Origin of the sequence: Pseudomonas sp. B21-035, assembly GCF_024748945.1 — a bacterium.
In the GTDB taxonomy this organism is placed as follows: Bacteria; Pseudomonadota; Gammaproteobacteria; order Pseudomonadales; family Pseudomonadaceae; genus Aquipseudomonas.
Map to the genome: position 1 here is coordinate 3,402,529 of NZ_CP087179.1, position 112,653 is coordinate 3,515,181.

The window sequence follows — 112,653 nt, forward strand, 5'->3', positions numbered from 1 at the left end:
CCAGTGACGCCAAGCTGCAACTGTCACCGGCGCAGCAGGCCTGGTTCAACCAGTTGGGCGAGCGCATCATCGCCGAGTACCAGCCGCGCCGCACCCCGGGCTTTACCTGGTTCAACAACCACGACTACTGGGCGGCCTGGGCGGTGGCGGCGACCGGCATGCTGGTGCAGCGCGACGACTTCATCCAGTGGGCCGACGGCAACCTGCGCCGCGGCCTGCAGCAGGCGGTGAAGTCCGCTGACGGCAGCTACGCCTACCTGCCGCTGGAAGTGGCGCGCAGCAAACTGGCCGCCACCTACAGCCAGTACGCCCTGGTGCCGCTGGTGTTGCTGGCCGAGTCGGCGCGGGCCAACGACCTGCCGTGGAGCAGCGACGATCAGCAGACCCTGGAGCTGCTGGCCAACTTCGCCGCCCGCAGCATCCTCGACCCCGACGGCCTGCCCGAGCTCAAGGGCAAATCGCAGAGCGACGTCGCCCCGTACAAACTGGCCTGGCTGATCCCCTTCCTGCAGCGCGCCCCGGGTAACCGCCTGGCCCGCCAGCTGTATGACAGCGAGGATGGCGAGGTCGACAACTACAGCCAGATCGGCGGCCCGCTCAAGCCGTTCTATCCCACACTGCCGTAACCCAAGGACGAACCGTCATGGCCATGCTTGCCCGCCCGCTTACCCTTTCCTGCCTGGCGCTGCTGTTCAGCGCCCTGACCCAGGCTGCCAGCCAGAGCTTGCCGCTGCAGCAAACACTGAGCGCGGTAGACAGCGCCGAACACCAGCGCGACCTGCAGCAGTTGCAGCAACAGGTCAGCCAGGCCGTGCAACTGCAGGTCAGCGAACGCCCGCGCCCGGCCGGCCGCGCCAGTGTCAGCCTGCAACCGATGTTCTCGTCACAGGCCGGCAGCTGGCCGTTCGAGCCGTTCGTCAACAACGGCCTGTTCCGCGCCATCGCCGGCTACCAGGCGCATCACCCGCAAGCAGTGCTGGTGCGCGGCGGCAGCGTCAGCCTGGCGCAGTTGCACGAGGCCCTTAACGACCCGAAGATCATCAAGCGCTACAAGGACGGCTACCTGCTCAGCTACCCGCTGGTGATCGCCAGCGACGGCGGCCTGTTGCTCGAAGGCACCAGCCTGTACCTGTACAGCTACTCCGGCACGGCGCTGATCAACCAGGGCTGGCTGGGCCTGAACCAATCGCGCCTGGAGAGCGTCGCCGGCGACAAGCCCGGCAGCACCGAGCGCGCCTGGCGGCCGTTCGTGGTGGCCTGGGCCGGTAGCCACACCCAGGTGATCGGCTCGACCCTCAACCGCCTGGGCTACAACGCCAACCTCTCGCGCGGCCTGAGCACCGCCCTGAGCAGCCAGCAGGGAGCCTCTACCCGCCCGGCCACGCTGATCATCCGCGACAGCCAGTTCAATGAACTGTCCAGCGCGGTAGAGCTGCAACACAGCCAGGCGCAGATCGACAACAGCCAGTTCGGCCAGTCCCAGCAGTACGCCATTGACGTGCGCGACAGCCAGGTCGTGGTACGCAATAACCAGCTACGCGGCATCGACAACAACAGCGGCATCCGCCTGCGCGGCCAGACCCGCGCACGTATCGAGCACAACCTGATCCTTGGCGCGCACAAGGCGGCCATCGAAGTCAGCGAGCAACAGGGTGCCCTGCTACTGAGCGGCAACTTGATTGGCGATAGCCGGGGCAACGGCATCCAGCTGCGCAACCTGACGCCGAGCGCAGCCGCACCGTTGCTGATCAGCGACAACCTGATCGGCAACAGCCAGGGCAGCGCCGTGGATGCCAGCGAGGTCGGCGCCGTCAGCCTGATCGGCAACCGCATCGGCAACAGCCCGGAGTACGCCGTCAGCCTGCGCAATGCCACGCCGCTGGCCGGCCCCCTGACCTTGAGCGGCAACACCCTGGGCAAGGTCGGCAAGGCGGTGGTGCGGGTCGAGGGTGTGCAGCAGGTGGTGCTGGGGCCGAACACCTTCGAGGGCAAGCCGATTTTGCAGAACCTGCTGATTGGCGACCTGTTACCGGTGCAGAGCCTGCTGCTTGAGGCGACCCAACGCCAGGGCTGCGTAGTACGGGTCGAGCTAAGTGATCGCCCGCTGCATGCGCAAAAAGCACTCGTCTTCGCCGACGCAGACAAAGCCCTCGCGCAGGTACAGCAAGCGTGCCGGGTTGCTCCTGAACACCATCAGACGCAGCAGCGGCAAGTGCCGTTGGCCGGTCCAGACGGCCAGTTGCGTTAATACCCAGCTGCCGATGCCGCGGCCGCGAAAACCTTCGAGCAGGTGCAGTTCACGGATGAACAGGGCCTGGCGGTCCTGGCTGAGGCTGAAGTAACCCAGCGGCTGTTCGGCGTCGCTGATCAGCCATTGCTCGCGCCACCCCCAGGCCTGGTCGAAGGCTTCTTCCTGCCAGAGCAGGTCGAACTCGCAGTAATAGGGCAGCATGGCCCGCCGGGTGAGGTCGCGGGCGAAGGTGCGGTGCTGGTCGGTGGCGGGGGTCAGTTGCACAGTCATAGTGGTTCTCTTCGCGGGTCAAGCCCGCTCCCACAGGGATTGCATTGATCCTGGCCACTGTGGGAGCGGCGGTGCGACGACTCGACTTGACCCGCGATGCTTTTCAAGATTTGAACTCGTCGGCATAACACACCGGCGAACTCCCCGGCCCCTGGCGCTCCAGCTCATCCTCAAGCCATTGCGCCAGCACCGTGGCATTGTTGTGCCCGGTGTCCTTGCCGGCATACAGCAAGGTCAGATCGCCCTGCCCGGCCATGCCCAGCAGTTTCCACCAGTGTGCCGGCTGCGCCGCCAGCTCCTGGCGATAACGCTGGGCAAAGCCGGCAAAGTCCACTTCACCCTGATGAAACGCCTGGCGCAACGCCGTTGACGGCGCCACCTGCGGCAGCCACAGGGCCTGCAGCTGGTCCTTGCGCGTGTTGCGCGGCCACAGGCGGTCGACCAGCACCCGCTGGCCATCGGCAGCGTCCTGCGGGTCATAAACGCGTTTGCAACGGATCATCGTTACCCTCCATCGGCAGGTCCCTTGATCCTAGGACTTTCCTTGACCGAGGTCACGGTGCTGTCACCGATTGTTTTTATCATGGCCGGGCAAGGCTAGACCCTTTCTGGTAACCCGGACCCGTCATCATGACCACCCCGACCCTGGCTGGCAGCCCATCGCTGGCCAACCACGATCCACGCCCACGTCTGGATCACAAACCCGGCCGTACCACCCTGACCCTGTTTTTCGGCCTGCTGGTGGCCGGCCTTGTATATACCGCCTGGAGCGTGTTGCGCGACATCGACGCCACCGGCACCGTCGTCACCACCTGGACCCCCTTCCTGCTGCTCGGCCTGGCGTTGCTGATTGCCCTGGGCTTCGAGTTCGTCAACGGTTTTCACGACACCGCCAACGCCGTCGCCACGGTGATCTACACCCATTCGTTGCCGCCGTCGGTGGCCGTGGTGTGGTCTGGCTGTTTCAATTTTCTTGGCGTGCTGCTGTCCAGCGGCGCGGTGGCCTTCGGCATCATCGCCTTGCTGCCGGTGGAGCTGATTTTGCAGGTTGGCTCTTCGGCCGGCTTCTCGATGGTGTTCGCCCTGCTGCTGTCGGCGATCATCTGGAACCTGGGCACCTGGTGGCTGGGCCTGCCGGCTTCGTCCTCGCATACCTTGATCGGCTCGATCATCGGCGTTGGTATCGCCAACGCACTGATGCACGGGCGCGACGGCACCAGCGGCGTGGACTGGGCCCAGGCCAGCAAGGTCGGCTATTCGCTGCTGCTCTCGCCGCTGGTGGGCTTTACCTGCGCGGCGCTGTTGCTGCTGGCCCTGCGCATGCTGGTCAAGCGCCGCGAGCTGTACCAGGCGCCGGTCGGCAACACGCCGCCGCCCTGGTGGATTCGCGGGCTGTTGATCCTCACCTGCACCGGGGTGTCGTTCGCCCATGGCTCCAACGACGGGCAAAAAGGCATGGGCCTGATCATGCTGATCCTGGTCGGCACCCTGCCCATGGCCTATGCCCTGAACCGGACCATGCCGGCCGACCAGTCGCTGCAGTTCGCCGCCGTCGCCGAGGTCACCCAGCAGGCTTTGCAGCGCAGCGCCCCGCAAGCAGCGCCGGCGGACCCACGACAGACCCTCAGCGCCTTCATCCGCCAGCCACAGGCCAGCGACGAACTGCTGCCGGCCCTGGCGGCGCTGGCCGGGATGATCGGCAGCGAAGTCAAAGGCTACGGTTCGCTCAACCGGGTGCCCGCTGAGGCCATGGCCAACGTGCGCAACGACATGTACCTGACCTCCGAGGCCATCCGCCTGATCGACAAGCACCAGCTGGCGCGGTTCGATGCCGATACCCGGGCCAAGGTGCAGCTGTTCAAGCAACAGATCGACAGCGCCACCCGCTACATTCCGTTGTGGGTGAAGATCGCCGTGGCCATCGCCCTGGGGCTGGGGACCATGGTCGGCTGGCGGCGCATCGTGGTGACCGTCGGCGAGAAGATCGGCAAGACCCACCTGACCTACGCCCAGGGCGCCTCGGCGGAGCTGGTGGCGATGTGCACCATTGGCGCGGCGGACATGTACGGGCTGCCGGTGTCGACCACCCACGTGCTGTCGTCCGGGGTGGCCGGGAGCATGGTTGCCAATGGCTCGGGCTTGCAGATGCGCACCCTGTTCAACCTGCTGATGGCCTGGGTGCTGACCTTGCCGGCGGCGATTGTGCTGGCCGGGGGGTTGTACTGGGTGTTTCGGCAGGTGTTTTAGTCATCGCGGGGCAAGCCTGCTCCCACAGGTATGTGCGAGCGGGCTTGCCCCGCGATTGGGCGCTAAGCAGGGATCTTCAACCCCCGCTCCACCGCCGGCCGCGCGGCAAACGCCGCGAGCACGCGCTTGACGTTGGCAAAATCGTCAAAGCCCACCAGCTCGCCCGCCTCATAAAAACCGATCAGGTTGCGCACCCAGGGCACAACGGCGATGTCGGCAATACTGTACTCGTCCATCACCCAGTCGCGCCCTTCAAGACGCTTGTCGAGCACCCCGAGCAAACGCCGCGACTCGGCCACATAGCGGTCACGCGGGCGCTTGTCTTCATAGTCCTTGCCGGCGAACTTGTTGAAGAACCCTAGCTGGCCGAACATCGGCCCGATGCCGCCCATCTGGAACATCAGCCACTGCAGGGTCTGGTAGCGTTTGGCCGGGTCGGCCGGCAGCAGCTTGCCGGTTTTTTCCGCCAGGTAGATGAGGATCGCCCCGGACTCGAACAGCGGTAGCGGCTGGCCGCCTGGGCCGTTGGGGTCGAGGATCGCCGGGATCTTGTTGTTGGCGCTCAGGGAGATGAATTCGGGGGTGAGCTGGTCATTGCTCTCGAAGCTGACCTTGTGCACCTCGTAGGCCAGGCCGATCTCCTCGAGCATGATCGACACCTTGACGCCGTTGGGCGTGGGCAGCGAATACAGCTGCAGCAGCTCGGGCTGTTTGGCCGGCCATTTGCGGGTGATCGGGAATGCGCTGAGATCAGTCATGAACACAACCTTGAGCAATAAGAGGTGAACGACACTTTAACCAGTTTTATCCACGCCGCGCGACCATCACCCAGTCACGATGACGCTCCGGCCCGCATTCGAACACGGCCTCGCCGACCTTGTTAAAGCCATTGCGCTGGTAGAAGCGGATCGCCCGGGCGTTTTGTTCGTTGACGGTCAGGCGAATGGCGCCGCTCACCTGCGCCAGGGTGTCGTCGAGCAGCCGCTGGGCGCCGCCGTGGCCATGGTGCTCGGGTAGCACGTAGCAGCGGCTGAGCTCCGGCAAGCCGTCCGCTTCAGCAATTCCCAATACCTCGGGTGTGCTGTCGACCAGGCTGTAGCCCACCACCGCGCCCAAGTGCTCGAGCACGCGCAGGCGCTTGCGCCGATTGAGCAGGTGCAAGACAAAGTGCTCGGGCTGCAACTGCGTGTCGATGTACGCCTGCAATGCCGGGGCGGCAGCGTCTGGCGGGCTGGCCAGGGCAAAGGTCTGGCCAGCGATGATGCTCAGCGCCTCGGCATCACTGGGCCGGGCAACGCGGGTAGTGAATGGCATGCAGCAACATCCTGTCGAACGGGCGATCCGGCATGGTAGCCCGAACCCGGCGACGGCGTCAGCGTCGACGAAACAGCGGCCGTGGTTCGATCACCGAACGCCCGTACAGCACGCTCATGCCGGCCAGGCCCTTGAGGGCATCCTCGGCACACTTGTCTTGGCGCACGGCATAGCTGTCGAAACCGCACTGGCGCATATGGCTGAGCTGGTCACGCAGCACGTCGCCCACCGCGCGCAGCTCGCCATGCCAGCCCAGGCGGCTGCGCAGCAGGTAGGCCTGGCTGTAGCCACGACCGTCGCGAAAGCTCGGGAAATCCACGGCAATCAGTGGCACCTGGGGCAGCCACGGGCGCAGCGGCTCGAGCTCGTCGTCCGGGCCCAGCAACACGCCATCACGGCCGAAGGGCCGCTGGGTACGGCGGGCAATCCAGCTGGCCAGGGGCAAGATCACCAGGCCGTCAGGCAGCAGCTCGCCGGGTTCGCGCAACAGCTGCCAGGGATCGTCCTCGATCAACTGCGCTTCACCGTTGCGCAGGCCAATCACATTACGCATATCAGCTCCTCCGGGCGCTTGGCATAGACACGTTCCTTGAAAGGCTCCAGGCCGACCCGGCGCACGGTGTCGACAAAGGGTTCGTCCAGTTCGCGATAAGCGCAGTAGGTGGCGATGATCTGCTCGATCACCTGGGGGATCTCGGCGGCACTGAACGACGGGCCGATGACCTTGCCCAAGGTGCTGTGCTTGCCCTGGGCGCCACCGAGGGTCACCTGGTACCACTCGCTGCCGTTTTTATCGACGCCGAGGATGCCGATGTTGCCGATGTGGTGGTGGCCGCAGGCGTTGATGCAGCCGGAGATATTCAGGCTCAGCTCACCCAGGTCGTGCAGGTAGTCAAGATCATCGAAGCGGCGCTGGATCGACTGCGCAATCGGGATCGAGGTGGCGTTGGCCAGGGCGCAGAAGTCGCCGCCCGGGCAGGCGATGATGTCGGTCAGCAGGCCAATGTTGGCGGTGCCCAGGCCGCGCTCGCAGGCCAGGCGCCACAGCGCGTGCAGGTCGCGCTTGCGCACGTCGGGAAGGATCAGGTTCTGCTCGTGGGCAATACGGATCTCGCCGAAACCGAACTGCTCCGACCAGTCGGCCACCGCATCCATCTGCGCATCGGTCAGGTCGCCCGGTGGCGAGGCATCGCCCGGTTTGGTCGAGAGCACCACGCTGGCATAACCCGGGACCTTGTGCGCCTTGACGCAGCAGGCCACCCAGCGGGCGAAGGCGTGATCCTGGGCCAGGTGGGTGTCGTAGGCCAGCTCATCATCGATGACGCTGTCGTAGGCCGGTGGTTCGAAGGCGGCGGCGACACGCTGGAATTCGTCCTCGGTCAGTTGCGCCGGGCCGTCCTTGATGTGTTGCCACTCCTCCTCCACCTCGCGGGAGAACGCCTCGATGCCCAGCGCCTTGACCAGGATCTTGATCCGCGCCTTGTACTTGTTGTCGCGCCGGCCATGGCGGTTGTACACGCGCAAGATGGCTTCGACGTAGGACAACAGGTGTTGCCACGCCAGCCCTTCGCGAATCTGCAAACCGAGGATCGGCGTGCGCCCCAGGCCGCCGCCGACCATCACCCGCAGGCACATCTGGCCGCGGCCGTCGCGGTAAAGATAAAGGCCGATGTCATGCATCATGATTGCTGCGCGGTCTTCGATGGCCGAGCAGATGGCGATCTTGAACTTGCGCGGCAAGAACAGGAATTCGGGGTTGATGGTCGACCACTGGCGCAGGATCTCGGCCAGCGGCCGCGGGTCGAGCAACTCGTCGGCGGCCACCCCGGCGAAGGCCTCGGTGGTGATATTGCGCACGCAGTTGCCGGAGGTCTGGATCGCATGCATCTCGACCTCGGCCAGGCGCTGGAGGATGTCCGGCACCTGGGCCAGTTCGATCCAGTTGAACTGGATGTTCTGGCGCGTGGTGAAGTGGCCGTAGCCACGGTCGTACTCGCGCGCGATCTGCGCCAGGGTGCGCAGCTGCCGGGCACCCAAGGTGCCGTAGGGAATGGCCACGCGCAGCATGTAGGCATGCTTTTGCAGGTACAGGCCGTTTTGCAGGCGCAGGGGCAGGAACTCTTCTTCACTCAGTTCGCCAGCGATGAACCGGCGCACCTGATCGCGAAATTGCGCCACGCGCTCGAACACCAGCGCACGGTCATACTCGTCATACTGATACATGGTTCGGACCTCATCAGGGAGGCCGTTACTATGGCTTTTGGGTGTACTGAGTTACAGATTCAGGTTGGCGGTAATTATACGGATCAGATGGACTTTAAGCATCGCGGCGACCCGACTTGCCCCGCGATGAGGCCCTAAAGGGCGACACCGTCCGTGCGCTTCAACTCACCAATTTTCTCCAGCCGCGCGCGCACGATGTTGCGGCTGATATTCAGCAAGCGCCCGGTCTGCAACTGGTTGCCATGGCAGAAGCGGTACGCGCTGCGAAACACCGTCTGCTCGATATGCTCGTACAAGTCCGGGATGTTCTGCTCGAACAGCGCCGTCAGCGCCGCTTCAAGGCTTGGCGGCTCGCTGGCAATGCGCAGCGGCTGGCTGTGTTCTTCCTGGCGGATGCCCACCGAGCGCATGTCCACCAGGTGCAGGTCGGCCGGCTGCACCACTTGTTGCCGGCACACCAGCAGCGCATGGTGAATGGCGTTTTCCAGCTCGCGGATGTTGCCCGGCCAGCTGTGCGAGAGCAGCTTGCGTTCGCTTTCCAGGCTCAGGCTGGCGCGGCTGTAACCCAGGCGCTGGCAGTGCTCTTCAAGGAAAAACTCAGCCAGCGGCAGGATATCCCCAGGCCGTTCGCGCAGCGGCGGCAGGCGGATGGTTGCCACGTGCAGGCGGTAGAACAGGTCTTCACGGAAATGCCCGGCCACCACCGCATCGGCGAGGTTGACGTTGGTCGCCGCCACCAGGCGCACGTTGATCGGGATCGGTGTGCGCGAACCGAGGCGCACCACTTCGCGCTCCTGCAGCACGCGCAGTAATTTCACCTGCATGTTCAACGGCAGGTCGCCGATTTCATCGAGGAACAGCGTGCCGCCATTGGCCGCTTCGAACCAACCGGCCTTGCTGTTGGTGGCACCGGTAAAGGCGCCCTTCTCGTGGCCGAACAGTTCGCTCTCGACCAGGGTTTCGGCGAAGGCGCCGCAGTTGACCGCCACGAACGGCTCGCGCCCGCGGCGGCTGAGTTGATGGATATGGCGGGCGACCAGCTCCTTGCCGGTGCCGGTCTCGCCGATGATCAGGGTGTTGGCTTCACTCGGCGCCAGGCGTTCGATGCGGCTGAGCAGTTCCTGGGATCGCGGGTCCTTGAACACCAGAACGGTGGCGCGTACGGATTTGGTCAGTTCCCGGGCATGGGGATGGGTTATCAGCGACATGGTGCATTCCTGGCAGTGAAAGCGCAGGGCCATAGTGCCCGAAACAAATTAGAACAAATAATTATTAATTAGTATTTATATATTCCAATTAGAGATATGCACTTGACGCTGCTGCCACAGCAGCAGTCGCCCAGCAACCCGTGGCTGCCAGCCAGCATCGACGCGCCGCCAGGATTGCCCTTGAAGGCATTTCGGCCCCGCAAAACCGGGCCCTGCAGCGCCCTGGCACGCATTTCGCTCAAGCCTGGCAAACGCACCGTGCAAGGACCTCTCGATGAAACTGGAAAAAACTTTCGCCTTTGGCCTGAGCCTTTTGGCCCTGTCGCTCAGCGCCGTGGCCGCAGAAACCTTCGCGCCAAAGCCCGACGCGCTGCAAGGCGATGGCCGGGTCTCGGCGTTCTACAGCTGGAGCCAGGCGATCCCTGGCAAACCGGGCAAACTGCTGCGCAGCGAACCGCTGGAAAAGACCCTGAGCCTGCCTGGCACCGCCTCGCAACTGCGCATTCTCTACAGCTCTACCGACGGCATCGACGGCAAGACCCCGGTGGCGGTCTCCGGCGCGCTGTTCATCCCCAAAGGCCAGGCGCCGGCAGGCGGCTGGCCAGTAGTGACCTGGGGCCATGGCACGGTAGGCGTGGCGGATGTCTGCGCGCCGTCCTGGGCCGGGCGCTCGTACCGCGACGTGCAGTACCTGACGCGCTGGCTCAACGAGGGCTACGCCATCGTCGCCACCGACTACCAGGGCCTGGGCGTGCCCGGCGGCCATCCGCTGCTGAACAACCGCATGGCCGCCTACGGCATCCTCGATGCCGCCCGCGCGGTGATCGCCGGGGTGCCGGGGCTGGCCAACAAGGTGCTGGTGGTCGGCCAGTCCCAGGGCGGCGCCGGTGCCTTCGCCTCGGCCGCCTATGCGCCCACCTATGCCCCGGACCTGGGCCTGAAGGGCAGCGTCGGCACCGGGGTGATCTACACCGTCGGCGCCAAGAACGTCGGCGAACAGGACCAGGACAAGGTCGACGCCTCGCTGGCCTACGGTTTCTACACCCTGCTGGCGGCGCAGCAGTACGACCCGAGCATCGACCCACGCGACTTCTACACCGACAAGGCCCTGCCGCTGTTCGAACAAGCGCGCAGCACTTGCCTGTCGTCGCTGGTGGCCGATGTGCTCGGCACCGGCCTGACCCCGGCCAACACCCGCAAGGCCAACAACGGCGAGCAGCTCAAGCCGTGGCTGGCGCAAGTCTCCTACCCGACCCTGAAACTCGCCCAGCCGATCTTCATCGGCACCGGCGCCGAAGACAAGACCCCGGCGGCTGCCACCCAGGTGGCGCTGATGCAGGACGCCTGCAAGACCGGCTCGATCGTCGAAGGCCACCTGTACAAGGGTCTGGGCCACAGCGAGACGGTCAACGCCTCGCTCAAGGACTCGCTGCCGTTTGCCCGCAAGGTGTTCAACGACCAGCCCATCGCCCCCCTCTGCAACCCCACCGTGCAATAAGGACGCTGACCGTGAGCATTGAATTCTTCACCCGCCTGCCCTTGCACGGCGAAACCCAGTTCCTCCCCGGCGACCCGCGCAACCGCGGCGACTGGCATGCCGGCGGCGACAGCACCGGCGCCGTGTCGAACTTTGCCGTAGGTGATCACTTCACCTACATCGACTACCTCGGGCAGATCGCCCGCGCCGCCGAAATCAACGGCTTCGGTGGCGCGCTGATGGTCAACGCGCCGTCCGGCGAAGAGCCCTGGACAGTGTGCTCGCTGCTGGCCCGCGAAACCCGCACGTTGAGCTACGTCACCGCCTTCCAGCCCTACCACTACACGCCCTGGATCGCGGTGCAGCAAGCGGCGACCTACCAGCGCGCCAGCGGCAACCGCCTGGTGTGGAACATCATCAATGGCGGCTCGGATAGCGTGCAGCGCCAGGTTGGCGACTTCAGCGACCACGATGAACGTTACGAGCGCGCCACCGAGTTCATGGACGTGGTCAAGGGTTACTGGCACTCGGAGAACTTCCACTACCAGGGGCGCTTCTACAAGGCCGAAGGTGGCGGCCTGCGCGGCCCGCAGAAAAAGGCCGAGTTGCCGCTGATCTGCACCGCCGGCTCGTCGATCGCCGCGCGGGAATTCGCCGCCCGCCACGCCGACTTCTACCTGATGCGCGCCGAGCACCCGGACGAGATCCGCACGCTGATAGCCGACATTCGCGAGCGCGCGCTCAAGCATGGCCGCAGCAATATCCGCTTCGGCCTGTCGATCGATGTGATTACCCGCGAGACCGAAGCCCAGGCATTGGCCGAGGCCAGGCGCTTCTTCGACGAAGGCGTGGCCAAAGGTGCGGTCAAGGCTGTGGCCGCCCATGCCGGGCTGCGCACCGCGCGCAAGCTCAGCTACGAAAACGAGTACGCGGCCAAGGACGAAACCCGGCCGTTCGACGACTTTTTCATCTACCCCAACGTCTGGGCCGGTTTTGGTTACATCGGCATTCCGCCGGGCCTGGCGCTGGTCGGCAGCTACGCCAACGTGGTGGCGCGGATTCGCGAGTACAACGCGCTGGGCATCGACCTGTTCTTCCTCGCCGGCTACCCGCACCTGGAAGAAGCCTACCGCCTGGGCGAGCACATCCTCCCGCACTTTCGCGGCGAACGGGCGCCGCTCAAGCGCATCGACACCCAGGCGCCAGCCCTGCGTGCAGCAGGAGCCTGAGGCCATGGACCTTTTCGATCAGCAGCGCCGACGCTTTCTCGGCTACAGCCTGGCGCTGGGCGGCGGCCTGCTACTCAGCGGCTGCGGCCCTGACGCACCGGCCGCCAGCAGCCCGGCCAGCGACCAGCCGCGCCACGGCGGGAGCCTGCGCCTGGGCGTGCTGGCCGGCGGTCAGGTCGGCAACCTCGATGCCCACAAACCGATCGGCAGCGGCATCGTCCGCGGCTTTGCCCTGTACAGCAAGCTGTGGGAATGGGACGAGCAGATGCAGCCGCGCCTGGCCCTGGCTGAAGAAGCCGAAGCCAGCGCCGACGCCAGCAGCTGGACCGTGCGCCTGCGTCAGGGCCTTGAGTTTCACAACGGCAAGAGCATCGATGCCGACGACCTGATCTTTTCCATTCGCCGCCTGACCGACCCGCAACTGGCGTCGCCTTACGCCGCGCTGCTGCACTGGGTCGATCGCGACAACCTGGAGAAACTCGACGCACGCACCGTGCGCATCCGCTTCAAGGACGGGCGCAGCTACCTGCCGCTGGCCGAAACCTGGGTCAACTTCGGCGGCATCGTCCCGGTCGATTACCACCCGGTGACCAACCCGGTGGGTGCCGGGCCGTACAAGCTGAAAAGCTTTAGCCCCGGCCAGCGCTCGGTGTTCAGCCGCTTCGAGAACTACTACAAGGACGGCAAACCCTACGCCGACGAACTGGAGATCATCGACTTCAAAGACCAGGTCTCGCGCCTGGCGGCCTTGCGCGCCGGGCAGATCGACATGGCCAACGGCCTGCCCAGCGAGCAGCTGCAGATCATCGAACGCGACCCGCGCCTGCAACTGGTGACTTCGGTCAGCGGCAACTGGCTTTCGTTCGAAATGAACACCAGCAAACCGCCGTTCGACAACCCCAAGGTGCGCGAAGCCTTTCGCCTCCTCGCCGACCGCCCGGAGCTGGTGCGCCGTGCCTTGAACGGCCAGGGCCGGGTGGCCAACGACCTGTACGCACCTGATGACCCGACCTTCAACCACAGCCTCGGCCCGCGCCCCCATGACCCGCAACGGGCGGCGCAATTGCTGCGCGAAGCCGGCTACGAGCAGTTGCAAGTCGAGCTGGTGACCACCAGCGGCCCGGCCCTGGCCTCGGCGCTGGTGTTCGCCGAACAGGCCAAGGCCATCGGTGTGAACCTCAAGGTGCGCCAGGTCGACCAGGCCACCTTCGACGGCCCGCAGCACGACCAGTGGCAACTGAGCACTGGCGGCACCATCGGCGCACCGTTTCTGGCCAGCGCCATGCACATCGACGCGCCCTTCGCCGTGGCCAACAAGACCCACTTCAACGACCCGCAGTTCAGCGAACTGTTCCTCCAGGCCATGGCCCAGCCGGACCTGGCCAAGCGCAGCGCGCTGGTGCACCAGGCCCAGCAGATTCAGTATGAGCGCGGCGGCTTGCTGATCTGGGGCTATGTGAATCTGCTCGATGCGTTTTCGCGCCAGGTCGGCGGCGCCGCAGCCGAGCAGACACTGTTCAGCACCTGGCGTTTCGACAACCTCTGGCTGCGCGGCCAGGCCTAGCGCAATCCAGCCTGACGCTGACGGTACTCCCCCGGCGTCAGCTGCGCATAGCGCAAAAAGAACCGGCTGAAGTACGCCGGGTCTTTGAAGCCCAGGCGGTAGCAAATCTCGTTGGCCGAGCTGCCGGTGTACAGCAGCAGGCGCCGTGCTTCCTGCATCAGGCGTTCGAGAATCAGGCGCTTGGACGGCAGGTCGGCGATGCGCCGGCACACTTCGTTGAGCCGCGCTTCGGTGACGCCGATGCCCTGGGCATAGCGCGCCAGCGGCCAGTGCTCAAGGTAGTGGGCCTCGATCAGTTCATTGAAACGATGAAACACCTGCAAGTCTTCATGACGGGTTTGCCGCGCCGGCAGCGAGCGCGCGCACAGGCGCAGCAGGCTGGTCATGATCAGCCGCGTCAGGCTTTCCAGCGCCGCCCCGCGCCCGGCGGCGCTGGCGTTGATTTCACTGTGCAGCTCATCGAACAGCAGCGCCAGGCGCCGCGCCTCGGCGGCGTAGCTTGGTTCCAGGCCGCTCAAGGCCACGCAGGCCGGCGCCACTTGCGGCCCCGGCGCCAACCCGGGATCGGCTTCAAGTAGCTGCCAGACCAGTTGCTGGCGCACGGTCAGCACATGGCCGTCGGCATCGGGTTCGGTTACGAAGGAATGCGGGATGGTCGGTGGCGTAAGGAAAAACATCGGCCCCGATTCGACGTACTGCTGGTCGTCCAGGTACACCCGCACCGTGCCGCTTTTGACGTAATGCATCTGGAAAAACCGGTCATGGCGGTGCACCGGCATATTGCGGCCGAAAAACCCGGCGAGGTTGCCGAGCTTGTCGTAGTGCACCTCGGCATCGCTGTAGCGCTGATCGTAGACCTGGCCGATGTTGATGTTGGGGATTGGTTGTTGCTCGCGCATGGCCCTGCTCACGCTTGTTGTTATGCGGCCAGCTTACTCCTGCTGCAAGCCGCTTGCATTTCGTTAACATCTTAATTATAACGTTAACACATTAACAATTATTCGAGCAGGGACCCTGCCCCTGCCCCAGCCAGGAGAACTCCATGAGCCGTGCCTTGCACGATGCTGCCAGCGGTACCTTGTTCGGCGTTGCGCTGAACTACCAGGGCCTGCTTGACCAGCGTCTCGCCGAATTCGAACAGCCGCCCTATCAAAAGCCACCGGTCAAGCCGGTGCTGTTCATCAAGACCCCCAACACCCGCAATGGCCATGGCCAGCCGGTGGTCTACCCGCAAGGCATCGAGCACCTGCAACCGGGCCCGGCCCTGGGTGTGGTGATCGGCAAGCGTGCCACCCGGGTCAGCGTCGACGAGGCCCTCAGCCATGTCGCCGGCTACACCATCGTCAACGAATTCAGCCTGCCCGAAGACAGCTACTACCGCCCGGCGGTCAAGGCCAAGTGCCGCGACGGTTTCTGCGCCCTGGGCCCTGAACTGGTGCCGGCCGCGCAGGTCGCCGACCCGCAGCAACTGAGCATCAAGCTGTTCGTCAACGGCGCCCTGCGCCAGCACAACAGCACCGCCAACATGGTTCGCAGCGTCGCCCAGCTGATCGCCGAGATCAGCGAATTCATGACCCTGCACGAAGGCGATGTGCTGATTACCGGCACTCCCGAAGGCCGCGTCGATGTATTGCCCGGGGACCAGGTTGAAGTCGAGATCAGCGGCCTCGGGCGCCTGACCAACAGCATCGTTGCCGCGCAGGAGAAGCGCTGATGAAACACGCACGTATCCGTTACCAGGGCGAAGTCCACGCCGTCACCGTCGAGGCCGACAACGCCGTGCGCCTGGCCGATGGCCGCTTGCTCGCCGAGCAGCAGGTCGAGTGGCTGCCACCGGCCACCGGCAATATGTTCGCCCTGGGCCTGAACTACGCCGACCACGCCGCCGAGCTTGCCTTCACACCGCCCACCGAACCGCTGGCGTTCGTCAAGTCGGTGGGTACCTACACCGGCCACAACCAGGTCAGCTGGCGCCCGGACAACGTCGCCTACATGCACTATGAGTGCGAGCTGGTGGCAGTGATCGGCAAGCCTGCGCGCAACGTCAAGCGCGAGGATGCGCTGGAGTACCTGGCCGGCTACACGGTGTGCAACGACTACGCGATTCGCGATTACCTGGAGAACTACTACCGGCCCAACCTGCGGGTGAAGAACCGCGACGCCACCACCCCGGTCGGGCCGTGGATCGTCGATGTCGCCGATGTGCCGGATGCTTCCAACCTGACCTTGCGCACCTGGATCAACGGTGAGCTCAAGCAGCAAGGCAGCACCAAGGACATGATTTTCGACATCCCCTACCTGATCGAATACCTGTCCAGCTTCATGACCCTGCAGCCGGGCGACATGATCGCCACCGGCACCCCCGAAGGCCTGGCCGACGTGGTGCCGGGCGATGAAGTGGTGGTCGAAGTCGAAGGCGTCGGGCGCCTGGTCAACCGTATTGTCAGCGAAGCCGAGTTCTTCGCCCTCAACCGCCAAGAGGCATGAGCAGCATGATCAAACACTGGATCAACGGCCGTGAGGTCGAAAGCAAAGACGTGTTCGTCAACTACAACCCGGCCACCGGCGAGGCCATTGGCGAAGTCGCCAGCGGCGGCGCCGAAGAAGTGGCCCAGGCGGTAGCGGCAGCGAAAGAGGCGTTCCCGAAATGGGCCAACACCCCGGCCAAGGAGCGCGCGCGGCTGATGCGCAAGCTCGGCGAGCTGATCGAGCAGAACGTGCCGCACCTGGCTGAGCTTGAAACCCTCGACACCGGTTTGCCGATCCACCAGACCAAGAACGTGCTGATCCCGCGGGCCTCGCATAACTTCGACTTTTTCGCCGAAGTCTGCACACGCATGGACGGCCATACCTACCCGGTCGACGACCAGATGCTCAACTACACCCTGTACCAGCCGGTGGGCGTGTGCGGGCTGGTGTCGCCGTGGAACGTGCCATTCATGACCGCCACCTGGAAGACCGCGCCGTGCCTGGCCCTGGGCAACACCGCAGTGCTGAAGATGAGCGAACTGTCGCCGCTGACCGCCAACGAACTGGGGCGCCTGGTGGTGGAAGCCGGCATCCCCAACGGTGTGCTCAACGTCATCCAGGGCTACGGCGCCACCGCTGGCGACGCCCTGGTGCGCCACCCGGACGTGCGTGCCATCTCCTTCACCGGCGGCACCGCCACCGGCAAGAAGATCATGCAGACCGCGGGCCTGAAAAAGTACTCCATGGAGCTGGGCGGCAAGTCGCCGGTGCTGATTTTTGAAGACGCCGACCTTGAGCGCGCCCTGGATGCGGCGCTGTTCACCATCTTCTCGCTCAATGGCGAGCGCTGCACCGCCGGCAGCCGTATCTTCATCCAGCAGAGCGTCTACCCGCAGTTCGTCGCCGAGTTTGCCGCGCGGGCCAAGCGCCTGATCGTCGGCGACCCGCAAGACCCGCAAACCCAGGTAGGCTCGATGATCACTCAGGCCCACTATGACAAGGTCACCGGTTACATCAAGATCGGCATCGAAGAAGGCGCGACCCTGCTCGCTGGCGGCCTTGAGCGCCCGGCCAACCTGCCGGCGCACCTGGCCCGCGGGCAGTTCATTCAGCCGACGGTGTTTGCCGACGTGAACAACAACATGCGCATCGCCCAGGAAGAAATCTTCGGCCCGGTGGTGTGTTTGATCCCCTTCAAGGACGAAGCCGAGGCGCTGCGACTGGCCAACGACACCGAGTATGGCCTGGCCTCGTACATCTGGACGCAGGACATCGGCAAGGCGCATCGTCTGGCCCGCGGCATCGAGGCCGGCATGGTGTTCATCAACAGCCAGAACGTGCGCGACCTGCGCCAGCCGTTCGGCGGGGTCAAGGGTTCAGGCACCGGCCGTGAGGGCGGGCAGTACAGCTTCGAGGTGTTTGCCGAGATCAAGAACGTGTGTATCTCGATGGGCAGTCACCATATTCCGCGCTGGGGCGTCTGACAGCATCGCGGGGCAAGCCCGCTCCCACAGGTTTTGAGGCTGCCTTGTGGGAGCGGGCTTGACCCGCGATGGGGCGCAACCGATCGCACACAAGAACAACAATTTCCAGGAGTTCCATCATGGGCGAAGTCGTCCTGGCAGCCAAAGTCTGCCACGTACCCTCGATGTACCTGTCCGAACTGCCCGGCAAGCATCATGGCTGCCGCGAGGCGGCGATTGCCGGGCACAAGGAAATCGGCCGCCGCGCCCGCGAACTGGGCGCCGACACCGCCGTGGTGTTCGACGTCCACTGGCTGGTCAACAGCGGCTACCACATCAACTGTGGCGAACACTTCAAGGGCACCTACACCAGCAACGAGCTGCCGCACTTCATCAAGAACATGGACTTCGAGTACCCCGGCTGCCCGCAACTGGGCGAGCTGATCGGCCTTGAAGCCAACGCCGCCGACGTGCGCACCCTGGCCCACAACATCCCAAGCCTTGAGCTTGAATACGGCACCCTGGTGCCGATGCGCTACATGCACATGGACGTGCCCGACGCGCACAAGTTCAAGGTCGTGTCGATTGCCGCCTGGTGCGCCTGGCACCGCCTGGAAGACAGCTTCGCCTTCGGCGCCGCGGTGCGCCGGGCCATCGAAAAGAGCGACCGCAAAGTGCTGGTGCTGGCCTCCGGTTCGCTGTCGCACCGTTTTTCCGATGACCGCAACGCCGAAGCCAACATCCACAACTGGACCCGCGAATTCGACAAGCAGATGGACCTGCGCGTGGTCGAGCTGTGGAAGCAGGGCCGCTTCAAGGAGTTCTGCGCGATGCTCCCGGACTACGCCAACCACTGCTACGGCGAAGGCGGCATGCACGACACGGCGATGCTCCTGGGCCTGCTTGGCGGTGCCGGCTACAACAAGCCGGTCGAGGTCCTGACCGAGCCGTTCGGCAGCTCCGGCACCGGGCAAATCAACGCCATCTTCCCGCTGTAGCGCGAAGGCAGCAGCCACAAGCTTCAAGCCACAAGCTGCAAGCGAAGAGCACGCGTTCTTGCCGCTTGTAGCTTGCCGCTTGCCGCCGTTCAAACGGAGATCTTCATGCCGCATTTCATCATTGAGTACACCGACAACATCGAGCAACAGGCCGACCTGCCCGGCCTGTTCGCCAAGGTCCACGCCAGCCTGGGCGCCAGCGGCGTGTTCCCCCTGGGCGGCATCCGCAGCCGTGGCGTGCGCCTGGACAGCTGGCGCATGGCCGATGGCAAGCACGACTACGCCTTCGTCCACATGACCCTCAAGGTCGGCCACGGCCGCGATCTGCAAACCCGCACCGAGGTCGCCGAGGCGCTGTTCGCGGTGATCACCGCGCACTTTGCCGAGCTGCAAAGCCAACGCCTGCTGGCGCTGTCGTTCGAGATGATCGAGCTGCACCCGCAGCTGAACTTCAAACAGAACAACGTTCACGCCTTTTTGCAAAACCAGGCGGGCTGAACCACAGCCACCCGCCCTCCCCAACGGCCCTCTGACAAAAAGTACAAGATCATGAGCACAGCCAATACTGCCCAACACGCTGCCCTTGCCCAACATGACTCGACCCACAGCAAGATCACCTGGCGGCTGATGCCGCTGCTGCTGATTTGCTACCTGTTCGCTCACCTGGACCGCATCAACATTGGTTTTGCCAAGATGCAGATGAGCAGCGACCTGCACTTCAGCGACACGGTCTACGGCTTTGGTGCCGGGCTGTTCTTCATTGCCTACGCGCTGTTCGGCGTACCCAGCAACATGGCCCTGGACCGCGTCGGCCCACGGCGCTGGATCGCCACCCTGATGGTGGTCTGGGGCACGCTGTCGACCAGCATGCTCTGGGTTGAATCGGCCTCGGGCTTCTATGTCCTGCGCTTTTTGCTCGGCGTCGCTGAAGCCGGCTTCTTCCCCGGCATCCTGGTTTACCTCAACCGCTGGTACCCGGCCCGCCGTCGTGGGCAGATCACCGCGCTGTTCGCCATCGCCGTGCCCATGGCCGGGGTGGTCGGCGGGCCGCTGTCGGGCGGCATCCTCGAGCTGTTCCACGACGCCGCCGGCCTGCGTGGCTGGCAGTGGATGTTCCTGATCGAAGGCGCGCCGGTGGTGTTGCTCGGCCTGGTGGTGCTCAAGTGCCTGCCCGACAGCTTCGAGAGTGTCAGCTGGCTGAACGGCACTGAAAAGCAGCAACTGCGCGAAAAACTGAACCAGGAAGAGCAGCGCAAATCCATCACCTCGTTTGCCGGCATCCTGCGTGACAGCCAGGTCTGGCTGCTGGTGGCGGTGTACTTTGCGGTGATGCTGGCGGTCAACACCCTGGCATTCTGGATGCCGACCCTGATCCACGGCGCCGGCATCGGCAGCGATGGCCGCGTCGGGCTGTTGAGCGCCGTGCCGTACCTGGCCGGGTGCTTCTTCATGATCGCCTGTGGCCGTTCCTCCGACCGTCAGCGTGAACGCCGCTGGCACCTGTGCGTGCCGCTGCTGATGTCGGCCACCGGCATCGCCGTGGCCGGCCTGGCACCCGGCAACCCGGTGATGGTGCTGGGCGGCCTGATCATCGCCGGCATGGGCGCCAGCGCTGCCTTGCCGATGTTCTGGCAACTGCCGCCGGCATTCCTGTCGAACACCACCCAGGCCGCCGGTATCGCCCTGATCAGCTCGTTCGGCAGCATCGCCTCGTTCCTCGCCCCGTACCTGATCGGCTGGATGCGCGACACCACCCAGAGCGCCAGCCTGGCCCTGTACGTACTGGCGCTGTTCATCACCCTCGGCGGCTTGCTGGTGCTGCGCACCAAGGCTGCCATCGTCAACCCTCAGTAAGAGATTTCGCCATGCTTGACCACAGCCAGATCCTGCACGCCGCCGCCCAGCTCGAGCGCGCCGAACGCAGCCGCGAACAGGTGCGGCAGTTCTCCCTGGAGCACCCGGGCATCAGCATCGAAGACGCCTACGCCATCCAGCGCGCCTGGGTCGCACAAAAAATCGAGGGCGGGCGCAAGCTGGTCGGCCACAAGATCGGCCTGACCTCACGGGCCATGCAGGTGTCGTCGAACATCACCGAACCGGACTACGGCGCGCTGCTCGATGACATGTTCTTCGACGAAGGCAGCGACATCCCCTTCGAGCGCTTTATCGTGCCGCGGGTCGAGGTGGAGCTGGCGTTCGTCCTCGGCAAGCCGCTCAAGGGCCCGAACGTGACCCTGTTCGACGTACTCGACGCCACTGAATGGGTAATCCCGGCGCTGGAGATCATCGATGCGCGCATCCAGCAGATCGACCCGCAGACCCAGGCCACCCGCAAGGTCTTCGACACCATCTCCGACAACGCCGCCAACGCCGGCGTGGTCATGGGCGGGCGCGCGGTGCGTCCGGGCGATATCGACCTGCGCAAGGTGCCGGCGGTGCTCTACCGCAACGGCGTGATCGAAGAGTCCGGGGTTTCGGCGGCGGTGCTCAACCACCCGGCCAAGGGCGTCGCCTGGCTGGCCAACAAGCTGGCGCCGTACGACGTCACCCTTGAAGCCGGGCAGATCATTCTCGGTGGCTCCTTCACCCGCCCGGTGGCGGCCAACCCCGGCGATACCTTCCATGTCGACTACGACATGCTCGGTTCGATTGCCTGCCGTTTCGTTTGAGGAATTGCCCATGGACATGCCCGTCAACCGCTTCAAACAACGCCTGCAACGCGGCGAGGCGCAAATCGGCCTGTGGCTTGGCCTGGCCGAGCCGTACTGTGCCGAGCTTGCCGCCAACGCCGGTTTCGACTGGCTGCTGATCGACGGCGAACACGCGCCCAACGACCTGCGCGGCATGCTCGGCCAGTTGCAGGCCATCGCCCCCTACCCGGCCCAGGCGATCATCCGCCCGGTGATCGGCGACACCGCGCTGATCAAGCAGGTGCTGGATATCGGCGCACAAACCCTGCTGGTGCCGATGGTCGAAAGCGCCGGGCAGGCCGGCGAACTGGTGCGCGCCATGCACTACCCGCCCAAGGGCATGCGCGGTGTCGGCAGCGCCCTGGCGCGGGCCTCGCGCTGGAACAGCATCCCCGGCTACCTCGACCAGGCCGATGAGCAGATGTGCCTGCTGGTGCAGATCGAAAGCCTTGAAGGGCTGCGCAACCTTGAGGCGATTGCAGCGGTCGAGGGCGTTGACGGGGTGTTCATCGGCCCGGCGGACTTGAGTGCCTCCATGGGCTATCGCGGCAACCCCGGGCACCCCGAGGTGCAGGCGGCGATTGAACAGGCGATCGTGCAGATTCAGAAGGCCGGCAAGGCGGCGGGGATTCTCAGTGCCGATGAAGCCTTGGCACGGCGCTACCTGGAGCTGGGCGCAGGCTTCGTCGCGGTGGGGGTCGATACCACGGTGTTGATGAAGGGCTTGCAGGGGTTGGCGGGTAAGTTCAAGGGGGATGTGGTAGTGGGCTCGTCTGGGCCTTCTGTGTATTGACTGTACTGGCCTCATCGCGGGTCAAGCCCGCTCCTGCACATCCCGTAGGAGCGGGCTTGCCCCGCGATGCGGTCACCGCCCCACCTGCTTCAACTCCTCCAGCAAGCCCAGCAACGCCTGCAGCTTCTGCTCGCCGAACTGCTCCTGAATGCGCCGGTAATTGCTCTCCATGCATTGGCTCATCGAGGCAAAAATCTCCTCGCCCTTTTGCGCCAGGTTGACCAGCACCCGGCGCTGGTCCTGTTCGGCCTTGCGCCGGCTGACCAGGCCGGCCGCCTCCATGCGTACCAGCACCCCGGTCATGCTCGGCTTGAGGATGCAGGCCAGTTCCGCCAGGCGGTAGATCTCCATTTCGCCCTGTTGGCGCAGGATACGGATCACCCGCCACTGCTGCTCGGTGAGCCCGTGCTGGTTGAGCGAGGGGCGAAAAAAACGCATGGCCGCTTCGCGGGCTTGCAACAAGGTCAGGGTCAACGACGGGCGCGGCTGGGGCATGGGATGGCTAATCATCAGGCTATTTTGTTAACACTTTAACAAAATCAACGCCTTGCCACAGCCCTGGCACCGGCAGTCAAGCTCGGCGGCACGCAGGGTCAAGACGCAGGCGCCGGGCAAGGCCTTAATAGAGCCCATCAGTACTTCACTTTTCAGGCTGCGCCATGATCAACATCGAAACGCCGACCTACTACACCGCCACCAAAAAATACAACCTGAGCTTCCCGACCCTGGAACAGGACGTGGACGCCGACGTGGTCATCATCGGCGGCGGCTTTTCCGGGATCAACACGGCCCTGGAGCTGGCGGAAAAAGGCATCACCAACATCGTCGTGCTCGAAGCCCGCTACCTGGGCTTTGGTGGCACCGGGCGCAATGGCGGGCAGATCATGGCCGGCATCGGCCATGACCTGGAGAAGATCAAGCAGCACGTCGGCGACGATGGCCTGCGGCAGATCTTCGAGATCAGCGACTTGGGCGCCGACATCATCAAGAACCGCATCGCCAAGTACGCCATCGACGCCGACTTCTGTCACGGCTATGGCTACATGGGCTTCAACGCCCGCCAGGAAAAAACCCTGCGCGCCTGGGAAAAGGACTTCAAGTCGGTCAACTCCCAGCATGAGATCCGATTTCTCGGTGGCAGCGAGGTCAAGCAGATCATCGGCTCCGACGCCTACAGCAGCGCCTTGCTGCACATGGGCGGTGGCCATGTGCACTCGCTGAACCTGTTGCTCGGTGAAGCCAAGGCGCTCAGCGAACACGGCGTGCGCATCTTCGAGAACAGCCCGGCGCTGCAGGTGCAGTACGGCGAGCGCATCCGCGTGCGCACCGGGCGCGGTTCGGTGACCGCCAGCAAGCTGCTGTGGGCTTGCGACAGTTTCCTCAACAAGCTGGAGCCGGAGCTGCACCGCTCGACCATCAACACCTACGCCTTCCAGATGATGACCGAGCCATTGCCGGACGAGCTGATCCAGCGCATCAGCCCGATTCGCGGGGCCTACAGCGACATCCGCCCGGTGATCGATTACTACCGGGTGACCAACGAGAACCGCCTGCTGTTTGGTGCCGCCACGCCGCTGGTCGAACACATCCCGGGCGATCTCAAGGCCTGGAACCGCAACCTGATGCTGAAGATTTTCCCCTACCTCAAGGACGTGAAAATCGACCTGGCCTGGGGCGGGCCGATGGCCTGCAGCCCCAACCTGTTCCCGCAGATCGGCACCCTGCCCGGTCGGCGCAACGCTTTCTACGTGCAAGGTTATTCCGGTTTTGGCGTCACCCCCAGCCACATCATCTGCAAGGTCCTGGCCGAAGGCATGAGCGAAGGCTCGGCGCGCTATGACCTGATCAGCTCGGTGCCACGCCCGACCATTCCGGCCAAGGATCAACTGCGCTCGGTGCTGCTGACCGCCGGCAAATCCTGGCACCAGCTGTCCGGCTACTGGAATGGCCGGCGCTAAGCCCCAACTCTTTCAACCCTCAAGGAACACTGCCATGACCCTGACTGCCGTCACCCCGAACCTCCAGCTCAGCCAACTCGACGCCTGGGGCACCGTTGCCGACCTGGGCTCGGAGATACTCGAAGGCGAAGTACGCGCCTTCGGCAAAATGACCTTCGGTGCACCGACCGACCCGGTCAGCAGCGCCTACTTTGGCACCACCACCGGCAAGTTCCGCATGGTCTACCCGTTCAACGAACAAGCCGTGGTAGTCACCGGCCAGGTGCGCTTGACCGACGAAGCCACGGGTGTGAGCCGCACCTACAACGTGGGTGACAGCTGGTTCGTGACCAAGGGCACGCCGGTGCTCTGGGAGATTCTCAGCGAGAGCTTTGTGAAGCATTACTTTGCGGTGGTCTGACTAGACGCATCGCGGGTCAAGCCCGCTCCCACAGAGCCACTCTGTAGGAGCGGGCTTGACCCGCGATGAGGCCCTAGAGCCTGGCCAACGACATCCCGAACATCCACCAAAGCGCCGCCAACCGCCGCTCGAACGCCTCCGCCCCCGCATAGATCAACTCGACATTCAAACTGTCGACGATCCCCAGGTAGGCATCGCCATACAAGCGCTGCTGCCCCTCCTCCAGCCCCGGCGCGAACGTGCGCAACGCCTGGGCAAACAACTCGCCCAACCTCGCCAGGTAGGCCTCGAAGCCGGCACAGATCACCGGCCGCAGTTCACTGGGCGGGAAGAACGCCGTGCGCAGCATGAAGCGCAAATGCGCCGAGGCCTGGTAGCGCGCGTTCAAGCGCTCGGCAAAACGTTGCCCCGGCAGCTCGCCGGTCGGCACCTGCTCGGCAAAGCACGCCTCCAGGTACTCGTGCTCGGCGTGCAGGGCCCGGGCATAGACCACCTGGAACAGGTCGTCCTTGCCGGCAAAATGCGCATACAACGACGGCTTGCGCATGCCCGCCGCCGCGGCGATATCGTTGAGCGACGAGGCGTCATAACCCAGCTCGGCAAACTGCTCGACGGCAATCGCGCAGATCTTTTCCGCCGACGGCGTCAGGCTTCTCATAGCGGTGTCTCCCCCAACAAATACGGATCAATGCCCAGCCAGGCTGTGCACCTGCGGCTCGGCATGGCGGGTGCTGATGTGCACCAGCAGCGCCACGCACAGCGCCGAAAGGCCGAGCAACAACGCCCAGTGCGCCGCGCCCAAAGGCGCCATGATGCCCGACAATGGCGTGGCGAACGACGAAATGATCAACTGGAAGGCACCGAGCAACGCAGCAGTCGAGCCCAGCGCGGTGCTCTGCGAAGACATCACCAGCGACATCAGCGTGGCCTCGGCAATGCCCAGGCCGAACATGGCAACCGCCATGCCGGCAACGATACCCACCAGCCCCGCCGCACTCAGCGCACCGGCCAGCACCAGCACGGCGCCGACCAGCATGCACGCCGCGCCCCAGCGGGCCAGGCGCACCAAGCCCTTGCGCGCCACCAGGCGGCCCGCGGTGATGGCGCCGAGCAGAATGGCCACGCCGGTGGCGCCGAACAGGGTGCCGAACGCCTCGACCGACAGCCCGAAGTGATGCTGGTAAACGAAAGCGGCCCCGCCGATGTAGGCAAACAGAAAGAAGAACACCGCCGACAAGGCCAGGGCCGGGCGCAGGAACTGGCGGTCACGGGCGATCCGTACGTAAGTGCGCAAGAACTCCCGAGGCTGCCAGGCCATGCGCTTGTCCTCGGGCAAGGTTTCCTTGAGCATCAGCGCCGAGTTGATCAGCACCAGCACGCCCAATGCCGCCAGCACCAGCATGATCGCCCGCCAGCCAAAGTGCGCACCGACAAAGCCGCCCAATGCCGGGGCGATCACCGGCGCCAGGCCTTCGATGGTCATCAGCAAGGCGAAGATCTGCGCCGCCCGCGCGCCTTCGGCAACGTCGCGGACCATGCTCATGATCACCACCAGGGTCAGGGCGCTACCCAGGCCCTGGATGAAACGCGCCAGCAGCAGGCTGTTGAGGTCGGGCGCGGCAGCGGCGGCCAGCGAGCTCAAGACAAACACCAGCAAACCGGCAAGCAACGGCCGGCGCCGACCGAGGGTGTCGACCAACGGCCCGAACAACAACTGCCCGGCGCCCATGGCCAGGAGGAACACGGTCAGGGTCAGTTGCACCCCGGCATAGGAGGTGGCGAACTCGCTGGCGATGCTTGGCATGCTGGCCAGGTACATGTCGACCGCCGAGGGCCCGAGGGCGCCGATCAGGGCCAGGGAAATGGCGAAGCCGACCCGGGCGGTCGGCGTGGAGGCTGCACTGTGCATAGGCTTGATTCCAGATAAAAACGGGACCTGGCTGGCGCTTGGCGCTCAACCTACCTATCGGTAGGTAGCCAGGTCGGACGAGCCTATACAGACCGCATCCTGCGGTCAAGCCAGCAACGATCAAACGCTGATCAGGCCAGGCTGCTGGCGCGGTAGTCCTTGGGCGACTGCTCGAACTGCTTCTTGAACGAGCGGCTGAAGTGCGCCGAGTCGGTGAAGCCCCATTTGTAGGCAATGGTGGTAATCGACTCGCGCTTGAGCACCGGGTTGGCGAGGTCGGCGGCGCTGCGTTTGAGGCGCGCGCGCTGGATGTAGCGGCAGACGCTGTCGCCCTGCTCTTCGAACAGGCGGTAGAGGTGGCGCACGGAAATGTTCAGGCGGTTGGCGAGGTTGACCGGGGTCAGGTTGGCCTGGCCGAGGGAGTCATCGATGACTTTTTGCACATAACTGCGCAGGTTGGCGCCCTGTATTGAGGCCGGCAACGCGCAGAGGTCGTCGCTGCCTTCAAGGGCCGAACCGAGCAGCGACAGGAAGGCGCTGTGCAGCGCCTGACCTTCGCTCTGCTCGTCTTCGCCGGCGCTTTGCTCTTTGCACAGCTGGTCCATCAGCAGGTGCAGCATGCGCCCGCAGGCGCGGGTCTGGGAGATCTTGCCGAAGGTGCGGCTGTCGCTGCCCAACTGCTTGCACACCTCGGCCCGCGACAACGACAGCGAAGCGTGCTCGATCAGGCCGAAGGGCATGATTTCGCAGGCACCGGCTGCGTCCATCAGGAGCATTTCGCCGGGCGCCAGCTGGATGCTGACGCCGTTCTGGGTGATCTGCGAGAAGCCGGTGCGCTGGCTGACCAGAAAGCAATGCTGGTCGTTGTCGCGGTCGCTGTTCAGGCCCTTGCGGCGGATCAGCCCGGCGTTGGTACGCAGGTTGGCCAGGGCCAGGCCGCCGCGCGACCAGGTGGAAATCTCGCCGATGAACAGCGAGGGGTTGAACGCCAGTTCCGTCTCGTACACCCCGCAGATGTTCTGCATCGTTGCGTTCCAGCGTTCCAGCGCAGGGCTGCTGGCGTGATGGATACTCATGGGTACCTCCACAATGGCATCTTGTTTTTGTTGGGCAATAGTTAACATGTTATCTATGTGCGCGCAACTTGCGTGAAGCAGCCAGAGTGGAAGCAGGTTTGATGCCAGATGGCCGGCTCAGAGCCCGGCCAACAGCCCCGGCACGCCTTGCAGCGCGGCCAGCAGGTGCTGGCATTGTTCGGGGCTCAGGCGAATGTAGCGACGAAAGGCCGGCAGGCGGTTGACCACCTCGCTGGCGCCGATGTGCTCGAGGGTCAGGGTCCATTGGCCGTCGCTTCTGTGCAGGCGCAGGCGCTTGAAGTCCAGGGGCATCAGTGCCTGCAGCAACGCACTATCGGCCAGCAGGCGCCGTTGCAGTTCGGCCTGCAACGCCGGCTCGCCCTGACGCAGCTGAACCCGCAGGCCGCTGCGGCGCAATGACCCGCTGTGGTGCAGTTCAAGGTGGGCGCTGCCCTGCCCTGTGGCAGGCAGGCTCAGGCTGAATTCGCTCAGCACCAGGTGCATGAGCAACTGCGCTTCGCAGCGCTCGCGCACCTGCACCGCCTGCCCGGCCCAGTTGAAGCGACCAAGGCCCGGGCCGAGCACCTCGAAGCTGTCCAGGCCAAGGTTGCGTTGCAGCTTTTCAAGGGTCAGCCCCGGCCGATAGCCGGCCGGCGCCCGATCAGACAGCCTTTGCCACAGTTGGCGCAGGGCAATAGCCATGTGCAGTCCCCGGTTGATGAGCGAATTCGCGCGCCAGCACCTCTTCCACCGAAGCCGGCTTGAACGGGTTGACCTTCTGCACCAGTAGCGTCCAGAACAGCGCATACACCGCGGTGCCGGCCAGCATCAGGCCAAAGGGCACGTAGATGTCGGCCGGGTCCATGCCCGGCGGGGTGATGAACCACATGCCCAGGACAATACCGACGCTCGAGAGGATTTGCGGCAGCGGGAACCACGGCGAGCGATAGGCCCGTGGCAGGTCCGGGCGACGGATGCGCAGGATCACCACCGACAGCGTTACCAGCAGGTACGCGGTGCTCCAGGCGCACACCGCCGCCAGCACCAGGTGCATGATGCGGTCGGTGTTGCCGCCCAGCCACAGGGCATGCAGGCACGGAATCAGGGCGGCAACGAGGATGCACAGCAGCGGCGTTTTAAAGCGCGGGTGCAGGTAGGTGAAGACCTTGGGCAAGGCGCCGTCCACGGCCATGCCGTAGAGGATTCGCGGCACCCCGGCCATCAGCGTGTTGATGGTCGCCGCACCGGCGAACAGAAAGCCGATGCCCAGCCACAGCGGGCCGATATCGCCCATCACCTGTTCGGCAAAGCGCGGGATGGCCATGGGCGTGTCGAGCAAGTGCACGCCGCTGGCGGCATCGAGCAGCACGTTGTCGACCTGGCGCTTCATCGCCGCGCCATAGATGAACATGCACGTCGCCACCCCCAGCAGACCCAGGGCCATGGCCCGCGGCATGCTTTTCGCCGACTGGCGCAAATCCGGCGCCAGCGGCGTAACGAACTCGCAGCCGACGAACATGAACATGGCCATGCCCACCAGCGAGAGGATGGTCACCAGGTCCGTGCCGACCAGCGACACGCCGAACCAGCCCTCCAGCTCCACCGCCGGCGCGGCCATCAGGCCGAGCACGCCGAAGACCATCAGCGTGGTCCACATGCCGAAGGTAAGGATGATCTCGGCCTTGCCGAAGGCGCTGACGCCAAAGGCATTGAGGATGGCGAAGATGATCACGAAGCCGACACCCAGCAGCCACGAACCACCGGCCGATTCGGCCAGGGTGTTGAGGTGCTCGAAGTTCACCAGGGCCATGACCCCGGCCAGCATGGTCTCGGCGGTGCCGGCAAAGACGTGGACGATCAGGTAGGCCGAGAGCGTGCCGGTGATGGCGAAAAAGCGCCCCATGCCGCAGTTGATGTAGTCGTACACCGCGCCGGTGGTCGGCAGGATCGACGCCGCCTCGGCAAAGGTGGTCGCCTGCGCCAGCATCATCACCACCGCGATCAGCATGGCCACGGCGAAGGCACTGCCGCCGATACCGAAGCCCATGGTCGCGGTGAGGATCACCGGGCTTGCCATGATCAGGCCGATGGTACTGGCAAGGGCGGTGGGAAAGCCGACCGTGCCGCGATTCAGGTGCGCACTGAGCGTGTCGTTGAGCGACATGGCAAAAGACCTCGAGCAGAAGGATGACAGTGGTCCTACTCTGCGCGCGCTGGCAATGGCCGTCTTGCCCGTGGCTGCCGTGAAGGTTGTAGCTGGCTGCCAGGCTCAGCCCCGGGCCGGCAGGCGCACGCAGTCGTGCGGGCCGAGCAGGCGGCCGTCGGCGGCGCGCAACTGCAGGGCCTTGACCGGTTTGCCGTGCTCGCGGTCGACCAGTTGCGAATGGGCCTCGCCCTCAGCGAAGTAGAACGCCTCGCCCCACTGGCGCAAGCCGACGATCAACGGGAACAGGCCCAGGCCTTTCTCGGTGAGCACGTATTCCTGGTAGGCGCTGCCCTCGGACACCGGCACCAGCTCGAAGATCTGGTGCTCGACCAGTTGCCGCAGGCGGGTGCTGAGGATGTTCTTGGCCATGCCCAGGTTGCGCTGGAACTCACTGAAGCGCTTCAGGCCATCGAAGGCATCACGCACGATCAGCAGCGACCACCAGTCACCAATGGCATCGAGGGAACGCGCCACCGGGCATTCGGCGTCTTGCAGGCGGGTACGTTGGACCATGGGAAATCTCGCCAGTGAAAGTGGTTGCAATATAAAACCAGTTTCTCTAGCGTACAACTGGTTTCATTATGCAACCAGAAGGATCGAGCCCATGCAGCCCCAACACCGAATGTCATCCGCCGTCATCTTGCTGTTCTCCGTGGCCTGCGCCCTGGCGGTGGGCAATGTCTACTACGCGCAACCCTTGCTCGAAGCCATGGCCCGGGAATTTGCCATCGACCCCGGCCTGGTCGGCCTGGTGGTGACCCTGACCCAGGTCGGCTATGGCCTGGGCCTGTTGTTGCTGGTGCCGTTGGGCGATCGCCTCAACCGCCGGCGGCTGATCGTCGGCCAGTCGCTACTGTCGGCCCTGGCCCTGGTGCTGATTGCCTGGGCACCGAGCACGCCCTGGCTGCTGCTGGGCATGGGCCTGACCGGCTTGCTGGCGGTAGTCACCCAGGTGCTGGTGGCCTACGCCGCGACGCTGTCGGCGGCCAGCGAGCGCGGTCATGTCGTGGGGGTGATCACCAGCGGCATCGTCATCGGCATCCTGCTGGCGCGTACCTTGTCCGGGGCCATGGCTGACCTCGCCGGCTGGCGCTCGATCTACTGGCTGTCGGCGGACTTGACCCTGGTGATTGCCGCCCTGCTCTGGCGCGTGCTGCCTCGGCAACAACCGGTGCAGGCGGCGGGCAGTTACCGCGAGCTGCTGCATTCACTGGCGTTGCTGCTGCGCGATGAACCGCTGCTGCGCCGGCGCTCAGTGCTGGCCCTGCTCAGCTTCGCCTCGGCGATGGTGCTGTGGACGCCGCTGGTGTTGCCCCTGAGCGCCCCGCCGCTGTCGTTGTCGACCAGCGAAGTGGGCCTGTTCGGCCTGGCGGGCGCGGCGGGCGCACTGGCGGCGGCGCGGGCCGGGGCGCTGGTGGATCGCGGCCTGGGCCAGTGGGTCAGTGGCGGCTCGCTGTTATTGATGCTGGCGTCCTGGGCGGCCATCGCCCTGACTGAATATTCGCTGTGGGCGCTGCTGCTCGGCGTGGTGGTCTTCGACCTGGGCCTGCAGGCCGTGCACGTCGCCAGCCAGAGCCTGATCTACCGCCTGCCTGAAGCCACCCACAGCCGGCTGACCGCTGCCTACATGCTGTTCTACTCGGTGGGCAGTGCCTTCGGCGCGCTGACCTCGACCCTGGCCTATGCCTGGGGCGGCTGGCTGCTGGTGTGTGCCTATGGCGCGCTGCTCAATGCCGTGGCCCTGGGTTACTGGTGGCTGAGCGAAGGCGCACGGGCTCAGAACTGCACGTCGAGTATTACGTTGTCCAGGTAAGTGCCGGCGGGCGGTGTGGCCTGGTCGGTGTAGACCTTGGCGTTGTAGTTGAAGATCTGGCTGCCGGTGCCGGTGCCCACACCGGGGTTGATATCGGCGTCGCTGCTGGCCCGCCGGGCCGTGGTGACGCTGCCCCAACGCACGCTGCCAGCGCTCTTGAAGATGTCATAGGCCATATAGTTGTTGGCCGCCGACTTCATCCGCCGGCGCCCGGCGGAGACATTCTGGCCATCGTCCAGGCCCACGGTGTAGTTGCTGCCCTTGGTGCAGGAGACATTGACGTTGCTGTTGACCGTGCTGAAGCCGCCGACCACCGGCGCGCTACCGAAGCTGATGTTGGGGCTGGTGATCTGGCAGTCATTGGTCACTGTCAGGCTCACGGTCAGGCTGGTGGTGCCGGTGAGGTTCTGCCGGCCCAGGCAGATACTGCCGACGCCAATGCCCCAGCAGTAGCTGATGTTCCAGTACACCGTCAGGACTTCCTGATAAAGGCCGGCGGCGACGTTGCTGCCGCTCAGGCTCTTGAGGTAGAGCGGCACCGACTTGGGCGTGGTGCCGTTGAGCAGGCCCAAGGCATCGAGGATGCCGTTGCGGGCAAAGTCGTAAGGCAGGCTGCGGGCGATCGGGTAGTTGGTGGTGTTGTTGGCGTACAGGGTGTAGCCGATCACATCGCCCGTGGGGCCGAGCAGGCCGGTACTGCCGGCCGGTGGGGTGAAAGTGGCGTAGAAGTGATCGTCGCTGGCCAGCAGGCTGACCAGCGAGCCGGTGCATTGCAGCCCGCCATTGAGGGTCGAGGCCGACTGCACGGTGGTGCGCACCAGGGTCGAGCTGACACTGCCAAAGCTTGCCGGCGCGGTATCGATCACCGAGCACAACGCGTGCACCTGGGGGCTGGCGAGCAAGGCCAGGAGCATCAGCAGGCGCTTCATTGGCACACCAGCGGGCCGATCAGCGGCACCTGGTCCTGCTCGGGCGCCAGCTTGAACTGCACCCGGCAACTGCCGCCGTTGGCGATCTGCACCTGCAGGCTGTTGTCCGCGGCCAGCCCTTCCAGGTACACCAGCCCGTCCCAGCCGACCACCGCCAGCGCCCCGCTCTGCTCATGGCGCACCTGGCTGCCCAGCGGCAGTTCCTTATGGTTGCCATCGACCAGGACGATGCTCGCCGCCACCACCCGTTGCAGCGGGAATTCCAGCAGGTAGCCGCTGTCCCGGCGCACCGCCACCCGCTGCTCGACCTGCGGGCTCTGGACGTTGGCCGGCAGTTCCATGGGGTCGATCTCGTACTTGGCGCGGTAGTAGGCGCTACTCCAGGGCACCAGCAGGTGGCCGTTCTTGTCGGTGCGCCCGACCAGCTGGTTTTCGTAGCGTACCGGCACTTGGGCAAAACCCTCGGTGCTGACCACCACGAAGGCATCGTCGATACGGTTGGCGGCGAACAGCCCGGCGTCCATCCACACCAGCGAACCGCTGGCATCGGCCCAGCGGGTCATGCTGTCGCTGCTGCCATAGGCACCGGCCTGCAGTTGCACCGACTGCAGGCGCCAGGTGACGTCGGCCTGACGGTAAGCCTCACGGTCGCCGTCGGCGTAACCGAGGTTGAAGCCCAAGCCACCTTCGCTGGGCACCGCGCGGCTGTAGTTGACCCGTTGCTGGTTCTGGCCCTCCTTGTTGCGCTCAACGCTAAAGCTCAGGGTGCCGCGCAGGTCGAACGGAATCACCAGTTGCGCCTGCACCGCCCACTGGCTGTCGCCGATTTCGCGGTTGGCCGACAGGTACAGGCTGCTGTTGCGCCACAACGGCTTGCTCCAGCTGAGGTTGAGCAAACGGGTGCGCGAGTTGTCACCGGCGCGCACATCGAAGTAACCGGCGCCGAGGCTGCCGTAGCGTTCGAGGTTGACGCTTATGGTCACCTGTTCGCTGCGCTGGCTCAGGCGCGTGTAGGGGCTGTCGACCAGCGACAGGTCGGCATAGTCGCCGCGCCGTTGCAGGCGCTGGTAATTGAAGCCCAGGCGCTGGCTGTTGTACTGGTAGCCGACGCTCAGTTGCTGGCCGCTGCGGCTGTCGAAGCTGCTCTGGCTCAGCGCCGCATTGACCACGCCCCAGTTGCCCACCTGCCAGTTGCCGCCCAGCCCGCCAAGGGCCAGGGACTCGGCCGCCTCGGCGTGGCTTTCGAGGGTGAAGCTGTCGCTCAGGCCGTAGCGCAAACTGGCGGCGGCCCCCCCCGGGCCATAGGCAAAGTCGCGAAGCGCGTAGTCCCGGCGCAGGCTGCCGGCGGCCAGCGAGAAATCCGCCAGGCCTTTTTGCAACAAGCTGCTGGTGACATAGAACGGCAAGGTGGTCGACACCTGCCGGCCGAGGGCATCGGTGGTCACCACCACCGCCTCGCCGGCGCCGTTGATGAACGGCACGTTGGTCAGGGTGTAGGGGCCTGGCTGCAAATCGGCGCTGGAGCTTTTGTAGCCGTTGATGAACAGATCCACCGAGGACGGCACCGCCGCTTCCCCGGCAAAGGCCGGCAATGGGTAGGTGACCAGGTCCGGGCGCACGGCAAAGTCGCGCGACAGTTGCAGGCCGCCCAGGCGCACCGAACTGGTCCAGGGCAAGGCGCCGCTGAGCACGTCGCCGACTTCCAGGGTCAGCAGGCGCGCCTCGTCGGTGTAGCGCCAGGTGGTGTCGTAGCGGCGAAAGCCTTCCTGGCTGTCGGCGTAGTCGTTGCCGCCCAAGGACTGGCGCCACTGGCCGGTGGTCGACAGCGTGCCCCAGCTGTCGAACAGGCGCAGCTCGTTCCAGGCCGCCAGGTAGCGGCCACCGTCGTCGGTATCGTTGAAGTACAGGTCATAGTTGAGCAAGGCGCCAAAACTGCTGCGCGCTTCGCTGGCCGGGTACAACTGGCGGCTGCCGATGCGCTGGGTCGGCAACCAGGCCGGTGGCACCTGCAGCACCAGGCGCTGGCCCTGGCTGTCGTAGTCGGTGTGCAGGCCGGGGATGCTGTCCAGCGCCACTTCGTCACCGTATTCGCCGGGCAGCTCGATGCCAGCCGCCTGCAGGTCGGCGGTGGCCATGTACAGGCGCCCGGCGCGCTGCTGCACCGCCACCAGTTCAGGGCTGCTCATCTGGTTGACCAGCAGTTCCAGGAACAACGGCGCATCGGCGACCGCCTCGAGGCTGGCCGGGGGCGGCGGCAGTTCGCCAGCCAGCAGCGATCCACAGCCCAGCACGGTCAGGCCACAGGCCCGCAGCGCCGAAGAGATGCTCACACACAGTATCCGACCATTACCGGGTCCTCCCTGGCCCCTGTAGTGCTGCTAGCTGTTGTTCATTGCCCCTGGCTCAGGGTTTGCGCAGGCTCCTGGCCATTGACCCGGCCCTTGAGCACTGAAGCGGCGCCCAATGGCTGCGGCGCCGGCCAGCGCATGCTGGCGCCGGGTAGCACGTAGCCGAGCAGACCCTCCACCAGCGGCCGGCTCTGGCTGCCCTGCTGCAGCACCACGTCAGTCAGGCGCGCATGCACCGGGCCGCTGTTGCGGATTTCCACATAGGGCTTGCCTTGTACAGAGACCTGACGCCAGTTCAGCAACGGCTTGCCCACCGCACTGTCACCGCGCTGGCCACTGGGGTCAGGCTTGCCCCACAAACCTTCACCGTAGACGAACAGCGGCACCGAATAGCGCATCTGGAAGCGGATCGCCGCCTGGGCCTTGTCGGCGCTGGCCGCAGCCGGCAAGGCCGGGGGAATTTCATCGATGATGATCCGGTAGGCCTGCTCCTGGCCCACCGGCGAGCTGCCGGTGCGGGTCAGGCGAATCAGCTGCTTTTGCCCCGGGGCGATATTGGCCACTGGCGGGCTGCCGATAATCTCGCGCTGGGCCTGGTACTGGTCGTCGAACTCGCCCTGGCGCCAGGCGAACACCCGCACCTGCAGGTTGGCCGGCGCATCGCCACGGTTCTCCAGCCACAGCGCGCCGGCTTTCTGATTGGCCTCCAGCACCGGATCGATCGGCCAGATCAGTACCGAGGTGGCGGCCTGCAACGGCGCACTGCACAACAGCGCCAGGGCACAGCTCAACAGGGTGTAGCTCAAGCGCGAACTGCCGGCGCCTACTTCCATGCACACTCTCCTTATTGTCATATTCATCCGGCGGCGCCGTTCAAAAGGTCAGCACCACCTGCACCACATCGGTGTAACTGCCGGCCGGCAGGTTGCCGGTCAACTGGGCCCGGGCGTAAACCGGCAACTTGATCGTGCTCGGATCGCTGTAGCTCACCGCCACGCTCTGGTTGATGCCCAGGCTCTGGCTGAAGCCGGCGTCGCGAAACAATTGGTAGGCCACCAGCGAGGTGCCGCTGCTGCGCTTGAGGTTGCGCGTGCCGCTGGCGCTGTTCAGCCCGGCATCGACGCTCATGCTCAAGCTCACTCCTGGCGTGCATTGCAGGGTCACCGTGGTGCCGCCCAGGGCGGTGGTGACGCTGCTGGTCGACAGCGCCGAATAGCTGCCGAAATTGAGGTTGCCGTAGTTGCTCACGCCGCCCACCACCAGGCAGCCGGCCGCCACCGTGGCGCTGACCTGGAAAGTGCTGGTGGTGACCGCCGCCAACGGCAGCGGCAGGCTGCAGGCAACCATGGCCAGCAGCCCGGGCCAGGCGCGGTTCACGGTTCAGAAACTCAGCTCGACCGCCACTGTGTCGGTGTACACCCCGGCCGGCAGGCCGGCCTTACCCTTGGCCTGGCCATACAGGTTGACCGACTGGGCCACGCCGGTACTGGTCGGCAAGGTGATGGTGCCGTCGATGGCCAGCAGCTGGGTGTGCCCTGAATCGGTGTAGAAGTCATACGGCACGTAGTTGGCGACGCCATCGTAGAGCGCACGGCTGCCACCGGGCGACTGGCTGTCGTGGGCGCCGGCACGCACCTTGATCACCGGCACTGTGCCGCTGGAACAGAGGATGCTCATGGCGCCACCGCCGCCGCCCAGCACCTGCCCGCCGGCAGTGGTGAACAGCGCTTCCTGGGTACCGAAGTTCAGCGTACCGAAGTTCAGGCCGCTGGCACCGCCGCCCCCGTTGACCTGGCAACTGGCGATCAGCGTCAGGGTGGCGGTGATGTTGCCGGTTACCGTGGCCGCCTGGGCCTGGGTGGCGAGCGCCAGGCCTAGGCCTGCGAAAATCAAGCGTGAGAGGTTCGGGTGCATGAGTCACTCCTTGCGTATTACCAGTCCAGGGTCACCATCAGGGTGTCGCGGTAAATGCCGGCCGGTAGCGCCTTGGGATGGGCGACTACTGCACCGTAGATTGGAATCGGAATCTGCGCGGCGCTGCTGACCGAAAAATTGCGGGTCTGGCCGATGTTGTAACGGGCCCGGCCCGACGGGTCGGCGGACAGCTCATAGGGGATCAGCTCGCGGCCATTGCTCAGGCGCCGGGTGGCGCCATCACCGTTGGCACCGCCGTTGATGCTCACGGTAAAGGCGCGCACCGCCGGGTTGCAGCGCACCTGCAGGCTGCCGTCACCGGTGGCCTCTTCGATGCCGGAACGCAGCGGGTTGGTCCAACTCGGGCCCTGGCTGCCAAAATCCAGCACACCGCCGCCGGGGGTTTCCAGGGTGCCCGGCCCGCCGCTGATCTGGCAGGCGCTGCTGATCACCAGGCGCGCCTGGATATGCCCGCTCATGGCCGCGAAAGCATCGGGGCTGAGCAACAGCAGCGGGCCAAGCGTCAACAGCATTATCCCTTTCATACTGCCAGTTCCTTTAGCAGGCGCCGCCCCGGTTACCAGGTGACGGTGACTTTGAGCAGGTCCGAATAACGCCCCACCGCCGGCACTTCGGCCAGGCGCTCGATACGCGCATACAACGGCAGCGCCACCGAGCCCGAATCGGGCACCCGCGCATGCTGGGCAACATTGACCGGCAGCGGCAGGCGCCAGGCCGGGTCCTGGTACAAACGGTAGGGTATGGGTTTCGCCGCAGGCTGGTTGCTGGCCAGGTAACGCACCTCGCCGATACCGCCGTGCTGGCCGCCATCGACCTGCACCTGGTAAGCGGTGTCGGGGTTGCACTCCAGGCGTGGCGGGCGTAGCGCGAGCAACTGGCTGCTGAGCGGGCCGGCCGGGTCGTCCAGCCGCGCCGTGCGGCCGAAATCGAGCACACCCAAGGCCTGGGCGCCGGCATCGCGGGGCTGGTGGATGAGCAGGCAGCCGCGCTCCACTTGCACTTTGACTTCAACCATGAAATCGGCGGCGCCTGCCGTGCTGGCCATGCTCAGCCCGAGCAGCGTCGCCAAAGAGCGTCCCTTCACCTTGTCATCCTTCAACGCAGGAGTGATCTGACCTTGAGGGTAGCAGTGAAGGAAAAACCTGCCAGTTTGCAGGGAAATGTATAAGCCCCGTACAAGATCTATCTGTAGGATCGGGCTTGCCCCGCGATAGAAGCCATCACTTATCCCGCTCAGAGATCGCTGGCCGGCCTTATTCATATTGGTTAAATTAGCCGCCCTCGCTCAAGCTGGCCCTTGAGTGCCGTTGCCCCGAGGAGCCCGGTTTGCCTGCCCTGCCCCCTTCCTGGATACGTTCGCCGTTGCGCGCCTGGCGTCGCTTACGCACGCCGGTGGCCGAAGACAACAGCGTGGCGGCGACCGTTCGTCAGCATTTTGCCGCCAAGGCCCAAGCCCGCGGCTACACCCTGAGCGCCGGCCAGTTACACGTCATCGAACATATGGCGGCCCAGGCAGCGCAAATTGAGAGCGGCCAGGCGCGCAGCCTTTACCTGTACGGCGCGGTCGGGCGCGGCAAAAGCTGGCTGCTCGACGGTTTCTTCCAGGCCCTGCCCCAGGCGCGCAAGCGCCGCCTGCACTTTCATGACTTTTTCGCCCGCCTGCACCAGGGCATGTTTGATCATCGCCAGCAGGACGACGCCCTGGCCTGCACCCTGAATGAGTTGCTCGACGACTGCCAGGTGCTGTGTTTCGACGAGTTCCACGTGCATGACATCGGCGACGCCATGCTCATCACCCGGCTGTTCCAGGCCTTGTTCGAGCGGCGGATTTTTCTCCTGGTAACCTCCAACTACGCGCCGCAAGGCTTGCTGCCCAACCCGCTGTATCACCAGCGTTTCGAGCCGGTGATCCGCCTGATCAACAGCCGCATGCAGGTGCTGGAAGTCGGCGGTGAGCAAGACTTTCGCAGCCTGCCCGGCGCGGCTGGCCAGCAGCGCTTTACCCAGGGCCATTACCTGTGGCCGGGCAGCCGCGAACAGCGCCAGGCCCTGCAGTTGCCCGAGCCGGGTGACGCGCCGGTTTTACTGGAGGTAGGCAAGCGCACCCTGCGCGCCCGCCTGAGCGAGCAGCGCACCGTGGGGTTTGATTTTGTCGAGCTGTGCGAGCAACCCACCGCGGTGATCGACTACCTGGAGCTGGCGCGGCGTTTTGACCACTGGATCATCGACTGCCTGCCGAACCTTGAAGACTGCTCGATTGCCGCCCAGCAGCGCTTCGTCAACCTGGTGGACGTGCTCTACGACCAGGACAAGCACCTGGTGCTGATCGGCAGCCTGCCGCTGGCCGCAAGCCTGGGCGGCAGCGCCAGCGACCTGGCCCGCACCCGTAGTCGGTTGGGGCAGTTGCGCCAGGCTGCTGGTTAAAACTGCCCAGCTTTTGGGGGGCAGTCCAGGATTGGCAGTGATCTTGAGGTTGGTGCAGGTCCTGTGAAAGCGGCGGTGCGACGCCTCGACTTGACCCGCGATGAAAGCCCTACCCAACCCGCGCCAGGCTCGCCAACACCGCTTCAATCTCCACCAACACCGCCGGATCATCCAGGGTCGAAGGCGGTGTATACGGCTGCTGGTCGGCAATCTTGCGCAGCACTGCGCGCAGGATCTTGCCCGAGCGGGTCTTGGGCAGGCGCTTGACCACCCGCACCTGGTTGAAACAGGCCAGCGCACCAATCTGCTCGCGCACGCTGGCCACCAGCTCGCTCTGCAACTGCGCCTGGGCAATGTCCTGGCCGTCCTTGAGCACCACCAGCGCCAGCGGCACCTGGCCCTTGATCTCGTCGTGCACGCCGATCACCGCGCATTCGGCCACCGCCGGATGGCGGGCCACCAGGTCTTCCATCTCGCCGGTAGACAGGCGATGGCCGGAGACGTTGATGACGTCGTCGGTGCGGCCCATGATGTAGACGAAACCGTCTTCATCCAGATAGCCGCCGTCGCCGGTGTGGTAATAGCCGGGGTAGGTCTTCAGGTAGGCATCCAGGTAGCGCTGGTGGTCGCCCCACAAGGTCTGGCTGCAGCCAGGCGGCAGCGGCAAGGCAATGACGATCGAGCCTTGCTGGTTGGCGCCGAGCAGATGCCCGTCATCATCCAGCACCTGTACGTTGTAGCCCGGCACCGCCCGGTTGCTCGAGCCCGGCCGCGCTGCACTGCCCTCCATACCCACGCACGGTGCGGTCACCGGCCAGCCGGTTTCGGTCTGCCACCAGTGGTCGTGGACGGTCTTGCCGCTGGTCGCCTCCAGCCATTGATGGGTGCTGGAATCGAGTTTCTCGCCGGCCAGAAACAGCTGGCGCAGGGAGCTCAGGTCATAGCGGCGCAGCAGTTTGCCGTCGGGGTCTTCCTTGCGTATCGCGCGCATGGCGGTGGGCGCGCAGAACAGGCCGTTGACCCGGTACTGCTCGACCACCCGCCAGTAGGCGCCGGCATCCGGGGTGCGGATCGGCTTGCCTTCGTAGAACACCGTGGTGCAGCCATTCATCAGCGGCCCGTAGACGATCAGCGAATGGCCAACCACCCAGCCAACGTCGGAAATCCCCCACCACACGTCGCCCGCCTGCATGCCATAGATGTGGCGCATGGCAAAACTCAGGGCCACGGCGTTGCCGCCGTTTTCGCGCACGATCCCCTTGGGTTTGCCGGTGGTGCCCGAGGTATACATGATGTACAGCGGGTCGGCGGCGGCCAGTTCCACCGGCGCCACTGCTCTGGCCGTGGCCACCGCTTCGAGCCAGTCGAGGTCGCGGCCTTCGACCAGGGTTGCGGTGGCTTGCGGGCGTTGCAGCACCAGCACCTGGCGCGGCTGGTGCCTGGCCAGTTGCAAGGCGCGATCCACCAGCGGTTTGTAGTCGACGACCCGGTCGAATTCCAGCCCGCACGAAGCAGTCAGCAGCAGGGTGGGCCGGGCATCGTCGATGCGCAGCGCCAGCTCGTTGGCGGCAAAGCCGCCAAACACCACCGAATGCACCGCGCCGATACGCGCGCAGGCGAGCATGGCCATGGCCGCCTGGGGCACCATGGGCATGTAGATGATCACCCCGTCGCCCTTCTCGACCCCAAGCTCGCGCAGCAAGCCGGCCAGGCGCGCCACTTCATCGCGCAGCTGGTTGTAGCTGAACTGCTGCTGGCTGCCGGTTACCGGCGAGTCATAGATCAGCGCGGTCTGCTCGCCACGGCCCTGTTCGATCTGATGGTCGAGGGCCAGGTAGCAGCTGTTGAGACGGCCGTCGGCGAACCACTGGTGGCTGCCATCGGCATTTTCAACAAGGGTTTGCAGGGGCTTGCGGTACCAGGCCAGGTGATCGGCCTGTTCGGCCCAGAAGGCGGCAGGATCGGCGATGGAGCGGGTGTAGCTGTGCTGGTATGTCATCGAATGTAGAACCCTGAACTTGTTGTTATTAATAAAGGGCGAGCTTCGAGTATGGACCGCAATTGTCAGTCTGCCATGGGACTTAAGTCGCATCTTGCCGGTATGATGACCGGCGTTTATTTACGAGCCTGCCGCCAACCCCATGCATACCCTTGAAGACCTCAAAGCCGGCCGTCTGGCGGGCATTACCCGCCTCGACCTGGCCTGCGGGCTGGAACACTTCCCCCGGGAAATTTTCGACCTGGCCGACAGCCTGCAGGTACTCAACCTGACCGGTAACAACCTAAGCGACCTGCCTGGGGACCTGGGCCGGCTGCACCAGCTCAAGGTGCTGTTCTGCTCGCAAAACCGCTTTCGCCACCTGCCCGAAGGCATCGGCCAGTGCCCGATGCTGGAAATGGTCGGTTTCAAGAGCAACCAGATCGAGCAGGTCAGCGGCGCGGCGCTGCCACCACGGCTGCGGGCCCTGGTGCTGACCGACAACCGCATCGAAACCCTGCCCGAAGCCCTGGGCGATTGCCCGCACCTGCAAAAGCTGATGCTTGCCGGCAACCGCCTGCGCGAACTGCCGGCAAGCCTTGCGCGCTGCACCAGGCTTGAACTGCTGCGCCTGTCGGCCAACCGGCTGCCGGCCCTGCCCGACTGGTTGCTGCAGATGCCGCGCCTGGCCTGGCTGGCCTACGCCGGTAACCCCATGACGGCGGGCTACTGCACACCGCAAGATCCTGGCCATTGCCAGGTGATTGACTGGCAGCAGATCGACCTTGAACAGGTATTGGGCCAGGGCGCGTCCGGGGTCATTCACCAGGCCCGCTGGCAGCAGCAGAGCGCACCGGTAGCGGTCAAGCTGTACAAGGGCGAGATCACCAGCGACGGCTTGCCGCTCAACGAAATGAGTGCCTGCATTGCCGCCGGCGATCACCCGCAACTGGTGCGCCTGGCCGGGCGCATCGACAACCACCCGCAGCAACTGCCGGCGCTGGTGATGCAGTTGATCGAGCCGAGCTGGTTCAACCTGGCCGGGCCGCCGAGCCTGGATTCATGCACCCGCGACTGTTATCCGCGCGAGCGGCGTTTGCACCTGGCCAGCGTGCGGCGCCTGGCCGCTGCCATTGCAGCGGTAGGCGCGCATTTGCACGGGCACGGCATCACCCATGGCGACCTGTATGCGCACAACGTGCTGTGTGACGAGCATGGCGACTGCTTGCTGGGGGACTTTGGCGCGGCGTCGTTCCATCCGCTGGATGGCAGCGTGGCGACTGAAGCGCTGCAGCGGATCGAGGTGCTGGCGTTTGGGGTGTTGCTGGGGGAATTGCTGGCGTGTTGCGAGGGCGATTGCGAGGTGTTGCGGGGGGTGCAGCGCGAGTGTGTACGGGATGAGGTGATGCTGCGGCCGGGGTTTGCCGAGGTTTGTCAGCGGCTTCGCGGCGTCTGAATCGCGGGTCAAGTCGAGTCGTCGCACCGACTTGACCCGCGATGAGGCCCTTACGGTTTACATCAACCCGCCAGACCTACATAGACGTTCTGCACGTCATCGTTATCGTCGATGGCTTCCAGGAAGGCTTCAACCTCTGCCATCTGCTCATCGCTCAGGGTGCTGACCGGGTTTTTCGGGGTGTAGCCGATTTTTGCCGAGACCACGGTGAAGCCTTGACCCGGCAGGGCTTTCTGCACGGCGTCGAGGTCGGTGGTGTCGGTGATGAACAGGGTCGCGCCCTCTTCTTCGCCTTCGGCAAAATCCTGGGCGCCGGCTTCGATGGCGGCCATTTCCGGGTCAGCGTCAGGGCTGGCCGGCGTGGCTTCGATCAGGCCGACATGGTTGAAGTCCCAGGCCACCGAACCGGAAGCGCCCAGCTGGCCCTTGCGGAACAGTACGCGGATTTGCGCCACGGTGCGGTTGACGTTGTCGGTCAGGCACTCGACGATCAGCGGCACCTGGTGCGGGGCAAAGCCTTCGTAGGTGACGGCGGTGTACTGCACCGCGTCGCCGTCCAGGCCGGCACCCTTGCGAATGGCACGCTCAAGGGTCTCGCGGGTCATCGAAGCCTTTTTGGCTTGCTCGATGGCCAGGCGCAGGCGCGGGTTCATGTCCGGGTCGGCGCCGGACTTGGCCGCGATCTGGATCTCTTTGGACAGCTTGCCCATGATCTTGCCTTTGGCGTTGGCTGCGACTTCTCTATGCTTGGCTTTCCACTGTGCGCCCATCTCGACTCTCTTGTTTCAGGTGCCGGTTCAGGTAGCGACCGGCCAAAGTGGCAAGCAGTTTATACGCTCCGCAGGCCATCGACAAAAAAACCCTTCAGCCCTTGTCGGCCTTGCCCGCAGCAGCGGCAAAACGCGCCAGGCGCACGTCAAGGTGGCGCGGGCGGCGGCCGTTGTCTTCGGCCTGCTCCTTGCGACGGATGGCATTGCGCACCATCAGCGAGCCCAGGTAGCGGATCGGCTCCGGCGGGAAGTAGCCCAGCGGGCCGTTGACCAGCGGCGAGCGGGTCCATGGGTTGTCCAGGCCCAGGGCCAGCGACGAAAGGATCTGCCCGCCCATGTGGCAGGGGCCGACGCCGCTGCCCGAGTAGCCAAAGCCGTAAAACACGTTGCCCTGGCCATTGAGCCGGCCAAAAAACGGCAAGCCGGTCACCGAACGGTCCGACGGCCCGTTCCAGGTCGCGGCAATCGGCACCTGGGCCAGGGCCGGGAAGAACTCGCCAAGGCTGCGGCGCAGCAACGGCTCATAGGGCGAAGGCTGGTCGAACACCGGCAGCATCCGCCCGCCATAGGCGAAGGTATTGCCGCCCTTGCCGAGCATCAGCCGGCCATCGCTGGTGTTGTGGTAGTAATGCACGAAGATCCGCGAATCGAGCACGCTGATGCCGCTGGTCAGGCCGATCTGTTCGAGCAACTGCGGTTGCGGCTCGGTGATGATCATGTCGCTGGAGACGATCGCCACGCTGCGCTCGAACTGCGGGAAGGCCCGCGCCATCCAGGCGTTGAGGGCCAGCACCACGCGACCGGCGCGGATATTGCCACGGGCGGTTTCGACCAGCGCCTGCGGCCCTTGCTGCAAACCGCTCATGGCCGTGCCCTCATATATGCGCACGCCCTTTTGCAAAGCGATCCGGCGCAGGCCGCGCACCAGTTTGCCCGGCTGTACCGTGGCAGCGGCCGGCGAGAACCAGCCTTCCAGGTGCTTGGCCGAGCCTGCCAGACGCTGCACCTGCGCAACCGCCAGGCGCCGGAACGAGTTGATGCCCTGGCGCTCAAGCGCTGCAATCACGCCATCGGTGGCGCCGACCTGGGCGCGGTTGGTAGCCGTGTACAAGGTGCCGTCCAGGCGGTAGTCGGCGTTGATGCCATGGGCCTGGCAGAACTCGCCGATGGCGTAGATGCTCTGCTCCGAAGCCTTGACCAGGCGCACCGCCTCCTGCGCCCCGAACAGGCGTTCGAGGGTGAAGTACTTGGCCGACCACGACAGCGCGCAGCCGCCGTTGCGCCCACTGGCGCCGGCGCCGCAGATGTCGGCCTCGATCAGCACCACATCCAGCGCCGGGTTGTGCTCCTTGAGCATGAGCGCCGTCCACAGGCCGGTGTAGCCGCCCCCGACGATGCACACCTGGCAGTCGGTATCAGCCGCCAGCGGCGGGCACGCGGGTGCAACTTCCTGGTCCAGCGCCTGTTGCAGCCAGAACGGTCTCATGTCGGTTTCCTTATAGGTTCAAGTACGCAGCGGTTTGATCGCCATGGCCGTGTTGGGGGCAACGGCCGGGGTGTGCTCGGGGCTGGCCGGGCGGCTGTTCCAGTGCGGCAGCAGCACCAGGGCGGAAAACAGCGCGCAGCCGGCGAAGACAATGAACACCGTGACGCTGTCGAAGTAACCCGGCAGCAGGCCGCCGAGAATCGCCCCGACCGAACCGCAGCCGTTGACGAAGCCTGCGGCAGTGGCGCCGGCCTTGGCGGTGCCGAAGTCGATGGCGGCAGCGCCGCTGATCATCGAGTCTGGCCCGTACAGGGTCAGGCCCATGACAAACAGCAAAGCCACCACCAGCAACACGCTGCCAGTATGCAGGGCGGCCATGAACAGCCCGAGCACCACGGTCAGCACCACCAGGCTGATCACGCAGGCCGGCATGCGCCGGGCGCCGAAAAGTTTGTCCGAAGCCAGGCCAATCATGATCGGGCCGAGCAAGCCGGCCAGCTCGAAGGCGGTGGGGATGATTGCCGCACCAACCTTGCCCACCGACGGCATCTGTTCGAAGACGATCACCGGGCCCCAGAGCAGAATCGCGTAGCGCGCAGGTTTTAACAGAAAGTACGCCAGCCCCAGGGTCAGCACCGTGCGGTTGCGCAGGATCTCGCGCAACGGCGCCCAGATGCTGCAAATCGTCGAGCCCGGCACCATGCTTTCGGGCTCGGGCTCCACCGCCGGCAAACCGACGTCTTCAGGCTTGTTGCGCTGGAAGATGAAGAACAGCACCGCTACCAGCGCCACCACCGCCGCGCTGGAGATGAACGCCGCATGCCAGCTGCCGATCAGGGTGTAGGCCCACCAGCCAGCAAACGGCGAGGCCACCAGGCCGCCGAAGGCATAGCACGAGCTCCACAACCCCAGCACCCGCCCACGCTGGGACGAGGGAAAGAAGCTGCCGATGTTCTTGCACAGCCCGGCCCAGCCGGTAGATTGCGCCAGGCCCTGGACCAGCATGCAGGTAGCAAAGATCGGGAAGGTCGCGTAACTGCCCATCACCACGGCAGCGGCGGCAGAAATCACCAGGCCGCCGAGCACCACCACCCGCGGGCCGAAGCGGTCGGCGAGCATGCCCCAGGTAAATTGCCCGAATGCGTAGGCGGTCAGGTAGATGGCGTCGAGGTTGGCCATGGCCATTTTGTCGAGAGTAAAGCTTGGGTCTTCGGCGATGCCGAGCTTGGCCACCGAAAAGGCTTTGCGGGTGAAGTAGAACGCGGCGTAGGCCAGCCAGGTGATGGCAAAAATCTGCACGCGCCAACGTTTGATATCTGCAACGTGTTTGTTCATGGTGGGATCTGACCTCGAGAGCTGAGTGTGCCGGCAGAATTTGAAAAAAAACGCCTGTCTTGTTGTTGTGTTGCGCACTGCGTGACGGCCGGTCGAACCCGTCACCTGCTCAGATAGAAACAATTACTGACTGATAAATAAAATCGATTTATCGTATTTCACAAATAAGCTCAGCTTGTAACAGGTGCTGCGATGTCGGTGTCCCACGCTCAGTTAAAGGCTTTTCACGCAGTTGCCCTGCACGGCAGCTTCACCCGCGCCGCCGAACGGTTGTTCCTGACCCAGCCGGCGATCTCCGACCAGGTGCGTAAACTCGAAGAACGTTTCGGGGTTTTGCTGTTTCACCGCAACAAGCGTTCGGTGCAACTGACCGATCTGGGCGAGCGTTTACTGGCGATCACCCAGCGCTTGTTCGTCTGCGAGGCCGAAGCCCATGAGCTGCTGCAGGATTCGCGCGCCTTGCAGACCGGCACCCTGGTGCTGGCGGTGGATGCGCCGGTGCACGTGCTGCCGCAGATTGCGCGCTTCTGCCAGCAGTACCCGGGGATCAGCGTCAAGGTCGAGACCGGCAATACCGACGAGTCGCTGCTGCGGCTGTTCAACTACCAGGCCGACCTGGCCCTGCTCGGCCGCGACGTTGATGATGACCGGCTGCTGTGCGTGCCGCTGCGCAGCGACCCGATGGTGGCCTTCGTTTCGCACAACCACCCCTGGGCCAGCCGTGGTTCGATCAGCTTGGCCGACCTTGACGACACGCCAATCGTGCTGCGTGAACCGGGTTCGGTCACCCGCCAGACCCTGGAAGAAGAAATGGCCCGCGCCGGCCTGCGCATCCGCGCGGCGATCCAGGTCGAAGGCCGCGAAGCTGCGCGCGAGGCGGTGGTGGTGGGGATTGGTGTGGGCGTGGTGTCGGCCGCCGAGTTCGGCGCCGATGCGCGGGTGTGTGCCTTGCCGATTGTCGATTGCCAGCGGCGTTTGACCGAGACCCTGGTGTGCTTGCGCGAGCAGAGCTCACGGCGGCTGGTGGCGACGTTTTTGCAGATGGTGCAGGACAGCCTTTAGCCCCATCGCGGGTCAAGCCCGCTCCTACAGTAGGAGCGGGCTTGCCCCGCGATCAGGGCCTAAGCCGCCTCCCTGCCCCGCGCCAGCGCCTGGGCCGCGGCCAGCATCGAGCGCAACAGCACCGCGCAGCCATCGGCCAGGTCTTGCGGCGCGGCATTCTCGATTTCGTTGTGGCTGATGCCGCCCTCGCAGGGGACGAAGATCATCCCCGCCGGGCCCAGTTCGGCGACGAAGATCGCATCATGCCCGGCGCCACTGACGATATCCATGTGCGACAACCCCAGGCCCTGGGCTGCGCTGCGCACCGCCTGCACGCAACCCTCATCGAAGTACAGCGGTGGAAAGTCTGCGGTCGGCGTCAGGCTGTAGGTCAGCCCATGCTGCTGGCAGGTGCTGCTGATCACATCCTTGACCTGGGCGATCATCGAGTCGAGCCGCGCCGGCTCCAGATGCCGGAAATCCAGGGTCATGCGCACCTCGCCAGGAATGACGTTGCGCGAGCCGGGATAAGCCTGCAGGCAACCGACCGTGCCGCAGGCATGGGGCTGGTGCTCCAGGGCCACGCGGTTGACCGCCGCCACCACCGCGCTGGCGCCGACCAGGGCGTCCTTGCGCAGGTGCATCGGCGTTGGCCCGGCGTGGGCCTCGACGCCGCGCAGGGTCAGGTCGAACCACTTCTGCCCGAGCGCGCCAAGCACCACGCCGATGGTCTTGTGCTGGTCTTCAAGAATCGGCCCCTGCTCGATATGCGCTTCGAAATAGGCGCCCACCGGATGACCACTGACCGCCCGCGGCCCGGCATAACCAATGGCGTTAAGCGCCTCGCCGACGCTGATGCCTTCGGCGTCGGTCTTGGCCAGGGTCTGGGCCAGGGTGAATTTTTCGGCAAACACCCCCGAACCCATCATGCACGGAGCAAAGCGCGAGCCCTCTTCGTTGGTCCACACCACCACTTCCAGCGGCGCTTCGGTTTCGACCTTGAGGTCGTTGAGGGTGCGCAGCACTTCCAGCCCGGCCAGCACGCCAAAGCAGCCATCGAACTTGCCACCGGTGGGCTGGGTATCGATATGGCTGCCGGTCATCACCGGCGGCAATTGCGGGTTGCGCCCCGGGCGGCGGGCGAAGATGTTGCCGACGCCATCAATGCTGACGGTGCAGCCGGCCTCTTCGGTCCATTTGACGAACAGGTCGCGGGCCTGGCGATCGAGGTCGGTCAAAGCCAGCCGGCAAACGCCACCCTTGACCGTGGCGCCAAGCCGGGCCAGCTCCATCAGCGACTGCCACAGGCGTTCGCCGTTGATATGCCGTTGGGTCGATTGCAGAACATCCTGAGCGGTTTGCATGTGCGTCTCCTGCATCACGTGCCTGGCCTCTGCGGGCCATGGGCTTACACGGTGGGTTTGAGGTTGGCCGTGCGGGCGGCCCTGAAGCTGCCGAGGGCGTAGTAGATCAGCCCGCCCAGGGCAGAACCGGTGAACCAGCCAAAGTCGTAGAACCAGCTGAAGGCGCTGCTGTGCAGCGACAGCAGGGTCAGCGCCACCGGCACGCCGAAGGCAATGAAACCAGCGGCGTTCCAGGCCGGGTAGACGTCGTCGCGGTACAGGCCGGCGAGGTCCAGGGTCTGTTTGCGGGTGATGAAGTAGTCGACCACCATAATCCCGGCAATCGGCCCGAGCAGGCTCGAATAGCCCAGCAGCCAGTTGGAATAGACGCTCTCCAGGCTGACGTCGCTGACGATCCAGCCGAGCTTTTTCAGCAGCTCATGGCCCATCAGCAGCAAGCCCACCAGGCCGGTGAGCAGCACGGCGGTGGTGCGGCCGATCCATTTGGGCGCCAGGTTCTGGAAGTCATTGGTCGGCGAGACGATATTGGCTGCGGTGTTGGTCGACAGCGTGGCGATGATGATCAGGGCCATGGCCAGCGCCACCCACATCGGGCTCTGGATGTGGCCGATGAGGCTGACCGGGTCGGACACGGTTTCGCCCACCAGCGAGGCAGAGGCTGCGGTCAGCACCACGCCGAGGGCGGCGAAGAGGAACATGGTCAGTGGCAGGCCGAAGATCTGCCCGAGGATCTGGTCCTTCTGGCTTTTGGCGTAACGGCTGAAATCGGGGATGTTCAGCGACAGGGTGGCCCAGAAACCGACCATCGCAGTGAGCCCGGCAAAGAAGTAGCCGTAGACGCTGGCGCCCTCGGGGCGCTTGGGCGGCTGGGCCATCAACTCGCTGATCGAAACGTTGGGCAAGGCCCACACCAGCAGGCCCGCTCCCACCAGTACCAGCAGCGGCGCCGACAAGGTTTCCAGCCATTTGATCGACTCGGCGCCGCGCAGCACCACCCACAGGTTCAGGCACCAGAACAGCATGAAGCCGATCACCTCGCCGGTGCCGCCGAGGGCTTTCCAGTCCGCCGACAGCGAGCCGAGAAACAGGTGAATGGCCAGGCCGCCGAACATGGTCTGGATGCCGAACCAGCCGCAAGCCACCAGGGCGCGGATCAGGCACGGTACGTTGGAGCCGATGATGCCGAAGGACGAACGCAGCAGCACCGGAAAGGGAATGCCGTACTTGGTACCGGGAAAAGCGTTCAAGGTCAGCGGGATCAATACCACGGTGTTGGCCAGCAAAATCGCCAGCAGCGCCTCGCCCACGCTCAGGCCAAAATAGGCGGTGAGCACGCCGCCCAGGGTGTAGGTCGGCACGCAGATCGACATGCCGACCCACAGCGCGGTGATGTGCCATTTGTTCCAGGTGCGCTCGTGCACCTTGGTCGGGGCGATGTCGTGGTTGTACCTGGGGCTGTCGAGGACGTCGCTGCCGGCGTCGAGTTCGAACAAGCCGTCGCGTTCGCTCACCTGCGATCTGGTCTGCTGCATGGCCGCTCCACTGTTGTTGTGTTTTTGGGAGTTGGTTGCATTGCACGGGCATGTGGGCAATCACGGCTGCCCATGAGAAATCTTGACCATTTCTACAACCTGTCAAGAACGACAGGACCACTGGTCGTTTTCCCTCAGCACCGTTCAAATCATATAACTCTTATAAATCAGCAACTTAACATTGTTATATGCATATAAATTAAATATTTGCCCTATCTGAAATCGCCGACTAGATTCATTTCCTGACAGCGATGACAGGTTTTCGCCTACGCTGAAAAAAGTACAAAACCTAGAACCGGTAACAACCGGTCAAGCCTGCGAGGAGCATCTGATGACGCTTATGATTCGTGGCGCCACCCTTATTACCCATGAAGAAAGCTACCGCGCCGATGTCTTGTGTGCCGACGGCGTGATCAAGGCCATCGGCCCTGACCTTGAAGTGCCGGCCGGCTGTGAAGTGCTCGACGGCAGCGGCCAGTACCTGATGCCCGGCGGCATCGACCCGCACACCCACATGCAACTGCCCTTCATGGGCACCGTGGCCAGCGAGGACTTCTACAGCGGCACCGCCGCGGGCCTGGCCGGCGGCACCACCTCGATCATCGACTTCGTGATTCCCAACCCGCAGCAGTCCTTGCTCGAAGCCTTCCACCAGTGGCGCGGTTGGGCCGAGAAGTCGGCCAGCGACTACGGCTTTCACGTCGCCGTGACCTGGTGGAGCGAGCAGGTGCGCGAGGAGATGGGCGAGCTGGTGCGCCTGCACGGGGTCAACAGCTTCAAGCACTTCATGGCCTACAAGAACGCGATCATGGCCGCCGACGACACCCTGGTCGCCAGCTTCGAGCGCTGCCTGGAGCTCGGCGCGGTGCCCACTGTGCATGCCGAGAACGGCGAGCTGGTCTATCACCTGCAGCGCAAGCTGATGGCCCAGGGCATTACCGGGCCGGAAGCGCACCCGCTATCAAGGCCCTCGCAGGTCGAAGGCGAAGCCGCCAGCCGCGCCATTCGCATCGCCGAAACCCTCGGCACGCCGCTGTACCTGGTGCACGTCTCGACCCGCGAAGCCCTGGATGAAATTACCTACGCGCGCAACAAGGGCCTGCAGGTCTACGGCGAAGTGCTGGCCGGGCACCTGCTGCTGGACGACAGCGTCTACCGCCACCCCGACTGGCAAACCGCCGCCGGTTACGTCATGAGCCCGCCGTTTCGCCCGCGCCAGGACGGCCACCAGGAGGCGCTGTGGCACGGCCTGCAATCGGGCAACCTGCACACCACTGCCACCGACCATTGCTGCTTTTGCGCCGAACAGAAAGCCGCCGGGCGCGACGACTTCAGCCGCATCCCCAACGGTACTGCCGGCATCGAGGACCGCATGGCAGTGCTGTGGGACGAAGGGGTCAACAGCGGCAAGTTGTCGATGCAGGACTTCGTCGCCCTGACTTCGACCAACACCGCGAAGATCTTCAACCTGTTCCCGCGCAAGGGCGCCCTGCGCGTCGGTGCCGACGCCGACCTGGTGCTCTGGGACCCGCAAGGCACACGGACCATCTCGGCGGCCACGCACCATCAGCAGGTGGACTTCAACATCTTCGAAGGCAAGACCGTGCGCGGCATCCCCAGCCACACCATCAGCCAGGGCAAGCTGGTCTGGGCCAACGGCGACCTGCGCGCCGAGCGCGGCGCCGGGCGCTACATCGAACGGCCAGCGTACCCGGCGGTGTTCGACCTGCTCAGCAAGCGGGCCGAGCATTCCCGGCCGGTCGCCGTTAAGCGCTGAAGAGCATCGCGGGTCAAGCCCGCTCCCACATGTGGGAGCGGCGGTGCGGCGCCCCGACTTGACCCGCGATGGAAGGCAAAGCCTTCGCCAAAAAAATAAAAAAATGAGGAACCCACCGTGATCGATTCCCTCAACCACCTCCCCCGACCGTCCGAGAACAACGCCACCCTCGCCGAACACTTCAGCGACCTGGCGCCAGCGTTGAACGCCCGCCAGGCCGCGCTTGAAGCCTCACGCTGCCTGTATTGCTACGACGCGCCTTGCGTCAACGCCTGCCCCAGCGAGATCGACATCCCCTCGTTCATCCGCAACATCCACCAGGAGAACGTCCAGGGCGCGGCGCAGAAGATTCTCTCGGCCAACATCCTCGGCGGCAGTTGCGCGCGGGTGTGCCCCACCGAGATCCTCTGCCAGCAGGCCTGCGTGCGCAACAACCACCAGGAGTGCGCGCCGGTGCTGATCGGCCTGTTGCAGCGCTATGCGGTGGACCACGCCGAGTTTGCCCAGCACCCGTTCCAGCGCGCCGCCAGCACCGGCAAGCGCATTGCCGTGGTCGGCGCCGGCCCGGCGGGGCTGTCGTGCGCTCACCGCCTGGCCTGGCACGGCCATGACGTGGTGATCTTCGAAGCCCGGGACAAAGCCGGCGGCCTCAATGAATACGGGATCGCCAAGTACAAGCTGGTCGACGATTTCGCCCAGCGCGAGCTGGACTTTGTCCTGCAGATCGGCGGCATCGAGATTCGTCACGGCCAGGTGCTGGGCGACAATCTCAGCCTGGCCGAGTTGCAACAGCAGTTCGACGCGGTGTTCCTCGGCCTGGGCCTGAATGCCGTACGCCAGCTGGGCCTGGCCAACGAGGCAGCGCCGGGCATGCTCGCCGCCACCGAGTTCATCCGCGAACTGCGCCAGGCCGATGACCTAACCTCCCTGCCGGTGGCCGACCGCTGCATCGTCCTCGGCGCCGGCAATACCGCCATCGACATGGCCGTGCAAATGGCCCGCCTCGGTGCCCGCGACGTCAACCTGGTGTATCGCCGTGGCGTCGAGGACATGGGCGCCACCGCGCACGAGCAACACATCGCCAAGGACAACCAGGTACGCCTGCTGACCTGGGCCCAGCCCGAACAAGTGCTGCTCGACGATCAGGGCCGGGTGCGCGGCATGCGCTTTGCCCGCACGCAGTTAAGCGATGGCCGCCTGCAGCCAACCGGCGAGACCTTCGAACTGGCGGCCGACGCGATCTTCAAAGCCATCGGCCAGGCCTTCGATGCCAGCGCCTTGAGCGACAGCAGCGGCCAGCAGCTGGCCCGCGAGGGCGAGCGCATTCGCGTCGACGAGCAGCTGCGCACCAGCCTGCCCGGCGTCTATGCCGGCGGCGACTGCACCCAGCTCGGCCAGGACCTTACCGTCCAGGCCGTTCAGCACGGCAAGCTGGCCGCCGAGGCCATGCATGCGCACCTGATGCTCAATGTGGAGGCTGCATAATGGCTGACCTGTCGATCGAATTCGCTGGCATCAAGGCGCCCAACCCGTTCTGGCTGGCCTCCGCACCGCCCACCGACAAGGCTTACAACGTGGTCCGTGCCTACCAGGCCGGCTGGGGTGGCGTGGTCTGGAAAACCCTGGGCGAAGACCCCGCCGCAGTCAACGTCTCGTCGCGTTACTCGGCGCATTACGGGGCCAACCGCGAGGTCATGGGCATCAACAACATCGAGCTGATCACCGACCGTTCGCTGGAAATCAACCTGCGCGAAATCACCCAGGTGAAGAAGGACTGGCCAGACCGCGCACTGATCGTCTCGCTGATGGTGCCCTGCGTCGAAGAATCCTGGAAAGCCATTTTGCCGCTGGTCGAAGCCACTGGCGCCGACGGCATCGAGCTCAACTTCGGCTGCCCCCACGGCATGCCCGAACGCGGCATGGGCGCGGCGGTCGGCCAGGTGCCGGAGTACGTCGAACAGGTCACCCGCTGGTGCAAGACGTACTGCTCGCTGCCGGTGATCGTCAAGCTGACACCGAACATCACCGACATCCGCCAGTCGGCCCGCGCCGCCCATCGTGGTGGCGCCGACGCGGTGTCGCTGATCAACACCATCAACTCGATCACCAGCGTCGACCTCGAACGCATGGTTGCCCACCCCATTGTCGGCGACATGAGCACCCATGGCGGCTACTGCGGCTCGGCGGTCAAGCCGATCGCCTTGAACATGGTTGCCGAAATCGCCCGCGACCCGACCACCCACGGCCTGCCGATCTGCGGTATTGGCGGCATCGGCAGCTGGCGTGACGCCGCCGAGTTCGTCGCCCTCGGCTGCGGCGCGGTGCAGGTGTGCACGGCGGCGATGCTGCATGGCTTTCGCATCGTCGACGAGATGAAGGACGGCCTCTCGCGCTGGATGGACAGCCAGGGCTACCGCAGCCTCAAGGAGTTCCAGGGCCGCGCCGTGGGCCACACCACCGACTGGAAGTACCTGGACATCAACTACCAGGTGGTGGCCAGGATCGACCAGGCGGCATGCATCGGTTGCGGGCGCTGCCACATCGCCTGCGAAGACACCTCGCACCAGGCCATCGCCAACCTCAAGCAGACCGACGGCAGCCACCGCTACGAGGTGATCGACGCCGAATGCGTGGGCTGCAACCTGTGCCAGATCACCTGCCCGGTACAGGACTGCATCGAGATGGTCCCGCAGGACACTGGCAAGCCGTTCCTCGACTGGCTGCATGACCCGCGCAACCCCTATCGCGAAGCGTCCTGAGGCATAAGGTTACGACCTTGGCGCTGCAAAGCGCCAAGGTCGCCTTGCTCACAAGGCTACTCGGGCTCGAACTCAAACAACGTAGGCTTGCCGTTGATCAGCTCAATTCGGCCAACCTGCCACCGGTTGGCTTCGAGCTGAACAGGCTTGGGATAAAACGTGTGTACATTCGTGCCCAGTGTGACTGTGCAGCAGACATGTTCGGCGGTGAGCTCGCCAACCTTGGAATAGTTGGTTACCACGATATCGTAGCGCCTGTAGTACCAATAAGAGATATCGATGACCTCCATTCCCGGGCCCGTCATTACATCCTGGACAAGACGGGCGTAAGGCGACCTTTCCAGATCGCCCCTGTTTGCGTAACTCACGCTTGGCTGTTCATTGAGCGACGCCTGCGGCATGTTCAGGGCGACATCCAGATCTCCGAGTGCGGCGCTCCAGCTCAGGCATACTTTTCCTGCCCGGCCGCTTGTAAGTTGAGGGCCAGTGTCTTTTGTTAGTGTTTGTGCAGCAACGTCAAGCGTTTCAACGAATAGTGCGTTTTCGATCTGGGTGGCCAGCTTCGGCTGTAGACGCTCCATTTCTGCAGTCGCTTCGCCGATGTAACGAATGCGGCTGACTGCCAGGACTTCATTGGCCGCCACAAGAGCGGCGTGATCTGCCGGACCGTGATTGACCACGAACACATCCGCCTGCGGACAACTGCGCGCATAGTCATCGGCGGCAACGGTAAAGTTGCCGCGGCTGGCGTTCAGGTAATGTTTGCACTCAAGGACAAAACGGGTGTTGCTGTTACGGTCGCCGGCAGAATCGACGCGCAGGATGCGAAAGTCCGGTTGAATACCGACTTTGCGTTTTTTACTGGTCCCTATCAGGTCGGAGCGCAACTCTGCCCAGACATCATACTGCTCACCCTGCCACTGGTAAGACGCCAGCCGGCTACCCCCAAACGCGAAAGACAAGACCCCATTTGCATCGGGATGGAATTGCAGGCTTTCGGTACGCCGCGCTGCAGTTTGCAGCAGAACGCTGCCAACCCATACGGAATAGAGCTCGTGGCGCTTGCGCCATAACGGCAGGTTGAGCAGGTCAAGCAACTCCTTGCGGGTGCGATCGACCCATTGCTCGCGTGTTGTCAGTGCGTCGAGTGTTGGTGTGACGCTCGCCACAATATCCTGGGGGGCGAGCCTGCCCTGGCGGACTCCCTCGACAATCGACCTGAGGTAGAACTCGATTCCGGCATCTACCTGATCGTGGGTTGCCGAGATCCGTGCACGATCCACTTCTGACAAGCTGGGCAACCGAGAGGCCATTAGACCATCCCTGCTTGAAGCCATGCTCCCACACCAGCTTCTAAGATCATTCAGCAATTGCGCAAGACGCAGCACTACATGATCAAATTCAGCATGCTGAGTAGCCGGCATAGGCAGCACCTGGGGAAACCCCTCGCATTTCGTGCTGCCGACCCCCGGCACAAACGATTTCAAGCTATTCCTTAATTCCCAGAGCTGAACGGCCGAAGCTAACTCATACCGCGAAACCAATACCCTTTCCAGCCGCTCAACACTCTGACGAAATGCCTCCAGCGTCGACTTGATAGGATTGCTCACATTCTTGAAGCGAAAAGACACGCTCAGCGGCTGCTGCCCCTGCGCCTCAGCCAGGGCCAAGGTCTGCAGGATATCCTTCATCATCACACCGAAATCGCGCTGGGAGGTCAGTACGGCCACCAGCAAGGTCTCGACGCTGACCTGAGCCAAACCACTGCGCGCATCTGCCTTCAACAGGGCCTCCACCGATGGGTGAGCAACCAGTGAAGGTACCGACGCCAGCAGCGCCTGCTGTACCTGATGGTCAAACTGTACATCACGCCCCGGACGCCGCTTCAGCTTCAGTTCAATACCTGCGCCACTGAGCAGCTCGCGCCACAACGCCTGAGCGCTCACTACCGTGAGTCCATTCATGGTGGTTCCTGTAGATTCGGTTCAAGTGGGGTACCGCGGTTTCAGCGTAGATCACTGCGCCGGTACAGGCTCAAGCCCACTGCCAGCGCCGCCAGCATGCCGGCGCAACTGCGGTTGATCCACTGCATGGTGCGCGCCGAAAAGCGCCGCATGGCGTGCCGCCCGCCATAGGCGTAGACGGCCATCATCAGCCCGTCGATCGCCGCGCTGGTGATCGCCAGCACTAGGTACTGCTCGGCCACCGGTTGCTCGGGGCGAATGAACTGCGGCAGGAACGCCGAGAAGAACAGCAAGCCCTTGGGGTTGGACAAGCCGACGAACAAGGCCCGCAAGAAGGCCGAACGCCCCGTGGCGCCAGCGCTCACCGTACTACGTTGCAAGGCCCCGCTCGGCGCCCGCCAGAGCACCCAGGCCAGGTACAGCAGGTACACCGCGCCCACCCACTTGACCACGCTGAACAGCTGCTCCGAAGCCTGCAGCAACGCCCCCAGGCCACAGCCCACCGCCGCAATCAACACCAGGTCGGAGAGCATCGCCCCGGCCATGCCGAAACCGGCCACGCGCATGCCGTGGGAAGCGCCATTGTTAAGGGCCAGCAGCATCGCCGGGCCGGGGGTGATCATCACCGCGCTGGCGGCGATAACGTAGAGCAGCAGGGTCGAGGCTTCCATGGCGGGCTCCGCGGGCAGAAAGGCCCAAGCATGCCTCGGCCAGACTGATCATGGCAATCGTGCCATCCCGCGAATGCCTATATCATGACGGTTACAGGAATATCCCCGCGAGGAAGGAATCGTCATGCTTTACCGCCTGGGCGCCGATGGTCTGGTGCTGTTTCACTTGTTGTTCATTGTCTTCGTGCTGTTTGGCGGTTTGCTGGTGCTCAAATGGCGCGGTGCGATGTGGTGGCATCTGCCGGCGATGAGCTGGGGCATGGCCGTGGAGTTCTTGCACCTCACCTGCCCGCTCACCGAGTGGGAAAACCGCCTGCGCCAGGCCTCGGGCCTGGCCGGTTATGAAGGCGGTTTCATCGAGCACTACATTTGGCCGATCATCTACCCGGCGGGGCTGACGCCTGGCATCCAGCTGGTGCTCGGCTCGGTGGTGGTGCTGGTCAACGGCCTGGTCTACCTGCGCGTAATGCGCCAGTGGCAGGCGCGGCGTCAGCAGCGCATTGCCTAGCGTGTAGCAACGATAAACAGGCGCGGAAACGGCAACAGCACCGTGCCATCGGCGGCAGGCGGATACGCCTGCTCCATCGCCTGCAGGTAATACTGCAGAAAATCTGCCTGCTCCTGGGCATCCAGCGCCGCCAGATACGGCCGCAATGCCGAGCCCTTGAACCACTCCACTACCGCCGGCGCGCCGCCTGCCAGCGGGTGGTAATAAGTGGTGCGCCAGACGTCCACGCGCCGGCAATGGGGGCTGAGCACATCGTAGTAATAGGCCGCAGTGTGCCGTGGCGGCAGTTTCAGGTCACCGACCTTGCTGGCCCAGCTGCCCAGTTTGGCGATCTCGCGAAGCTGGCGGTGGGCCGGTTCGTCGAGGTTGTCCGGGGTCTGGATCGCCAGGCTGCCACCGGCCCTCAGTTGACGTACCAGCTGCGGGTACAGCAGCGCGTGGTCGGGCAGCCATTGCAGCGAGGCGTTGGCGAGGATCACATCGACACCCTCATCGACGCTCCAGCTAGCGATATCAGCCACTTCGAAGGCCAGCTGCGGCAAACGCTGGCGGGCGGCGGCGATCATGTCTTCGCTGCTGTCCAGGCCGGTCACCTGCGCCTCGGGATAGCGGCTGGCGAGCACTTGCGTGGAGTTGCCCGGGCCGCAGCCCAGGTCCACGGCGCTGGCGACTGTGTGGTTGGGCAGCGCCGCCACCAGGTCGCGCACCGGGCGCGTGCGTTCGTTCTCGAAGGTGCTGTATTGCGCAGCTGACCAGGTCATCGCAGGTTCCTTTAGTGGCCTTGGGAAATCGAGCGTGTCCTAGCATGCCGGTTACCCGCCGATTAAGAAACCTCGCGCAGCAATGCCGCCAGTTTGCGCCCGGCAAAACGCAGCTGCGCATCGCTCAGGGCGGTGAAGCCGATCATCACCGCAGGCCGCAGTTGCACCTGCTGGCAGAAGCTGCCGATCGGTTGCAGTTGCAGGCCCTGGTCGGCGGCGCGCTGGCAAAAATCCTGCTCATCCGCCCCTACCGGCAACCACAGGACAAAGTGCAAACCGGCTTGCTGGCCGCTGACCTCATAACAGCCCGGCGCATGCTCGGCCAGGCAGGCGAGCAGCAGGTCGCGGCGCTGCTGATAGGCCTGGCGCGCCTGCCTCAGGTAGCGTACGAAGCTGCCATTGGCCAGGTACTCGGCCAGGCCCAGTTGCTCGGTAACCCCGACCGCGCCGCCGGTGCCCTGCAGGGTCGAAAGCAACGGTGCGCGCAGGCTCGCCGGCACCAGCATGAAACCCACGCGCAGGCCGGCGAACAGGGTCTTGTTGAAACTGCCGCAGTAGATCACCCGGTCGCCGTGATCCAGGGCCTTGAGCGCCGGCAGCGGTGCGTTGTTGTAGTTGAATTCACTGTCGTAGTCGTCTTCGACGATCCACGCCTCGGCACGCTTGGCCCAGTCCAGCAGCATCAGCCGCCGCGACACCGACAGGGTCACGCCCAACGGCGACTGGTGCGCCGGGGTCACGCAGGCCAGGCGGGCATCCAGGTGACGCTCAAGCGCTTGCGCGTCGATGCCCTCGGCGGTTACCGGCACCGCCACCACCTGCGCCCCGGCCCGCGCAAACAGCGACCTGGCAGTGCGGTAGCCGGGGTCTTCGACGCAGGCCTTGTCGCCCGGGCGGATCACACTGCGCGCCAACAGGTCGATGCACTGGCGAATGCCGCTGGTGACGATCAAGTCCTGGGCAGTGCAGCGGATGCCGCGATAGCGGCGCAGGTAGTCGGCGATCTGCTCGCGCAGGGCCGGCAGCCCGGCCGCATCCGGCGAGCTGAGCAAGGCTGCCGGCGCTGTCGCCAGGGCCTTGGCCAGCGCCTGGGACCAGGCCTTGAGCGGGAACAGCGCCGGGTCGGCCAGGCGCGCGACAAACGGCACACCCACCTGCACACCGGCGCCGCTGGCCGTGCTCGGTGCGCTGAGCGGCTGGCACGCCGGCGCCGCTGCCGGCTCACTGCCAGCAGCGATAAAGGCGTCAGGCACCACTGCACACACCCGGGTACCGGAGCCGGCCACCCGGTTGACATAGCCCTCATCGCGCAGACGCTCGAACACCAGCTCCAGGGTGCCCCGCGACAGCTGCCAACGCTCGGCCAGGGTGCGCGTCGAGGGCAAGCGGCTGCCGGCCGCCAGGCGCTTGTCGAGGATCGCATCGCGCAGGGCGGCATAGGCGCCTTGCTGCTTGCCCTGGGCCAATGCCGTGGGCAGCGGGAGATCGAGGGCGATGGCGGCTTTGCCTGTGCGCATAGTGGTCCAATCAGGTTTGTTCTTAATGGCGCTGCCGATTAAACCACATTGGCCGCTAAGGTCTGCGCATCGATCACAAGGAACCGTTCAATGCCCACCCCCTCCTCGCCCGGCCCGCGAACCTGGCTTCTATTGCTGCTGATGATTGTCTGCCTGCCGCGGGTGGCCCTGGACATCTACCTGCCCGCCCTGCCCGACATCGCCATCGCCCTGCACGCCAGTGATGCCCAGTTGCACCTGACCCTGACCCTGTACATGCTCGGCTACGCCCTGAGCATGCTGATCAGCGGCCCGCTGTGCGACCGTTTTGGCCGCCGCCCGCTGTTGCTGCTCGGCGGCACGATCTACCTGCTGGCAAGCCTTGCCTGCAGCCTGGCCAACAGTGTCGAGGTGATGATTGCCGCGCGCCTGTTCCAGGCCCTGGGCGGTTGCTGCGGGGCGGTGATTGGCCGGGTGATGGTGCGTGATCACTTCGACCGCCAGCAGCAGGGCCAGTTGCTCGGCTACCTGTCGATGGGTATGGCGCTGTCGCCGATGATCGCGCCCGTGCTGGGCAGCCTGATCGAAACCGGCCTGGGCTGGCGCTGGATCTTCCTGCTGCTGACCTTGAGCGCTGCCCTGAGCCTGCTGCTGATCGCCCTGCGCCTGCCGGAAACCCGCCCGCCGCAAGTGGACGGGCAGCGTCAGCAACCGGTGCTGAAGGTCTACCTGCGCCTGCTCGGTGACGGCTACTTCATGCGCTATTCACTGGCGATTGCCTGCGTTTACTGCACCTACTTCCCGTTCATCGCCGAGTCCTCGACCCTGCTGCAACGCCGCCTGGGCCTGAGTTCGGCGCAGTACGCCGCGGTGTTCGCCGTCACCGTCGGTGGCTACCTGGTAGGCTCGCAGCTGTTTCGCCGGCGCAGTGGCCGCTACAGCGCCGATGCCTTGCTCGGCCAGGCCCTGGTGCTCAACCTGGCTGGCGCGCTGCTGCTGATGCTCGCCACCCGGCTGTGGCCCGACGCGCTGCTGGCGATCGTCCTGCCGATGCTGCTGATCATGCTCTCGGTGGGCCTGGCCATTCCGGCCTGCCAGTGGGCGGTGCTGCAGCCTTATGCGGCCATCGCCGGCAGCGCCTCGGGGTTGTTCTTTTTCATCCAGATGGCCTTCACTGCACTGTGCAGCCTGGTCATCGGCCAGCTCTCCGATGGCAGCGCCGGGCCCCTGGCCGGCATGACTGCGCTGGCCAGCCTGGCCTTTGCCCTGGTGCTCAAATGGCTGCGCAGCGAAGCGATGACGCTCAAGGCCGGTTCCGGCTAACATGGGCGATTACCTCACCCGCCGGAAGCCTGCCATGAGCCTGACCATCCGCCCCGCGCGGCGCGAAGACGCCGCCCAGATCCTCGCCTTCATCACCGAGCTTGCCGACTACGAGCGCGCCGTCCACGAAGTAATCGCCTCCCGGGCCGACATCGAACGCACCTTGTTCGACGACGGCGCCAAGGCCCTGAGCCTGATTTGCGAGCGCGACGGCCAGGCCATTGGATATGCGGTGTACTTCTACAGCTACTCGACCTGGCTGGGGCGCAACGGCATTTACCTCGAAGACCTGTACATCACCCCCGAGCAACGCGGTGGCGGTGCCGGCAAGCAGTTGCTGCGTCATATCGCCGTCGAAGCCCTGGCCAACGGCTGCGGGCGCCTGGAGTGGAGCGTGCTCGACTGGAACGAGCCGGCCATCCAGTTCTATAAATCCCTGGGCGCCCTGCCCCAGGATGAATGGGTGCGCTACCGCCTCGAAGGCGCCGGCCTTGAGGCTTTCGCCCGCGGTTGAATGGCTGGGCAAGTGCGGCGCGATCGGCTAAGGTGCGCGCCTTGCCCTTACCTCGCCTTGCCAAGGAATGCACTGAATTGAAGGCCCTCTTTCGCTCCCTCCCGTTACTGTGCCTGGGCGCTGCCCTGGCGGCCTGCAGCGCCACCCCCGCCGACCCGGTCAGTTTCAAGGAAAATGACCTGTATGGCCTTAAAGACCCCAGCGGCAAGGTCATCGTTGCGCCGTCCATCGAGCTGCAACCGGTTTACCACGAAGGCATGGCAGCCGTTCGCATCAACAACAAATGGGGCTACATGGACCGCAAGGGGCAGTTGCTCATCCCGACCCTCTACAAGCGCCCCGGGCCGTTCAGCGATGGCCTGGCAGGCGTCTGCCTGACGTATTCCGAGTGTGGCTACATCGATACCCGGGGCCGCACCGTGGTGCCGTTCGAGTATGACTGGGTAGAGGGTTTCGACGACGCCAAGGATGGCCTGGCGGTAGTCGCCAAAGGCAACCTGTTCGGCATGATCAACCGCAAGGGCGAGCAGGTGATCCCCCTGCGCTTCAGCTCGCGGCCCATTACCGAGAAGGGCTATGTGCTGCTGAACGACAGCGCCAGCAAAAAAAGCGGCCTGATGAACACATCCGGCAAAGTGGTGCTGCCTTTCGAATACGACGGCTTCGCCTACAATACCTGGGGCGGACGGCTGATCAACGACAATCTGCTGAGCGCGGCAAAAGAAGGCAAATGGGGCTTTATCGACCTTAAGGGCAAGGTGGTCCTGCCCTATATCTATGACAGACCCGGTTTTTTTCGCGACGGCCAGGCCATCGTACAACGCGATGGCAAGCACTACCGGATCGACCGCAAGGGCAACGAAACGCCCTTGGAATACGAGCCATTGAAGCTACCCTGAGAGTATTTCCAATGATGTAAGCCTGGTGCACAGGAGTGCTGCCCATGGTCGTCAAAGCCAATAGCCAGACCTTCACCATCCTCGCCCAGGACCCGGCGGTGCGTGATGCCCGCGGCCAGTTGCTGTTCGCCCGGGTCAGCGTGCCGCTGGAAACCCTCGGCCTGGGCCCCACCGGCTACCGCCTGAAGGTGGTCGACTTCGACGCCTCGCGCAACCAGCTGTACCACGCCCACTCCTACCAGCAGGACGCCACCAGCGGCGCGATGATCGACCCCTTCGATCAGCCCGGCGAGGCGCTGCTGGGCAATCCGGCGTTCCACTGCCAGCACGTCTACGCGGTGGTCATGCGCACCCTGGCGCGCTTCGAGATGGCCCTGGGGCGCCGGGTCGGCTGGGGCTTCGAGGGCCACCAGTTGCATGTGGTGCCGCATGCTTTCGTCGAGGCCAATGCCTTCTACTCGCGGGCCGACCGCGCCTTGATGTTCGGCTATTTCAAGGGCCTCGACGGCCAGCACGTGTTCACCTGCCTGTCCCACGACATCGTTGCCCACGAGGCCACCCACGCGATTCTCGACGGCCTGCGCGGCGGCTTCATGAATGCCTCGGGGCCCGATCAGGCAGCCTTCCACGAAGGCTTTGCCGACGTGGTGGCGCTGCTGTCGGTGTTTTCCCTGCGCGAAATCATCGAGTACGCCCTGACCAATGGCGGGCGTATCGAGCTCACCGTACAGGGCGATCGCCGGCTGCTCAACGGCGACCAGCTGAGCCCGCAGAACCTTGCCGAGTCGCTGCTGTTCGGTATCGGCGAAGAGTTCGGCCAGCAACTCGAAGGCCTGCGCGCCAATGCCCTGCGCCGCTCGGTGATGCTGCCGCCGTCGGCGGATTACCTGAGCGACGAGCAGTTCGCCGAAGCCCACAACCGTGGCGAAGTTTTCGCCGCCGCCATGCTTCGGAGCATGCTCGCCCTGTGGGTGGCGCGCCTGGGCGAGCTGGGCAATTTTGGCGACAACCTGTACAACCTGCGCGAAGTGGTTGAAGAAGGCGCCAAGGCCGCCGACCAGTTGCTGACCATCGCCATCCGCGCCCTGGACTACTGCCCGCCGCTGGACCTGGAGTTCGGCGACTACCTGGCCGCCCTGCTCACCGTCGATGCCCAGGTGGCCCCGGACGATTCGCGCTACGACTACCGGTTGATCATCCGCACCACCTTCGAAGCCTTCGGCATCAATCCGCCACCAGCGCGCACCGACAGCGACGGCTGCTGGCACGGCTTTGCCGACAACGGCCAGGTGCAATACCGCAACAGCCACTTCGACTCGATGCTGCGCGACGACGAAGAGGTGTTCCGTTTTCTCTGGGAGAACCGTGCGGTGCTGGGCATCGACGAGCGCGCCTACACCGAGGTGGTGTCGGTGCGCCCGAGCATCCGCCTGGGCACCGACGGCCTGCTGCTGCGCGAGAGCGTGTGCGAATACATCATGAAGGCCAACATCTTTGGCGCCGAGCTCAAGAGCGTGTGCAACATCAGCCCGCGCCCGGCCTGGATCAAGACCACCGACGCGCTCACCGTCTACGGCGCCGGCACGCTGATTTTCGACCAGTACGGGCGCATCAAGTATCACGTCCAGCGCCCGCTCAACGACGGCCAGTGGCAATTGCGGCGCTTGAGCTACCTGGCAGGTCTCGATACCAGCGAGCTGGACCTGCGCAACCCGTTGGCGCAACTGCACCGCCAGCGCGCCTGGCAGGTCGGCCCATTGCGCGAGGAGCAAGCATGAACCCGACCAGCCTGACCCTCTATGCCTACCAGGTCGGTTTTGGCGACTGCTTTTTGCTGCGTTTCAACTACCCCGGTGACGTACGCCGCCATGTGCTGATCGACTTCGGCTCCATGGGCATGCCCAAGGGCGTTGCACAGGGCCAGCGCCTGCTGGCAATCGCCGAAGACATCAAGGCCAAGTGCGCGGGCAAGCTCGATGCGGTGGTCGCCACCCACCGGCACGCCGACCATATCAGCGGCTTTGCCAGCAATCGCGCCGGCACGGCCAGTGGCGATGTTATTCGCAGCCTGGCGCCGGAGCTGGTGCTGCAACCCTGGACCGAACAGCTGGAGCTGGCCGAAGACGCCATTGCCCCCGAGCAACCGGGCCTGCGCGGCGCGCGCAGCATGGCCCAGACCCTCAAGAGCATGAATGCCCTGGCCAGCGCCGTGGTCAAGCTGCTCGACCAGGGCAAGCATGGGTTGTCCGCAGAGCTGGCCAGGCGCCTGGGGTTTATCGGCGAAGACAACATCTCCAACGCCAGCGCGGTGAACAACCTGGCGAGCATGGGCAAGCGCAACGCCTATGCCTTTTTTGGCAGCGAAGATGCCCTGGCCGAACTGTTGCCCGGTGTGCGTACCCATGTTCTCGGCCCGCCCACGGTCGAGCAGAGCGCCTCGATCCGCAAGCAGCGCAGCCGTGACCCGGCCGAGTTCTGGCACCTGCACCGGCAACTGGTCGATGCCCAGGTCACTGCGCCGGACGACGACCCCGGGCCCTTTGCCGACTACCCGGCGACCCGTGGCAGCAAGCTGCCGATGAGCACCCGCTGGATCGCCCGGCGGGTGCGCGAAGCCCGTGGCGAGCAGTTGCTGCAGATCGTCACTGCGCTGGACAAGCAAATGAACAACACCAGCCTGATCCTGCTGTTCGAGGTGGCGGGCAAGAAGCTGCTGTTCCCGGGCGATGCGCAGATCGAGAACTGGAGTTACGCACTGAGCCAGCCGGACATTCGCGCGTTGCTGGCAGACGTCGACCTGTACAAGGTCGGCCACCACGGCAGCCTCAATGCCACGCCAAAAAGCCTCTGGGGCGGCTTCAACAAACGCGGCAAGGCTGGCATGCCACAACGCTTGACCAGCGTACTGTCGACCATGCCCGGCAAGCACGGCAACCCCGAGGCCGGCACCGAAGTGCCAAGGCGGCCGTTGCTGGAGGCGCTGGGCAAGGAGAGCGAGTTGCACAGCACCGATGGCTTGGAGCCGGGAAGCTTGTACGAGGAGATCGAGTTCAGCTTTTGACGATCAGGGCCCTATCGCTAGCTTGCCAGCGATGCTTTTAATCAGGGCTCAAGCCCGATCCCCCTGAGGATCACACTGGTCACCGTCTGTACCGCCCGTTCGAACTGCAGCTCCGTCAGCGGTTGGTGATCGTTGAGCAGCCCGACCTGGTGGCTGAAGTCAGCGTAGTGCTGGGTCGAGGCCCAGATCATGTACAGCAGGCCCGAGGGCTCCACCGCCAGGATCCGCCCGTCTTCGATCCACTGGCGGATCTTCGCTTCTTTCATTTTCGCCCAGTCGTACAGTGGGTCGTCCAGCGCCGCGCCGAGGTTCGGCGCACCATGGATGATCTCGTTGGCCCAGACTTTGGAGCCATGGGGCCGGGTGCGCGAATGGTTCATCTTGGCGCGGATGTAGCTGCTCAGCACGATGCGCGGATCGTCATACAGTTCAAAACACAGGGCATCCTGCTTCCACACATCGAGCAGGCCGAACAGCACCGCCTGGTACAGCTCGGCCTTGGTGCTGAAGTAATAGTGCACGTTGCTGCGTGGAAGCTGCGCGGCCTCGGCGATGTCGGCCATGGCGGTGCCGGCGAAGCCTTTTTCGGCAAAGACCTTTTCCGCTGCCAGAAGGATGTTGTCAACGTTGCGTTGACGAATGCTGAGCTTGTGCTGGGCCATGGCCGAATCCGTTGCGACTGACCCTGCAAGGCTACCACTGCCGGAGCATTCGTGCGCTGCAAGCAAAAAGCTTGTGCGGCAACGGGCATTTTTCTGCGCGGGCACAGTCGCAATACTGCACGTCTTGTTTATCAACGCTCGCACCGGAGGAACCCGCTCATGACTATTCCCGCCCTTGGCCTTGGCACCTTCCGCCTCAAGGACCAGGTAGTGATCGATTCGCTGGCCACCGCCCTCGAACTCGGTTACCGCGCCATCGACACCGCGCAGATCTACGGCAACGAAGCCGAGGTCGGCCAGGCCGTGGCCGCCAGCGGCATCGACCGTGACGAGCTGTTCATCACCAGCAAGATCTGGACCGAGAACCTGGCCGCCGACAAGCTGATCCCCAGCCTCAAGGACAGCCTGCACAAGCTGCGCAGCGACTACCTCGACCTGACCCTGATCCACTGGCCATCGCCCCAGGGCGCAGTGCCGGTCAGCGAGTTCATGGGCGCCCTGGCCGAAGCGCAAAAGCAGGGCCTGACCCGGCAGATCGGCGTGTCCAACTTCACCATCGACCTGCTGCGCCAAGCCATCGAGGTGGTCGGAAAGGACGCCATCGCCACCAACCAGATCGAGCTGCACCCGTACCTGCAGAACCGCAGGCTGGTGGACTTCATGCACCGCCAGGGGATTGCCGTGACCTCGTACATGACCCTGGGCTACGGCAAGGTCCTGCACGACCCGGTGATCAAGCAGATCGCCGCGCAGCACGGCGCCACCCCGGCGCAGGTGACCCTGGCCTGGGCCCTGCAGCTGGGTTATGCGGTGATCCCGTCCTCGACCCGGCGCGAGAACCTGGCCGGCAACCTCAAGGCCCGCGAACTCAAGCTCAGCGCTGACGACATGGGCAGGATCGCCGCCCTCGACAGCGGCCTACGCCTGACCAGCCCCGAGAGCCTGGCGCCAGCCTGGGACTAACCGCGGTCGGTGCAGACCCGGGCCAGTTTCAGGTACTGCAGGCTGTGTTGCCGGCCCGCGGAGTCGACATAGACCATGCTGGCCAGCACCACCTCGCAGGTGTCGCTGGCCGGTTCGCTCAGCTGCAGCACCCGGGCGACATCCACGGGCATGCCATAGTGATAGACCGGCACCGGTGTGGCGGCCTGGGCCGTCGCCGCCAGCAACAGGCTCAAACCCGGCAGATAACGCAGGCTCATGGTGATTCTCCTGTGCACGCAAGCGGTTCGCCGCAGTGCCGGCGAACCTCGACCTGTTGAGTGTGGCGCGCTGCGGGCATAGGCGTTGCACCAGGGGATCAACGGCAGCGAATCAGGTAACCTGAACGCCAGACAAACGCCTGCGGATACGCCCCTCACCATGGAACTCCACATCAGCCTGCAAGGCCGCAAGGGCCTGGCCGAGCAGCTTTACCAGCAGTTGCGCGACGGCATTGACAGCGGCCGCCTGGCGGCCGGCACGCAACTGCCCCCCAGCCGCCTGCTGGCCGAGCAACTGGGGGTGTCGCGCAAGACCGTGGCCGAAGCCTATTCGCGCCTGACCTACGACAACCTGCTCAGCGGCCAGGTCGGCAAAGGCAGCTTTATCACCCCTGCCGCCACCCGCAACCCACCACCCAGTACCAGCATCCCCCTGGCCAGCGCCGCCACCCTGGCCAAATGGCAGGCCCGGGCCAACCCGCTGGCTGACCTCAAACTGCCGATGTTGCGCTACGACTTTATCGGCGGCGCCTCGAGCAAGGTGCAGTTCCCCTTCGATGACTGGCGCCGCTGCAGCCAATACGCCCTGCGCCAGATCCGCCACAGCAGCGCCCGCTACAGCGCCCACCAGGGCCTGCCGGAGTTGCGCGAGGCGATCGCCCGGCATATCGCCTTCGCCCGCGGCGTGCGTTGCAGCAGCCAGGACGTGGTGGTCTGCAACGGCGCCCAGCAAGCCCTGGACCTGATCACCCGGGTGCTGGTCGAACCCGGTTGCCAGGTGGCCATGGAAGACCCCGGCTACACCCCGGCGCGCCAGTTGTTCCTGGCCCAGGGCGCCGAGCTGCAATGCGTGCCGGTCGACGCCGAGGGCATGTGCGTCGAGCAGATCGCCGAGGGTACACGGCTGATCTACGTCACCCCGTCGCACCAGTTCCCGCTGGGCATGCCGATGAGCCCGGCGCGCCGCCAGGCCTTGCTCGAACGTGCCGCAGCGCTGGGCGCGATCATCATCGAGGACGACTACGACAGCGAGTTTCGCTATGAAGGGCGGCCCACCGACTCGTTGCAAAGCCTCGACCGCCACGGCCTGGTGGCCTATGTCGGGACCTTCTCCAAAACACTGTTGCCGGAGCTGCGCCTGGGTTACTGCATCGTCCCCGAAGCGCTGCGCGAGGCGATCTGCATCGCCAAGCAACTGACCGACTGGCACACCCCGACCCTCAACCAGTGGGCACTGGCGCAGTTCATCAGCGAAGGCTCGCTGCAAAAGCACATCCGCCGCGTGCATGAAGTCTATGCCGCGCGCCGCGAATGCATCCTGGCCCGCCTGCAGGGTGATCTTGCGCCCTGGTTCGAGGTAGTGCCGGCCACTGCCGGTTATCACCTGAGCGCCCTGGCCCGGGGCGAGCTGGATGTCGAGTTTCTGATCAGCATGGCGCGCAAGGTCGAGGTCGGCCTGTATTCACTGGCGCCCTTCCATGCCCGCGTGCCGGTGCGCCAGGGCCTGCTGCTGGGCTTTGGCGCCATCGAACGGCTGGACATCGACCCGGCCCTGGACCGCCTGCGCGACGTGCTCCAGGCCCTTGACTGATTGGCCTCCTGACAAAGGGCAAAATTGGCTATTCGAGTACGCCGTACCTGGCGCTAAGGTAGCGCCATCGCCGCCTGTGGCGGACCTTAGCGGAGAGCAGCAATGAGCAATCGTATCGAATGGGCCAAACACTCGCCTGAAGCCTACAAAGCCATGGTCGGCCTGGAAATGGCCCTGGGTAAATCGGGGCTTGAGAATTCGCTGCTGGAGCTGGTGCGCCTGCGTGCTTCGCAAATCAATGGCTGCGCCTACTGCGTCAACCTGCACGCCAACGATGCACGCAAAAGCGGCGAAAGCGAAGCGCGCCTGCAGACCCTGAGCGTCTGGGACGAAACCGAATTCTTCAGCCCGCGCGAGCGGGCGGCACTGGCCTGGGTCGAAAGCCTGACCCGCCTGCCCGACCAGCGCGCCCCGGAGCACCAGTACCGCGCGCTGCTCGAACACTTCAGCGAAGCCGAAGTGGTCAACCTGACCCTGGCCATTGCCACCATCAACGCCTGGAACCGCTTCGGTGTCGGCTTTGCGATGATTCCTGGCTGATCTGTGTTTGGACACAGACTGTGGGAGCGGGCCTTGCAGTGTTTCAATCAGCCCGCCGGGGTCGGCATCACCGGCGGCGTGTACTGCAAGGTGGTGCCGAGGATCCACAGCAGGAACAGCACCAGCGGCACGTGCACCAGCAACTGCACGAACGAGAAGCCGATCAGGTCGCGCGCCTTCAGGCCCAGCACGCCCAGCAGCGGCAGCATATAGAAAGGGTTGATCAGGTTCGGCAGCGCCTCAGCGGCGTTGTAGATCTGCACCGCCCAGCCCAGGTGGTACTGCAGGTCGTTGGCCACCAGCATCACGTACGGTGCTTCGATGATCCACTTGCCGCCGCCCGAGGGGATGAAGAAGCCCAGCACCGCCGAGTACACGCCCATCAGCAAGGCATAGGTGTCGTGGGTGGCGATCTGTACGAAGAAGGTCGAGATGTGGTGCGCCAGGCTCTGCGCATCGGCGCCCTGGACCTGGGTCAGGATCGCCGCGATCGAGCCGTACAGCGGGAACTGGATCAGCACCCCGGTGGTGGTCGGTACCGCACGGGCCACGGCATCGAGGAAGCTGCGCGGGCGCCAGTGCAGCAAGGCACCGGCCATGATGAACAGCAGGTTGTAGGTGTTCAGCCCGGAAATCGCGGTGATCGCAGGTTTGGTCGAAAACTCGTTGTACAGCCAGCCAGCGGCCAGGGCCACCAGCAGCAGGATCAGGATCGGGCTGTACTCCAGCCACTCGCCCGGGCGGGTGCGCTGCGGTGTTGGCGGTGCCGAGAAGCTTGGGTCGACGCCGCAGGCTTCGGCGCTGCGGGCGCTGTTGGGGCCCGGCGCAGTGGCATAGGCCACGACCAGCGAAACCACCACCAGCGCGGCGAGCATCACCCCCGACTGCCAGAGGAAGATGGTCTCGGTGAACGGGATCACCCCGGTGATCGCCAGGATCGACGGCGGCAGGCTGGCCGGGTTGGCCTGCAGTTGCGCGGCCGAAGACGACAGGCCCAGGGCCCACACCGCACCCAGGCCCAGGTAGGCGGCGGCACCGGCGGCGCGGTAGTCCATTTTAAGGTCGGTGCGCCGGGCCAGGGCGCGCACCAGCAAACCGCCGAACACCAGCGACAGGCCCCAGTTGAGCAACGAGGCGACCATCGAGATCAACGCCACCCAGCACACCGCCGAACGACCGTTGTTGGGGAGGCGCGCCAGGCGGTCGATCAACTTGACCGCAGGTGGCGAGCTGGCCACCACGTAACCGCCGATGACCACGAAAGCCATCTGCATGGTGAACGGGATCAGGCTCCAGAAACCGTCACCGAAGGCCTTGGCGGTATCGGTGGGTTTGCCGCCCATGGCGAGGGCAGCGACCGACACCAGCACCACCGCCAGGGCGGCGAACACCCAGGAGTCAGGGAACCAGCGTTCGGCCCAGTTCGAGCAACGCAGGGCAAAACGGGCGGAGCGGCTGTCTTGGATATCAGCGGCCACGGGATTTTCCTTTTATCGTTATTTTTCTGGAACAGCCAAAAGCCCCATCGCGGGGCAAGTCGGATCGCCGCACCGCCGCTCCCACAAATACCTGTAGGAGCGAGCTTGACCCGCGATGGGGCCCGAAAGCACGACTCAGAAGGTCATTTCTTTAACATCATCCGCCACAATCAGCTTGCCCGCGGTCTTTTCGATGATCTCTTCAACCGTCACCCCCGGCGCAGTCTCGCGCAGGATGAAGGCGCCGTTCTCGATCTCAAGGTATGCCAGGTCGGTGAGCACCTTGCGGATGCAGCCGGCGCCGGTCAGCGGCAGGCTGCAACGCGGCAGCAGCTTGGACTCGCCGTCCTTCGAGGCGTGGGTCATGGTGACGATGATGTTGTCGGCACCGGCCACCAGGTCCATCGCCCCGCCCATGCCCTTGACCAGCTTGCCGGGGATCATCCACGAGGCGATGTTGCCTTGCACGTCCACTTCAAAGGCGCCGAGCACGGTGAGGTCGACGTGACCGCCGCGGATCATGGCGAAGGATTCGGCCGAGTTGAAGATCGAGGCGCCGGTGCGGGCGGTGACGGTCTGCTTGCCGGCGTTGATCATGTCGGCGTCCAGCTGCGCTTCGGTGGGGAATTCCCCCATGCCCAGCAGGCCGTTTTCCGATTGCAGCATTACGTCCATATCGGCCGGGACGTAGTTGGCCACCAGGGTCGGGATGCCGATGCCGAGGTTGACGTAGTAGCCATCCTTGAGTTCACGGGCTACACGTTGGGCCATTTGTTCGCGGGTAAGTGCCATGGTCAGGATCTCTTTATTGTTCTGGGGTCGGGTCAGGCTTTGACGGTGCGTTTTTCGATACGCTTCTCGAAGGTGCCGACGATGACCCGGTCGACATAGATGCCCGGGGTATGGATTTCGCTCGGCAGCAGCACGCCCGGCTCGACGATCTCTTCGACCTCGACCACGGTGATCTTGCCGGCGGTGGCGGCCAGCGGGTTGAAGTTCTGCGCGGTGTTGCGGTACACAACGTTGCCGTAGTGGTCGGCCTTCCAGCCCTTGACGATGGCGAAGTCGCCGGTGATGGACTCTTCAAGGATGTACTTGCGGCCGTTGAATTCGCGCACCTCTTTGCCTTCGGCGACCGGGGTGCCGTAGCCGGTGGCGGTGAAGAAGGCCGGGATGCCGGCGCCGCCAGCGCGCATTTTCTCGGCCAGGGTGCCTTGCGGGGTGAGTTCCACTTCAAGTTCGCCGCTGAGCAGCTGGCGCTCGAACTCGGCGTTTTCGCCCACGTAGGAGGCAACCATCTTGCGGATCTGGTGCTCTTCAAGCAGCACGCCCAGGCCAAAGCCGTCGACGCCGCAGTTGTTGGAAACCACGGTCAGGCCCTTGACGCCACGGCGCTTGATTTCGGCAATGAGGTTTTCCGGGATGCCGCACAGGCCGAAACCACCGGCCAGTACCGTCATGTTGTCGGTCAGGCCTTCAAGGGCCTGTTCATAGGTTGCTACGCGCTTGTCCAGTCCGGCCATGCTGATCCGCCTTTTGTAGTTGTTGATCCGACAGGGGTGTCGGCGAGCGTTTGAACCATCTTCACCCCTGAGCACTTATTTGTTAATTTTGTTTTTATGATCGATTGATTAACTTTTCAAAAGAATAGCCTAGCCCGATGAACGTCAAACAGCTGCGCGCCTTCGTCACCGTCGCCAAATACCAGAGCTTTGCCCAGGCTGGCGAACACCTGCACCTGTCGCAGCCTGCCCTGAGCCTGACCATCAAGGCCCTGGAGGACAACCTCGGCGGCGCCCTGCTCAGCCGCACCACCCGCAGCGTCAGCCTGACGCCGGAGGGCGAAGTGCTGCTGCCGCTGGCCCGGCAACTGCTGGCCGACTGGGACAACACTGAAGAATTGCTGCGCCAGCGCTTTACCCTGCAGCTTGGGCGGGTGTCGATCGCCGCCATGCCGGCCTTTGCCGGCAACTTGCTGCCGGCGGCGCTGAAGGTGTTCCGCCAGCGCTACCCGCGGGTCAACGTCACGGTGCACGACGTCATCAACGAACAAGTGCTGGAACTGGTGCGCCACCGCCGCGTCGAACTGGGCATCGGCTTCGAACCCGAAGCCAGCGAGCCGCTGCGTTTCACGCCGCTGTACCTGGACCGCTTCGTCGCCGTGGTGCCGGCCGACTCGCCGCTGGCGCAACAGCCAAAGGTGAGCTGGCGTGAACTGCTGGGCGAAGACTTCATTGCCCTGCAACGCCCTTCGGCGGTGCGCCTGCTGCTGGAGCAGCACCTGGCCGCCGAACACGGCAAGCTGGCGGTAGCCTTTGAAAGCCATCAGCTGTCGACCATCGGCCGCATGGTTGCCAACGGCCTGGGCGTCAGTGCCGTGCCGGCGCTGTGCATCGGCCAGATGCAAGAGCTGGGTGCGCGTTGCGTGCCGCTGGTAGAACCGAGTATAGAACGGCGTATTGGCGTGACCCTGCTGGCCGACCACAAGCTTTCGGCAGCGGCGCAGGCGCTGCTGGAGGTGCTGCAGGAGTGCAACGCCGGTAATCTGCTATGAACTGCCGACTCACTCAAGGCAGATCGGCGACATAGGTCACTTGCGTCACACCATTGACGATGCTTGCCGACGCATAACCGCCTGCCTTGATTCGTGCATCAACCGATTCATGCACCAGCAATGCGTTGGGCAATACCCGCGGGTAAGGCTGGCGTAATGGCGGCATGGCGCCAATGACCAGTTTGCGCCTGCCCTTGCTCCATACCAGCCGCGGGACCCATTCGGCAATTCGCCAGGCACGGTTCATCGAGTCATGGGATTGCGCCAGAGGGTCCGGGGCTACGCCGGCCAACGGGTTCAATTGTGCCTGGCAGGCCTGGGCGTCCAGGGCCAAACCTGCGGCACCGGCCTGGGCGAACATCCAGCGCAGGGCCACCAGGGCCAACTGCGACTCGGCAACCGCATAACCGCCACCGACATCACAGTGCACGCCGCGAAAAAACACCTCTTTGACATCGGTCGGATCTGTCGGCTTGGCCCGCCACAAGTGCTGGCGAAAGAAGCAACGACGCTCATCAAGCGACACGGCATGACGCACCTTCGCCACACTTGGGTTGCTGGCGGTAAAGGGAATACTGACCGGGTCATAGATCCAGCCCAGGGATTTCACCGTGTCGAACAGGCCAAGAAAGCTGATCTCCAGGTCGCGGCCAAACGTCTCCTTGAACTGGCGCTGTAGAGCAAAATCAGGGGTCTTGTCCTGGTCTCGGGCCAGCAGCATGGACCAGGCATAATCGAAAAGATGAGTCTGATGGGCCGGCACCAACCCCAGCCCATGCACCAGGGCGGCGAGCACCCTGGCCGCGTAAGCGCCGCGCGAGAAGCCGAAAACAAACACCTGGTCGCCCGGCTGATACTGCTCGGCAAGAAAACGATACGCCCCTTCAACATTGCGCTTGAGCCCCCAGCCGAAGGCCAGGCCAAAGATCCGCGCCGGCAGTTTCTGCCATTCGAACAGGGTTTCCTTGAGGCCGAAGGTACCGACGCCCTGATCATAGTAAGACAGGACTTGCTGCGGGTCAGGATTGAGTGCCCGCACAAGGCGCAGTATATGCGTCGGTTGCTGACTGAAACGGTTGTTGGTGCCGTCCAGGCATATCACCAGTTGCCGCGCCATGTGCAGAGCCTCCTGTGCTGACGCTTTGACTATAGGTCAATGATGCTTTATCGCCATCAGCTGCGTTGCAACAGCTATAGTCAGCACATCACGCGCAGTCGCAACCCCCTCTTCACTGGAGTCTAACCCGATGATCAGGATCGAACGCGGGCCAATGCCAGAGGTGTTTTCCTCCGCGGCGTTTACCCGGCTACGCAGTGAAGCCGAGGCGTTCTATCGCCAGCCTGCGGCGAAACGTGCCCAGGCGCGTTTTGGCTTCCAACGCATCGCCGCACGCTTGCACCCGGATATTCGTCTGCTCTGGAGTGAACGCCAGGTCAATAAGTGTGCCTATTGCGAGCAGTTGGTCAGCCGCCCGGAAATCGAACTGTTCAGACCTCGCTACGGCAGCACCGACTTCAGCGGTGGCGTCTCCGATGACCACTATTGGTGGTTGACGTTCGAATGGAGCAACTACCTGCCCAGCTGCGCCGAATGCAATGCACTCAAGGGGCCGCGCTTTCCGGTGCAAGGGCCACGGGCCAAAATGGGGACCACCGGGGAAGCCCTGCGCCAGGAAAAAAACCTGCTGCTTGATCCCGCTGAAGATAATCTTGATGGGGTATTCCTGTTTCTCAGCGACGGCAAGATCACCAGCGCAACCGAACGCGGCCAGGCCACCATCGATGTGCTGGGCCTGAACCGCAGCAACCTGATCAAGGCCCGGTCGGATGACCTGCGCAATCTCGAACATCTGCAAGCGCTGATGAAAAACAAGCGTCCCGACACAAAGAGCCTGGAATACCTGGCGCAAATGGTCAGGCCGCAGAGCCCGTTCTGCGCCATGCGCCGCCAGTTTGTCCGGGCCTGGGCGGAACAAGTGGTCGCGCAGTTCCCCAGCAGCCACAAGCGCATGACGGATTTCCTCAATTTCAACACCGCGCTGGGTGCCTCGAGCAGCGCGAGTAACAGCAAGGCGCTGCGCGATGCGTCCAGAGACCTGACACAACGAACCAAGGCGCTTGAGTCATTCTCGATCGAGCAATCGCAGCCGCCCGAACAACTGTATCGGATGTCTCAGTACATTGAGCGCATGGAATTCAGGCATATCCGCGCGGTTGACCACCTTCAACTCGAACCCTCGTTCAGCGATGGCAAGATCGGCTCCTGGTACATGCTGCTCGGTGAGAACGGCACGGGCAAGAGCACCTTGCTCCAGGCACTGGCGTGCGCGCTGATTGGCCAGAGTGGCGTTGAACGGTTGGGCGTGCAGGCCACCGACCTGCTGCAAAAAGGCGCAGCCCGCGGCGAAGTCAGGGTCGAGCTGTCTGGCATGTCGGAACCTATCGTCATGACCCTGACCCGGCGCGGCAACAAAATCAGCATCAAGCCAGCGGAGCCGAAAGTCATGGTACTGGCTTATGGCGCGACTCGTTTAATGGGTAAACCGCAGCCAGCCGACCCGTCAGCTGCGGCCAGAAGCAAAGTGGAAAACCTGTTCGACCCGACACGCTTCCTCGACAACGGAGTCCCCTGGCTGAACACCGCAAGTTCGGCAGAATTCAATCGCTTCGCCCGCTCTCTGACCTCGTTGCTGCCCAGCGCCGACGGCGTCCAACTGGTTCGGCGCAATCATCAGATCATCGTCAAGAGCCCCTCCGGGCAAGATACCCTGACAGCCGTCAGCAGTGGCTACCAGGCCGTGCTGGCATTGGCCATGGATATCATGAGCATCATGCGCCTGGGCTGGCAGGATATGTCCTCGGCGGAAGGCATTGTGCTGATCGACGAAGTCGACGCCCATCTGCATCCGCGCTGGCGAATGCGTATCGTGCAGCGCCTGCGCGAAGTGTTTCCGCGAGTACAGTTCATTGCCACCAGCCATGAACCCCTCACCCTCAGGGGGCTGGACAGCAGTGAAATCGCCGTACTGACCCGCATTCTCGATGGCCCGGTCACGGCCATGACCACCAAGAACACTGAACTGCCCTCCCCACGCTTCATGCGCGTCGATCAACTGCTGGCGTCAGAATACTTCGGCTTGCATTCGACCGAGGACGTGGAGATCGATCGCCTGTTCGAGGAGTACTACCGCCTGCTGGCCATGGAGCAACGCAGCCCTGGCCAGCAGGATCGCCTGCAGACCATCAGCGAGCAGTTGCGGGGCAACAACAAGATGGGCCTGACGCCTCGGGAGCACATGGTTTTTGAAGCGGCCGACAAGTTCCTGGCCGAGCGCATGGCCAGTGCCCGCGAGCTGCCGGCGGAGGATGAGCATGATGCGCTCATCGAACTCAAGAGCCTGTGGGAGGAAATCCAGCTTGAACCGGCCCAGCCTGTGGCGCACGACGGGAAAGGGCCTGAATCATGATCAAGGTACAACGCAGCGCCGCTCCGGCCGTGCTCGATGGGGCGCAGTCTGCCGGCCAGGACGAGACCCGGCGCGCGATCGCGCATATCGTCAATGCCACGCCTGCCACCCCGCCTCCGCCCTTTGAGTTCAGCGTGTACAAAGACCCGGAAATCGTCGAGGCCCTGCGCGTGCTGTTCCACAAGAAATGTGCCTACTGCGAATTCAATTACGCCGCCGGTGGCCCGGAAGACATCGAGCACTTTCGCCCCAAAGGCGCTGTGGTGATCAATGGCAAAATGAGCAAACCCGGCTATTACTGGCTCGCTGCCGACTGGGACAACCTGCTACCGTCGTGTATCGATTGCAACCGCAAACGCGGCAAGACCTTTGCCGATGACAGCACCGGCATGTCCGGCAAAGCCAATCTGTTCCCTGTGGTCAATGAAACGCTGCGCTGGCGCGACCACGCCGCGCAAAAAAATGAAATTGAGTTGCTGCTCAATCCTTGCGTGGACGACCCCGAGCAGCACCTGGAGTTTCTTGCCAAGGGCCTGGTCCGCCCCAGGACAATCCAGATAGCTGCCAACCTGGTGCCCAGCCCGAAGGGGCAAGTCTCCATTGAAGTGTACGGTTTATTGCGTCGCGACCTCGTCGAACAGCGCCAGCTCAAGGAAAAGCGCGTCAAGGCGGCGCTGGAACGAGCGCTCAAAGCCATTGAAATGATGCGCCAGGCTACCCATCCGGCGCTCAAGCAAGATCTCAGGGATCACGCCCGGCAATTACTCGAAGATGCCAGAAGCCACCTGGCACCAAACGAGCCTTTTCTGGCCGTTGCCCGCACCATTTTCAAGAACTACGGACTCGATTGCTGATGACTGACACGAAGGCCCCCCTCACACGATTGCAAACAACCTCCCACAAGCTTTCCAGGATTGGCCAGGGCACCTGGTACATGGGCGAAGACCCGGCCCGCCAGCACGCCGAAGTCGCCGCCTTGCAGCACGGTATCGAGCTGGGCCTGAACCTCATCGATACGGCCGAAATGTACGCCGAAGGCGGCGCGGAAACCGTTGTAGGCAAGGCCATTGCCGGGCGTCGCGAGCAGGTGTTCCTGGTCAGCAAGGTGTACCCGCACAACGCCAGCCTCAAAGGTATTCCCGCGGCCTGCGAACGCAGCCTCAAGCGCCTGGGCACCGAACACATCGACCTGTACCTGCTGCACTGGCGCGGCCAGTACCCGCTGGCGGAAACCGTCGAAGCCTTCGAGCGCTTGCGCGTCGAGGGCAAGATCGGCCGTTGGGGCGTGTCCAACTTCGATGTCGACGACCTGCGCGAGCTGTATCAGCTGAGCGGTGATTGCGCGGTCAACCAGGTGCTCTACAACCCCTCCCAGCGCGGCATCGAATACGACCTGCTGCCCTGGAGCCACAAGCGTAACCTGCCGACCATGGCCTACTGCCCGCTGGCCCAGGCCGGGCGCTTGCTCAAGCACCCGACCCTGGCCGAGATTGCCGAGCGCCATGGTGCGACGCCGGCGCAGGTGAGCCTGGCCTGGGTGATTCGCCAGGACGGCGTGATTGCCATTCCCAAGGCGGCGGACCTTGAGCATGTGCGCCTGAACGCGGCGGCGGCCAACCTGGTGCTCAGCAGTGAAGATTTGCGCGCGATTGACCGGGCCTTTGCGCCGCCGACACGCAAGCAGCATCTGTCGATGGTATGAGGGCCGCGATGCTGTTCAGTGAAAATCCCGACTGCGCACATCCAGCCCCTGCAACAGCGGGCTCAGATCCTCCAGGCGCTGGGCAATCAGGTGACGCACCCCGCTCTCGCACTCCAGCTTTCCGCTCACCCGCAGCAGTTGCGCGCCCACCAGCACCCGCCGCTGGCGCTCGGCCAGGTCGCGCCAGACCACCACGTTGACGTTGCCGAACTCGTCTTCAAGGGTGACGAAGGTCACCCCGCTGGCGGTCCCCGGTCGTTGGCGCCCGGTCACCAGCCCCGCCACGCTGACCCGATCGTTGTGTTCGGCCTGCTCCAGCGCTTGCGAACTGCGGCACCCCAGGGCATTCAGGCGGCGGCGCAGCAAGGTCAGCGGGTGCGGGCCGAGGGTGGTGCCGACACTGGCGTAGTCGGCGAACATGTCCTCGCTCAGCGACGGTTGCGGTAAATCCACCGGTGCTTCCACTGGCGCCTCGATGCCAGCGAACAACGGCAGTTGCGCCTGCACCGCGGCCACGCTCCAGCGCGCCCGGTAACGGTCGCTGGCCAACCCGCGCAAGGCCCCGGCATCGGCCAGCAGCTCACGCGCACGGGCATCGAGCTGCGCCCGCAGGCACAGGTCACTGACATCGCGCCAGCCGCACTCGGCCCGCGCCTGTTCGATGCGCAAGGCGTCCTGCTGGCGAAAGCCGCGCACCTGGCGCAGGCCCAGGCGAATGGCCAGGGCGTCCCCTGCCCCCGGCTCCAGGCTGCAGTCCCAGTCGCTGTGGCAGACATCCACCGGGCGGATCTCGAGGTGATGACGGCGGGCGTCCTGCAGGATCTGGTCGGGGCTGTAGAAGCCCATGGGCCAGCTGTTGATCAGCGCACAGGCAAAGATTGCCGGCTCGTGGCACTTGAGCCAGCAACTGGCGTAGGTCAGCAAGGCGAAGCTGGCGGCGTGGGACTCGGGGAAGCCATAGCTGCCAAAGCCCTTGATCTGCTCGAAGATGCGCTCGGCAAATTCTGCGCTGTAGCCGTTGTCGAGCATGCCCTGGGTCAGCCGTTGGCGGTGCGGCTCCAGGCCGCCGTGGCGCTTCCAGGCGGCCATGGCCCGGCGCAGCTGGTCGGCCTCGCCGGCCGAATAACCGCCGGCGACCATCGCCAGTTCCATCACCTGCTCCTGGAACAACGGCACGCCGAGGGTGCGTTCGAACACCTGCTTCAGCGCATCCGACGGATAGCTCACCGGCTCAAGCCCCTGGCGCCGGCGCAGGAACGGGTGAACCATGTCGCCCTGGATCGGCCCGGGGCGAACGATAGCCACCTCGATCACCAGGTCGTAGAAGTTCTTCGGCTTGAGCCGCGGCAGCATGGCCATTTGTGCCCGCGACTCGATCTGGAACACACCGACGGTGTCGGCGCGGCCGATCATCGCGTAGGTCGCCGCGCAGTCGGCTGGCACGCTGGCCAGGGTCAACCGGCGGCCACGGTGGCGATACAGCAGGTCGAAACAGCGGCGCAAGGCGCTGAGCATGCCCAGGGCAAGAATATCGACCTTGAGCAGGCCGACCAGGTCGAGGTCGTCCTTGTCCCACTGGATCACCGTGCGCTCGTCCATGGCGGCGTTTTCCACCGGCACCAGGCTGTCCAGCGGCTGCTCGGAAATCACGAAACCGCCCGGGTGCTGGGACAGGTGGCGGGGAAAGCCGATCAGCTCGCCGGTCAACGCCAGCACCCGGCGCAGCAACGGGCTGTCGGGGTCGAAACCGGCTTCGCGCAGTTGCTCGGGCGGCGGCAGGCGGTCGCTCCAGCGCCCGCAGCAATCGGCCAGGGCGTTGATCTGCTGCACCGGCAAGCCCAGCACCCGGGCGATATCGCGCACTGCACCGGCAGCGTGGTAGGTGCTGGCCACGGCGGTGAGCGCCGCGCGATGGCGACCGTAGCGGCGGAACACGTACTGCAGGACTTCTTCGCGGCGGTCGTGTTCGAAGTCGACGTCGATGTCCGGCGGCTCGTCGCGCTCGCGGGACAAAAAGCGCTCGAACAGCAGGTGGCTTTTCATCGGGTCGAGCTCGGTGATGCCGAGCACGAAACACACCACCGAGTTGGCCGCCGAGCCGCGCCCCTGGCAGAGAATGCCCTGGCCCCGGGCGAAGTTGACGATGTCGTGGACGGTAAGAAAGTAGCTTTCGTAGTTGAGCTCGGCGATCAGCTGCAGCTCGTGTTCCAGGGACTGGCGCGCCTTGTCGCCAATGCCCCCGGGCCAGCGCTCACGGTGGCCGCGCTCGCACAGATGGCGCAGCCAGGCGCTGGCCGTCTGGCCTTCGGGCACCAGTTCGCGAGGGTATTGATAGCGCAACTGGCCCAGGTCGAACTGGCAACGCGCAGCAATGCGCAGGCTTTCTTCGAGCAATGCCGGCGGGTACAGCTCGGCCAGTTGCGCCAGCGGGCGCAGGTGCCGTTCGCCATTGGCGAACAGGCGCTGGCCGGCCTCGGCCACGCTGCAGTGATGGCGGATGGCGGTCATGCTGTCCTGCAGGGCACGACGACCACGGGCATGCATGTGCACATCACCGCTGGCCACGGCCGGAATATCGAGGCGCTCGGCCAGGGCCAGCAACTGTTGCAGGCGCCGCGGGTCATCGGCGCCACGGTGCAGCTCGACCGCCAGCCACAGCCGCTCGGCGAACACCTCGCGCAACCAGTGGCCGCTGGCCTGGTCAGCCTCACTGCCGTCCGGCACCCATAGCGCCAGCAGGCCATCCAGGGGCGTGGCGAAGTCTTCGCGCAGCAGTTGGTACTCGCCCTTCTTCGCCCGTCGCCGGCCCAGGGTGATGAGCTTGCACAGGTGCTGGTAGCCGCCAAGGTTCTCGGCCAGCAGCACCAGCTTGGGGCCGTCGTGCAGGCGCACTTCGCTGCCGACGATCAGCGCCAGGCCCGCCGCCCTGGCTGCCTGCCAGGCACGGACGATACCGGCCAGGGTGCACTCGTCGGTGATTGCCAGGGCCTGGTAGCCCTGCTGGCGGGCACGCTGGAACAGCTCCTGGGCACTGGAAGCGCCGCGCTGGAAGCTGAAGTTGGACAGGCAGTGCAGCTCGGCGTAGCCCGGGGTGTTCATGCGAACCAGCCCTGTAGCCACAAGCGGCCGTCTTCACCGAGGGTGCGGTAGGCCCAGCCGTACAGACCGCTGGCGGTACGCACCCGGTAGTAATCGCGGCGCACATCGCCGCCGTCCCACCAGCCGGACTCGATGCGCTCGGCGCCGGTCAGCAACTGCACGCCGACGCCGGGCAAGGCCTGGGGCTCGGCCAACAGCCAGCCCGGGCGTGGCGCACCTGGTAGCGCCAGCGCCTGCCGCGACCCGTCGCCCGCCTGCCAGGCGCACTCGGGGCGGTGATCGGCCTGGGCCGCAAGCCCCCGTACCGCTTCGTCGCCCAGCCGCGCGCGCAGGCGTTCGCGCAGTTGCTCCCAGGGCTGGTTCTGCTGCGGGCGCGGGTCGAACAGTTCGGCGCGCTGCGGCACGAAGGCCGGCAGGTCTTCGGCCAGCAGGCGCAGGTTGCGCACCGGCGCGGCAATTTGCAGTTGCTCAAGGCGGCCACGGGCCAGCTCGAACAGCAGCGACGGATCACGCTCGGCCGCCAGCAGGCCGACCGGCACGCAGGTGTCGGGCCCTTCGCCGTGCTCCAGGTGCAGGGCAAAGCGCTGCACGCCGCTGTCGCGCCCGGCGAGGAAGGCGGCAAGGTCGTTGATCAGCCGGCGCAGGGGGAACAGCAGGGCTTGATGGGATTCGACATCGAAGTTCAGCTCCAGGCGCGCATCGAAGCGGTCCGGTGGCAAATAGAATTCCAGGGCCATGGGCCGGCGCCCGAGCAGGCGGTCCAGGTGCAGTTGCACCGCTGCGGCAAAGCGCCGGGCCAGGGCATCACGGGGCAAGGCCAGGACCTGGCCGAGCTGGCGCAGGCCCATGCGCGCCAAGGCGTTGGCGGCCTCGGCGGGCAGGCCGACGCGGTCGATGGGCATCTGCTCCAGCGCCGCGCGGGTTTGCTGCGGGCACTCAAGGGCCAGGCCGTCGTGGGCATTGGCGAGCATGCGCGCCGCCACCGGGTTGCTGGCCAGGACGATGCGGTGACGAAAACCCAGCGCCTTGAGCTCTGCGCGCAGCCGCGCTTCAAAGGCCGGCCAGGGCCCGAACAGGCCGAGGCTGGACTCGACTTCAAGCAACAGCACCCGTGGGTAATGCAGGCTGACCTGGGAGCTGAAGCGATAGGCCCAGGCGGCCAGAAACTGCTGCAATTGCTCGATAGCTGCCGGGTCGTGCTCGACGCAGGTAAAACTGCCGGCCAGGGCCTGGGCGGTGGTCAGCGCCTGCCCGGCGCGCAGGCCCAGGGCAGCGGCTGGCGGGTTGACCGCCTGCAAGACCCGGCGCTGGGCCGGGCCGCTAAGCAACACCAATGGCGTGTCGGCGTCGTCGCGGGCGCGCAGCACGGCGTCGAGTGCCAGCTGCGGCAGCAGGATACAGGCCCAGAGCATGATCCATCAGCCTCGCCCGGGGCAGGCAATGGGCGTGGCCGGAGCCAGGCCGCCGCGGCACTTGAGCACCCGCCACTGGGCCGGCTGGGCATCGACGGCAATGCGCAGCGCCGCCGGTGACGGGTTGAGCGCAGCCTGTTGCGGGCGACAGGCAAAGGCCAGGGTCTGGCCGCTTTCGGCGGCAACCTGCAAGCGGCGCAAGGCGCGATCATCGGCCTTGTGCGGCCAGCACAGTACGGCGCCGCAACTGCCCGAGCGCAAACACTGCTCGGCGGCCCAGAGTACTTCGCTGGCAGTGGCCTGGACCACTGCCAGCCACTGCAGGTCGACCCCGGCCGCCTGCCAGGCCGGCGGGTAGGGAATGAACGGCGGCGCAATCAGCACCACCCGCTCGCCGGCCTGGGTCAGGCGCGCCAGGCTCGGCCACAACAATTGCAGCTCGCCACAGCCTTCGGCCGCCAGCAGCAGCTCGGTCAGCGCCCCGGGCGGCCAGCCGCCACCGGGCAGTGCCGCATCCAGGGCGGCATGACCGCTGGGCTGCAGGCCCTGGGGCAAGGCCTGCGGGCGGCCCTTCCAGAGCCGTTGCTGGTCGAGCAGGCCGTCGAGGCTGACCACCGCGCCCATCAGCCGCGCCTCACCAGGCCGCAGAACACCCCTTCGATGACGAAGTCGTGCTCCGGGCCGACCTCGATGGGGGCATAGGCCGGGTTGCGCGGCAGCAGGCGGTAATGCCCGCCGGCGCGTTCGAAGCGCTTGATGGTCACCTCGCCGTCCAGGCGCGCGACGATGATCTGCCCGTCACGGGCCTCGGCCTGCTGCTTGATGCCGACCAGGTCGCCATCGAGGATGCCGGCGTCGATCATCGAGTCGCCGCGCACCTTGAGCAGGTAGTCCGGCGAGCGGCTGAACAGGTGCGAATCGAGCATCAGTTGTTCGTGGATATCCACGTCCGGGCCGATCGGCCGGCCGGCGGCGACCTGGCCGAGCACCGGGATCTCCAGCACCTCGGGGCGGCGCAAGGCACCGGCCAGGCGGATGCCACGGGCCTGGTTGGGGGTGACCTCGATGAAACCGGCCTCGGTCAGCGCCTGAATGTGCTTGCGCGCGACACTGCGCGAGGCAAAACCGAAGGCCGTGGCGATGTCGGCCAGGCTTGGCGGCTGGGCCTGATCGGCGATGCGCTGGCGAATGAAATCGAGAATAGCGCGGCGTTTGGGCGATAGTTTATTCATGGAGTACATTTGTACTCTTTTCCTACGCATCTGACCAGCCCCGCTGATCCGGTTATCATGGCCGGCCACCGCAGCGGAAGCCGACCATGCTTGATGCCCTGTTGTTCGACCTCGACGGTACCCTGACCGATACCGACAAACTCCACCTGCTGGCCATGCAACAGCTGTTGCTCGAAGAAGGCCGGGTGTTCACCGAAGCCGAGTTCGATGCCCACGTCAGCGGCCGGGCCAATGCCGACCTGTGCCGTTACCTGTTCCCCGACCGCCCGGTGAGCGAGCACCAGCTGTTCGCCGAGCGCAAGGAGGCGCGCTTTCGCGCCCTGTCGCCAACCTTGCAGCCCACCGCCGGCCTGCTGCATTTGCTCGAACATGCCGAACGCCAGCGCATCGGTGTTGCCGTGGTCACCAACGCGCCACGGGCCAACGCCGTGCACATGCTCGCCGCCATGGGCCTGGAGCAACGCTTCGAGCATGTGCTGGTGGCCGAAGAACTGGCCCGGGCCAAGCCCGACCCGCTGCCCTACCTCACCGGCCTTGAACGCCTGCAGGCGCGGGCGGCGCATTCGCTGGCGTTCGAGGATTCGCTGCCGGGGGTGAAGGCGGCCAGCGGCGCGGGGATCTTTACCGTCGGGCTATCGACCAGCCAGCGGCCTGAAGCCTTGCTGGAGGCTGGTGCGCAGTTGGTGGTGGAGGATTTCGACGATGAGCGCTTGTGGGCGTTGATCGGGCGGATGTCCGGCTGAAAGTGAAACCTGATCGCGGGGCAAGCCCGCTCCTACAAGTCTGTGGGAGCGGGCTTGACCCGCGATGAATTCACCACCGTTCATCAGCCCTGCACTCACCTCTGTCGAATCCCCCACCCGACAATCGACCATGAGTACATCCCCCCAGCGGAGCCGTACCCATGGACAACCATCAAAACCCCCAGGTGGTCTCGCGCAGCGAATGGCTCAGCGCCCGCCGCCAATTGTTGCTGCATGAAAAGGCCCTGACCCACCAGCGCGACGAACTGAGCAAGGCCCGTCGCGCCCTGCCCTGGGTGCGGGTCGACCAGGACTACCGCTTCGAAGGCCCCGAGGGCCGCCTGAGCCTTGGCGACCTGTTTGCCGGCCGCAGCCAGCTGCTGGTCTATCACTTCATGTTCGGCGAAGGCTGGGATGAAGGCTGCCCGGGCTGTTCGTTCCTGGCCGATCATTTCGACGGCGCCAACCTGCACCTGGCCCACCACGATGTGTCGCTGGTGGCGGTGTCGCGCGCGCCCTACGTCCAGTTCCAGGCGTTCAAACAACGCATGGGCTGGAAGTTTCCCTGGGTCTCGTCGCATGCCAGCAGCTTCAACCAGGACTTCGGCGTCGGCGCCAAGGGCAGCGACCAGTACAACTATGAGCCGTACTCGGGCGAGGAAACCGAGCTGCCAGGCCTCAGCGTGTTCTACCGCGACGCCGACGGCACGCTGTTCCACACCTACTCAAGCTACGCCCGCGGCCTGGACATGCTGGTCGGTACCTACAACTTTCTCGACCTGATGCCCAAAGGCCGCAACGAGGAAGGCACCATGGACTGGGTGCGCCATCATGACCGTTACCAAGACCTCGCCCAACCACCCCACTGCTGCCATGAATAGCCGCGCTACCTGGTATTTTTGCCAGTAGCCAGCACGCCCTGGCGGTGCTCGAATGCACCGAGGCCTGTCGACCGACAGGCCCCACCCCGGAGGCAGGGCGTATGGAACTGTTCATTGATCACACCGATTTCGAACCCGGCAATGACCCATGGAATGCTTGGCAGAAAGGCCCCAATGGCCAGGCGCTGGCGCTGACCTGCGACGGAGGCAACCACTTGGCGCACTTCGAAGGCTTTGCGGGCAACCTGCTGGGCAGGGTGATGCGCAAGGAACTGGCAGGCCTGACACCCGGCACCGACTATCGCCTGTCGATGCGGGTAAAACGCAACGGCAACAGCTCCAAGACCCCTCACCTGTCATTCGAGCTCGATGGCACCCGACTCGAGGGCGAGTTTGCCGTCACCGCGCCTGAATGGCAGACCTTGCGTTGGCAGTTCCGTGCCCGTGAACATTCCCACGCTATCGAACTGATCGGGCGTGACGATACTGGCAACGGCAGTGATAACGGTGCTGACTTCAGCTTTGACGATATCCGCATTCACCCCACCACCATCACGGAAAAATTCGACGGCCGGGCAAATCAACTGATCGACCCAGGGCAAAGCATTCAACTGCCGACCATGACCATTAGCCTGCTCGAAGGTCCTGCTGGCATCAAGGCCGGTATCGAGCGCTACGCCTATCCAGAGGCAGGTTTGCTGGAGGGTGAAGCGATCGTCCTGCAACGCGGCGTGAGTAACCCTGCTTCAGCTCAACAGCTGCGGATCGCCCCCATTGTACCGTGCGATAGAATCAAGTTCGCCTGGACCTGGAGACAACGTCCGGGCGAAGTCGAGTTCTACGATGAGCAAGGCCAGCTGCTTGAAACATTGAGCTTTGACGGGGAGCCCAAACACCATTGGGTGGAGTATCAAGCGCCAGCCAATCGCCCGATCGCCTCGCTGGTGATTACCTCGCGCGACCACGCCTTCCTCGATTTTTTCACTTTCTCTCAACTACCCGACGAGGCCGCGACAACACTCAACACTGTGTTCATCGATCACACCGATTTCGAACCCGGCAATGACCCGTGGAATGGTTGGCAGAAAGGCCCCAATGGCCAGGCGCTGGCGCTGACCTCCGATGGCAGCAACCACTGGGCGTACTTCGAAGGCTTTGCGGGCAACCTGCTGGGCAGGGTGATGCGCAAGGAACTGGCAGGCCTGACACCCGGCACCGACTATCGCCTGTCGATGCGGGTAAAACGCAACGGCAACAGCTCCAAGACCCCTCACCTGTCATTTGAGCTCGATGGCACCCTACTCGAAGGCGAGTTTGCCGTCACCGCGCCTGAATGGCAGACCTTGCGTTGGCAGTTCCGCGCCCAGGAGCACTCTCACACCCTCGAGCTGATCGGGCGTGACGATACCGGCAACGGCAGTGATAACGGTGCTGATTTCAGCTTCGATGATATCCGCATCCAGCCCGCCATCGTTCACGAGGATTTCAATGGCCACCCGCAAACAATCATAACGGCCGGCCAACATATCGACCTGAGCACCTTGCGAGTGACGCTTTTGCCCGGTTCTACAGGAGAAGCCGCCATTCAAAAACATACCGGCGAAGTGCCCGGCCTGCAGGAAAAGGAAGGCTTGGCAATATGCCGCAACCAGGGTATTCAGCAACCACAAGTACTACGATTTGACTTGGTCGGTATCTATGCATCCTTGAAGTTTGCCTGGACCTGGCATGACCACCCTGGCCAAGTCGCGTTCTTCAACGCCAAAGGTGAATTGCTTGAACGACGTGACGTCCAGCCACCCGCTGGCCGCCACTTGTGGATAGAGTTCACTGCCCCGACAGACAACCCAGTTGCCAGCCTCGAAGTCAAAAGCCAGGACTTTGCCTACCTGGACTTCTTCACCTTCACCAGCGCTTGACCCCATCAGACTGTATCCCGGTCCGGCTTTGCCCTACAGTAACGCGCGTCAATACTCGCGTTACTGTACAGGGCCTGCCTTGATGATCATCCAGCCACAAAAACCCTCCATCCGCGTCCTGCTGTTTTCGCTCAAGGGCTCGATCATCCCGGCGATCTGGCGCAAGGTGCTGTACACGGTGCTGATCAGCTCTGCAGTGGTAGCCACCCATGGCACCCTGTTCGAGTACAAGGTGATCCTCACCGCCACGCCCTTTACCCTCTGGGGCCTGACCCTGGCGATTTTCCTCGGCTTTCGCAACACCGTGGCCTACCAGCGTTTCTGGGAAGCGCGCACGCTATGGGGCGAGTTGCTGATCGTCAGCCGCAACCTGACCCGCCAGACCCTGAGCCTGCTGCCCGACCTCGACGCCAGCCAGCGCCGAGCCCTGCTCGACCCCTTGATTGCTTTCGCCTACGTGCTGCGTGACCAGTTGCGCGGCACCCCGGCCTGCGCCGACCGCCAACGCCTGCTCGACACGCCGACGCGCACCACCCTGGCCAGCAGCGATGCGCCTGCCAGCCGCCTGCTCGGCCAGCTCGGCCAGCGCTTCATGGCCCAGGCCCGCGATGCCGGCGCCGGCGAGGTGATCCAGGCCAACCTCGACCAGCAGCTCAACCGGCTGTCGTACGTGCTGGGTGGCTGCGAGCGGATCAAAAACACCCCCATCCCCTACCCCTACATCCTCATGCTGCACCGCATCGTCCACGTCTACTGCTTCCTGCTACCGTTCTGCCTGGTCGACAGCATCGGCTGGTTCACGCCGTTTGCCGTGTGCGTGCTGGCCTATACCTTCTTCGGCCTGGATGCCCTGGGTGACCAGATCGCCGACCCGTTCGACACCCAGCCCAACGACCTGGCCCTGGATGCCATGTGCCGCAACCTGGAAATCGCCGTGCGCGAGCTGGCCGATGAGGCGGCGCCGGCACCACTGCAACCGGTCAAAGGGGTTCTGTTGTAAGCGAGGGTTCTTCAGTACGCGCGGCATAGCGCTGGGCCAATACCGCGCAGACCATCAGCTGGATCTGGTGGAACAGCATCAGCGGCAGGATCATTGCACCGATACCGCCGCCGACGAACAGCACCTGGGCCATCGGCACGCCGGTGGCCATGCTTTTTTTCGAGCCGGCAAACAGAATGGTGATGCGGTCTTCGAGGTTGAAGCCCAGCCAGCGCCCAAGCGCGCCGGTCAGCCACAGCACCAGCGCCAGCAGCAGGCAGCAGACCAGCGCCAGGCCCAGCAGGCGCGACGCAGGTACTGCATGCCACAGGCCGCTGACCACCGCATCGCTGAAGGCGGTATAAACCACCAGCAGGATCGAACCCTGGTCGACGCTCTTCAACCAGCGGGCATTGCGCGCCACCCAGGCGCCGATCCAGCGCCGCGCCAGTTGCCCGGCCACGAACGGCACCAGCAGTTGCACAACGATTTTCAGCACGGCATCGAGGCTCGAGCCGCTGTCACCCTCGACGCCCATCAGCAGCACCACCAGCAACGGCGTCAAGACGATGCCGAGCAAACTCGACGCCGCCGCGCTGCAGATCGCCGCCGGTACGTTGCCACGGGCCAGCGAGGTAAAGGCGATGGCCGACTGCACCGTGGCCGGCAAGGCGCACAGGTACAGCACGCCCAGGTACAGTTCATCGCCCACCAGCGGCAGCAACAGCGGCTTGAGCAGCATGCCCAGCAGCGGAAACATCACAAAGGTGCAGGCAAACACCAGCAGGTGCAGGCGCCAGTGCCCGGCACCGGCGGCGACCGCCTCACGCGACAGCTTGGCGCCATGCAAAAAGAACAGCAGGCCGATGGCAAGGTTGGTCAACCAGCCGAACAGCACGGCGCCACTGCCTTCGCAGGGCAGCAGCGTGGCAATGAGGATAACCCCGAGCAGCGCCAGGGTGAAATTGTCGAACAGCATCCGCAGGTACTTCATGGCCGCTCCCGGCTTGTTATTGTGGCGCCGCAGACGTTAAGGTCTTTGCCCGATCTTGACTAACGCCAGCGCCCCGCCAGTGTCGCCAAAAGGACAACCGCCCGCCTTCACCCCGCAGTCACTGGAGCAGCTGACGGCACTGCCGCGCCCGGTGTATGGCCATGTGCAGGCGCTGCCCAACGTGGTGCTCGGCTACCGCCATAGCCATCCGTGGGGGCAGTTGTCCTATGCCATTCGCGGCGTGCTGGAGGTGCACACCGACCAGGGTTTCTACCTGGTGCCGCCGCAGCGCGCAGTGTGGCTGCCGGCGCACGTGCCGCACCGGGTCAGTTGCGCCGACGACACCTGCCTGCGCAGCCTGTACCTGGAGCAAGCACCGGCAAGCTGGCGCGAGCCGCAATGCCGGGTAGTCGCGGTCAAGCCGCTGTTGCGCGAGCTGATCCGCAGCTTCAGCGAACTGCCGGTGGAATACGACAGCGAGGGCCCCGACGGGCGCCTGGTGCAGGTGCTGCTCGACCAGTTGGACAATGCAGAACAACAGCAATTGATGCTGCCGCTGCCACTGGACTCTGAGTTGCGCGCCCTGTGCAGCCACCTGCAGGCACAACCCGATTCGCCGACCGGGCTGGCCGACTGGGCGCGGCAAGCCGGCGTGTCGGAGAAAACCCTGAGCCGGCGTTTTCAACGCGAAACCGGCCTGAGCTTTCGCCTCTGGCGCCAGCGCATGCGCCTGCTTTGCGCCCTGCCGGCCCTTGAGCGCGGCGAGCGGGTCACCGACGTGGCCCTGGCCTGCGGCTACGAATCCCTGTCGGCGTTTATCGCCGCCTTCGGCAAGCAGTTCGGCCTGCCGCCGGGGGAGTTCTTTCGCGCACGCAACGGCAGTGATGGTTGAGCGCCTGCACGTCGAAATCCGCCGACCAGCCTGATACTCTTGCGCCCATTCGTTTTGCCTCTTGCCAGAAAAGGAGTTCCCATGGCAACGCTCACCGTCCGCGACGAGTCGGTTTCGGGCGAAGTCTTCGACGATTTCGCCCTGCACTTTGCCACCGACACCATCACCGTGCGCCAACTGATCCGCGAACGGGTCCATCAGGAAGTCCTGCAGCGCAGCACTGAAACCGGCCACAGTCGGCGCCAGCGCCTGGTCAACCCCGAACCGCTGGAAGCTGCGCTCAATGGCGAGCCTGTCATCGAGCGCCAGACCATCGATTGGCGCAAGCAGGTCGACATCGCCTGTGAGGCCTTCGAGCGCAATGGCTTTTTCATCCTGCTCGACGAGCGTCAGGCCGAAAGCCTCGACGAAGTCCTGACCATCCGCCACGACAGCGTGGTCAATTTCATCAAACTGACCCCGCTGGTAGGAGGCTGAACCTCATGGCACTGGAACAACTTCAGGCGTTTCGCCACGACCGCGCGCAAACCGAACTGGGCCCGGTCGAGCACATCGGCCCGGACGGCTACCCGCAGCTGGCCGGCTCCGAACTGCGCCACGAGCATGAGCTGATCGGCGAACTGCTGCCGCTGCTGCAAAAAATTCACGGCCGCCCCGACGCCATGGTCTTCGCCCTGGGCAAATTGCCGGCGGTGATGGCCCTGAGCCCTGACCCGGCGCTGCGCACGCGCCTGGTGCTGGCGCTGATCGAACGGGTGGTGGCCTACAACGGTGAGCTGAGCACCGCCAGTGCCGGGCATGCCTTCTCGCACATTTTCGACTACGGCGTACTGCCGGCGCTGATGACCTGGCTGATGGAAAACGGCGCCGACGTCGGCCAGCTGGCCGAGCCTGTGCTGCAGTGGTTCACCAGCTACCGCTTCGCCTATTACGGCACCCTGCCGACCCTGACGGTGACCGACTGGGTCATCGCGCAACACTTCAGCACAGTGCCAACCGACCTGCGTGACCTGCTGATCATGCTGCGCAGCCAGTGCGCCGACCTGGGCCACTACGGCAACTTCGGCGAACAACTGCTGGCCAAGCTCGACCCGCTGCTGGGCAGCGGCGCCTGGCAGGTGTTGGCGCCGTGCGAACACTGGACCCAACTGGCCCTGGAAGACCTCGAACAACTGAGCCCCGAGGTGCGCGAAGACTGGCTGGCGCTGTTGCGTCAGGCCGCTGCGGCAACTTCGGCGCGGCCCTCGGCGAAATGGCTGAAGAACGCCCAGGCGCTGTTGGCCAAGGTCGGTGAAGCACCGCTGCGGGCGGCACTGCTGCGCTGGTTTGCGCGGGTCGATGCCGGGCGCTGCGGCGCGTTGCTCAACGTCGGCTGGGAAAGCACCGATGACCGCGCACGCATGCACGATGGCAACGCCACGGTGCTGCGCGGCCTGTTGTGGATGTGCGCGCCGCTGGCCGACAGCGAACTGACCCGGGCCATCGCCCGCCTGGCCCTGAGCGCCTACCGCAAGGTGCGCGGCATCGGCCCACGGGCGCCCAAGGTCGGCAACGCGGCGGTGTTCGCGCTGTCGTCGATCCCAACCAGCGAAGCGGTCGGGCAACTGGCCTTGCTCAAGGTGCGGGTCAAGTTCGGCACCGCGCAGAAGGAAATCGAAAAAGCCTTCACCAGCGCCGCCGAAGCACTGCAACTGCCCCGTGACCAGATCGAAGAACTCGGCGTGCCGACCTACGGTCTGGAGCAGGTCGGCCTGCGCCGCGAAAGTTTTGATGACGGCGCCTTTGTCGCCGAGCTCAAGGTCGATGGCAAGGCCGCTACCCTGAGCTGGTTTCGCGCCGACGGCACGCCGCAAAAATCGGTGCCGGCCAAGGTCAAGGCCGACTACAAGGACGAGCTCAAGGAGCTGCAAGGCGCGCTCAAGGACATCGGCGCCATGCTGCCGGCCCAGGCCGAGCGCCTGGACAGCCTGTTCCTGCTGGAAAAGCACTGGCCGTACGATCAATGGCAGGAGCGTTACCTCGACCACCCGCTGATCGGCACCCTGGCGCGGCGGTTGATCTGGGTGATCAGCGACGGCGGCCAGCAGCACGCCGTGGTGTTCAACGAAGGCTGCCTGCAAACCCTGGACGGTAAAACCATCAGCCCTTCCAGCGCGGCGCAAGTGCGCCTCTGGCACCCGATCGGCCGCCCGCTGGAGGAGGTCCTGGCCTGGCGCGAGCGCATTGAAGCGCTGCAGATCACCCAGCCATTCAAGCAGACCCACCGCGAGGTCTACCTGCTGACCGAAGCCGAGCGCAACACCGCCAGCTACTCCAACCGCTTCGCCGCGCACATTTTGCGCCAGCACCAGTTCCACGCCCTGGCCGCCGCCCGCGGCTGGCGCAACAAGCTGCGACTGATGGTCGATGACACCTACCCGCCGGCCAGCCGCGAACTGCCGGCCTGGGGCTTGCGTGCCGAGTTCTGGATCGAGGGCGTGGGCGACGACTATGGCGTCGATACCAACGAAGCCGGCGCCTTCCTGCGCCTGAGCAGCGACCAGGTACGCTTCTACCCCATCGACGCCGCCCAGCGCAGCGCCCATGCCGGTGGCGGCGGTTATGCCTTGAACCGCTGGGATAACGCCGTGGACGCTGCGCCCTTGCCGCTGGACCAGGTGCCGCCGTTGGTGCTCAGCGAAGTGATGCGCGATGTCGACCTGTTTGTCGGCGTCGCCTCGCTGGCCAACGACCCGCTGTGGGCCGACGGCGGGCCGGACGGCCGCTACCGCGATTACTGGCACAACCACTCGTTCGGCGAGCTGGGCGCCACCGCGCAAACGCGCAAGCAATTGCTGGAAAAACTGCTGCCGCGCATGACCCGCCTCAAAGACAAATGGACCCTGCACGGGCGCTTCCTGGAGGTCACCGGCAAGCTGCGCAGCTACAAGATCCACCTGGGCTCGGGCAACATCCTGATGCTGCCCAACGATCAGTACCTGTGCATCGTCCCCGACGCCAAGGCGCGGCAGAAAAACACCCCGCAGTACCTGCCGTTCGAGGGCGACGCGCTGCTGTCGATCATCCTCTCCAAGGCCTTGCTGCTGATTGACGACGACAAGATCAGCGACCCGACCATTACCCGGCAGTTGGCTTTGAAGTGAACGTACAAGAGGATCGCCCCGTGCCTGCCATGAGGCTGTTGCTGCTGAGTCTGTTGCTGGTCGGCACGGTTTGCGTAGCCGATGACGAGGACTACCCGGACCCGCTGTACGGCTTCGTGGTCGGCTCCTATGCGCTGATCGGGAAAGAACCCGACAACGGCGCCAGCTATGCCGGCCGGGCCACGCTGCGCTATGTGGACGGGCAACTGCAGCTGGCAACGACCCTCGACGGTCAGACCCGCACCGCCATCGGCCAGGTCGAGGTCGCGGCCATTGCCAAGGCCAAGGTGCTGCGTTTCACTTGGCCCGGTCACCGTTCGACCTGCCTGATCCACGGCGACCTGGACAACTACGCGCGCCTGACCTGCTACTGGCAACGCGACGGCGTCGAGCACAAGGAGCCGGGCATGGAAAGCTACTTCCCGACCGCCACCTGGCCGGAGAATCGCCAATGACAGCCGAGGCCGAGCGCCCGCACGTGGTGGTCATCGGCGCCGGTATCGTCGGTGCCTCGATTGCCTATCACCTGAGCAAGCACACCCAGGTGACAGTGATCGACAAGGGCCAGCCGGGCCTGGGGGTCACCTCGCGAGCCTTTGGCTGGATCAACACCACGGCGCCGCAGCCTGGCGAATTCGCCGCCTTGCGCAATCTGGCGATTGGCGAGTATCACCGCCTGCAAGACGAGCTGGGCACGGCGCCGATCAACTGGAGCGGCGCACTGTCGTTCAGTGCAGCGCCCTCGCCCGCCGCCGGCGTCGAGCCGATCGACCCGGCTCGCGTGCGAAAGCTTGAGCCGCAGTTCAAAGCGCCACTGCAACAGGCGCTATTTGCACCGCAGGAAGGCTCAATCGACCCGCTGGCGATGACCCGCTTGCTGCTGGAACGCGCCCAGGCCAACGGCGCCAGGGTGCTGAGCGACACGCAGGTGCTGGCGATTGAATGCCGGGACGGCGCCGTCGCCGCGCTTGTCAGCGCAGAGGGACGGATCAGCTGCGAGCGCCTGGTCGTAGCGGCAGGCACCGCGTGCAAGGCCTTGCTGCAGCCCTTGGGCGTCAGCTTGCCACTGCATCCGTCGCCGTCGATCCTGATCCGCCTGCGGGCGCAACGGCGGCTGGTGCACACCCTGATCGCCAGCAGCGAACTGGAAATCCGCCAACCGACGCCGGAGCTGATCCTGGCCGCCGAAGACTACCTCGACGCCGACGGCGAAGACGGTCCCGAGGGCATTGCCCAGCGGGCGCGCAATACCATCCGCAACAGTTTGCACGGCGGCCAGGGCCTTGAGCTAATCAGTACCGAGGTTGGCTTGCGACCCATGCCGGATGATCGCATCCCCATTATCGGTGCCTTGCCAACTGTCAGCGGCCTGTACCTGGCGGTGATGCATTCGGGCGTGACCCTGGCGGCCGTGGTCGGCCGACTGGTGGCGCAAGAGCTGATCGACAGCCGACTGGCGCCCGAACTGCAAGGCTGCCGGCCTTCGCGTTTCAGCCTGTAGCTGCCTTCAACAGCCAGGCTTTGAACGCCGCCATCGCCGGGCTTTCGGCCTTGGACTGCAGGCGCGTCAGCCAGTAGCTGCCGGTACTGATGCCCAGGGCAAATGGCTGGCGAATGGCATCGCTGGCCAGCAGGCGTTCGAACATAAGCGGTGGCGCCAGGGCCACACCGGCGCCTTGCAGGGCGGCGTCCATCATCCCCAGCGACGAATCGAAGACCATGGTCCGCGACGGCTGTACCACGCCCGGCAGGCCAGCGGCCTGGAACCATTCGGCCCACTCATCGCTGCGGTAGGAACGCAGCAGGGTGTGTTGCAGCAGGTCAGCCGGGCTGTGCAACTGCACGGCAATCGACGGCACGCACAACACCGACAGCGGCGCCTCCAGCAACGGCTGGGCATCGATGCCATGCCAGGCGCCGCTGCCAAAGCGGATGGCGTAGTCCAGGCCTTCGGCGGCGATATCGACGCGGTTGTTGTTGGTCGACAGGCGCAAATCGATAAACGGGTGCAGGGCCTGGAACTCGGGCAGGCGTGGCAGCAGCCAGCCGAGCGCAAAGGTGCCCACCGCGCCGACGGTGAGTACTTCGCGGTAGTGGCCGCCGTCGAAGCAGTCGAGGGTCTGGGCGATGCGGTCGAAGCATTCGCGCAATACCGGCAGCAAGGTTTCGCCTTCACGGGTGAGCATCAGCCCGCGCGGCAGGCGCTTGAACAGGGTGACCTTGAGCTGGGCCTCGAGGCTCTTGACCTGATGGCTGACCGCCGCCTGGGTCACGCACAGCTCGATGGCCGCGTGGGTAAAACTCAAGTGCCGGGCCGCAGCCTCGAAGGCACGCAGAGCATTCAGGGGCAGGTGTGGTCGGATCATGCAGACTCCCAAATTTTTCTAATGGCTGCTGCGAAATATCATCGTTTGTGCAACCTGGGCAAAGCGCCTAGATTGGCGCTCCCTGCTGCAGCCAGGCTCACAACAGTCCACTTAAGGAAAGGTTGCCGATCATGCACCAAAAAACCAACCTCAAGCCAGGGATTCTGGCTGCCTTTAGCCTTTGTCTGGTTGCCGGGCAAAGCCTTGCGCAGACGCCGCTGGAGTCAACGGTAAGCGCCGCCGTGCGCCCGCTGATGCAGCAACAGGCAATCCCCGGCATGGCCGTGGCCATCAGCGTCGATGGCCAGCAGCACTACTTTAACTACGGAGTGGCCTCGAAACAGAGCGGCCAGCCAGTCAATGCCGACACCCTGTTCGAGATCGGCTCGGTGAGCAAAACCTTCACCGCCACCCTGTCAGGCTTTGCCCAGGCCAGTGGCAAGCTGAGCCTTGGCGATACGGCCAGCAAGCACTGGCCCGCACTCAAAGGCACCGCGTTCGATGGCATCACCCTGCTCAACCTTGGTACTTACAGCGCGGGCGGCCTGCCCTTGCAGTTCCCTGACGCGGTCAAGGGCGAAGCCGACCTGGCCGGCTACTACGGCCACTGGAAAGCCGACTACGCGCCGGGCACTCAGCGCTTGTATTCCAACCCCAGCCTGGGCCTGTTCGGCTACCTCACGGCGAAAAGCCTGGGAACGCCGTTCGCCCAGTTGATGGAACAACAGCTGCTGCCGCAACTGGGCCTGCAGCACAGCTACCTGCAAGTGCCTGGCGCGCAGATGGGCAACTATGCCCAGGGATACAACAAGCAGGACCAAGCGGTGCGCGTCGGCCCCGGGCCGCTGGATGGCGAGGCCTATGGATTGAAAGTGACCGCCGTGGACCTGCTCCACTACCTGGACCTGAACATGCAGCCGCACAGCCTGAGCAAACCGCTGCAACGGGCCATCGCCACCACCCAGACCGGCTATTACCAGGTCGGTGCCATGACCCAGGGCCTGGGTTGGGAGCAGTATGCCTACCCGGTCAGCCTTGAGCAGTTGCAGGCCGGCAATGCGCCGTCGATGGTGCTGGAGCCGCAACCTGTGAGCTGGCTGAAACCGGCGCGGCCGCTGCCAGCCGACACCTTCTTGAACAAGACCGGCTCGACCGATGGTTTTGGTGCCTACGTGGCGTTCGTACCGTCAAAACGCATCGCCATTGTGTTGCTGGCGAACAAGAACTACCCGATTGCCGAGCGGGTGAAGGTGGCGCATCAGATCCTCACGGCTCTTGACCCGCAATGAGGCCAGTAGGCCTCACGGCAACCCGTTGCGCCCATGCAAGCGATAGCCTTCACGCACGTTCAGGCGCTCATAGTAAGCCTCGACCGCCGGCAACGCCGGGCGCTCCATGGGGGTCTGCAGCCAGCGGTTGACCGACAGGCCGATGGCGATGTCCGCCAGGGCAAAGTCCTGGCCACTGACATAGGCCCCGGTACGTTCCAGCTGACGTTCGAGGATGGTCATGTGCTTCGCCCAGTTGCGGCAACCCGCCGCCAGCGCTTGCGGGTCCTGGTGGGTCGGTGCCTTGCGCACCAGCGAGACAAAGGCGTAGCTCCACGAACCATTGAGGTCGGTGGCCTGCCAGTCCAGCCATTGATCAACCCGCGCCCGCGCCTTCGGTTCGGCCGGGTACAACGCCTGGCCGCCATACTGGGCGGCGAGGTAGCGGATGATGCTGTTGGACTCCCACAAGACAAAATCGCCGTCGACGATCACCGGCACCATGGCGTTGGGGTTCAGCGCCAGGAACGCCTCATCCTCGGTCGAGCGAAAGCCCGAGCCCCAGTCCTCGCGCTCGAACGGCAACTGCAATTCGGCGCAGGTCCACAGCACCTTGCGCACGTTGATCGATGAAGCCTTGCCGAGTATCCGTAGCATCATTCACTCCTGATGGTCATGTTGTCCCAGGTGTTGCAAAAACAGGCTGAACAGCTCCGATTGGGACGAGACCCCAAGCTTGCTGTAGAGGTTGCGCCGGTGCACCTTGACCGTCTCCTGGGAGATGTCCAGGCGCTTGGCGATGGCCTTGCTGGAGTTGCCGCGCAGCACCAGGCGGGCGGTTTCCAGCTCACGCGCCGACAGCGTGTCGCTGCCAAAATGCTCCAGCGCCCGCTCGACCGGGGTCGAATGCTCGGCAACCTGCCGGGGATGCTGCTGGTGCCAGTGCTGGCGCATCAAGGCCAGCAGCCACGGCGCCAGCAGGCTCAGCTGGCCTATGGTCGCGGTGTTGTAACGCTGGTTGGCGCCCAGCGAGATGGCCAGGACCTTGCCCGCATCGAGGTTGAGGATCAGTTGCAGCTCGTCCTCGCCGACCAGGGCACGAAAGTAGTTGTTGAAGTAGTCGCTCTTGCGAAACTCGTCCGGGGCGACCTCTTCCATGCGGTACACGCCATCGGCAAGGCCGTCGCGCATGGCCTGGATGAACGGGTCGAGCAGGTACAGACCGCCCAGGTACAGGGGCGCTGCCGCCGGCGCATCGCGAAAGCCGCGGTCGAATTCCTCCAGCACCTGCGGCGCGCCCTCGCGCTCCACCAGCAAGGCCAGGGCGGTGTCGCACGGCAGCAGTTGATCGAGCAGCACGATCAGCTGATGCCAGAACCCCGGCTTGCCCAACTGGTCGATGACCCGGGCCAGGCCATGGTGGTGGGCAGCGGCTTCGAATAGCAGGTTCACCGGTAACTCCTAGGGGGTAACGATTGGGGGGAATCGCCAGCGGCAGGTCGGGCTCCTAGACTCTGCACACCGGCACGCAGTATTGCCGTTGCTCAAGCACTTGTCATGCGCTGCGAACAACGGCCCTTGCGCGCCCCTCGAACCTTCCAACAGGAGCTGTGAATCAATGCGTGTACGTGATCTGGGCATTCGTATCGGCGTCGGCACCCCTGGCGCGTTCAACGCCATTACCGACGTGCCGGGCGTGCGTGTCGGCCATCACACCGTGCAGCGCGGCAGCGGCGACCACGCGGTCAATACCGGCGTCACGGTGATCGAACCACGGGCCCAGGCCGCCAGCCTGCAGCCGTGTTTTGCCGGTGTGCACGTGCTCAACGGCAACGGCGATGCCACCGGCCTTGAGTGGATTCGCGAAGCCGGCCTGCTGGCCACGCCGATTGCCTACACCAACACCCACAGCGTCGGCGTGGTCCGCGATGCGCTGGTGGCGGCCGAGCGCGAGATGGCCAAGGCCCGCACCTACTGGTGCATGCCGACGGTACTGGAAACCTACGACGGCGTGCTCAACGACATCTGGGGCCAGCACGTAACGGCCGAGCATGTCCACGCCGCACTGGCCGCGGCGCAATCGGGGCCGGTGGCCGAAGGGTGCGTCGGCGGCGGTACCGGGATGATCTGCCACGAGTTCAAGGGCGGTATCGGTACCTCGTCGCGGCTCCTGGACCGCGCGGCCGGCGGCTGGACCGTCGGCGTCCTGGTGCAGGCCAACTATGGCGTACGCGGCGCCCTGCGGGTGGCCGGCTACCCAGTCGGCCAGGTGCTGGGCGAGGTGCATTCGCCGTTCAGCGCGCCGCGCAATGTCGGCGAGCCGGGCATGGGCTCGATTGTCATCACCCTGGCCACCGACGCCCCGCTGCTGCCGCACCAATGCACGCGCCTGGCGCAACGGGCCAGCGTCGGCCTGGCACGGGTCGGCGGCGGCACCGAGGACTCCAGTGGCGACATCTTCATCGCCTTCTCTACCGGCAACAGCCTGCCGGCAGCCAACTTCGGCCACCCCGGCGCGCCGACCAGCACAGTTGAGATGGTCAACAACGACCATATCTCGGCGTTGTTCAGCGCAGCGGCGGACGCCGTCGAGGAAGCCATCGTCAATGCCCTGCTGGCTGCCACCGACCTCGAGGCCCATGGCAGCAAGGTCCTGGCGCTGCGCCCCGAGCGTTTGCTTGAGGCCCTGCAGGCGGTCGGCTGGAAGGCCTGACAGCGAAAGGCACTCGTTGCTGCGACAATTTGTCGGTATGGTGGTGTTCTGAAGATGGACGTTTACCCGCTCACAGGAAACCCAGAATGCCCCAACGTGAAGTTATCAATGCATCTGTCAGCCCAAAAGGCAGCCTGGAAACACTGTCTCAACGTGAAGTACAGCAACTGAGTGAAGCCGGTTCCGGCAGCCTGTACACCCTGTTCCGCCAGTGCGCGCTGGCAATCCTCAACACCGGCGCGCACGTCGACAACGCCAAGACCATCCTCGAAGCCTACAAGGACTTCGAGGTACGCATTCACCAGCAGGACCGCGGCGTGCGCCTGGAACTGCTGAACGCCCCGGCCGATGCCTTCGTCGACGGCGAAATGATCGCCAGCACCCGTGAAATGCTCTTCAGCGCCCTGCGCGACATCGTCTACACCGAAAGCGAACTGGCCAGCCAGCGCATCGACCTGGAAAGCTCCCAGGGCATCACCGACTACGTCTTCCACCTGCTGCGCAACGCCCGCACCCTGCGCCCTGGCGTGGAGCCGAAAATGGTCGTGTGCTGGGGCGGTCACTCGATCAGCACTGAGGAATACCAGTACACCAAGAAGGTCGGCCACGAGCTCGGCCTGCGCAAGCTGGACGTCTGCACCGGCTGCGGCCCAGGCGTGATGAAAGGCCCGATGAAGGGCGCGACCATCGCCCACGCCAAGCAGCGCATGAGCGGCAGCCGTTACCTGGGCCTGACCGAGCCTGGCATCATCGCCGCCGAAGCGCCGAACCCGATCGTCAACGAACTGGTGATCCTGCCGGACATCGAAAAGCGTCTTGAAGCCTTCGTGCGCGTCGGCCACGGCATCATCATTTTCCCCGGTGGCGCCGGTACCGCCGAAGAGTTCCTGTACCTGCTCGGCATTCTCATGCACCCGGACAACCGCGGCCTGCCGTTCCCGGTCATCCTCACCGGGCCCAAGAGCGCCGCACCGTACCTGCAGCAACTGCATGCCTTCGTGCGCGCGACCCTCGGCGACGAGGCCCAGGCGCACTACCAGATCATCATCGACGACCCGGCCGAAGTGGCCCGGCAGATGGTCGACGGGCTCAAGGAGGTCAAGCAGTTTCGCCGCGAGCGCAACGACGCCTTCCACTTCAACTGGCTGCTGAAGATTGAAGAAGGCTTCCAGCGCCCCTTCGACCCGACCCACGAGAACATGGCCGGGCTCAAGCTCAGCCGCGCGCTACCGCCTCACGAACTGGCCGCCAACCTGCGCCGGGCGTTTTCCGGGATTGTCGCCGGCAACGTCAAGGACAAGGGCATCCGCCTGATCGAAGAGAAAGGCCCGTACGAAATCAAAGGTGACAGCGCCGTGCTCGAACCCCTCGGCCACCTGCTGCAGTCGTTCGTCGACCAGCACCGGATGAAACTGCCGGGCGGTGCCGAATACGTGCCCTGCTACCGCGTCGTGAGCTGATTCAAGCCCCGCCCCCGCTTGCGGGCACAGCCTGTGCCCGCAACATTTGCTGCTATTTTCCTACCCCCTTCAGTGAACCTGCCCGCAGAAATATGGTCTTTCAGCAGGCGGCCTGCGCGCACGCCGACTGTTCACCGGCCCAGTCATCGGGCTTTTATTGTTTATTTCACGCGAAGACCATCATGCCTATCTCTCGTCCCGTTTCTGCGGCGCCCGCGCTGTTTTCCTCCTGCAACCCGGGCGCGCGCCGCCTGCTGACCGGCAGCCTGATAGGCGCCCTGCTGGTTTTGGCCAACCCGCTGCATGCCGAAGAGGCAGCGCCCAGCAGCGAGCGCTGGGTCAGCGATAGCTTGAGCACCTACGTGCGTAGCGGCCCTACCGACGGCCACCGCATTGTCGGCAACCTCAAGTCCGGGCAAAAGGTCACACTACTGACCACCCAGGGCAACTACAGCCAGGTGCGCGGCGAATCCGGCGACACCGTGTGGATCACCAGCAGCGACCTGCAGGCCGTGCCCGGCCAGGCCGAGCGCCTGCCGCAACTGACCGAGCAGGTGACCCAGCTCAGCGAACAGCTCAAGACCATCGACGACAGCTGGAAGACCCGCGTGCAAGGCATGCAAGAGACCCTCGACTCGCGCAAGGCGCTGATCGACGAGCTGCAAGCACGCAGCAAGGCGCTCAATGCCGAGCTGAGCGACACCCAGTCGGAACTGCGCAGCACCCAGGCGCGCCTGGGTGACGAGAACAAACAGGTGTTGATGCGCTACATGGTGTACGGCGGCGGCATCGCCGGTGCCGGTTTGCTGGCGGGCTTGATCTTGCCGGCCTTGAGCCGTGGGCGCAAAAAGAATGACCGCTGGTTCTGATGGCTGATTGCGGGGCTACTGCGTAGCCCATCGCCGGCAAGGGCGGCTCCCACAAGAGCGCTACTTAGCGGTGGTGATCCGCAGCATCCAGCCAAAGGTCATCCCCGCCGCCGCCAGCAATATCAAGCCGGAACCGGCCAGTTGCAGCGCACTCAGCGGATGTCCCAGGGCCAGCCAGTCGACCAGGATCGCCACCACCGGATAGATGAACGACAAGGCGCCGACCAGGCTGGTGGGGATTTTCTGGATGGCGCTGTACAGCAGGGTCGACATCAAGCCGGTGTGGACGATGCCGATCGTGGCCAGCAGTGCCCAGGTAGCGGGCGCCAGGGCCAACCCCGGCAGCTGCGCAAACGGCGCCAGCAGCAGCACCCCGACCAGCATCTGGATCAACACGATCAGGTGCGGCGCCACCCCCTGCAAACGCTTGGTGATAGCGGCAGCGACGGCATAGAAAAACGCCGCGCCCAGGGCCATCAGCACGCCCAGGCGGTAGTCTCCGGCAACGCTGTCAACGCTCGATCCGGCCATGACGATCAGCAGCATCCCGGCGAACGCCGCCAGCAACCAGCCGGCCTTGTTGACGGTCATCTTCTCGGCGAACAGCAGCATGCCCAAACCCACCAGCATGAACGGCTGGGTGTGATAAACCACGGTGGTAACGGCAATCGAAGCATGGGTATAGGCACTGAACAGCAACACCCAGTTCAGCACCAGCGCGACCCCGCCCAACACCGCCGCCAGCGCCTGGCGGCCGCTAATCACCCTGCGCCGGAGCAAGCCCAGGCCGGCACAGGCCAGCAGCAACGCCAGCGCGCCAAACAGGCAACGCCAGAACACCACAGCCGCTGCCGGCTGGTCTGCGGCCAGCACGAACCAGCCCACCGTGCCGGAGATCACCATGGCTGCAGTCATCTCCAGGGTGCCACGTGTTTTCAGGTGCATGCTGAATCGACTCCTGTCATATCGAACAAAGGTCCGTTATGCTGAACAGATGAACAGCGTTCGTCAAGGCGAACAAATGACCGGTATAGAGAACACATGATCGAAGCCCATTCCCCCATCCTGCTGCTGGCCAGCGCCATCCGCCGCGAGCGCGAGCGCCTGGGCCTGTCGGTGACCGAGCTGGGCAAGCGCGCGGGCCTGGCCAAGTCGACCCTGTCGCAACTGGAGTCCGGGGTCGGCAACCCCAGCCTGGAAACCCTCTGGGCCCTGGCCACTGCGTTGCAGGTGCCGGTCAGCCGGCTGATGGGCCAGCCGCGCCAGCACGTGCAGGTGATTCGCGCCGCTGAAGGCGCCGCCAGCCATAGCGAGCAGGCCCATTACGCCGCCACCCTGCTCGCCGCCTGCCCGGCCGGGGCGCAGCGCGATATCTACCGGCTGCGGGTGCAGCCGGGTGAACCGCGGCGGTCAAAACCGCATCCACCGGGTACCCTTGAGCACGTGATCCTCTGCAGCGGCCGCGCCCGGGTCGGCCCGCTCGAGCAAGCGGTGACCCTGGAGGCCGGTGACTACATGAGCTATTCGGCCGACGCCCCGCACGTGTTCGAGGCCCTGGCCGCCGACACCCTGGCGGTGATGCTGATCGAACACGGCTGAATCGAGGACTGCCCATGAGCGAACTGCTGCTGCGCCGCCTGCACCTGCCGGAGCCGATTGGCCAGGTGCTGATCGTCGGCGATGACCAACGGCTGTTGGCGCTGGAATTCGATGAGCCAGAAAAACGCCTGCTGCGGTTGCTGCGCACCCGTTTTGGCGCCGCTGTGCAATTACGCGAAACCGCTGGGCTGACGGCGCTTGCCGATGCTGTGCAGGCTTATTGCTCAGGCCAGTTGCAGGCGTTTGATGCGCTGGCAGTTGATGCCGGCGGCACGCCGTTCCAGCAACGGGTGTGGGCGGCGTTACGGGAAATTCCGCCAGGCACTACCCGCACCTACGGGCAGATTGCTGCACAGCTGGGTAACCCGGCAGCTGCACGGGCAGTGGGCTTGGCCAATGCGCTGAACCCGGTGAGCCTGGCCATTCCCTGCCATCGGCTGGTGGGCAGCAATGGCGCACTGACAGGTTATGGCGGCGGTATTGAACGCAAGCGCTGGTTGTTGCAACACGAACGCCACGCCTAGTTATATTATTTATAGATGTTATAATCGTCAGTTAATTGTTTTGGAGGGCAGTTTATGACTACATTTCAATTCATTGCCGGCATGGCCTTCTGCTTTGCAGCCCTTGCGCTAAAAGCCTACCTGATCCTGAAGCCGCCCGTAGAAGCCGGGCCTGACGCTCGATAAGCATATATAAGCCGGAATAACAGAACGCCCCCTTTTTTATAGATCAAGGGGGCGTTTTTTATTTAACCGATCAGAAATCCCAGCGCGTGGTCAGCATCAAATTGCGCGGGTCACCGTACGACATCGAGTTATAAAAACCGATGTTGGTGTAATAACGTTTATCGAACAGGTTATTGGCATTTACCGTGGCCGAAAAACGCTCGGTGAACTGGTAGCGGGCCATCAGGTCCACCAGCCAGAACGGGTCCTGGGCGAACTCCTCGTCGATGCCCTTGGGGCGGTTGCGCAGTACCTGCCAGCCCTTGCCCTGCCAGCGCGCGCCGCCGCCGACCGTCAAGCGATCAAGCGCGCCCTTGAGTTTGTAGCTGGTGTAGAAGCTGACCTGGTCTTGCGGCTCCCAGGTCGACACCTTCTGGCCATCGTCATCGCGAATCACTTTGTGGGTGTAACCGCCCTGCAGCTGCCAGCCCGGCGCCAGCTCACCCGAGACTTCAGCTTCGAAGCCCTTGGTCTTGGCTTTGACGCCCATCCAGGCGAAGCCCACCGCCGGGTTGGTCGGGTCGCCGTTGTACTGGTTGTCCTCGACGGTGCGGTTGCTCTGGTGGATCTCGAAATAGGCAAGGCTGGCGTTGACCCGGCCATCGAGGAACTCGCCCTTGATACCCACCTCGTAGTTCTGCCCTTCGTCCGGGTCCAGCAGGCGGTCGGTGCGGTCGCGGAACCAGCTGTCCTGAGGCATGAAGATGTCGGTGTAGCTGGCGTACAGCGAATAGGTGTCGTTGAGGTCATAGACCGCGCCTACGTAAGGGATCAGGCGGTCGTTTTCCTTGTTGTCGGCGTCGATGCCGTCGTAGCTGTAGTTGACCAGGCGCCCGCCGAGCAGCAGGGTCAGGTCGTCGATCGGGTGCAGGCGCGCGGTGAGGTAAGTGCCGTTCTGGCGAACCTTGTCGTCGGTGCGCGCCGACACCGGGCCCCAGTCAGGTTCGGCGATGTCGCCGTCCCAGTTGGGAAAGTCGAGGATGTTGTTATTGGCATGGGTAACGTCGCGGTAGTCGTTGCCCTTCCAGCGCGAGGCGGTATAGGAGTTGCCGATCACCAGTTCATGCTCGCGGCCGAACAGCTGGAACGGCCCGCTCAGGTACAGGTCGAGGGAGTCGCTCACGGTTTCGCCGGTGTACTTCTGCGCATAGATGCCGGCGGTGCCGTCCTTGCGTGGCTGGTAGCCCTGGATCGAGCCGAGCGGCGCGTGGTAGCCGTTGATCTTGTGATCGAACTGGGCCTTGGCCACCCAGCCGTTGTCCAGGTGATGCTCAAGGCTGGCGAACACGGTGCGGGTGTACTGCTCCCAGCTGCTCCATTTCGCTGCGTTGTTGAAGTGGTGCGAGACATTGTTGGTGTCGCCATTGCCATCGTATAGCGGCACGGTGCCCGACCAACTGGAGCCTTTGGGGTTGTTGTCCTGGTAGTCGGCGCCGACGGTCAGCAGGGTGTCGGGGTCGAGGTCGAACTCGAGGATGCCGTAGTAGACGCTGGTCTTGCGCTGGTAGTGGTCGAGGAACGAGTGCTTGTCCTGATAGGCCGCCACCGCCCGGCCACGCACGTTGGCGCTGTCGGTCAACGGGCCGCTGACGTCCAGTTCGCTGCGGTAGTTGTCCCAGCTGCCGGCGCCCAGATCAAAATGGCCCTTGAACTCGGCGGTGGGTTTCTTGCGCACCAGGTTGATGGTCGCGCCCAGCGAGCCTGCGCCGGTGAGCAAGCCGGTGGCGCCCTTGAGCACTTCGACGCGGTCGTAGATGGCCATGTCGCTGAGGCTGTTGCCAGCCGAGTAACCGACGTTGCGCGAAGTCGAGGGAATGCCGTCGTACTGGAAGTTGCTGATGGCAAAGCCGCGGGCGTAGTAGCTGTTGCGCTCGGTGTCATAGGCCGAGACGGTGATGCCCGGGGTGTGGCGCATCACATCGTCGATGTTGTTGAGGCCGAAGTCATCCATGTGCTGGCGGGTCACCACGGTGATCGACTGCGGCGTCTCGCGCGGGGTCAATACCAGGCGTGTGGCGGTGGCAATGGTGCCGGGGGTGTAGGAGCGGCTTTCTTCGGTGATGGTCCCCAGCTGGTTGCTGGTGACCTCGGTGGCGCTGAGGTTGATCGCACCCGCCTCGTTCACTTCGCGCACCAGGCTGTAGCGCCCGTCGGCTTCCTTGATCAGCGCCAGGCCCTTGCTGGCGAGCAAGGCGCGCAGGCCCTCCTCGACCCCGTACTGGCCGTGCAGGCCTTCGCTACGCTGGCCCCGGGTCAGCGCCGGGTCAAATGACAGCACCACGCCGGCCTGGGCGGCAAAACGGGTCAGCACCTGGCCAAGATCGTCCTGGGCCAGGTCGTAGCTGCGCGCGGCCGATTCGGCCTGGGCCATGCTCAAGGGCAACAACAGCGCGCAACAGCGCAGGGCGTGGTGAATCGGGCGGGTTCTCATTCGATGCGTTCTCTTCTGGTTGGCATTCAGGCAGTGGGCCTGCCTTCCATAAGTCGAACGACAAGACGAATTAATATCATTTGCATGAAAAATACTTTTATTTGCGTGCCTCTACCGTCACCCAATACGGCGTGCGCTGGCTGACCCGCACCGGCAACGTGCTTTCAAGGGCGCGGAAGATCTGTGCCTGGTCGTCGAGCCTGAAGGTGCCGCTGATGCGCAGCCCCACCACTTGCGGCGCGCAACGCAACCAGCCGCGGCGGTAGCGCGCCAGGTCAGCGATAAAGGCCCCCAGGTACTGCTCGTTGGCGATCAGCAGGCCCTTGCTCCAGGCATCCAGGTTGCCCTCCAGTGGCGAACTGAGCACCAGCGCCGGGTTGGCGAAGCGGCATTGCTCGCCCGCCTCCACCAGCGCACCGCCGCCCTGCTCGCCCGCCAGCACCTGTACGCGGCTTTCGAACACTGCCAGGCGTGTGGTGTTTTCGCCGGCCAGCAGCGAAAAGCGTGTGCCCAATGCCTGCACGGTGCCGTGGCGGGTTTGCACCAGGAAGGGCCGGTTGGCCGGGTCCTTGGCGGTGGTGATCAGCACCTCGCCATCGCGCAGCACCAGCAGGCGCTGTTGAAGGTCGAAGCGCACATCCAGGGCGCTGGCGGTGTTGAGCTGCACCTGGCTGCCGTCGTCCAGGGTCAGGTTCAGGCGTTCGCCGGTGCGGGTGTGATAATCAGCGAACCAGGGGCCCTGGCGCGCCTGCTGGTAACCGCCCCACCCCACAGCACCGGCTCCCGCCGCCAGCACCAGCCCCTTGAGCACATCGCGACGGCCCAGCGCCGGTTGCTGGCCGGCCAGTTCCAGGGTGCGCCCGGCCAGGCGCGTGGGCATTTGCTGCAGGCGTTGCTGCACCCGCTCGACCTGCTGCCAGGCCCAGCGGTGCTGCTCGTCGGCCTGCAGCCAGGCGTGCCAGGCGGCGTGTTCGGCGCTGCCGGCGCTTTCGTCACCGAGGCGCGCACGCCATGCGGCGGCCTGCTCAAGGGCAGCGAGCTGGCGCGAATCGAGGGCGGCCATCAGTCAGCCTCGTGTTGCAGGCTGTACAGCGTGCAATGGTGCAGGGCCTTGGCGATGTCACGATTGACCGTGACCACCGAGATGCCGAGGGTTTCGGCGATGGCCTTGTAGGTCATGCCGTCCAGTTGCGAGAGCAGAAAAGCCTTGCGCACCCGGGCGCCGAGGCCGGCGAGCATGGCATCCAGCTCGCACAGGGTTTCCAGCAGGATCGCCCGCGCTTCAGCGGAAATATCCAGGGCTTCAGGCTGCTCGGCCAGCGCCTGCAGCCAGGCGCGTTCGAGCCGCGCACGGCGAAAATGGTCGATCATCAAGCGCCGGGCGATGGTCGCCAGGTAGCCCCGCGGTTCGCGTACGGCGCGCAGGCGGTCGACGGCATCGTCGGCGCTGAGCACGCGGACAAACACGTCCTGCATCAGGTCGGCGGCCAGGTCATGGCACGCCACTCGCGGGCGCAGCCAGCCGGTCAGCCAGCGGTGATGAGCCTGGTACAGGTGGCTGACCTGCTGGCGCAGGGCGGGGTTGGAATCGCTCATGATGACTCGAAAAAGTAAATGAGAATTTCTATCATTCTATGCGAATGTAGGACGCCGGTGGAAGCGCGGCGTCAGGCTGATCACGGGCCAAGTCGAGTCGTCGCACCGCCGCGCCCATAGCACTGGCAATCCCGGTGAATTTCAGTCAGCCTGCCACACACCTCTGCGCTTTCAGGAAGGAACCGCCCCATGTCACTCGTCGAAACCTACCTCAGCGGCCTGCGCCAGGCGCTGCCAAGCGAAGAGCTTGAACAATTGAACCTCGCCCACGGCGCTTCGGCCGCAGACCTGCAAAAACTCAGCGCCCACTACCCGCTGTGCCCCGACAGCCTGCTGCGATTGCTCGGGCAGATCGACGGCACTCATTTTCGTGATTACCCGGGCGGCACGGTCATCGTCCTGGTGCTCGGTTCGGACGTGTTCGAATACCCCTATTACCTCAGCGCCAGCGAGCAGATCCTCGAAGACGCCCGGAGCTACACCGACAGCATTCGCGGCATGTACGGCGAGTACCTGGAGGAATACCCGGAAACCGTCGGCGCGGGCATCGACAGCGACCTGGCCATGAACCAGCGCCTGTGTTTCTCCCATTGCATGAACAACGGCGGCAGCTCGAAGCTGTACATCGACTTCAACCCCGCCGCCGGTGGCACTGTCGGCCAGGTGGTGCGCTACCTGCACGACCCGGACAGTTATGAAGTGATCGCCGACAGTTTCGATCAGTACCTGCAGCAACTGATCGACGATGACTTTGCCTTTGTCGAACGCGAGATCTGAGCGCCATTACCCATTCAGGGTTACTCCATCAACGTAATTAACGCCCACGCCGTCGCGCCGCATACTCGGTTCCAGCCCCCCGCAAGGAACCCCGATGAAGATCGAACTGATACAACTCGCCGGCCGCGACGGCGATACTGCCTACAACCTGCAACGCACCCTTGAAGCGATCGCCAGTTGTGCGGCCGACACCGACCTGCTGGTGTTCCCGGAAACCCAACTGATGGGTTTTGCCAGCGCCGAACAGCTGCCAAAGGTTGCCGAAACGGTGGACGGCCCCAGCGTCCAGGCGGTGTTGCAAGCGCTACGTGAACGTGACGTGGCGGTGGTGATCGGCCTGGCCGAAAAGGCCGATGGCCGCTTCTACAACACCTCGCTGCTGCTGACCCCCGAAGGCATCGCCCTGCGCTATCGCAAAACCCACCTGTGGCCCTCGGAGCGCGGCCTGTTCACCCCCGGTGATCGCTACGCCACCACCACCTTCAAAGGCCTGCGTATCGGCCTGCTGATCTGCTACGACATCGAGCTGCCGGAAAGCAGCCGCGCCCTGGCGCAACTGGGCGCCGAGCTGATCGTGGTCAGCAACGGTAACATGGACCCCTACGGCCCGGTGCACCGCACCGCGATCATGGCCCGCGCCCAGGAGAACCAGGCCTTCGCGCTGATGGTCAACCGCGTCGGTGCAGGCGATGACAACCTGGTGTTCGCCGGTGGCAGCGCCGTGGTCGACCCGCACGGGCGCCTGCTGTTCGAAGCCGGGCGCGAGCCCTGCCGGCAGCTCATCGAACTGGACCTTGGGCAACTCGAACTGGCTCGCTGCGACTACGACTACCTGGCCGACCGGCGCCTGCACCTGCCTGGCCAGCGCCTTGAACACGCCGATGGCCGCCGCGAACTGCTGATCCCCTGAGCGCTACCCTTATAACAAGAATCCGGAGTGCCCTTCATGAAGTCGATCCGTCGCCTGCCCCTGGCCCTGGCCGCGCTGCTAAACCTGGCCGCCGCCCAGGCCGCCGCGCCCAGCGTGCACATCTATAACTGGTATGACTACATCGCGCCGAACACCACCAAGGAGTTCCAGCAGGCCTCGGGCATCGCCCCGGTGTATGACGTGTTCGACAACAGCGATGTCATGCAGAGCAAGCTGATGGCCGGGCGCAGCGGCTATGACGTGGTGTTCGCCAGCGCCGACCTGCTGCCCAACCTGATCAAGGCCGGGGTGCTGGCCGAGCTCGACCGCAGCCAGTTGCCCAACCTGGCGCACCTGGACCCGCAGATCCTCGCCAAACTGCAGGGCAACGACCCCGGCAACCGCTTCGCCGCCCCCTACTTATGGGGCACCACGGGCCTGGGCTATGACGTCGACAAGGTCAAGGCGCGCCTGGGCAAGGATGCACCGCTCAACTCCTGGGACCTGATCTTCAAGGAAGAAAACCTCGCCAAGCTGGCCGACTGCGGCGTGGCCATGCTCGATGCACCCGGCGAGATCATCCCCATCGCCCTGCACTACCTGGGCCTGCCCTACAACAGCAAGAACCCCGAGGACTACCGCAAGGCCGAGGCGCTGCTGCTCAAGGTGCGCCCGCACATCGCCTACTTCGACTCCTCGCGGTTCATCTCCGACCTGGCCAACGGCAACGTGTGCGTGGTGCTCGGCTGGTCTGGCGGGGTGTTCGATGCCAAGCTTGCCGCCAACAACGCCAACAATGGCCGCGACATCCGCTACAGCATTCCGCACGAAGGCGCACCGTTCTGGCTCGAAAGCATGGTCCTGCTCAAGGACGCGCCCAACCCGCAGCAAGGCCTGGCCTTCATCGACTACATGCTGCGCCCCGAGGTAATCGCTGCCTCGACCAACTACCTCGGCTACCCCAACGCCAACAAGGATGCCGCGCCGCTGGTAGACGCAAAAATCCGCGACAACCCCTCGGTGTACCCGCCCCAGGCGGTGCTCGACACCCTGTTCGCCCTGGAGCCGCTGCCACTCAAGTACGAACGCATCCGCACCCGGGTGTGGAGCAAGGTCAAGACCGGCAGTTAGTTGCCCGAAGGGGGCTCGGCGACCGCTGAGCCTCAATCCTCCAGCGGCTTGGGTGGAGGCAGGGGCTTAGGAGGTTTCGCCGGTTTGGCCGGTTTGCCATCCTTGCCGGGCTTGGCGTCCTTGTCCTTCGTGGCGTCGGTTTTCAGGTCGGCAACGGTCGGCGGCACGATGGCTTTCTCTGCCGCTGGCAACTGGTCGACCGCATCGAAAATCGCCTTGGGCTCGAGGGTGCCGGTGTGTTCGATCCGGTGCTGTTCGCCGTCTTTGCCTACCAGTACCACCTGGGTGACCATCGTATCCCGGGCACTGAACTTGAACCGGCGGATCAGGGCCATGGTCTCCTGTTGATCCATGAACTTGTCATCGCGCTTGCCGATCATGCCGGCAACGCTGTACAGCACCAGCTTGCGCTCCTCGAATGCCGCC

Annotated in this window: 104 protein-coding genes and 1 pseudogene (2 of these 105 cut by a window edge); 54 read left to right on the forward strand and 51 right to left on the reverse strand. The window is 64.6% G+C overall.

Annotated elements, in window-relative coordinates; translation table 11 throughout:
- Positions 1-626: the 3' portion of a polysaccharide lyase gene (locus LOY22_RS15410; RefSeq protein ID WP_213604105.1), read on the forward strand. It extends 490 nt beyond the left edge of the window; 626 of the gene's 1,116 nt are visible here — the last part of the coding sequence; the start codon falls outside the window, past its left edge; its stop codon occupies positions 624-626.
- 248 nt (positions 627-874) lie between these two features.
- A pseudogene (locus LOY22_RS15415) lies at positions 875-1,852 on the forward strand (right-handed parallel beta-helix repeat-containing protein); the annotation flags it as partial.
- Between the two features lie 237 nt (positions 1,853-2,089).
- Here the strand turns inward: LOY22_RS15415 and LOY22_RS15420 are convergent.
- Together LOY22_RS15420 and LOY22_RS15425 are read right to left on the reverse strand one after the other, a co-directional pair.
- Positions 2,090-2,521, reverse strand: coding sequence for a GNAT family N-acetyltransferase (locus LOY22_RS15420; RefSeq protein ID WP_093381730.1), 432 nt, complete (start codon positions 2,519-2,521; stop codon positions 2,090-2,092).
- Between the two features lie 103 nt (positions 2,522-2,624).
- Complete coding sequence (locus tag LOY22_RS15425) at positions 2,625-3,023, reverse strand: DUF488 domain-containing protein (protein WP_258593805.1); 399 nt, start codon at positions 3,021-3,023, stop codon at positions 2,625-2,627.
- 128 nt (positions 3,024-3,151) lie between these two features.
- Here LOY22_RS15425 and LOY22_RS15430 point away from each other — a divergent pair, with 128 nt between their 5' ends.
- A complete protein-coding gene (locus LOY22_RS15430) occupies positions 3,152-4,768 on the forward strand; it encodes an inorganic phosphate transporter (protein ID WP_093381726.1) in 1,617 nt (538 codons plus the stop codon).
- A gap of 62 nt (positions 4,769-4,830) precedes the next feature.
- Here LOY22_RS15430 and LOY22_RS15435 read toward each other — a convergent pair whose 3' ends face one another.
- The 5 genes from LOY22_RS15435 to LOY22_RS15455 all read right to left on the reverse strand — a co-directional run bounded on the left by LOY22_RS15435 (position 4,831) and on the right by LOY22_RS15455 (position 9,513).
- Positions 4,831-5,526: a glutathione S-transferase N-terminal domain-containing protein gene (locus tag LOY22_RS15435; RefSeq protein ID WP_258593807.1), complete on the reverse strand. Its 696-nt coding sequence runs from the start codon at positions 5,524-5,526 to the stop codon at positions 4,831-4,833.
- Between the two features lie 46 nt (positions 5,527-5,572).
- A complete protein-coding gene (locus tag LOY22_RS15440) occupies positions 5,573-6,082 on the reverse strand; it encodes a GNAT family N-acetyltransferase (protein ID WP_258593809.1) in 510 nt (169 codons plus the stop codon).
- A gap of 58 nt (positions 6,083-6,140) precedes the next feature.
- Positions 6,141-6,635 carry a DUF934 domain-containing protein gene (locus LOY22_RS15445; RefSeq protein ID WP_093381720.1) on the reverse strand — a complete coding sequence of 165 codons (495 nt, stop codon included), beginning with the start codon at positions 6,633-6,635 and terminating at the stop codon, positions 6,141-6,143.
- Entirely contained in the window at positions 6,623-8,305 is a 1,683-nt protein-coding gene (locus LOY22_RS15450) for a nitrite/sulfite reductase (protein WP_093381718.1), read from the reverse strand. Before LOY22_RS15450 ends, LOY22_RS15445 begins: the two co-directional genes overlap by 13 nt.
- A gap of 134 nt (positions 8,306-8,439) precedes the next feature.
- Positions 8,440-9,513, reverse strand: coding sequence for a sigma-54-dependent Fis family transcriptional regulator (locus LOY22_RS15455; RefSeq protein WP_093381715.1), 1,074 nt, complete (start codon positions 9,511-9,513; stop codon positions 8,440-8,442).
- Between the two features lie 274 nt (positions 9,514-9,787).
- Here LOY22_RS15455 and LOY22_RS15460 point away from each other — a divergent pair, with 274 nt between their 5' ends.
- The 3 genes from LOY22_RS15460 to LOY22_RS15470 are packed head-to-tail and all read left to right on the forward strand — an operon-like array spanning position 9,788 to position 13,783.
- A complete protein-coding gene (locus LOY22_RS15460; protein WP_093381712.1) occupies positions 9,788-11,011 on the forward strand; it encodes a lipase family protein in 1,224 nt (407 codons plus the stop codon).
- Between the two features lie 11 nt (positions 11,012-11,022).
- The gene (locus LOY22_RS15465; RefSeq protein ID WP_213604086.1) at positions 11,023-12,219 is read left to right on the forward strand and encodes an LLM class flavin-dependent oxidoreductase; all 1,197 of its coding nucleotides are present in this window, start codon (positions 11,023-11,025) and stop codon (positions 12,217-12,219) included.
- A 4-nt stretch (positions 12,220-12,223) separates the two neighbouring features.
- A complete protein-coding gene (locus LOY22_RS15470; protein ID WP_258593813.1) occupies positions 12,224-13,783 on the forward strand; it encodes an ABC transporter substrate-binding protein in 1,560 nt (519 codons plus the stop codon).
- Here LOY22_RS15470 and hpaA read toward each other — a convergent pair.
- A complete protein-coding gene (hpaA, locus tag LOY22_RS15475) occupies positions 13,780-14,682 on the reverse strand; it encodes a 4-hydroxyphenylacetate catabolism regulatory protein HpaA (RefSeq protein ID WP_258593815.1) in 903 nt (300 codons plus the stop codon). The genes LOY22_RS15470 and hpaA overlap by 4 nt on opposite strands.
- Before the next feature lie 143 nt (positions 14,683-14,825).
- Here hpaA and LOY22_RS15480 point away from each other — a divergent pair, with 143 nt between their 5' ends.
- The 8 genes from LOY22_RS15480 to hpaI all read left to right on the forward strand — a co-directional run bounded on the left by LOY22_RS15480 (position 14,826) and on the right by hpaI (position 22,196).
- Entirely contained in the window at positions 14,826-15,497 is a 672-nt protein-coding gene (locus tag LOY22_RS15480; RefSeq protein WP_045194038.1) for a fumarylacetoacetate hydrolase family protein, read from the forward strand.
- On the forward strand, positions 15,497-16,270 hold the full coding sequence (locus LOY22_RS15485) for a fumarylacetoacetate hydrolase family protein (protein ID WP_045194039.1): 774 nt from the start codon (positions 15,497-15,499) through the stop codon (positions 16,268-16,270). The genes LOY22_RS15480 and LOY22_RS15485 overlap by 1 nt, the downstream gene beginning before the upstream one ends.
- A gap of 5 nt (positions 16,271-16,275) precedes the next feature.
- Entirely contained in the window at positions 16,276-17,736 is a 1,461-nt protein-coding gene (gene hpaE / locus LOY22_RS15490; protein WP_258593819.1) for a 5-carboxymethyl-2-hydroxymuconate semialdehyde dehydrogenase, read from the forward strand.
- 119 nt (positions 17,737-17,855) lie between these two features.
- Positions 17,856-18,713, forward strand: coding sequence for a 3,4-dihydroxyphenylacetate 2,3-dioxygenase (gene hpaD / locus LOY22_RS15495; protein WP_258593821.1), 858 nt, complete (start codon positions 17,856-17,858; stop codon positions 18,711-18,713).
- Positions 18,714-18,818: 105 nt separating this feature from the next.
- Positions 18,819-19,211 carry a 5-carboxymethyl-2-hydroxymuconate Delta-isomerase gene (locus LOY22_RS15500; protein WP_045194041.1) on the forward strand — a complete coding sequence of 131 codons (393 nt, stop codon included), beginning with the start codon at positions 18,819-18,821 and terminating at the stop codon, positions 19,209-19,211.
- Between the two features lie 51 nt (positions 19,212-19,262).
- Positions 19,263-20,567, forward strand: a complete 1,305-nt coding sequence (locus LOY22_RS15505) for an MFS transporter (protein ID WP_258593823.1) — start codon at positions 19,263-19,265, stop codon at positions 20,565-20,567.
- An 11-nt stretch (positions 20,568-20,578) separates the two neighbouring features.
- Positions 20,579-21,382 carry a 2-oxo-hept-4-ene-1,7-dioate hydratase gene (hpaH, locus tag LOY22_RS15510; protein WP_093381696.1) on the forward strand — a complete coding sequence of 268 codons (804 nt, stop codon included), beginning with the start codon at positions 20,579-20,581 and terminating at the stop codon, positions 21,380-21,382.
- 10 nt (positions 21,383-21,392) lie between these two features.
- The gene (gene hpaI, locus LOY22_RS15515; protein WP_258593826.1) at positions 21,393-22,196 is read left to right on the forward strand and encodes a 4-hydroxy-2-oxoheptanedioate aldolase; all 804 of its coding nucleotides are present in this window, start codon (positions 21,393-21,395) and stop codon (positions 22,194-22,196) included.
- A gap of 72 nt (positions 22,197-22,268) precedes the next feature.
- Here hpaI and hpaR read toward each other — a convergent pair whose 3' ends face one another.
- On the reverse strand, positions 22,269-22,691 hold the full coding sequence (hpaR, locus tag LOY22_RS15520) for a homoprotocatechuate degradation operon regulator HpaR (RefSeq protein ID WP_093381688.1): 423 nt from the start codon (positions 22,689-22,691) through the stop codon (positions 22,269-22,271).
- A gap of 164 nt (positions 22,692-22,855) precedes the next feature.
- On the opposite strand from hpaR, the gene LOY22_RS15525 reads away from it, so the two are divergent.
- Both LOY22_RS15525 and LOY22_RS15530 read left to right on the forward strand, forming a co-directional pair.
- Positions 22,856-24,154 carry an FAD-binding oxidoreductase gene (locus LOY22_RS15525; RefSeq protein ID WP_093381685.1) on the forward strand — a complete coding sequence of 433 codons (1,299 nt, stop codon included), beginning with the start codon at positions 22,856-22,858 and terminating at the stop codon, positions 24,152-24,154.
- A 34-nt stretch (positions 24,155-24,188) separates the two neighbouring features.
- Positions 24,189-24,554, forward strand: coding sequence for a cupin domain-containing protein (locus LOY22_RS15530; protein WP_045194047.1), 366 nt, complete (start codon positions 24,189-24,191; stop codon positions 24,552-24,554).
- Positions 24,555-24,627: 73 nt separating this feature from the next.
- On the opposite strand, the gene LOY22_RS15535 is transcribed toward LOY22_RS15530, so the two are convergent.
- From LOY22_RS15535 to LOY22_RS15560, 6 genes are all read right to left on the reverse strand, one after another.
- Positions 24,628-25,212, reverse strand: a complete 585-nt coding sequence (locus tag LOY22_RS15535; RefSeq protein WP_213604075.1) for a TetR/AcrR family transcriptional regulator — start codon at positions 25,210-25,212, stop codon at positions 24,628-24,630.
- A 27-nt stretch (positions 25,213-25,239) separates the two neighbouring features.
- Complete coding sequence (locus LOY22_RS15540; protein ID WP_045194049.1) at positions 25,240-26,463, reverse strand: multidrug effflux MFS transporter; 1,224 nt, start codon at positions 26,461-26,463, stop codon at positions 25,240-25,242.
- Positions 26,464-26,594: 131 nt separating this feature from the next.
- Positions 26,595-27,539, reverse strand: a complete 945-nt coding sequence (feaR, locus tag LOY22_RS15545; RefSeq protein WP_093381675.1) for a transcriptional regulator FeaR — start codon at positions 27,537-27,539, stop codon at positions 26,595-26,597.
- Between the two features lie 117 nt (positions 27,540-27,656).
- Positions 27,657-28,241 carry a DUF3156 family protein gene (locus tag LOY22_RS15550; RefSeq protein ID WP_258593831.1) on the reverse strand — a complete coding sequence of 195 codons (585 nt, stop codon included), beginning with the start codon at positions 28,239-28,241 and terminating at the stop codon, positions 27,657-27,659.
- Positions 28,201-29,703, reverse strand: a complete 1,503-nt coding sequence (locus LOY22_RS15555) for an APC family permease (protein ID WP_045194052.1) — start codon at positions 29,701-29,703, stop codon at positions 28,201-28,203. Before LOY22_RS15555 ends, LOY22_RS15550 begins: the two co-directional genes overlap by 41 nt.
- Before the next feature lie 105 nt (positions 29,704-29,808).
- The gene (locus LOY22_RS15560; RefSeq protein WP_213604068.1) at positions 29,809-30,258 is read right to left on the reverse strand and encodes a helix-turn-helix domain-containing protein; all 450 of its coding nucleotides are present in this window, start codon (positions 30,256-30,258) and stop codon (positions 29,809-29,811) included.
- Between the two features lie 91 nt (positions 30,259-30,349).
- Here LOY22_RS15560 and LOY22_RS15565 point away from each other — a divergent pair, with 91 nt between their 5' ends.
- On the forward strand, positions 30,350-31,558 hold the full coding sequence (locus LOY22_RS15565; RefSeq protein ID WP_258593834.1) for an MFS transporter: 1,209 nt from the start codon (positions 30,350-30,352) through the stop codon (positions 31,556-31,558).
- Here LOY22_RS15565 and LOY22_RS15570 read toward each other — a convergent pair.
- The 7 genes from LOY22_RS15570 to LOY22_RS15600 all read right to left on the reverse strand — a co-directional run bounded on the left by LOY22_RS15570 (position 31,522) and on the right by LOY22_RS15600 (position 37,854).
- A complete protein-coding gene (locus LOY22_RS15570; RefSeq protein WP_258593836.1) occupies positions 31,522-32,487 on the reverse strand; it encodes a spore coat U domain-containing protein in 966 nt (321 codons plus the stop codon). The genes LOY22_RS15565 and LOY22_RS15570 overlap by 37 nt on opposite strands.
- On the reverse strand, positions 32,484-34,811 hold the full coding sequence (locus tag LOY22_RS15575; RefSeq protein ID WP_258597808.1) for a fimbria/pilus outer membrane usher protein: 2,328 nt from the start codon (positions 34,809-34,811) through the stop codon (positions 32,484-32,486). Before LOY22_RS15575 ends, LOY22_RS15570 begins: the two co-directional genes overlap by 4 nt.
- A gap of 65 nt (positions 34,812-34,876) precedes the next feature.
- On the reverse strand, positions 34,877-35,668 hold the full coding sequence (locus LOY22_RS15580) for a molecular chaperone (protein ID WP_258593838.1): 792 nt from the start codon (positions 35,666-35,668) through the stop codon (positions 34,877-34,879).
- Positions 35,669-35,708: 40 nt separating this feature from the next.
- Positions 35,709-36,182, reverse strand: coding sequence for a spore coat U domain-containing protein (locus LOY22_RS15585; RefSeq protein WP_258597809.1), 474 nt, complete (start codon positions 36,180-36,182; stop codon positions 35,709-35,711).
- A gap of 33 nt (positions 36,183-36,215) precedes the next feature.
- Entirely contained in the window at positions 36,216-36,749 is a 534-nt protein-coding gene (locus LOY22_RS15590) for a spore coat U domain-containing protein (protein ID WP_258593840.1), read from the reverse strand.
- Between the two features lie 17 nt (positions 36,750-36,766).
- Positions 36,767-37,294 (reverse strand): spore coat U domain-containing protein, encoded by a 528-nt coding sequence (locus LOY22_RS15595; protein ID WP_195884420.1) that lies wholly within the window; start codon positions 37,292-37,294, stop codon positions 36,767-36,769.
- Positions 37,295-37,326: 32 nt separating this feature from the next.
- The gene (locus tag LOY22_RS15600) at positions 37,327-37,854 is read right to left on the reverse strand and encodes a spore coat U domain-containing protein (protein ID WP_093381651.1); all 528 of its coding nucleotides are present in this window, start codon (positions 37,852-37,854) and stop codon (positions 37,327-37,329) included.
- A 242-nt stretch (positions 37,855-38,096) separates the two neighbouring features.
- On the opposite strand from LOY22_RS15600, the gene zapE reads away from it, so the two are divergent.
- On the forward strand, positions 38,097-39,194 hold the full coding sequence (zapE, locus tag LOY22_RS15605) for a cell division protein ZapE (RefSeq protein WP_408980922.1): 1,098 nt from the start codon (positions 38,097-38,099) through the stop codon (positions 39,192-39,194).
- Between the two features lie 109 nt (positions 39,195-39,303).
- On the opposite strand, the gene LOY22_RS15610 is transcribed toward zapE, so the two are convergent.
- Positions 39,304-41,193 (reverse strand): propionyl-CoA synthetase, encoded by a 1,890-nt coding sequence (locus LOY22_RS15610; protein ID WP_258593843.1) that lies wholly within the window; start codon positions 41,191-41,193, stop codon positions 39,304-39,306.
- A 142-nt stretch (positions 41,194-41,335) separates the two neighbouring features.
- Between LOY22_RS15610 and LOY22_RS15615 the strand changes: the two genes are divergently transcribed.
- Positions 41,336-42,628, forward strand: a complete 1,293-nt coding sequence (locus LOY22_RS15615; RefSeq protein WP_258593845.1) for a leucine-rich repeat-containing protein kinase family protein — start codon at positions 41,336-41,338, stop codon at positions 42,626-42,628.
- A 62-nt stretch (positions 42,629-42,690) separates the two neighbouring features.
- Here the strand turns inward: LOY22_RS15615 and LOY22_RS15620 are convergent, their stop codons facing one another.
- The 3 genes from LOY22_RS15620 to LOY22_RS15630 form a co-directional block, all read right to left on the reverse strand.
- The gene (locus tag LOY22_RS15620; protein WP_045194063.1) at positions 42,691-43,398 is read right to left on the reverse strand and encodes a YebC/PmpR family DNA-binding transcriptional regulator; all 708 of its coding nucleotides are present in this window, start codon (positions 43,396-43,398) and stop codon (positions 42,691-42,693) included.
- Between the two features lie 94 nt (positions 43,399-43,492).
- Entirely contained in the window at positions 43,493-44,884 is a 1,392-nt protein-coding gene (locus tag LOY22_RS15625) for an FAD-dependent oxidoreductase (protein WP_258593847.1), read from the reverse strand.
- A gap of 18 nt (positions 44,885-44,902) precedes the next feature.
- Entirely contained in the window at positions 44,903-46,219 is a 1,317-nt protein-coding gene (locus LOY22_RS15630) for an MFS transporter (RefSeq protein ID WP_093381636.1), read from the reverse strand.
- Positions 46,220-46,411: 192 nt separating this feature from the next.
- On the opposite strand from LOY22_RS15630, the gene LOY22_RS15635 reads away from it, so the two are divergent.
- Complete coding sequence (locus tag LOY22_RS15635) at positions 46,412-47,281, forward strand: LysR family transcriptional regulator (RefSeq protein ID WP_045194066.1); 870 nt, start codon at positions 46,412-46,414, stop codon at positions 47,279-47,281.
- 59 nt (positions 47,282-47,340) lie between these two features.
- Here the strand turns inward: LOY22_RS15635 and LOY22_RS15640 are convergent, their stop codons facing one another.
- Entirely contained in the window at positions 47,341-48,624 is a 1,284-nt protein-coding gene (locus LOY22_RS15640; RefSeq protein ID WP_258593850.1) for a Zn-dependent hydrolase, read from the reverse strand.
- A gap of 44 nt (positions 48,625-48,668) precedes the next feature.
- Positions 48,669-50,156 carry an NCS1 family nucleobase:cation symporter-1 gene (locus LOY22_RS15645; RefSeq protein ID WP_258593852.1) on the reverse strand — a complete coding sequence of 496 codons (1,488 nt, stop codon included), beginning with the start codon at positions 50,154-50,156 and terminating at the stop codon, positions 48,669-48,671.
- Positions 50,157-50,487: 331 nt separating this feature from the next.
- Here LOY22_RS15645 and hydA point away from each other — a divergent pair, with 331 nt between their 5' ends.
- The 3 genes from hydA to preA all read left to right on the forward strand — a co-directional run bounded on the left by hydA (position 50,488) and on the right by preA (position 54,692).
- Positions 50,488-51,933 carry a dihydropyrimidinase gene (gene hydA / locus LOY22_RS15650; RefSeq protein ID WP_258593854.1) on the forward strand — a complete coding sequence of 482 codons (1,446 nt, stop codon included), beginning with the start codon at positions 50,488-50,490 and terminating at the stop codon, positions 51,931-51,933.
- Positions 51,934-52,050: 117 nt separating this feature from the next.
- The gene (locus LOY22_RS15655; RefSeq protein ID WP_258593856.1) at positions 52,051-53,418 is read left to right on the forward strand and encodes an NAD(P)-dependent oxidoreductase; all 1,368 of its coding nucleotides are present in this window, start codon (positions 52,051-52,053) and stop codon (positions 53,416-53,418) included.
- Entirely contained in the window at positions 53,415-54,692 is a 1,278-nt protein-coding gene (gene preA, locus LOY22_RS15660) for an NAD-dependent dihydropyrimidine dehydrogenase subunit PreA (RefSeq protein ID WP_258597812.1), read from the forward strand. The genes LOY22_RS15655 and preA overlap by 4 nt, the downstream gene beginning before the upstream one ends.
- A gap of 56 nt (positions 54,693-54,748) precedes the next feature.
- On the opposite strand, the gene LOY22_RS15665 is transcribed toward preA, so the two are convergent.
- Together LOY22_RS15665 and LOY22_RS15670 are read right to left on the reverse strand one after the other, a co-directional pair.
- Positions 54,749-56,656, reverse strand: coding sequence for a hypothetical protein (locus tag LOY22_RS15665; RefSeq protein WP_093381617.1), 1,908 nt, complete (start codon positions 56,654-56,656; stop codon positions 54,749-54,751).
- Positions 56,657-56,697: 41 nt separating this feature from the next.
- Positions 56,698-57,327 (reverse strand): LysE family translocator, encoded by a 630-nt coding sequence (locus tag LOY22_RS15670; RefSeq protein ID WP_093381613.1) that lies wholly within the window; start codon positions 57,325-57,327, stop codon positions 56,698-56,700.
- Positions 57,328-57,451: 124 nt separating this feature from the next.
- Here LOY22_RS15670 and LOY22_RS15675 point away from each other — a divergent pair, with 124 nt between their 5' ends.
- Positions 57,452-57,835, forward strand: a complete 384-nt coding sequence (locus LOY22_RS15675) for a DUF2784 domain-containing protein (RefSeq protein WP_093381611.1) — start codon at positions 57,452-57,454, stop codon at positions 57,833-57,835.
- Here the strand turns inward: LOY22_RS15675 and tam are convergent.
- On the reverse strand, positions 57,832-58,596 hold the full coding sequence (gene tam, locus LOY22_RS15680; RefSeq protein ID WP_093381607.1) for a trans-aconitate 2-methyltransferase: 765 nt from the start codon (positions 58,594-58,596) through the stop codon (positions 57,832-57,834). The genes LOY22_RS15675 and tam overlap by 4 nt on opposite strands.
- A gap of 62 nt (positions 58,597-58,658) precedes the next feature.
- Positions 58,659-60,113, reverse strand: a complete 1,455-nt coding sequence (locus tag LOY22_RS15685; protein ID WP_258593860.1) for a PLP-dependent aminotransferase family protein — start codon at positions 60,111-60,113, stop codon at positions 58,659-58,661.
- A gap of 90 nt (positions 60,114-60,203) precedes the next feature.
- Between LOY22_RS15685 and LOY22_RS15690 the strand changes: the two genes are divergently transcribed.
- From LOY22_RS15690 to LOY22_RS15710, 5 genes are all read left to right on the forward strand, one after another.
- A complete protein-coding gene (locus LOY22_RS15690) occupies positions 60,204-61,415 on the forward strand; it encodes a multidrug effflux MFS transporter (protein WP_258593862.1) in 1,212 nt (403 codons plus the stop codon).
- Between the two features lie 34 nt (positions 61,416-61,449).
- Positions 61,450-61,929, forward strand: coding sequence for a GNAT family N-acetyltransferase (locus LOY22_RS15695; RefSeq protein ID WP_045195638.1), 480 nt, complete (start codon positions 61,450-61,452; stop codon positions 61,927-61,929).
- A 77-nt stretch (positions 61,930-62,006) separates the two neighbouring features.
- A complete protein-coding gene (locus LOY22_RS15700) occupies positions 62,007-62,828 on the forward strand; it encodes a WG repeat-containing protein (RefSeq protein ID WP_176794246.1) in 822 nt (273 codons plus the stop codon).
- A gap of 44 nt (positions 62,829-62,872) precedes the next feature.
- A complete protein-coding gene (locus LOY22_RS15705; protein WP_093381594.1) occupies positions 62,873-64,606 on the forward strand; it encodes a hypothetical protein in 1,734 nt (577 codons plus the stop codon).
- Complete coding sequence (locus LOY22_RS15710) at positions 64,603-65,889, forward strand: hypothetical protein (protein WP_258593865.1); 1,287 nt, start codon at positions 64,603-64,605, stop codon at positions 65,887-65,889. Before LOY22_RS15705 ends, LOY22_RS15710 begins: the two co-directional genes overlap by 4 nt.
- 41 nt (positions 65,890-65,930) lie before the next feature.
- Here LOY22_RS15710 and LOY22_RS15715 read toward each other — a convergent pair whose 3' ends face one another.
- Complete coding sequence (locus tag LOY22_RS15715) at positions 65,931-66,551, reverse strand: TetR/AcrR family transcriptional regulator (RefSeq protein WP_258593867.1); 621 nt, start codon at positions 66,549-66,551, stop codon at positions 65,931-65,933.
- Positions 66,552-66,710: 159 nt separating this feature from the next.
- Between LOY22_RS15715 and dkgB the strand changes: the two genes are divergently transcribed.
- Complete coding sequence (gene dkgB, locus LOY22_RS15720; protein WP_258593869.1) at positions 66,711-67,514, forward strand: 2,5-didehydrogluconate reductase DkgB; 804 nt, start codon at positions 66,711-66,713, stop codon at positions 67,512-67,514.
- Here the strand turns inward: dkgB and LOY22_RS15725 are convergent.
- On the reverse strand, positions 67,511-67,753 hold the full coding sequence (locus LOY22_RS15725) for a DUF2790 domain-containing protein (protein ID WP_045194082.1): 243 nt from the start codon (positions 67,751-67,753) through the stop codon (positions 67,511-67,513). The two genes, dkgB and LOY22_RS15725, sit on opposite strands and share 4 nt — an antisense overlap.
- A 160-nt stretch (positions 67,754-67,913) precedes the next feature.
- On the opposite strand from LOY22_RS15725, the gene LOY22_RS15730 reads away from it, so the two are divergent.
- Together LOY22_RS15730 and LOY22_RS15735 are read left to right on the forward strand one after the other, a co-directional pair.
- Positions 67,914-69,344, forward strand: coding sequence for a PLP-dependent aminotransferase family protein (locus LOY22_RS15730; protein WP_045194083.1), 1,431 nt, complete (start codon positions 67,914-67,916; stop codon positions 69,342-69,344).
- A 102-nt stretch (positions 69,345-69,446) separates the two neighbouring features.
- A complete protein-coding gene (locus tag LOY22_RS15735; protein ID WP_045194084.1) occupies positions 69,447-69,884 on the forward strand; it encodes a carboxymuconolactone decarboxylase family protein in 438 nt (145 codons plus the stop codon).
- Positions 69,885-69,931: 47 nt separating this feature from the next.
- On the opposite strand, the gene LOY22_RS15740 is transcribed toward LOY22_RS15735, so the two are convergent.
- From LOY22_RS15740 to LOY22_RS15750, 3 genes are all read right to left on the reverse strand, one after another.
- Positions 69,932-71,362, reverse strand: coding sequence for a short-chain fatty acid transporter (locus LOY22_RS15740; RefSeq protein ID WP_195884437.1), 1,431 nt, complete (start codon positions 71,360-71,362; stop codon positions 69,932-69,934).
- Positions 71,363-71,497: 135 nt separating this feature from the next.
- Positions 71,498-72,154 carry a CoA transferase subunit B gene (locus LOY22_RS15745; protein WP_045194086.1) on the reverse strand — a complete coding sequence of 219 codons (657 nt, stop codon included), beginning with the start codon at positions 72,152-72,154 and terminating at the stop codon, positions 71,498-71,500.
- Positions 72,155-72,186: 32 nt separating this feature from the next.
- Entirely contained in the window at positions 72,187-72,885 is a 699-nt protein-coding gene (locus LOY22_RS15750) for a CoA transferase subunit A (RefSeq protein ID WP_045194087.1), read from the reverse strand.
- 137 nt (positions 72,886-73,022) lie between these two features.
- Here LOY22_RS15750 and LOY22_RS15755 point away from each other — a divergent pair, with 137 nt between their 5' ends.
- On the forward strand, positions 73,023-73,916 hold the full coding sequence (locus LOY22_RS15755) for a LysR family transcriptional regulator (RefSeq protein ID WP_258593872.1): 894 nt from the start codon (positions 73,023-73,025) through the stop codon (positions 73,914-73,916).
- A 13-nt stretch (positions 73,917-73,929) separates the two neighbouring features.
- Here LOY22_RS15755 and LOY22_RS15760 read toward each other — a convergent pair whose 3' ends face one another.
- The gene (locus LOY22_RS15760; protein ID WP_093381578.1) at positions 73,930-75,033 is read right to left on the reverse strand and encodes a DUF2235 domain-containing protein; all 1,104 of its coding nucleotides are present in this window, start codon (positions 75,031-75,033) and stop codon (positions 73,930-73,932) included.
- A gap of 130 nt (positions 75,034-75,163) precedes the next feature.
- Here LOY22_RS15760 and LOY22_RS15765 point away from each other — a divergent pair, with 130 nt between their 5' ends.
- From LOY22_RS15765 to LOY22_RS15775, 3 genes are read left to right on the forward strand one after another with little or no spacing between them, the layout of a single operon-like run.
- A complete protein-coding gene (locus tag LOY22_RS15765) occupies positions 75,164-77,383 on the forward strand; it encodes an AAA family ATPase (RefSeq protein ID WP_258593875.1) in 2,220 nt (739 codons plus the stop codon).
- Positions 77,380-78,237, forward strand: coding sequence for a hypothetical protein (locus LOY22_RS15770; RefSeq protein WP_093381572.1), 858 nt, complete (start codon positions 77,380-77,382; stop codon positions 78,235-78,237). Before LOY22_RS15765 ends, LOY22_RS15770 begins: the two co-directional genes overlap by 4 nt.
- On the forward strand, positions 78,237-79,085 hold the full coding sequence (locus LOY22_RS15775) for an aldo/keto reductase (protein ID WP_258593877.1): 849 nt from the start codon (positions 78,237-78,239) through the stop codon (positions 79,083-79,085). Before LOY22_RS15770 ends, LOY22_RS15775 begins: the two co-directional genes overlap by 1 nt.
- Before the next feature lie 15 nt (positions 79,086-79,100).
- Here LOY22_RS15775 and LOY22_RS15780 read toward each other — a convergent pair whose 3' ends face one another.
- From LOY22_RS15780 to lexA, 4 genes are read right to left on the reverse strand one after another with little or no spacing between them, the layout of a single operon-like run.
- A complete protein-coding gene (locus LOY22_RS15780; protein ID WP_258593879.1) occupies positions 79,101-82,205 on the reverse strand; it encodes an error-prone DNA polymerase in 3,105 nt (1,034 codons plus the stop codon).
- Positions 82,181-83,596 (reverse strand): DNA polymerase Y family protein, encoded by a 1,416-nt coding sequence (locus LOY22_RS15785; RefSeq protein ID WP_258593881.1) that lies wholly within the window; start codon positions 83,594-83,596, stop codon positions 82,181-82,183. Before LOY22_RS15785 ends, LOY22_RS15780 begins: the two co-directional genes overlap by 25 nt.
- 6 nt (positions 83,597-83,602) lie before the next feature.
- On the reverse strand, positions 83,603-84,220 hold the full coding sequence (gene imuA, locus LOY22_RS15790) for a translesion DNA synthesis-associated protein ImuA (RefSeq protein ID WP_258593883.1): 618 nt from the start codon (positions 84,218-84,220) through the stop codon (positions 83,603-83,605).
- Positions 84,220-84,837 carry a transcriptional repressor LexA gene (gene lexA / locus LOY22_RS15795; RefSeq protein ID WP_045194093.1) on the reverse strand — a complete coding sequence of 206 codons (618 nt, stop codon included), beginning with the start codon at positions 84,835-84,837 and terminating at the stop codon, positions 84,220-84,222. Before lexA ends, imuA begins: the two co-directional genes overlap by 1 nt.
- Before the next feature lie 77 nt (positions 84,838-84,914).
- On the opposite strand from lexA, the gene LOY22_RS15800 reads away from it, so the two are divergent.
- The 4 genes from LOY22_RS15800 to LOY22_RS15815 all read left to right on the forward strand — a co-directional run bounded on the left by LOY22_RS15800 (position 84,915) and on the right by LOY22_RS15815 (position 89,371).
- The gene (locus LOY22_RS15800) at positions 84,915-85,571 is read left to right on the forward strand and encodes an HAD family phosphatase (protein ID WP_258593886.1); all 657 of its coding nucleotides are present in this window, start codon (positions 84,915-84,917) and stop codon (positions 85,569-85,571) included.
- Positions 85,572-85,732: 161 nt separating this feature from the next.
- Positions 85,733-86,452 (forward strand): thioredoxin family protein, encoded by a 720-nt coding sequence (locus LOY22_RS15805; RefSeq protein ID WP_258593887.1) that lies wholly within the window; start codon positions 85,733-85,735, stop codon positions 86,450-86,452.
- Positions 86,453-86,553: 101 nt separating this feature from the next.
- The gene (locus LOY22_RS15810) at positions 86,554-88,371 is read left to right on the forward strand and encodes a hypothetical protein (RefSeq protein WP_258593889.1); all 1,818 of its coding nucleotides are present in this window, start codon (positions 86,554-86,556) and stop codon (positions 88,369-88,371) included.
- Between the two features lie 82 nt (positions 88,372-88,453).
- Positions 88,454-89,371 carry a bestrophin family protein gene (locus LOY22_RS15815; protein WP_258593890.1) on the forward strand — a complete coding sequence of 306 codons (918 nt, stop codon included), beginning with the start codon at positions 88,454-88,456 and terminating at the stop codon, positions 89,369-89,371.
- Here LOY22_RS15815 and LOY22_RS15820 read toward each other — a convergent pair.
- Positions 89,352-90,344, reverse strand: coding sequence for a bile acid:sodium symporter family protein (locus LOY22_RS15820; protein WP_258593892.1), 993 nt, complete (start codon positions 90,342-90,344; stop codon positions 89,352-89,354). The two genes, LOY22_RS15815 and LOY22_RS15820, sit on opposite strands and share 20 nt — an antisense overlap.
- Before the next feature lie 79 nt (positions 90,345-90,423).
- Between LOY22_RS15820 and LOY22_RS15825 the strand changes: the two genes are divergently transcribed.
- The 5 genes from LOY22_RS15825 (at position 90,424) to LOY22_RS15845 (ending at position 95,880) form a co-directional block, all read left to right on the forward strand.
- Entirely contained in the window at positions 90,424-91,236 is an 813-nt protein-coding gene (locus LOY22_RS15825; protein WP_093381551.1) for a helix-turn-helix domain-containing protein, read from the forward strand.
- 81 nt (positions 91,237-91,317) lie between these two features.
- Positions 91,318-91,713, forward strand: a complete 396-nt coding sequence (locus LOY22_RS15830; protein WP_093381548.1) for a hypothetical protein — start codon at positions 91,318-91,320, stop codon at positions 91,711-91,713.
- 5 nt (positions 91,714-91,718) lie between these two features.
- Positions 91,719-94,379 carry a DUF4132 domain-containing protein gene (locus LOY22_RS15835; protein ID WP_258593893.1) on the forward strand — a complete coding sequence of 887 codons (2,661 nt, stop codon included), beginning with the start codon at positions 91,719-91,721 and terminating at the stop codon, positions 94,377-94,379.
- Positions 94,380-94,408: 29 nt separating this feature from the next.
- Entirely contained in the window at positions 94,409-94,834 is a 426-nt protein-coding gene (locus LOY22_RS15840) for a hypothetical protein (protein WP_258597813.1), read from the forward strand.
- Complete coding sequence (locus LOY22_RS15845) at positions 94,831-95,880, forward strand: FAD-binding oxidoreductase (RefSeq protein WP_258593895.1); 1,050 nt, start codon at positions 94,831-94,833, stop codon at positions 95,878-95,880. The genes LOY22_RS15840 and LOY22_RS15845 overlap by 4 nt, the downstream gene beginning before the upstream one ends.
- Here LOY22_RS15845 and LOY22_RS15850 read toward each other — a convergent pair.
- Complete coding sequence (locus LOY22_RS15850) at positions 95,870-96,745, reverse strand: LysR family transcriptional regulator (protein ID WP_258593897.1); 876 nt, start codon at positions 96,743-96,745, stop codon at positions 95,870-95,872. The two genes, LOY22_RS15845 and LOY22_RS15850, sit on opposite strands and share 11 nt — an antisense overlap.
- 131 nt (positions 96,746-96,876) lie before the next feature.
- Between LOY22_RS15850 and ampC the strand changes: the two genes are divergently transcribed.
- Positions 96,877-98,034 carry a class C beta-lactamase gene (gene ampC, locus LOY22_RS15855; protein WP_258593899.1) on the forward strand — a complete coding sequence of 386 codons (1,158 nt, stop codon included), beginning with the start codon at positions 96,877-96,879 and terminating at the stop codon, positions 98,032-98,034.
- A gap of 12 nt (positions 98,035-98,046) precedes the next feature.
- Here the strand turns inward: ampC and LOY22_RS15860 are convergent, their stop codons facing one another.
- The gene (locus LOY22_RS15860) at positions 98,047-98,670 is read right to left on the reverse strand and encodes a glutathione S-transferase family protein (protein WP_093387487.1); all 624 of its coding nucleotides are present in this window, start codon (positions 98,668-98,670) and stop codon (positions 98,047-98,049) included.
- Positions 98,671-98,673: 3 nt separating this feature from the next.
- Positions 98,674-99,465 carry a helix-turn-helix transcriptional regulator gene (locus LOY22_RS15865; protein WP_093381526.1) on the reverse strand — a complete coding sequence of 264 codons (792 nt, stop codon included), beginning with the start codon at positions 99,463-99,465 and terminating at the stop codon, positions 98,674-98,676.
- Positions 99,466-99,631: 166 nt separating this feature from the next.
- On the opposite strand from LOY22_RS15865, the gene LOY22_RS15870 reads away from it, so the two are divergent.
- The 3 genes from LOY22_RS15870 to LOY22_RS15880 all read left to right on the forward strand — a co-directional run bounded on the left by LOY22_RS15870 (position 99,632) and on the right by LOY22_RS15880 (position 103,055).
- A complete protein-coding gene (locus tag LOY22_RS15870; RefSeq protein WP_258593901.1) occupies positions 99,632-100,726 on the forward strand; it encodes a P1 family peptidase in 1,095 nt (364 codons plus the stop codon).
- Positions 100,727-100,812: 86 nt separating this feature from the next.
- Positions 100,813-102,186 (forward strand): nucleotide 5'-monophosphate nucleosidase PpnN, encoded by a 1,374-nt coding sequence (gene ppnN / locus LOY22_RS15875; protein ID WP_258593903.1) that lies wholly within the window; start codon positions 100,813-100,815, stop codon positions 102,184-102,186.
- Positions 102,187-102,368: 182 nt separating this feature from the next.
- Positions 102,369-103,055 (forward strand): TIGR04211 family SH3 domain-containing protein, encoded by a 687-nt coding sequence (locus LOY22_RS15880; protein ID WP_093381520.1) that lies wholly within the window; start codon positions 102,369-102,371, stop codon positions 103,053-103,055.
- Positions 103,056-103,115: 60 nt separating this feature from the next.
- On the opposite strand, the gene LOY22_RS15885 is transcribed toward LOY22_RS15880, so the two are convergent.
- The gene (locus LOY22_RS15885; protein WP_258593905.1) at positions 103,116-104,000 is read right to left on the reverse strand and encodes a DMT family transporter; all 885 of its coding nucleotides are present in this window, start codon (positions 103,998-104,000) and stop codon (positions 103,116-103,118) included.
- 96 nt (positions 104,001-104,096) lie between these two features.
- On the opposite strand from LOY22_RS15885, the gene LOY22_RS15890 reads away from it, so the two are divergent.
- Together LOY22_RS15890 and LOY22_RS15895 are read left to right on the forward strand one after the other, a co-directional pair.
- Positions 104,097-104,654: a helix-turn-helix domain-containing protein gene (locus tag LOY22_RS15890; RefSeq protein ID WP_045194110.1), complete on the forward strand. Its 558-nt coding sequence runs from the start codon at positions 104,097-104,099 to the stop codon at positions 104,652-104,654.
- A gap of 14 nt (positions 104,655-104,668) precedes the next feature.
- Positions 104,669-105,178: a methylated-DNA--[protein]-cysteine S-methyltransferase gene (locus tag LOY22_RS15895; RefSeq protein WP_213604021.1), complete on the forward strand. Its 510-nt coding sequence runs from the start codon at positions 104,669-104,671 to the stop codon at positions 105,176-105,178.
- Between the two features lie 235 nt (positions 105,179-105,413).
- Here the strand turns inward: LOY22_RS15895 and LOY22_RS15900 are convergent, their stop codons facing one another.
- The 3 genes from LOY22_RS15900 to LOY22_RS15910 all read right to left on the reverse strand — a co-directional run bounded on the left by LOY22_RS15900 (position 105,414) and on the right by LOY22_RS15910 (position 109,409).
- Complete coding sequence (locus LOY22_RS15900) at positions 105,414-107,813, reverse strand: TonB-dependent siderophore receptor (protein WP_258593909.1); 2,400 nt, start codon at positions 107,811-107,813, stop codon at positions 105,414-105,416.
- Positions 107,814-107,910: 97 nt separating this feature from the next.
- Entirely contained in the window at positions 107,911-108,876 is a 966-nt protein-coding gene (locus LOY22_RS15905; RefSeq protein ID WP_258593911.1) for a FecR domain-containing protein, read from the reverse strand.
- On the reverse strand, positions 108,876-109,409 hold the full coding sequence (locus LOY22_RS15910) for a sigma-70 family RNA polymerase sigma factor (protein WP_093381507.1): 534 nt from the start codon (positions 109,407-109,409) through the stop codon (positions 108,876-108,878). The genes LOY22_RS15905 and LOY22_RS15910 overlap by 1 nt, the downstream gene beginning before the upstream one ends.
- A 189-nt stretch (positions 109,410-109,598) precedes the next feature.
- On the opposite strand from LOY22_RS15910, the gene LOY22_RS15915 reads away from it, so the two are divergent.
- The 3 genes from LOY22_RS15915 to LOY22_RS15925 all read left to right on the forward strand — a co-directional run bounded on the left by LOY22_RS15915 (position 109,599) and on the right by LOY22_RS15925 (position 112,227).
- On the forward strand, positions 109,599-110,186 hold the full coding sequence (locus LOY22_RS15915) for an SMI1/KNR4 family protein (protein WP_195884456.1): 588 nt from the start codon (positions 109,599-109,601) through the stop codon (positions 110,184-110,186).
- A 94-nt stretch (positions 110,187-110,280) separates the two neighbouring features.
- On the forward strand, positions 110,281-111,096 hold the full coding sequence (locus LOY22_RS15920) for a carbon-nitrogen hydrolase family protein (protein WP_258593912.1): 816 nt from the start codon (positions 110,281-110,283) through the stop codon (positions 111,094-111,096).
- A 36-nt stretch (positions 111,097-111,132) separates the two neighbouring features.
- A complete protein-coding gene (locus tag LOY22_RS15925; RefSeq protein WP_045194116.1) occupies positions 111,133-112,227 on the forward strand; it encodes a polyamine ABC transporter substrate-binding protein in 1,095 nt (364 codons plus the stop codon).
- Positions 112,228-112,259: 32 nt separating this feature from the next.
- Here LOY22_RS15925 and LOY22_RS15930 read toward each other — a convergent pair whose 3' ends face one another.
- Positions 112,260-112,653: the 3' portion of a DUF4174 domain-containing protein gene (locus tag LOY22_RS15930; RefSeq protein ID WP_093381503.1), read on the reverse strand. Its footprint extends 188 nt past the window's final position; the window shows 394 of its 582 coding nt (coding positions 189-582); its start codon lies off the right edge, out of view; the stop codon is at positions 112,260-112,262.

Excerpts from the sequence above, each read along its gene's own strand:
- LOY22_RS15760 (WP_093381578.1), bottom strand. The coding sequence starts at position 75,033 with ATGGCGCGGCAACTGGTGATATGCCTGGACGGCACCAACAACCGTTTC.
- LOY22_RS15870 (WP_258593901.1), top strand. The coding sequence starts at position 99,632 with ATGCGTGTACGTGATCTGGGCATTCGTATCGGCGTCGGCACCCCTGGC.
- LOY22_RS15615 (WP_258593845.1), top strand. The coding sequence starts at position 41,336 with ATGCATACCCTTGAAGACCTCAAAGCCGGCCGTCTGGCGGGCATTACC.
- LOY22_RS15535 (WP_213604075.1), bottom strand. The coding sequence starts at position 25,212 with ATGAGAAGCCTGACGCCGTCGGCGGAAAAGATCTGCGCGATTGCCGTC.
- hpaD (WP_258593821.1), top strand. The coding sequence starts at position 17,856 with ATGGGCGAAGTCGTCCTGGCAGCCAAAGTCTGCCACGTACCCTCGATG.
- LOY22_RS15595 (WP_195884420.1), bottom strand. The coding sequence starts at position 37,294 with ATGAAAGGGATAATGCTGTTGACGCTTGGCCCGCTGCTGTTGCTCAGC.
- LOY22_RS15555 (WP_045194052.1), bottom strand. The coding sequence starts at position 29,703 with ATGTCGCTCAACGACACGCTCAGTGCGCACCTGAATCGCGGCACGGTC.
- LOY22_RS15750 (WP_045194087.1), bottom strand. The coding sequence starts at position 72,885 with ATGGCCGGACTGGACAAGCGCGTAGCAACCTATGAACAGGCCCTTGAA.
- LOY22_RS15885 (WP_258593905.1), bottom strand. The coding sequence starts at position 104,000 with ATGCACCTGAAAACACGTGGCACCCTGGAGATGACTGCAGCCATGGTG.
- hpaI (WP_258593826.1), top strand. The coding sequence starts at position 21,393 with ATGGACATGCCCGTCAACCGCTTCAAACAACGCCTGCAACGCGGCGAG.
- LOY22_RS15895 (WP_213604021.1), top strand. The coding sequence starts at position 104,669 with ATGAGCGAACTGCTGCTGCGCCGCCTGCACCTGCCGGAGCCGATTGGC.
- LOY22_RS15845 (WP_258593895.1), top strand. The coding sequence starts at position 94,831 with ATGACAGCCGAGGCCGAGCGCCCGCACGTGGTGGTCATCGGCGCCGGT.
- LOY22_RS15775 (WP_258593877.1), top strand. The coding sequence starts at position 78,237 with ATGACTGACACGAAGGCCCCCCTCACACGATTGCAAACAACCTCCCAC.
- LOY22_RS15925 (WP_045194116.1), top strand. The coding sequence starts at position 111,133 with ATGAAGTCGATCCGTCGCCTGCCCCTGGCCCTGGCCGCGCTGCTAAAC.
- LOY22_RS15830 (WP_093381548.1), top strand. The coding sequence starts at position 91,318 with ATGGCAACGCTCACCGTCCGCGACGAGTCGGTTTCGGGCGAAGTCTTC.
- LOY22_RS15625 (WP_258593847.1), bottom strand. The coding sequence starts at position 44,884 with ATGAGACCGTTCTGGCTGCAACAGGCGCTGGACCAGGAAGTTGCACCC.
- ppnN (WP_258593903.1), top strand. The coding sequence starts at position 100,813 with ATGCCCCAACGTGAAGTTATCAATGCATCTGTCAGCCCAAAAGGCAGC.
- LOY22_RS15610 (WP_258593843.1), bottom strand. The coding sequence starts at position 41,193 with ATGACATACCAGCACAGCTACACCCGCTCCATCGCCGATCCTGCCGCC.
- LOY22_RS15765 (WP_258593875.1), top strand. The coding sequence starts at position 75,164 with ATGATCAGGATCGAACGCGGGCCAATGCCAGAGGTGTTTTCCTCCGCG.
- LOY22_RS15715 (WP_258593867.1), bottom strand. The coding sequence starts at position 66,551 with ATGGCCCAGCACAAGCTCAGCATTCGTCAACGCAACGTTGACAACATC.
- LOY22_RS15420 (WP_093381730.1), bottom strand. The coding sequence starts at position 2,521 with ATGACTGTGCAACTGACCCCCGCCACCGACCAGCACCGCACCTTCGCC.
- LOY22_RS15580 (WP_258593838.1), bottom strand. The coding sequence starts at position 35,668 with ATGGAAGTAGGCGCCGGCAGTTCGCGCTTGAGCTACACCCTGTTGAGC.
- LOY22_RS15550 (WP_258593831.1), bottom strand. The coding sequence starts at position 28,241 with ATGGCTATTGCCCTGCGCCAACTGTGGCAAAGGCTGTCTGATCGGGCG.
- LOY22_RS15685 (WP_258593860.1), bottom strand. The coding sequence starts at position 60,113 with ATGCGCACAGGCAAAGCCGCCATCGCCCTCGATCTCCCGCTGCCCACG.
- LOY22_RS15540 (WP_045194049.1), bottom strand. The coding sequence starts at position 26,463 with ATGCACAGTGCAGCCTCCACGCCGACCGCCCGGGTCGGCTTCGCCATT.
- LOY22_RS15485 (WP_045194039.1), top strand. The coding sequence starts at position 15,497 with ATGAAACACGCACGTATCCGTTACCAGGGCGAAGTCCACGCCGTCACC.
- LOY22_RS15735 (WP_045194084.1), top strand. The coding sequence starts at position 69,447 with ATGAGCAATCGTATCGAATGGGCCAAACACTCGCCTGAAGCCTACAAA.
- hydA (WP_258593854.1), top strand. The coding sequence starts at position 50,488 with ATGACGCTTATGATTCGTGGCGCCACCCTTATTACCCATGAAGAAAGC.
- LOY22_RS15840 (WP_258597813.1), top strand. The coding sequence starts at position 94,409 with ATGAGGCTGTTGCTGCTGAGTCTGTTGCTGGTCGGCACGGTTTGCGTA.
- LOY22_RS15635 (WP_045194066.1), top strand. The coding sequence starts at position 46,412 with ATGTCGGTGTCCCACGCTCAGTTAAAGGCTTTTCACGCAGTTGCCCTG.
- LOY22_RS15880 (WP_093381520.1), top strand. The coding sequence starts at position 102,369 with ATGCCTATCTCTCGTCCCGTTTCTGCGGCGCCCGCGCTGTTTTCCTCC.
- tam (WP_093381607.1), bottom strand. The coding sequence starts at position 58,596 with ATGACCTGGTCAGCTGCGCAATACAGCACCTTCGAGAACGAACGCACG.
- LOY22_RS15425 (WP_258593805.1), bottom strand. The coding sequence starts at position 3,023 with ATGATCCGTTGCAAACGCGTTTATGACCCGCAGGACGCTGCCGATGGC.
- LOY22_RS15500 (WP_045194041.1), top strand. The coding sequence starts at position 18,819 with ATGCCGCATTTCATCATTGAGTACACCGACAACATCGAGCAACAGGCC.
- LOY22_RS15905 (WP_258593911.1), bottom strand. The coding sequence starts at position 108,876 with ATGGCCGCCCTCGATTCGCGCCAGCTCGCTGCCCTTGAGCAGGCCGCC.
- LOY22_RS15445 (WP_093381720.1), bottom strand. The coding sequence starts at position 6,635 with ATGCGTAATGTGATTGGCCTGCGCAACGGTGAAGCGCAGTTGATCGAG.
- ampC (WP_258593899.1), top strand. The coding sequence starts at position 96,877 with ATGCACCAAAAAACCAACCTCAAGCCAGGGATTCTGGCTGCCTTTAGC.
- imuA (WP_258593883.1), bottom strand. The coding sequence starts at position 84,220 with ATGGGCGCGGTGGTCAGCCTCGACGGCCTGCTCGACCAGCAACGGCTC.
- LOY22_RS15915 (WP_195884456.1), top strand. The coding sequence starts at position 109,599 with ATGTCACTCGTCGAAACCTACCTCAGCGGCCTGCGCCAGGCGCTGCCA.
- LOY22_RS15565 (WP_258593834.1), top strand. The coding sequence starts at position 30,350 with ATGCAGCCCCAACACCGAATGTCATCCGCCGTCATCTTGCTGTTCTCC.
- LOY22_RS15805 (WP_258593887.1), top strand. The coding sequence starts at position 85,733 with ATGGACAACCATCAAAACCCCCAGGTGGTCTCGCGCAGCGAATGGCTC.
- LOY22_RS15730 (WP_045194083.1), top strand. The coding sequence starts at position 67,914 with ATGGAACTCCACATCAGCCTGCAAGGCCGCAAGGGCCTGGCCGAGCAG.
- LOY22_RS15590 (WP_258593840.1), bottom strand. The coding sequence starts at position 36,749 with ATGCACCCGAACCTCTCACGCTTGATTTTCGCAGGCCTAGGCCTGGCG.
- LOY22_RS15560 (WP_213604068.1), bottom strand. The coding sequence starts at position 30,258 with ATGGTCCAACGTACCCGCCTGCAAGACGCCGAATGCCCGGTGGCGCGT.
- LOY22_RS15585 (WP_258597809.1), bottom strand. The coding sequence starts at position 36,182 with ATGGTTGCCTGCAGCCTGCCGCTGCCGTTGGCGGCGGTCACCACCAGC.
- LOY22_RS15530 (WP_045194047.1), top strand. The coding sequence starts at position 24,189 with ATGACCCTGACTGCCGTCACCCCGAACCTCCAGCTCAGCCAACTCGAC.
- LOY22_RS15860 (WP_093387487.1), bottom strand. The coding sequence starts at position 98,670 with ATGCTACGGATACTCGGCAAGGCTTCATCGATCAACGTGCGCAAGGTG.
- LOY22_RS15710 (WP_258593865.1), top strand. The coding sequence starts at position 64,603 with ATGAACCCGACCAGCCTGACCCTCTATGCCTACCAGGTCGGTTTTGGC.
- LOY22_RS15455 (WP_093381715.1), bottom strand. The coding sequence starts at position 9,513 with ATGTCGCTGATAACCCATCCCCATGCCCGGGAACTGACCAAATCCGTA.
- LOY22_RS15890 (WP_045194110.1), top strand. The coding sequence starts at position 104,097 with ATGATCGAAGCCCATTCCCCCATCCTGCTGCTGGCCAGCGCCATCCGC.
- LOY22_RS15755 (WP_258593872.1), top strand. The coding sequence starts at position 73,023 with ATGAACGTCAAACAGCTGCGCGCCTTCGTCACCGTCGCCAAATACCAG.
- hpaR (WP_093381688.1), bottom strand. The coding sequence starts at position 22,691 with ATGCCCCAGCCGCGCCCGTCGTTGACCCTGACCTTGTTGCAAGCCCGC.
- LOY22_RS15725 (WP_045194082.1), bottom strand. The coding sequence starts at position 67,753 with ATGAGCCTGCGTTATCTGCCGGGTTTGAGCCTGTTGCTGGCGGCGACG.
- hpaH (WP_093381696.1), top strand. The coding sequence starts at position 20,579 with ATGCTTGACCACAGCCAGATCCTGCACGCCGCCGCCCAGCTCGAGCGC.
- LOY22_RS15645 (WP_258593852.1), bottom strand. The coding sequence starts at position 50,156 with ATGCAGCAGACCAGATCGCAGGTGAGCGAACGCGACGGCTTGTTCGAA.
- LOY22_RS15850 (WP_258593897.1), bottom strand. The coding sequence starts at position 96,745 with ATGATCCGACCACACCTGCCCCTGAATGCTCTGCGTGCCTTCGAGGCT.
- LOY22_RS15705 (WP_093381594.1), top strand. The coding sequence starts at position 62,873 with ATGGTCGTCAAAGCCAATAGCCAGACCTTCACCATCCTCGCCCAGGAC.
- LOY22_RS15640 (WP_258593850.1), bottom strand. The coding sequence starts at position 48,624 with ATGCAAACCGCTCAGGATGTTCTGCAATCGACCCAACGGCATATCAAC.
- LOY22_RS15630 (WP_093381636.1), bottom strand. The coding sequence starts at position 46,219 with ATGAACAAACACGTTGCAGATATCAAACGTTGGCGCGTGCAGATTTTT.
- LOY22_RS15770 (WP_093381572.1), top strand. The coding sequence starts at position 77,380 with ATGATCAAGGTACAACGCAGCGCCGCTCCGGCCGTGCTCGATGGGGCG.
- LOY22_RS15430 (WP_093381726.1), top strand. The coding sequence starts at position 3,152 with ATGACCACCCCGACCCTGGCTGGCAGCCCATCGCTGGCCAACCACGAT.
- hpaA (WP_258593815.1), bottom strand. The coding sequence starts at position 14,682 with ATGCGCGAGCAACAACCAATCCCCAACATCAACATCGGCCAGGTCTAC.
- feaR (WP_093381675.1), bottom strand. The coding sequence starts at position 27,539 with ATGAGTATCCATCACGCCAGCAGCCCTGCGCTGGAACGCTGGAACGCA.
- LOY22_RS15670 (WP_093381613.1), bottom strand. The coding sequence starts at position 57,327 with ATGGAAGCCTCGACCCTGCTGCTCTACGTTATCGCCGCCAGCGCGGTG.
- LOY22_RS15810 (WP_258593889.1), top strand. The coding sequence starts at position 86,554 with ATGGAACTGTTCATTGATCACACCGATTTCGAACCCGGCAATGACCCA.
- lexA (WP_045194093.1), bottom strand. The coding sequence starts at position 84,837 with ATGTACTCCATGAATAAACTATCGCCCAAACGCCGCGCTATTCTCGAT.
- dkgB (WP_258593869.1), top strand. The coding sequence starts at position 66,711 with ATGACTATTCCCGCCCTTGGCCTTGGCACCTTCCGCCTCAAGGACCAG.
- LOY22_RS15620 (WP_045194063.1), bottom strand. The coding sequence starts at position 43,398 with ATGGGCGCACAGTGGAAAGCCAAGCATAGAGAAGTCGCAGCCAACGCC.
- LOY22_RS15920 (WP_258593912.1), top strand. The coding sequence starts at position 110,281 with ATGAAGATCGAACTGATACAACTCGCCGGCCGCGACGGCGATACTGCC.
- LOY22_RS15480 (WP_045194038.1), top strand. The coding sequence starts at position 14,826 with ATGAGCCGTGCCTTGCACGATGCTGCCAGCGGTACCTTGTTCGGCGTT.
- LOY22_RS15505 (WP_258593823.1), top strand. The coding sequence starts at position 19,263 with ATGAGCACAGCCAATACTGCCCAACACGCTGCCCTTGCCCAACATGAC.
- LOY22_RS15820 (WP_258593892.1), bottom strand. The coding sequence starts at position 90,344 with ATGAAGTACCTGCGGATGCTGTTCGACAATTTCACCCTGGCGCTGCTC.
- LOY22_RS15815 (WP_258593890.1), top strand. The coding sequence starts at position 88,454 with ATGATCATCCAGCCACAAAAACCCTCCATCCGCGTCCTGCTGTTTTCG.
- LOY22_RS15440 (WP_258593809.1), bottom strand. The coding sequence starts at position 6,082 with ATGCCATTCACTACCCGCGTTGCCCGGCCCAGTGATGCCGAGGCGCTG.
- LOY22_RS15570 (WP_258593836.1), bottom strand. The coding sequence starts at position 32,487 with ATGAAGCGCCTGCTGATGCTCCTGGCCTTGCTCGCCAGCCCCCAGGTG.
- LOY22_RS15900 (WP_258593909.1), bottom strand. The coding sequence starts at position 107,813 with ATGAGAACCCGCCCGATTCACCACGCCCTGCGCTGTTGCGCGCTGTTG.
- LOY22_RS15910 (WP_093381507.1), bottom strand. The coding sequence starts at position 109,409 with ATGAGCGATTCCAACCCCGCCCTGCGCCAGCAGGTCAGCCACCTGTAC.
- LOY22_RS15675 (WP_093381611.1), top strand. The coding sequence starts at position 57,452 with ATGCTTTACCGCCTGGGCGCCGATGGTCTGGTGCTGTTTCACTTGTTG.
- LOY22_RS15800 (WP_258593886.1), top strand. The coding sequence starts at position 84,915 with ATGCTTGATGCCCTGTTGTTCGACCTCGACGGTACCCTGACCGATACC.
- LOY22_RS15745 (WP_045194086.1), bottom strand. The coding sequence starts at position 72,154 with ATGGCACTTACCCGCGAACAAATGGCCCAACGTGTAGCCCGTGAACTC.
- LOY22_RS15525 (WP_093381685.1), top strand. The coding sequence starts at position 22,856 with ATGATCAACATCGAAACGCCGACCTACTACACCGCCACCAAAAAATAC.
- LOY22_RS15665 (WP_093381617.1), bottom strand. The coding sequence starts at position 56,656 with ATGAATGGACTCACGGTAGTGAGCGCTCAGGCGTTGTGGCGCGAGCTG.
- LOY22_RS15460 (WP_093381712.1), top strand. The coding sequence starts at position 9,788 with ATGAAACTGGAAAAAACTTTCGCCTTTGGCCTGAGCCTTTTGGCCCTG.
- LOY22_RS15470 (WP_258593813.1), top strand. The coding sequence starts at position 12,224 with ATGGACCTTTTCGATCAGCAGCGCCGACGCTTTCTCGGCTACAGCCTG.
- LOY22_RS15695 (WP_045195638.1), top strand. The coding sequence starts at position 61,450 with ATGAGCCTGACCATCCGCCCCGCGCGGCGCGAAGACGCCGCCCAGATC.
- hpaE (WP_258593819.1), top strand. The coding sequence starts at position 16,276 with ATGATCAAACACTGGATCAACGGCCGTGAGGTCGAAAGCAAAGACGTG.
- LOY22_RS15690 (WP_258593862.1), top strand. The coding sequence starts at position 60,204 with ATGCCCACCCCCTCCTCGCCCGGCCCGCGAACCTGGCTTCTATTGCTG.
- LOY22_RS15835 (WP_258593893.1), top strand. The coding sequence starts at position 91,719 with ATGGCACTGGAACAACTTCAGGCGTTTCGCCACGACCGCGCGCAAACC.
- LOY22_RS15435 (WP_258593807.1), bottom strand. The coding sequence starts at position 5,526 with ATGACTGATCTCAGCGCATTCCCGATCACCCGCAAATGGCCGGCCAAA.
- LOY22_RS15785 (WP_258593881.1), bottom strand. The coding sequence starts at position 83,596 with ATGCTCTGGGCCTGTATCCTGCTGCCGCAGCTGGCACTCGACGCCGTG.
- LOY22_RS15450 (WP_093381718.1), bottom strand. The coding sequence starts at position 8,305 with ATGTATCAGTATGACGAGTATGACCGTGCGCTGGTGTTCGAGCGCGTG.